This window comes from Sphingomonas sp. Root710, from assembly GCF_001429065.1.
Lineage (GTDB): Bacteria > Pseudomonadota > Alphaproteobacteria > Sphingomonadales > Sphingomonadaceae > Rhizorhabdus.
In genome coordinates, this window is record NZ_LMIB01000012.1 from 114,828 (window position 1) to 230,170 (window position 115,343).

General features: G+C 64.6%; 92 protein-coding genes, 1 tRNA gene and 6 pseudogenes (1 of these 99 only partly in view). 51 read left to right on the forward strand and 48 right to left on the reverse strand.

What is annotated here, in order from left to right; genetic code table 11:
- The 3 genes in view from ASE00_RS10430 to ASE00_RS10440 are tightly spaced (each overlapping or abutting the next) and all read left to right on the forward strand, a layout consistent with a single transcriptional unit that may run on beyond the window.
- Nucleotides 1–1,083, forward strand: the 3' portion of a protein-coding gene (locus tag ASE00_RS10430) for a HAMP domain-containing protein (protein ID WP_056379976.1). The gene continues 39 nt to the left of window position 1, outside the view; the window shows 1,083 of its 1,122 coding nt (coding positions 40–1,122); the start codon falls outside the window, past its left edge; it ends in the stop codon at nt 1,081–1,083.
- Nucleotides 1,080–1,445: a hypothetical protein gene (locus tag ASE00_RS10435; RefSeq protein WP_056379979.1), complete on the forward strand. Its 366-nt coding sequence runs from the start codon at nt 1,080–1,082 to the stop codon at nt 1,443–1,445. The genes ASE00_RS10430 and ASE00_RS10435 overlap by 4 nt, the downstream gene beginning before the upstream one ends.
- On the forward strand, nt 1,442–2,617 hold the full coding sequence (locus ASE00_RS10440) for a hypothetical protein (protein ID WP_056379981.1): 1,176 nt from the start codon (nt 1,442–1,444) through the stop codon (nt 2,615–2,617). Before ASE00_RS10435 ends, ASE00_RS10440 begins: the two co-directional genes overlap by 4 nt.
- A gap of 107 nt (nt 2,618–2,724) precedes the next feature.
- Here ASE00_RS10440 and ASE00_RS10445 read toward each other — a convergent pair whose 3' ends face one another.
- Entirely contained in the window at nt 2,725–3,057 is a 333-nt protein-coding gene (locus ASE00_RS10445) for an STAS domain-containing protein (RefSeq protein ID WP_056379983.1), read from the reverse strand.
- Nucleotides 3,058–3,167: 110 nt separating this feature from the next.
- Here ASE00_RS10445 and ASE00_RS10450 point away from each other — a divergent pair, with 110 nt between their 5' ends.
- From ASE00_RS10450 to ASE00_RS10460, 3 genes are read left to right on the forward strand one after another with little or no spacing between them, the layout of a single operon-like run.
- A complete protein-coding gene (locus ASE00_RS10450; RefSeq protein ID WP_056379985.1) occupies nt 3,168–3,566 on the forward strand; it encodes an ATP-binding protein in 399 nt (132 codons plus the stop codon).
- Nucleotides 3,567–3,608: 42 nt separating this feature from the next.
- The gene (locus tag ASE00_RS10455; protein ID WP_056379987.1) at nt 3,609–4,076 is read left to right on the forward strand and encodes an SET domain-containing protein-lysine N-methyltransferase; all 468 of its coding nucleotides are present in this window, start codon (nt 3,609–3,611) and stop codon (nt 4,074–4,076) included.
- Nucleotides 4,066–5,268, forward strand: a complete 1,203-nt coding sequence (locus ASE00_RS10460; RefSeq protein ID WP_082594614.1) for a diaminopimelate decarboxylase — start codon at nt 4,066–4,068, stop codon at nt 5,266–5,268. Before ASE00_RS10455 ends, ASE00_RS10460 begins: the two co-directional genes overlap by 11 nt.
- Here the strand turns inward: ASE00_RS10460 and ASE00_RS10465 are convergent.
- Nucleotides 5,265–7,496 carry a putative bifunctional diguanylate cyclase/phosphodiesterase gene (locus ASE00_RS10465; RefSeq protein ID WP_235538625.1) on the reverse strand — a complete coding sequence of 744 codons (2,232 nt, stop codon included), beginning with the start codon at nt 7,494–7,496 and terminating at the stop codon, nt 5,265–5,267. The genes ASE00_RS10460 and ASE00_RS10465 overlap by 4 nt on opposite strands.
- A gap of 131 nt (nt 7,497–7,627) precedes the next feature.
- Nucleotides 7,628–7,801, reverse strand: a complete 174-nt coding sequence (locus tag ASE00_RS23435) for a hypothetical protein (protein WP_162256436.1) — start codon at nt 7,799–7,801, stop codon at nt 7,628–7,630.
- A 269-nt stretch (nt 7,802–8,070) separates the two neighbouring features.
- Here ASE00_RS23435 and ppk2 point away from each other — a divergent pair, with 269 nt between their 5' ends.
- The gene (gene ppk2, locus ASE00_RS10470; RefSeq protein WP_056379990.1) at nt 8,071–8,985 is read left to right on the forward strand and encodes a polyphosphate kinase 2; all 915 of its coding nucleotides are present in this window, start codon (nt 8,071–8,073) and stop codon (nt 8,983–8,985) included.
- Nucleotides 8,986–9,027: 42 nt separating this feature from the next.
- Here the strand turns inward: ppk2 and ASE00_RS10475 are convergent, their stop codons facing one another.
- Together ASE00_RS10475 and ASE00_RS10480 are read right to left on the reverse strand one after the other, a co-directional pair.
- A complete protein-coding gene (locus ASE00_RS10475) occupies nt 9,028–11,487 on the reverse strand; it encodes a PAS domain-containing protein (RefSeq protein ID WP_082594615.1) in 2,460 nt (819 codons plus the stop codon).
- A gap of 104 nt (nt 11,488–11,591) precedes the next feature.
- Nucleotides 11,592–12,575 (reverse strand): CorA family divalent cation transporter, encoded by a 984-nt coding sequence (locus ASE00_RS10480; RefSeq protein WP_056379992.1) that lies wholly within the window; start codon nt 12,573–12,575, stop codon nt 11,592–11,594.
- Between the two features lie 142 nt (nt 12,576–12,717).
- On the opposite strand from ASE00_RS10480, the gene ASE00_RS10485 reads away from it, so the two are divergent.
- From ASE00_RS10485 to ASE00_RS23440, 10 genes are all read left to right on the forward strand, one after another.
- Nucleotides 12,718–14,109, forward strand: coding sequence for a hypothetical protein (locus ASE00_RS10485; RefSeq protein ID WP_056379994.1), 1,392 nt, complete (start codon nt 12,718–12,720; stop codon nt 14,107–14,109).
- Nucleotides 14,106–15,653 carry a hypothetical protein gene (locus ASE00_RS10490; RefSeq protein ID WP_056379995.1) on the forward strand — a complete coding sequence of 516 codons (1,548 nt, stop codon included), beginning with the start codon at nt 14,106–14,108 and terminating at the stop codon, nt 15,651–15,653. Before ASE00_RS10485 ends, ASE00_RS10490 begins: the two co-directional genes overlap by 4 nt.
- Before the next feature lie 50 nt (nt 15,654–15,703).
- Nucleotides 15,704–16,216 carry an RNA polymerase sigma factor gene (locus ASE00_RS10495; RefSeq protein WP_056379997.1) on the forward strand — a complete coding sequence of 171 codons (513 nt, stop codon included), beginning with the start codon at nt 15,704–15,706 and terminating at the stop codon, nt 16,214–16,216.
- A gap of 38 nt (nt 16,217–16,254) precedes the next feature.
- A complete protein-coding gene (locus ASE00_RS10500; RefSeq protein WP_056379999.1) occupies nt 16,255–17,202 on the forward strand; it encodes a FecR family protein in 948 nt (315 codons plus the stop codon).
- Nucleotides 17,199–19,607 carry a TonB-dependent receptor gene (locus ASE00_RS10505; RefSeq protein WP_056380001.1) on the forward strand — a complete coding sequence of 803 codons (2,409 nt, stop codon included), beginning with the start codon at nt 17,199–17,201 and terminating at the stop codon, nt 19,605–19,607. The genes ASE00_RS10500 and ASE00_RS10505 overlap by 4 nt, the downstream gene beginning before the upstream one ends.
- Nucleotides 19,608–19,839: 232 nt before the next feature.
- Nucleotides 19,840–23,061 (forward strand): autotransporter domain-containing protein, encoded by a 3,222-nt coding sequence (locus tag ASE00_RS10510; protein ID WP_056380003.1) that lies wholly within the window; start codon nt 19,840–19,842, stop codon nt 23,059–23,061.
- A gap of 681 nt (nt 23,062–23,742) precedes the next feature.
- Nucleotides 23,743–25,716 carry a ribonucleoside-diphosphate reductase subunit alpha gene (locus ASE00_RS10515; protein WP_056380005.1) on the forward strand — a complete coding sequence of 658 codons (1,974 nt, stop codon included), beginning with the start codon at nt 23,743–23,745 and terminating at the stop codon, nt 25,714–25,716.
- A 179-nt stretch (nt 25,717–25,895) separates the two neighbouring features.
- The gene (locus tag ASE00_RS10520; RefSeq protein ID WP_056380007.1) at nt 25,896–26,117 is read left to right on the forward strand and encodes a hypothetical protein; all 222 of its coding nucleotides are present in this window, start codon (nt 25,896–25,898) and stop codon (nt 26,115–26,117) included.
- Between the two features lie 20 nt (nt 26,118–26,137).
- Entirely contained in the window at nt 26,138–27,190 is a 1,053-nt protein-coding gene (locus tag ASE00_RS10525; RefSeq protein ID WP_056380009.1) for a ribonucleotide-diphosphate reductase subunit beta, read from the forward strand.
- On the forward strand, nt 27,187–28,002 hold the full coding sequence (locus ASE00_RS23440; protein ID WP_156405381.1) for a hypothetical protein: 816 nt from the start codon (nt 27,187–27,189) through the stop codon (nt 28,000–28,002). The genes ASE00_RS10525 and ASE00_RS23440 overlap by 4 nt, the downstream gene beginning before the upstream one ends.
- Nucleotides 28,003–28,012: 10 nt before the next feature.
- Here the strand turns inward: ASE00_RS23440 and ASE00_RS10535 are convergent, their stop codons facing one another.
- Nucleotides 28,013–28,429: a VOC family protein gene (locus ASE00_RS10535; RefSeq protein ID WP_056380012.1), complete on the reverse strand. Its 417-nt coding sequence runs from the start codon at nt 28,427–28,429 to the stop codon at nt 28,013–28,015.
- A 282-nt stretch (nt 28,430–28,711) separates the two neighbouring features.
- The gene (locus ASE00_RS10540) at nt 28,712–29,722 is read right to left on the reverse strand and encodes a glycine zipper 2TM domain-containing protein (RefSeq protein ID WP_056380014.1); all 1,011 of its coding nucleotides are present in this window, start codon (nt 29,720–29,722) and stop codon (nt 28,712–28,714) included.
- Between the two features lie 174 nt (nt 29,723–29,896).
- On the opposite strand from ASE00_RS10540, the gene ASE00_RS10545 reads away from it, so the two are divergent.
- From ASE00_RS10545 to ASE00_RS10565, 5 genes and pseudogenes are all read left to right on the forward strand, one after another.
- A complete protein-coding gene (locus tag ASE00_RS10545; RefSeq protein ID WP_056381562.1) occupies nt 29,897–30,310 on the forward strand; it encodes a glycine zipper 2TM domain-containing protein in 414 nt (137 codons plus the stop codon).
- Nucleotides 30,311–30,481: 171 nt separating this feature from the next.
- Nucleotides 30,482–31,021, forward strand: a complete 540-nt coding sequence (locus ASE00_RS10550) for a glycine zipper 2TM domain-containing protein (protein WP_056380015.1) — start codon at nt 30,482–30,484, stop codon at nt 31,019–31,021.
- Between the two features lie 184 nt (nt 31,022–31,205).
- Entirely contained in the window at nt 31,206–31,646 is a 441-nt protein-coding gene (locus tag ASE00_RS10555) for a glycine zipper 2TM domain-containing protein (protein WP_056380017.1), read from the forward strand.
- Nucleotides 31,647–32,014: 368 nt separating this feature from the next.
- A pseudogene (locus ASE00_RS10560) lies at nt 32,015–33,343 on the forward strand (MFS transporter); the annotation flags it as partial.
- Nucleotides 33,343–34,518, forward strand: a complete 1,176-nt coding sequence (locus ASE00_RS10565; RefSeq protein WP_056380022.1) for a vWA domain-containing protein — start codon at nt 33,343–33,345, stop codon at nt 34,516–34,518. The pseudogene ASE00_RS10560 and the gene ASE00_RS10565, both read left to right, overlap by 1 nt.
- 5 nt (nt 34,519–34,523) lie before the next feature.
- Here ASE00_RS10565 and ASE00_RS10570 read toward each other — a convergent pair whose 3' ends face one another.
- Nucleotides 34,524–35,612 (reverse strand): anhydro-N-acetylmuramic acid kinase, encoded by a 1,089-nt coding sequence (locus ASE00_RS10570; RefSeq protein ID WP_056381565.1) that lies wholly within the window; start codon nt 35,610–35,612, stop codon nt 34,524–34,526.
- A 166-nt stretch (nt 35,613–35,778) separates the two neighbouring features.
- Here ASE00_RS10570 and tyrS point away from each other — a divergent pair, with 166 nt between their 5' ends.
- The 3 genes from tyrS to ASE00_RS10585 all read left to right on the forward strand — a co-directional run bounded on the left by tyrS (nt 35,779) and on the right by ASE00_RS10585 (nt 38,767).
- Nucleotides 35,779–36,993: a tyrosine--tRNA ligase gene (gene tyrS / locus ASE00_RS10575; RefSeq protein WP_056380024.1), complete on the forward strand. Its 1,215-nt coding sequence runs from the start codon at nt 35,779–35,781 to the stop codon at nt 36,991–36,993.
- 4 nt (nt 36,994–36,997) lie between these two features.
- A complete protein-coding gene (locus ASE00_RS10580; protein ID WP_056380026.1) occupies nt 36,998–38,278 on the forward strand; it encodes a hypothetical protein in 1,281 nt (426 codons plus the stop codon).
- Between the two features lie 126 nt (nt 38,279–38,404).
- Nucleotides 38,405–38,767, forward strand: a complete 363-nt coding sequence (locus ASE00_RS10585; protein WP_056380029.1) for a PilZ domain-containing protein — start codon at nt 38,405–38,407, stop codon at nt 38,765–38,767.
- A 42-nt stretch (nt 38,768–38,809) separates the two neighbouring features.
- Here ASE00_RS10585 and recG read toward each other — a convergent pair whose 3' ends face one another.
- Nucleotides 38,810–40,870: an ATP-dependent DNA helicase RecG gene (gene recG, locus ASE00_RS10590; RefSeq protein ID WP_056380031.1), complete on the reverse strand. Its 2,061-nt coding sequence runs from the start codon at nt 40,868–40,870 to the stop codon at nt 38,810–38,812.
- A 72-nt stretch (nt 40,871–40,942) separates the two neighbouring features.
- Here recG and ASE00_RS10595 point away from each other — a divergent pair, with 72 nt between their 5' ends.
- Together ASE00_RS10595 and mfd are read left to right on the forward strand one after the other, a co-directional pair.
- Nucleotides 40,943–41,209: a succinate dehydrogenase assembly factor 2 gene (locus tag ASE00_RS10595; protein WP_056380033.1), complete on the forward strand. Its 267-nt coding sequence runs from the start codon at nt 40,943–40,945 to the stop codon at nt 41,207–41,209.
- A gap of 22 nt (nt 41,210–41,231) precedes the next feature.
- Nucleotides 41,232–44,690, forward strand: coding sequence for a transcription-repair coupling factor (mfd, locus tag ASE00_RS10600; RefSeq protein ID WP_056380035.1), 3,459 nt, complete (start codon nt 41,232–41,234; stop codon nt 44,688–44,690).
- Between the two features lie 44 nt (nt 44,691–44,734).
- On the opposite strand, the gene ASE00_RS10605 is transcribed toward mfd, so the two are convergent.
- Complete coding sequence (locus ASE00_RS10605; protein WP_056380037.1) at nt 44,735–45,154, reverse strand: endonuclease domain-containing protein; 420 nt, start codon at nt 45,152–45,154, stop codon at nt 44,735–44,737.
- Nucleotides 45,155–45,229: 75 nt separating this feature from the next.
- A complete protein-coding gene (locus ASE00_RS10610) occupies nt 45,230–47,332 on the reverse strand; it encodes a putative bifunctional diguanylate cyclase/phosphodiesterase (RefSeq protein WP_056380038.1) in 2,103 nt (700 codons plus the stop codon).
- A 110-nt stretch (nt 47,333–47,442) separates the two neighbouring features.
- Between ASE00_RS10610 and moaA the strand changes: the two genes are divergently transcribed.
- The 3 genes from moaA to ASE00_RS10625 all read left to right on the forward strand — a co-directional run bounded on the left by moaA (nt 47,443) and on the right by ASE00_RS10625 (nt 49,435).
- The gene (gene moaA, locus ASE00_RS10615) at nt 47,443–48,468 is read left to right on the forward strand and encodes a GTP 3',8-cyclase MoaA (RefSeq protein WP_056380040.1); all 1,026 of its coding nucleotides are present in this window, start codon (nt 47,443–47,445) and stop codon (nt 48,466–48,468) included.
- On the forward strand, nt 48,465–49,238 hold the full coding sequence (locus ASE00_RS10620; RefSeq protein WP_056380042.1) for an NAD kinase: 774 nt from the start codon (nt 48,465–48,467) through the stop codon (nt 49,236–49,238). The genes moaA and ASE00_RS10620 overlap by 4 nt, the downstream gene beginning before the upstream one ends.
- A gap of 122 nt (nt 49,239–49,360) precedes the next feature.
- A tRNA-Asn gene (locus tag ASE00_RS10625) sits at nt 49,361–49,435 on the forward strand.
- Nucleotides 49,436–49,692: 257 nt separating this feature from the next.
- On the opposite strand, the gene ASE00_RS10630 is transcribed toward ASE00_RS10625, so the two are convergent.
- The 12 genes and pseudogenes from ASE00_RS10630 to ASE00_RS10685 all read right to left on the reverse strand — a co-directional run bounded on the left by ASE00_RS10630 (nt 49,693) and on the right by ASE00_RS10685 (nt 61,376).
- A complete protein-coding gene (locus tag ASE00_RS10630) occupies nt 49,693–51,399 on the reverse strand; it encodes a recombinase family protein (protein WP_056380044.1) in 1,707 nt (568 codons plus the stop codon).
- Nucleotides 51,396–51,839: a DUF2924 domain-containing protein gene (locus ASE00_RS10635; protein ID WP_056380046.1), complete on the reverse strand. Its 444-nt coding sequence runs from the start codon at nt 51,837–51,839 to the stop codon at nt 51,396–51,398. The genes ASE00_RS10630 and ASE00_RS10635 overlap by 4 nt, the downstream gene beginning before the upstream one ends.
- Nucleotide 51,840: 1 nt before the next feature.
- Nucleotides 51,841–52,359, reverse strand: a complete 519-nt coding sequence (locus ASE00_RS10640) for a DUF3489 domain-containing protein (protein WP_056380047.1) — start codon at nt 52,357–52,359, stop codon at nt 51,841–51,843.
- Nucleotides 52,360–52,603: 244 nt separating this feature from the next.
- Nucleotides 52,604–52,810: pseudogene (locus ASE00_RS10645) on the reverse strand (transposase); the annotation flags it as partial.
- Between the two features lie 274 nt (nt 52,811–53,084).
- Nucleotides 53,085–54,245, reverse strand: coding sequence for an acyl-CoA dehydrogenase family protein (locus ASE00_RS10650; protein WP_056380049.1), 1,161 nt, complete (start codon nt 54,243–54,245; stop codon nt 53,085–53,087).
- Entirely contained in the window at nt 54,242–55,042 is an 801-nt protein-coding gene (locus ASE00_RS10655) for a citryl-CoA lyase (protein ID WP_056380053.1), read from the reverse strand. The genes ASE00_RS10650 and ASE00_RS10655 overlap by 4 nt, the downstream gene beginning before the upstream one ends.
- Nucleotides 55,035–56,177, reverse strand: coding sequence for an acyl-CoA dehydrogenase family protein (locus tag ASE00_RS10660; protein WP_056380056.1), 1,143 nt, complete (start codon nt 56,175–56,177; stop codon nt 55,035–55,037). Before ASE00_RS10660 ends, ASE00_RS10655 begins: the two co-directional genes overlap by 8 nt.
- 9 nt (nt 56,178–56,186) lie before the next feature.
- The gene (locus tag ASE00_RS10665) at nt 56,187–56,609 is read right to left on the reverse strand and encodes a PaaI family thioesterase (RefSeq protein WP_056380058.1); all 423 of its coding nucleotides are present in this window, start codon (nt 56,607–56,609) and stop codon (nt 56,187–56,189) included.
- Nucleotides 56,609–57,073 carry a MaoC/PaaZ C-terminal domain-containing protein gene (locus ASE00_RS10670; RefSeq protein WP_056380060.1) on the reverse strand — a complete coding sequence of 155 codons (465 nt, stop codon included), beginning with the start codon at nt 57,071–57,073 and terminating at the stop codon, nt 56,609–56,611. Before ASE00_RS10670 ends, ASE00_RS10665 begins: the two co-directional genes overlap by 1 nt.
- Nucleotides 57,070–58,782: an AMP-binding protein gene (locus tag ASE00_RS10675; RefSeq protein WP_162256437.1), complete on the reverse strand. Its 1,713-nt coding sequence runs from the start codon at nt 58,780–58,782 to the stop codon at nt 57,070–57,072. The genes ASE00_RS10670 and ASE00_RS10675 overlap by 4 nt, the downstream gene beginning before the upstream one ends.
- A 7-nt stretch (nt 58,783–58,789) precedes the next feature.
- Entirely contained in the window at nt 58,790–60,247 is a 1,458-nt protein-coding gene (locus ASE00_RS10680) for an aldehyde dehydrogenase family protein (protein ID WP_056381567.1), read from the reverse strand.
- Between the two features lie 7 nt (nt 60,248–60,254).
- Complete coding sequence (locus ASE00_RS10685) at nt 60,255–61,376, reverse strand: iron-containing alcohol dehydrogenase (protein ID WP_056380064.1); 1,122 nt, start codon at nt 61,374–61,376, stop codon at nt 60,255–60,257.
- Nucleotides 61,377–61,542: 166 nt separating this feature from the next.
- Here ASE00_RS10685 and ASE00_RS10690 point away from each other — a divergent pair, with 166 nt between their 5' ends.
- Nucleotides 61,543–62,238, forward strand: a complete 696-nt coding sequence (locus tag ASE00_RS10690) for a dienelactone hydrolase family protein (protein WP_162256438.1) — start codon at nt 61,543–61,545, stop codon at nt 62,236–62,238.
- Nucleotides 62,239–62,308: 70 nt separating this feature from the next.
- Here the strand turns inward: ASE00_RS10690 and ASE00_RS10695 are convergent, their stop codons facing one another.
- The 7 genes from ASE00_RS10695 to ASE00_RS10725 form a co-directional block, all read right to left on the reverse strand.
- Nucleotides 62,309–63,337: an MBL fold metallo-hydrolase gene (locus tag ASE00_RS10695; RefSeq protein WP_082594619.1), complete on the reverse strand. Its 1,029-nt coding sequence runs from the start codon at nt 63,335–63,337 to the stop codon at nt 62,309–62,311.
- A gap of 132 nt (nt 63,338–63,469) precedes the next feature.
- Entirely contained in the window at nt 63,470–65,647 is a 2,178-nt protein-coding gene (locus tag ASE00_RS10700; protein ID WP_056380070.1) for a TonB-dependent receptor, read from the reverse strand.
- Nucleotides 65,648–65,710: 63 nt separating this feature from the next.
- Nucleotides 65,711–66,853, reverse strand: a complete 1,143-nt coding sequence (locus tag ASE00_RS10705; RefSeq protein ID WP_056380072.1) for a CaiB/BaiF CoA transferase family protein — start codon at nt 66,851–66,853, stop codon at nt 65,711–65,713.
- A 50-nt stretch (nt 66,854–66,903) separates the two neighbouring features.
- The gene (locus tag ASE00_RS10710) at nt 66,904–67,143 is read right to left on the reverse strand and encodes a hypothetical protein (RefSeq protein WP_056380074.1); all 240 of its coding nucleotides are present in this window, start codon (nt 67,141–67,143) and stop codon (nt 66,904–66,906) included.
- A gap of 22 nt (nt 67,144–67,165) precedes the next feature.
- Complete coding sequence (locus ASE00_RS10715; RefSeq protein ID WP_056380076.1) at nt 67,166–68,725, reverse strand: long-chain-fatty-acid--CoA ligase; 1,560 nt, start codon at nt 68,723–68,725, stop codon at nt 67,166–67,168.
- Nucleotides 68,726–68,781: 56 nt separating this feature from the next.
- A complete protein-coding gene (locus tag ASE00_RS10720) occupies nt 68,782–70,029 on the reverse strand; it encodes an MFS transporter (RefSeq protein WP_082594621.1) in 1,248 nt (415 codons plus the stop codon).
- 184 nt (nt 70,030–70,213) lie between these two features.
- On the reverse strand, nt 70,214–70,978 hold the full coding sequence (locus ASE00_RS10725; RefSeq protein ID WP_162256439.1) for an SDR family NAD(P)-dependent oxidoreductase: 765 nt from the start codon (nt 70,976–70,978) through the stop codon (nt 70,214–70,216).
- 299 nt (nt 70,979–71,277) lie between these two features.
- Between ASE00_RS10725 and ASE00_RS10730 the strand changes: the two genes are divergently transcribed.
- Nucleotides 71,278–72,213, forward strand: coding sequence for a LysR family transcriptional regulator (locus ASE00_RS10730; protein WP_056380082.1), 936 nt, complete (start codon nt 71,278–71,280; stop codon nt 72,211–72,213).
- On the opposite strand, the gene ASE00_RS10735 is transcribed toward ASE00_RS10730, so the two are convergent.
- Nucleotides 72,210–73,130 carry a LysR substrate-binding domain-containing protein gene (locus tag ASE00_RS10735; protein WP_056380084.1) on the reverse strand — a complete coding sequence of 307 codons (921 nt, stop codon included), beginning with the start codon at nt 73,128–73,130 and terminating at the stop codon, nt 72,210–72,212. The genes ASE00_RS10730 and ASE00_RS10735 overlap by 4 nt on opposite strands.
- A gap of 235 nt (nt 73,131–73,365) precedes the next feature.
- Here ASE00_RS10735 and ASE00_RS10740 point away from each other — a divergent pair, with 235 nt between their 5' ends.
- The 5 genes from ASE00_RS10740 to hpaI are packed head-to-tail and all read left to right on the forward strand — an operon-like array spanning nt 73,366 to nt 77,526.
- Nucleotides 73,366–73,782: a hypothetical protein gene (locus ASE00_RS10740; RefSeq protein ID WP_235538627.1), complete on the forward strand. Its 417-nt coding sequence runs from the start codon at nt 73,366–73,368 to the stop codon at nt 73,780–73,782.
- Nucleotides 73,779–74,777, forward strand: coding sequence for an ornithine cyclodeaminase family protein (locus ASE00_RS10745; RefSeq protein ID WP_056380088.1), 999 nt, complete (start codon nt 73,779–73,781; stop codon nt 74,775–74,777). The genes ASE00_RS10740 and ASE00_RS10745 overlap by 4 nt, the downstream gene beginning before the upstream one ends.
- Nucleotides 74,778–74,789: 12 nt before the next feature.
- Nucleotides 74,790–75,884, forward strand: coding sequence for a cupin domain-containing protein (locus tag ASE00_RS10750; RefSeq protein WP_056380090.1), 1,095 nt, complete (start codon nt 74,790–74,792; stop codon nt 75,882–75,884).
- A gap of 2 nt (nt 75,885–75,886) precedes the next feature.
- Nucleotides 75,887–76,705 (forward strand): 2-oxo-hept-4-ene-1,7-dioate hydratase, encoded by an 819-nt coding sequence (hpaH, locus tag ASE00_RS10755; RefSeq protein ID WP_200957919.1) that lies wholly within the window; start codon nt 75,887–75,889, stop codon nt 76,703–76,705.
- A gap of 20 nt (nt 76,706–76,725) precedes the next feature.
- Nucleotides 76,726–77,526, forward strand: a complete 801-nt coding sequence (gene hpaI, locus ASE00_RS10760; protein WP_056380091.1) for a 4-hydroxy-2-oxoheptanedioate aldolase — start codon at nt 76,726–76,728, stop codon at nt 77,524–77,526.
- A gap of 70 nt (nt 77,527–77,596) precedes the next feature.
- On the opposite strand, the gene ASE00_RS10765 is transcribed toward hpaI, so the two are convergent.
- The 3 genes from ASE00_RS10765 to ASE00_RS10775 all read right to left on the reverse strand — a co-directional run bounded on the left by ASE00_RS10765 (nt 77,597) and on the right by ASE00_RS10775 (nt 80,234).
- A complete protein-coding gene (locus ASE00_RS10765) occupies nt 77,597–77,968 on the reverse strand; it encodes an STAS/SEC14 domain-containing protein (protein WP_056380093.1) in 372 nt (123 codons plus the stop codon).
- Nucleotides 77,969–78,105: 137 nt separating this feature from the next.
- A complete protein-coding gene (locus ASE00_RS10770) occupies nt 78,106–79,158 on the reverse strand; it encodes an MBL fold metallo-hydrolase (RefSeq protein WP_082594725.1) in 1,053 nt (350 codons plus the stop codon).
- An 11-nt stretch (nt 79,159–79,169) separates the two neighbouring features.
- The gene (locus ASE00_RS10775; protein WP_082594726.1) at nt 79,170–80,234 is read right to left on the reverse strand and encodes an NAD-dependent epimerase/dehydratase family protein; all 1,065 of its coding nucleotides are present in this window, start codon (nt 80,232–80,234) and stop codon (nt 79,170–79,172) included.
- Between the two features lie 119 nt (nt 80,235–80,353).
- On the opposite strand from ASE00_RS10775, the gene ASE00_RS10780 reads away from it, so the two are divergent.
- On the forward strand, nt 80,354–80,971 hold the full coding sequence (locus ASE00_RS10780; RefSeq protein ID WP_056381572.1) for a TetR/AcrR family transcriptional regulator: 618 nt from the start codon (nt 80,354–80,356) through the stop codon (nt 80,969–80,971).
- 387 nt (nt 80,972–81,358) lie between these two features.
- Nucleotides 81,359–83,731 carry a TonB-dependent receptor gene (locus ASE00_RS10785; RefSeq protein ID WP_082594727.1) on the forward strand — a complete coding sequence of 791 codons (2,373 nt, stop codon included), beginning with the start codon at nt 81,359–81,361 and terminating at the stop codon, nt 83,729–83,731.
- Nucleotides 83,732–84,096: 365 nt separating this feature from the next.
- Here ASE00_RS10785 and ASE00_RS10790 read toward each other — a convergent pair whose 3' ends face one another.
- The 6 genes from ASE00_RS10790 to ASE00_RS10815 all read right to left on the reverse strand — a co-directional run bounded on the left by ASE00_RS10790 (nt 84,097) and on the right by ASE00_RS10815 (nt 90,128).
- The gene (locus ASE00_RS10790; RefSeq protein WP_056380095.1) at nt 84,097–84,390 is read right to left on the reverse strand and encodes an antibiotic biosynthesis monooxygenase family protein; all 294 of its coding nucleotides are present in this window, start codon (nt 84,388–84,390) and stop codon (nt 84,097–84,099) included.
- Between the two features lie 93 nt (nt 84,391–84,483).
- The gene (locus ASE00_RS10795; protein WP_200957920.1) at nt 84,484–84,909 is read right to left on the reverse strand and encodes a nuclear transport factor 2 family protein; all 426 of its coding nucleotides are present in this window, start codon (nt 84,907–84,909) and stop codon (nt 84,484–84,486) included.
- Between the two features lie 156 nt (nt 84,910–85,065).
- Nucleotides 85,066–85,917: an SDR family oxidoreductase gene (locus tag ASE00_RS10800; protein WP_056380100.1), complete on the reverse strand. Its 852-nt coding sequence runs from the start codon at nt 85,915–85,917 to the stop codon at nt 85,066–85,068.
- 162 nt (nt 85,918–86,079) lie between these two features.
- On the reverse strand, nt 86,080–87,378 hold the full coding sequence (locus tag ASE00_RS10805) for an MFS transporter (RefSeq protein WP_056380102.1): 1,299 nt from the start codon (nt 87,376–87,378) through the stop codon (nt 86,080–86,082).
- Nucleotides 87,379–87,428: 50 nt separating this feature from the next.
- Nucleotides 87,429–88,835, reverse strand: coding sequence for an aldehyde dehydrogenase family protein (locus tag ASE00_RS10810; RefSeq protein ID WP_056380104.1), 1,407 nt, complete (start codon nt 88,833–88,835; stop codon nt 87,429–87,431).
- A 60-nt stretch (nt 88,836–88,895) separates the two neighbouring features.
- On the reverse strand, nt 88,896–90,128 hold the full coding sequence (locus ASE00_RS10815; RefSeq protein ID WP_056380106.1) for an LLM class flavin-dependent oxidoreductase: 1,233 nt from the start codon (nt 90,126–90,128) through the stop codon (nt 88,896–88,898).
- Nucleotides 90,129–90,605: 477 nt separating this feature from the next.
- Here ASE00_RS10815 and ASE00_RS10820 point away from each other — a divergent pair, with 477 nt between their 5' ends.
- Together ASE00_RS10820 and ASE00_RS10825 are read left to right on the forward strand one after the other, a co-directional pair.
- Nucleotides 90,606–92,693, forward strand: coding sequence for a PQQ-binding-like beta-propeller repeat protein (locus ASE00_RS10820; RefSeq protein ID WP_162256441.1), 2,088 nt, complete (start codon nt 90,606–90,608; stop codon nt 92,691–92,693).
- A gap of 128 nt (nt 92,694–92,821) precedes the next feature.
- A complete protein-coding gene (locus tag ASE00_RS10825; protein ID WP_235538628.1) occupies nt 92,822–94,837 on the forward strand; it encodes a PQQ-dependent dehydrogenase, methanol/ethanol family in 2,016 nt (671 codons plus the stop codon).
- Nucleotides 94,838–94,902: 65 nt separating this feature from the next.
- On the opposite strand, the pseudogene ASE00_RS10830 reads toward ASE00_RS10825, so the two are convergent.
- Both ASE00_RS10830 and ASE00_RS10835 read right to left on the reverse strand, forming a co-directional pair.
- Nucleotides 94,903–95,374, reverse strand: a pseudogene (locus ASE00_RS10830) (integrase core domain-containing protein); the annotation flags it as partial.
- Between the two features lie 147 nt (nt 95,375–95,521).
- Nucleotides 95,522–96,867 (reverse strand): annotated as a pseudogene (locus tag ASE00_RS10835) (IS701 family transposase).
- Between the two features lie 131 nt (nt 96,868–96,998).
- Between ASE00_RS10835 and ASE00_RS22955 the strand changes: the two are divergent.
- Both ASE00_RS22955 and ASE00_RS24045 read left to right on the forward strand, forming a co-directional pair.
- Nucleotides 96,999–97,754: pseudogene (locus ASE00_RS22955) on the forward strand (IS5 family transposase).
- Nucleotides 97,755–97,767: 13 nt separating this feature from the next.
- Nucleotides 97,768–98,469: pseudogene (locus tag ASE00_RS24045) on the forward strand (IS630 family transposase); the annotation flags it as partial.
- Between the two features lie 357 nt (nt 98,470–98,826).
- Here ASE00_RS24045 and ASE00_RS10850 read toward each other — a convergent pair.
- The 3 genes from ASE00_RS10850 to ASE00_RS10860 are packed head-to-tail and all read right to left on the reverse strand — an operon-like array spanning nt 98,827 to nt 100,775.
- Nucleotides 98,827–99,243 (reverse strand): DUF3830 family protein, encoded by a 417-nt coding sequence (locus ASE00_RS10850; RefSeq protein ID WP_056381579.1) that lies wholly within the window; start codon nt 99,241–99,243, stop codon nt 98,827–98,829.
- A 7-nt stretch (nt 99,244–99,250) separates the two neighbouring features.
- Nucleotides 99,251–99,613 carry a RidA family protein gene (locus ASE00_RS10855; RefSeq protein ID WP_056380116.1) on the reverse strand — a complete coding sequence of 121 codons (363 nt, stop codon included), beginning with the start codon at nt 99,611–99,613 and terminating at the stop codon, nt 99,251–99,253.
- Between the two features lie 22 nt (nt 99,614–99,635).
- Nucleotides 99,636–100,775 carry a hypothetical protein gene (locus ASE00_RS10860; RefSeq protein WP_056380117.1) on the reverse strand — a complete coding sequence of 380 codons (1,140 nt, stop codon included), beginning with the start codon at nt 100,773–100,775 and terminating at the stop codon, nt 99,636–99,638.
- A gap of 137 nt (nt 100,776–100,912) precedes the next feature.
- Here ASE00_RS10860 and ASE00_RS10865 point away from each other — a divergent pair, with 137 nt between their 5' ends.
- The 3 genes from ASE00_RS10865 to ASE00_RS10875 are packed head-to-tail and all read left to right on the forward strand — an operon-like array spanning nt 100,913 to nt 104,349.
- Nucleotides 100,913–102,184 (forward strand): alanine racemase, encoded by a 1,272-nt coding sequence (locus tag ASE00_RS10865; RefSeq protein ID WP_235538686.1) that lies wholly within the window; start codon nt 100,913–100,915, stop codon nt 102,182–102,184.
- A 3-nt stretch (nt 102,185–102,187) separates the two neighbouring features.
- On the forward strand, nt 102,188–103,600 hold the full coding sequence (locus tag ASE00_RS10870) for a peptide MFS transporter (RefSeq protein WP_056380122.1): 1,413 nt from the start codon (nt 102,188–102,190) through the stop codon (nt 103,598–103,600).
- Nucleotides 103,597–104,349, forward strand: a complete 753-nt coding sequence (locus tag ASE00_RS10875; RefSeq protein ID WP_056380124.1) for a creatininase family protein — start codon at nt 103,597–103,599, stop codon at nt 104,347–104,349. Before ASE00_RS10870 ends, ASE00_RS10875 begins: the two co-directional genes overlap by 4 nt.
- 6 nt (nt 104,350–104,355) lie before the next feature.
- Here ASE00_RS10875 and ASE00_RS10880 read toward each other — a convergent pair whose 3' ends face one another.
- The gene (locus tag ASE00_RS10880) at nt 104,356–105,165 is read right to left on the reverse strand and encodes a helix-turn-helix domain-containing protein (RefSeq protein ID WP_082594628.1); all 810 of its coding nucleotides are present in this window, start codon (nt 105,163–105,165) and stop codon (nt 104,356–104,358) included.
- Between the two features lie 111 nt (nt 105,166–105,276).
- On the opposite strand from ASE00_RS10880, the gene ASE00_RS23740 reads away from it, so the two are divergent.
- From ASE00_RS23740 to ASE00_RS10900, 4 genes are all read left to right on the forward strand, one after another.
- A complete protein-coding gene (locus tag ASE00_RS23740; protein WP_056380128.1) occupies nt 105,277–105,603 on the forward strand; it encodes a hypothetical protein in 327 nt (108 codons plus the stop codon).
- A complete protein-coding gene (locus ASE00_RS10890; RefSeq protein ID WP_056380131.1) occupies nt 105,596–106,744 on the forward strand; it encodes an NAD(P)/FAD-dependent oxidoreductase in 1,149 nt (382 codons plus the stop codon). Before ASE00_RS23740 ends, ASE00_RS10890 begins: the two co-directional genes overlap by 8 nt.
- A gap of 94 nt (nt 106,745–106,838) precedes the next feature.
- Nucleotides 106,839–109,019 carry a TonB-dependent receptor gene (locus tag ASE00_RS10895; protein WP_162256442.1) on the forward strand — a complete coding sequence of 727 codons (2,181 nt, stop codon included), beginning with the start codon at nt 106,839–106,841 and terminating at the stop codon, nt 109,017–109,019.
- 64 nt (nt 109,020–109,083) lie between these two features.
- Nucleotides 109,084–111,504, forward strand: coding sequence for an alpha/beta fold hydrolase (locus ASE00_RS10900; RefSeq protein ID WP_082594630.1), 2,421 nt, complete (start codon nt 109,084–109,086; stop codon nt 111,502–111,504).
- A gap of 211 nt (nt 111,505–111,715) precedes the next feature.
- On the opposite strand, the gene ASE00_RS10905 is transcribed toward ASE00_RS10900, so the two are convergent.
- On the reverse strand, nt 111,716–112,690 hold the full coding sequence (locus tag ASE00_RS10905; protein ID WP_056380134.1) for a quinone oxidoreductase family protein: 975 nt from the start codon (nt 112,688–112,690) through the stop codon (nt 111,716–111,718).
- A gap of 104 nt (nt 112,691–112,794) precedes the next feature.
- Entirely contained in the window at nt 112,795–114,201 is a 1,407-nt protein-coding gene (locus tag ASE00_RS10910; RefSeq protein ID WP_056380136.1) for an amidase, read from the reverse strand.
- 110 nt (nt 114,202–114,311) lie between these two features.
- Between ASE00_RS10910 and ASE00_RS10915 the strand changes: the two genes are divergently transcribed.
- Nucleotides 114,312–114,872, forward strand: coding sequence for a TetR/AcrR family transcriptional regulator (locus tag ASE00_RS10915; protein ID WP_082594631.1), 561 nt, complete (start codon nt 114,312–114,314; stop codon nt 114,870–114,872).
- The last annotated feature ends 471 nt before the right edge of the window (nt 114,873–115,343 follow it).

The following is a 115,343-nucleotide window of genomic DNA, read 5'->3' on the forward strand; positions in this document are numbered from 1 at the left end:
GCGATCGGCCTTGTCGCGATCGGCCTGGGCCTGCTGACCTACAACCGGCTCTACGCCACCATTCTCGAGGGCTTCGACCGCAAGCTGATCACCACCAGCACGCTGGCCGGCGCGCTGATCGACGGCCGCGACCATGACCGGCTGATCGCCATTGCCCGCGCCAAGCCCGACGAGGCCGCTGCCGAAGCTGCCGAGCGAGGCCAGGATTATCTGCGCGCGGTGCGCCCGATGCGGCGGATCCGCGAAGGGCTCGACCTGACCTATCTCTACACCCAGATATTGGGCGGCAGTCAGGACATCATCTATGTCCTCGACAGCACCCAGGGCGAAGAACATTCGCCGATCGGCGCGGAAGACGATCTCCCCGCAGAGACGCTGGCGGGCGTGCGCCGTTCGATCGCGCGCGGCACCGTCCATCTCTCGCCGATCGAATATCAGCAACAATGGGGCCTGCTGAAGACCGCTGCTGCTCCGCTGCGCGACGGCCGGGGGCGGATCGTCGCCACCGCCGGGGCCGACGTCAACGTGTCGCTGATCCGGGTCGCGACACAGAACGCGCTGTTCACCAGCGTGGTGATCGGCATGGCGTCGCTGCTCGCCTGCGTGCTCGCGGTGCTCGTCGTCGTGCGCCGCATCGCCCGTCCGCTCGACCGGCTGCGGCAGGAAGCGCTGCGCATCGCCGGCGGTGATCATCGGCCGCTGGCGGAGTTCCCGGCCCCTCGCGACATCGCCTTGCTCCGGACCTCGCTCGCCGGCAGCGCCGCAACGATGACCGGAACGCTGGTCGACCGCCGCAAGGCCCTCGCGGCCGACCAGCAGAAAGCGGCCGCCGAGGAACGCGACGCCCGCCTGCGCACGGCGGCGCAGCACGGCGCACTCATTTTCACCGGCCCCGACACGGACGATGGCGATGCGCTGCTCCGCCGTGCCGCCGCCGCCCGGATCGCCGAGCGCATCGCCGCCGATCCGGCGCTGGCCGAACGCATCGGGACTTTCGGCCCCGTGCTGCGCCTGGCCCGCGATGAGACCGCAGCGGTCATGCTCGGCGATGGCCGCATCGTCGAGATCGGAGCGGCGTCGTGATCGAAGCCTTGCAACGCCTTCCCGGCTTCGACGCACTCGATCCCGCGACGATCGCCATGATCGTTGCGCGATCGACGGTGCGGCGGTTCGAATCCGGTCAGCTCATCCTCGCGGCGGGCGACATCGCCGAAACGCTGCTCGCCTGCATCGAAGGCGCGGTGACGGGCGCAGGCGGCTCGGCGGCCCCGCTCCTGTTCGACGCACCCGGGCTGCTCTTCGGCCTGCCCGCGCGCGAGGATTATCGCGCAGGGCCTGCCGGGCTGACCGCGCTCCAGATCGCCAAGCCGCACGCCTTCACCATCGCGCGCGAATTTCCCGAATTCATCGTGTCGCTGATCGGCGCGCAGGAGGCGGGACGATGAGCGTGCGGATCATCCTCGTCCTGCTCGCGCTGCCGCTGTTCCTGCTGCTCGCCGGGGTCAACAGCCTGCTGCTCTATCGCGAGGAGAGCCGCGATATGGAGGCGGGCCTGCGCGGCCAGGCGCTCGCCGCCGCCGTCACCGTCGCCGAGTTCGCGCGCGAGGCCGCCGATCCCTTCGCCGATCTCGCCCAGCGGCACCGCCTCGCCGCACTCCACGCATCGACCGGCAACATCCCCGGGCTCCGCGCGCTCTATCTGGCCCAGCCCGGCAGGGCGCCGCTCAACCTGCTCGACCGGCCGCTCATCACTGCGCGCAAGATTACGGCGCCCGCCCGGCCCGAGATCATCGGCACCTGGGAGGACGCGGCGGGCGATCCGCGGATCAGCGCGATCGCGCCCGCCGGGCGCGGCGCGATGGTCGTCGTCGATATAGATGCCCGGCCGCTGGCGCGGATGACCTTCCACCTCAAGCGCCTCGCGGTCGCGCTGGTCGGCGGATCGGCGGTGCTGGCGATCCTGCTGGGGCTGGTCGTCGGCCGGCGCGTCAGCCGCGAGTTCCGGCGCACCCGCGCGATCATCGCCGCGCATGGTGCCGACGACGATGACGACAGCCTGTCGATCGTCGAGGTCCGCGACCTCGCCGATGCGATCCAGCTGATCGACAAGAGCGTGACCGACGAGCTTGCCCGGCTCGAGGACAAGCAGCTGATCGCTCCCGGCAGCGCCATAGCCGAGCTGCGCGCACGGCACTTTCCGGACATTTCCGAACATCATGGCGACGCCGCCCTGTCGATCCGCACCTTGCCGGGCGCGGCGGCGGGCTGCTTCCATGTCCACCAACGCTGCGAAACCGGCTTCCTGCTTGCAGCTGGCGAGATCGGTGGCGAGCCGGAGCAAGCCTTCGCCGCAGCCGTCGCGCTGCGCGACTTCGTGGGCGGGGGCCCAGTGGGGCAGTTCGGGGAGCGCCTCGCGCTCGCGAAAAAGGCCTTCGGCGTAACGCGCGGCGGCGAACCAATCACGCTTGGCGACGGTGTCTTTGCGCTACACGGCGCGCAAGCCGCCATGGCGGGCTATGCCGCGCGCAACCCTGGCCTCAATGCCGATGCTCTGACCGCCGATCTCGCGCTGCTCTTCCCCGAAACCGGAATCATAGCGGCGGTGACGGCGGTTTAACGCACAATGATTTCGTCACCCCGGGCTTGACCCGGGGTCCCGCTTCCTTCGCACGTTGGATGGAAAAGCGGGACCCCGGGTCAAGCCCGGGGTGACGCTAATTCTTGCTACCCGATCGCCGCGATCCCCGCCTCGACATCGCTCTCGATCGTGAAGATCTTCGAAAAGCCGCTGATGTCGAACACCTCGCGCACCGCGGGCGACAATCCGGTGAGCGCGAGCTTGTTGCCCGCCGCCTTCGCCGCCTTTGCGCCGATCAGCAGTACGCGCAGCCCGGCGGAGCTGACATAGGGGACGTCGGCAAGGCTGAGCACCACCGCCTCATGCTCGCGCACGCGCACCGGCAGCACCGCTTCCAGCTCGCCCGCGCTGCTGCTGTCGAGCCGCCCGGAGGCGGAAATGACCAGCGCGCCGTCTCGGCTATTTTCGATGATGTCCATCTATATTATTAACCCTATGTGCCCCGGTCCGTCCGGCGTCGCTGCATATCAGGAGTGGGTGGTCATTTTCCACACGAATATGGGCCCGTTACCGGCAATGTACGTCTGCCATGGCGGCTGACTTCGCCCGTTCGATGGCCGCCGACGCGGCGCGGCTGCCCGCGCTGCTCGACGCGATCGAGGCGTGGCTGGGCGACAATGGCGTACCTATGGCGAAGCTCGCTCCAGTCATGATCGCCTTCGACGAGATATTGAGCAACATCGTCAACTATGGCGGCGGCACACTCGATGTCGCGATAACCCTCGACGATGGCGCGATGCAGGCGACCGTGGCGGACGACGGTCCGCGCTTCGATCCGCTCGCCCGCCCCGCCCCGGACACCGACGCCACCATCGACGACCGCGCGATCGGCGGCCTGGGCATCCATCTCGTCCGCGAGATGATGGACGAGGTCGCCTATGCCTACGAAAATGGCCGGAACCGGCTGACATTCCGCAAGACTTTCTAGGGATTTGCGCGTAGGAAACGGGCCTTGCGAAAGGGCTGAGCAATGACGTCTGCGCCGGACAGGGCAACGGCACGACAGGATGATGACGACGAAGCACTCGAGGTCGTTCGCCTCGATGAGCTGCGCGGGCTGGGTGTGCGTGCGCGCCGTGCTTTCCCGGCCGGCGACGTCATCCATCGCTTCGCGGGCGTCGTCAGCGAAACCCTCTGCCAGCACAGCCTTCAGGTCGACGCCAGCCGCCATATCAGCGGCACCCGCTATATCGGCTATCTCAGCCATGGCTGCGATCCCAATGCCAGGCTCGACATGACCGGCTTCACCCTCGCCGCGCTGCGCGACATCAAGGCGGGCGATATCGTCACGGTCGACTATGCGGCGACCGAGGACCGGCTGCACCGCCAGTTCGCCTGCCGCTGCGCCGCCCCTGCCTGCCGCGGCTGGATCACCGGGCGCGACGAACGGCCCAATGCCGAAGGCGAGCAATGGCTCGCTACCCGCGATGTCCGCTGACTGGTGGGTGCGCGACGATCTACGGCGTGAGGATGGCCGGCTGATCTTCGCGGGGCAGGACGCCGCCGCCCTCGCTGACCAATATGATCGCCCGCTCTTCGTCTATAGCGGCGCGCGCATCCGCGCCAATCTCGATCGGCTGCGCGGTGCGCTCGCCGCCTCGGGCTGCGATCACCGCCTCTATTATGCGATGAAGTGCAACCGCTTCCCGCCGCTGCTCCGCATGCTCGCGGAGACCGGCGCGATCGGCATCGACATCTGCTCACCCGACGAGCTCGACCTCGCGATCGCCTCCGGGATCCCGGCGGTGAATATCAGCTTCACCGGCACCAGCGTCGCGAACCGCGATCTCGACCGTCTCCTCGCCGAACCCGATCTCCACATAAACTGCGACTCGCTCAGCCAAATCCGCCGCATCGGCGAGCGGACGCCGGGCCGCGCGATCGGCATCCGGGTCAATCCCGGCTACGGCACCGGCTATGGCGACAATGAACGGCTGAGCTATGCAGGCGAGCGGACCAGCAAGTTCGGCATCTATCGCGAACAATGGGCCGAGGCGCTGGCGCTCGCGGCGGCGCACCGGCTGACCATCACGACGATCCATTTCCATGTCGGCTGCGGCTATCTGTCGCAGCAGCTCGACGCCTGGGGGCGCGCGGTCGGCGCGGCGGCGGATTTCCTCGCCGACCTGCCCGATGCCCGCACGGTCAACATCGGCGGCGGCCTCGGCCTCCCGCACAAGGCGGGCGATACGCCGCTCGATCTCGACCGCTGGGCGGCGATCATCGGCCGCCATTTCGGCGGACGCGGACTGACGGTCGCGGTCGAGCCTGGCGACTATCTGGTCAAGGACGCCGGGCTGCTGCTGCTCAGCGTCGTCGGTGTCGAGCGCAAGCGCGACACCCTGTTCGTCGCGGTCGACGGCGGCTTCAATCTCCACCCCGAACCCGCCCATTACGGCCTGCCTTGCGAGCCGGTGGCCTGCGTCGTCGCCGATCCCGATCGCACCGCCTGGCAACCGGTCACCCTGGCCGGCAACGTCAACGAGGCGCTCGACCTGTGGGCCGAGGACCACCCCATGCCGCCGCTTGCCGAGGGTGACCGCATCGCCCTCATCAACGCCGGCGGCTACGGCTCAGCGATGAGCTCTAACCACTGCATGCGCGGCGACTTTTTCGAGCTGCTGATTTAAGCGGGGTCCGCTCCCTGCCGACCGGAGAAACGGGCTTCGACATCGCTCGCGCTCATCGGCGCGGCAAGCAGAAAGCCTTGCAGGACGTCGCAGCCGATGCTGGTCAGATAGAGCCGCTGCTGCTCGGTTTCGATGCCCTCGGCGGTGGTTGTGAGGCCGCTGATCCGAGCAAGATCGACGATCGCCTGAACCACCGGGCTGCCGCCTACGCCGGGCTGGATCGTCGCGACGAAGCTCCGGTCGATCTTGATCCGGTCGATGTCGAGCCCGCCGAGATGCTTGAACGACGAATAGCCGGTGCCGAAATCGTCGAGCGCGATCCTGATTCCGATGTCGCGGAGCCAGCCGAGATTGCTGCGGCACTTCTCGCTGCTCTCCAGAAAGCTGGACTCGGTGATCTCGAGCTCCAGCCGGCCGGGCGACAGGCGCGTGCGCTTGAGGATCGCATAGACCCGCTCGGCGAGCGTCACATTGCGCAGCTGCACCGCCGACAGGTTGACCGCGACGCTTCCCGCGGGCCACCGCGCCGCCGCGAAACAGGCCTGTTCGAGCACCCATTCGTTAAGCGTCTCGATCAGTCCGCACTCCTCGGCGATGGGCACGAAGGTGTCGGGCGGAATCGGCCCGCGTGTCTCGTGGTTCCAGCGGATCAGCGCTTCGGCGCCAAGCGCCGCACCGCCCTGCGCGGCGAAGAAGGGCTGGTAGACCACGCTCAAACCGTCGCCGGTGCGCATCGCCTCGCGCAGTTCGCGCTCGATCTCGTTGCGCTCGCGGATGCGGTCGCCCATCGCTTCGGTGAAGAAACTGTGGCGGCGGCGTCCGCCATGCTTCGCGTCGTACAGGGCGATGTCCGCCCGGCGGACCAGCTCGACCGGATCGGTGCCGTCGGCCGGCGCCACCGACAGGCCGATGCTCGCGCCGATCAGCACCTCGCCATGGCCGAGGTCGACCGGCCGGGCCAGCGCCTTGTGGATCTTGCGGGCAAGCCGTTCGCCGCTCCTGGCGGCATTGTCGCCGACATGGACGATAGCGAACTCGTCACCGCCCAGCCGGGCGACCAGATCCCCCGGTGCGACACTGTTGAGCACCCGCGCCAGCGCGCAGATCAGCAGGTCGCCGGTCGGATGGCCGAGATGGTCGTTCACATTCTTGAAGTGATCGAGATCGACATAGAGCAGTGCCAGCGACCGGCCCCCGCCGAGCCGTGACAGTTCCTGGTTCAGCCGCCGGTCGAACAGCGCGCGATTGGCGAGACCGGTCAGCGGATCATGATCGGCGAGATGCTGGGCCTGCGAACGGGCAGCGCTCAGCTGGAGGGTGCTCCGGCTGATCCGGTACAGCAGCCAGCCGATCGTTCCGAACACCAGCAGCAGCGAGATCACCAGCGCGGGCGTCACCTGCCCCAGCATCGCCGTGCCAGGACGGAAGGGTATCCAGACGAAATAGCCGATCACATTGCCCGCGCGCGTGCGCAGCGGCACCCGGCTGATGTCTTCGTCATCGGGCGGCGCCGGCGCGAAATGCCCGCCCTCGAGCTGATAGCGCCGTGCCAGATCGGCGATGAAACTGCCGTCGAGATAGCGGATGCTGATGTGGAAATATTCGGTGCCGGGCGTCTGCGGAATCTCGCCGGTGTCGGTCACGACCGGCTTGACGCTGATGATCGCCGGGTGGCCGTGGACCGTGCCGAGGTCGATCGCGCCGGGGGTCAGCACGGAACTAGCCCGGGCCGTCTTCACACCGCCGCGCATCTTGGCGCGCAACTCGGCGATCAGCGGCGCGGCGACGGTGCCGGCCGAGCGGCCATATTCGTCGGCATCCCGGCGGCGGCCCTCGCGCATCGCATAGACGGGCCGGTCGTCCTGATCGACGATGAATATCTCGTCATGGCCGTAATAGGTGTGGAACCAGATGCCGAGATTATCATCGAGCCATTTCAGGTCGCGCGGCTTCGTGCGCAGCGCGACGACGCTGTCGTCCCAGACGGTGGCGGCTTCCTGGTCGTGCGCGATCGTCCGGAAACTCTGCTCCAGCACCGTCGCGATCACGTGCTGCTGGCGATCGATCGACAGGTCGTCCGACTTGCGCGCGGCGACCCAGACGAAGACAGCGACCAGCGCCGCCATGAGGAAGACGATCAGCAGGGCGCGGATGATGATCTGCGAGACGATCGCCTCGCGCCCGCCCGGCGCAGCGGCCATGAGCCGGCGCTGGATGCGCTCGATCACCAACGGACGCTTCTCACCCGCAGCGACATGACAAACTCAACGCTCCCCAACTACCCCGTGGTCTTCCTAGCCGAGATTGCCGGGCTTGGCCATGGCAAGCTTCGCGGCTGGCGGGGCGTGTCAGGGCGGCCTCAGTCGCGGCCGCGCAGCGCCGCGTCGATCGCCTGGGCTTCGCGCTCGAACATCGCGGCCATCGCCATCAGCCGCTCGCGCTCGTCCTCGCTTGCCGCATTATGCGCGAGCAGGCGGGACCGGGCTGCTTCCTTCCGCAGCCGCGCCGCGCTTCCCTTCGATGTTCCTGCCATCCCGGTCATATCAGCACGGCGAGTCGGACGCTGCCGCAGCCCGCGACATGGGCGCGTAGGCCCATGAGACGACCGCCGGTCCGGTAGCTTAGAATCGCACCGCGCATGAATCTCCCCCGAGTCAGCCCTGCTGACGCCAGTAAGCCTGTCGCGAAGCGGACACAATCGCTGGTTTTGATCCGTTATGGACCGTCCGGAGCCCGCAAACGTCATAAGCTTGTAATCGATGGCGTCCAAACTGGGCTGTTCCCGCAATATTCGGATAACCCATGTCTCTTTTCGAAACCGCCCAGGTCGAACGAATCAAACGCGAAATCGCCGACAGCTTCGACGAGGAGCTGGAAATGGAGATCGACGAGAGCCGCCTCGAAACGATGCTCGCCGACATGGAGGAGCACCCCGAGCGCGAGCAGCTCGAACGCCGCATCTATTTCCGCGAGCTCTTCCGGCTCCAGCACGAACTGGTGCGGCTGCAGGACTGGGTCCAGCACAAGGGCCTTAAGGTCGTGGTGATCTTCGAGGGCCGCGATTCGGCCGGCAAGGGCGGCGCGATCAAGCGCATCACCCAGCGGCTCAACCCCCGCGTGTGCCGCGTCGCGGCGCTGCCCGCGCCCAACGAGCGCGAACGCACCCAATGGTATTTCCAGCGCTACACCCAGCATCTCCCCGCCGCGGGCGAGATCGTGCTGTTCGACCGTAGCTGGTACAACCGCGCCGGCGTCGAGCGGGTGATGGGCTTCTGCACCGAGGACGAGGTCGAGGAATTCTTCCGCTCGGTGCCCGAGTTCGAACGGATGCTCGTCCGCTCAGGGATCATCCTGCTCAAATATTGGTTCTCGATCACCGACGAGGAACAGCAGTTCCGCTTCCACATGCGCATCCACGATCCGCTCAAGCAGTGGAAGCTCTCGCCGATGGACGTCGAATCGCGCCGCCGCTGGGAAGATTATACCCGCGCCAAGGAAGCGATGCTCGAACGCACCCACATCGCCGAGGCACCCTGGTGGGTGGTGGAGGCGGTCGACAAGAAGAAGGCGCGGCTCAACTGCATCGCCCACCTGCTCGATCAGATCCCCTATCAGGACGTACCCAAGTCGCAGGTCGTCCTGCCCGACCGCGTCCGCCACGCCGATTATGAGCGACACCCGGTGCCCGAGAGCATGTACGTGCCGGAACGTTATTGATCCGCTTGCGCGGATGCGGCGCCGCATTCAGCTTGGCCGAAACTATTCTCGCAACAACCGCTCCACCCGTGCGGCGAGGTCGTCGACCGAGAAGGGCTTGGTCACCACCTCCATGCCATGCTCGATATGGCCGTGGTTGAGGACGGCGTTCTCGGCATAGCCCGTAATGAAAAGCACCTTGAGACCGGGATTGATCGCGCGCGCCGCATCGGCGACCTGGCGGCCATTGAGCCCGCCGGGCAGGCCGACATCGGTGATCAGCAGGTCGAAATCGCCGTTCCCCTCCATATATTTCAGGCCCGCCGGCCCGTCGGCCGCCTCGACGCAGCGATAGCCCCGCTCCTCCAGCGTATCGACCACCAGCATCCGCACCGTCGGCTCGTCGTCGACGATCAGGATCCGCTCGCCCGATCCGGCGGTCAGCTCGGGTACGATAGGGTCGGTATAGGGCGCTGCCTCCTCGCCATGCTGGCGCGGCAAGTAGATGCACACCATCGTCCCCTGGCCGAGCTCCGAATAGATGCGGACATGGCCGTGCGACTGACGCGCGAAGCCATAGACCATGGACAGGCCGAGGCCTGTGCCCTCACCGATCGGCTTGGTGGTGAAGAACGGATCGAACACCCGCTGCAGGTCTTCCTTGGCGATGCCGGTGCCGGTGTCGCTGACGCACAGCGTCACATATTGCCCCGGATCGAGCCCGCGCTCGGCGGCCGCGCGATGATCGAGCCATTTGTTCGAGGTCTCGATCGTGATCCTGCCGCCGTTCGGCATCGCGTCGCGCGCATTGATGCACAGGTTGAGGATCGCATTCTCGAGCTGGTTGGCGTCGACCAGCGTCAGCCACAACCCGCCCGCGGCCACCGTCTCCACCTCGATCGCGGGGCCGACCGTACGGCGCACCAGATCGACCAGCTCGGCCATCAGCCGGTTGATGTCGACCGGCTTGGGCGACAGCGTCTGCCGCCGCGAGAAGGCGAGCAGGCGGTGGGTCAGCGCCGCCGCGCGGCGGGCCGCGCCTTGCCCCGCCGCCAGATATTTCTCGACCTCGCTGGTCCGCCCCTGCGACAGGCGGACCCCGATCATCTCGAACGCGCCCGATATCCCCGCGAGCAGATTGTTGAAATCATGCGCCAGGCCACCGGTGAGCTGGCCGACCGCCTCCATCTTCTGCGCCTGGCGCAACGCTTCCTCGGCCTCGGCCAGCCGCTGCTGCTCGCGCAGCCGGTCGGTCACGTCATAGACGAACTGATAGGCCCCGATCGGCGCGCCATCGGTATCGCGCAGCGTGCTGAAGCGCATCTCGAAATGCTTGCCCTGCTGCTTCGCGTCGACGAACTCTGCGACCTCGATATATTCCTCGCCCTTCAGCGCGCGATCCCAGCGCGCCAGCACCTCGGGCTCGTCCTTCAGCAACTCGAGCATCGAGTCCCCGGCCGCCGGGCGCACCCCGAACAGCCGCTCGAACTCGGCCACCGCCGCGCCGTTGATCGATATCCAGCGCCAGTCATGGCCGACGATCTGCACCAGCGCATCGGTACCCTCGACGATGTCGGCCAGCACCTTGCGCTCGGCGAGCGCCGCGCTCACCCGCTGCTCGAGCGTCTGGTTGAGTTCGCGCAGCGCCAGTTCGGCCCGGCGGCGCGGGGTGATATCCTGGAACAGCACCGCGACCTGGCGGCGGCCGGGCGGCTCGATCCGGAAGGCCGACAGCGACAGGAAGCGGCCGGTAGCGACCAGCTCCTGTTCGAAGCGGATCGGCTTCCCCGTCTCCAGCACGGGGCGATAGCGGGCGATCCAAGCATCCGCCTCGTCGGGCACCATCTCGCGCAGCTTCTGGCCGACGACATCGGGAATCCCCGCGTTCACCGTATAGGCGTCGTTCGCCTCGATATGGACATAGTCGCTGTTCGTTCCGTGCGGACCGTCGAAAAACTCGATGATGCAGAAGCCTTCGTCGATCGAATTGAACAGCGTGCGGTATCGCGCATCGTCCTCGTCGCGCTGCCTGAGCGCCAGCCGCAGTTCGAGCTGGTCCATCACCTGCCGCGCCAGCACCCGGAGCGTGCGCTGCTGCAGCTCGGTCAGCGCGCGGCTCTGGTAATCGAGCACGCAGACCGTGCCGATCGGATAACCTTCGGAGGTCTTGAGCAGCGCGCCCGCATAGAAGCGCAGATGCGGTTCGCCGGTCACCAGCGGATTGCAGTCGAAGCGCGGATCGGCTGTCGCGTCGGGCACCAGCAGGAAATCCTCCTCGAGGATCGCCTTGGCGCAGAAGGACGTCTCGAGCGGGGTCGATCGGACGCCCAGGCCGACCTCGGCCTTGAAGAACTGGCGGCCGCTGTCGATCAGGTTGACCACGCCGATCGGCGCGCCGCATATGTCGGCGGCGAGCCGGGCGATCTCGTCGAAGCTTTCCTCGGGCGGCGTATCGAGAACGTCATAGCGCCGCAGCGCTTCGACGCGCCGCGTCTCCCAGTCCGAAAAGCCGGTCTCGTTCATTGATGTGGGATGCCCCGTTCCAACCCCTGATGCCGCCCCAACGCTATGCATCCGATTCGGATGCATCGCCATGACGAATTAACAATTGGGCGGGCGGCCCCAGGTTAGCGGCGCATGAAGCCCATGAAGCGGAGGAACATATAGGTCGCCCCCGCCGTCCCTAGCGCCAGCATCGTCGCCAGCAGCGTGCCATGCGCATTCTGCGCCCAGGGCAGCCCGCCGGTGTTCATCCCGAACAGGCCAGTGATGAAGGTCGCGGGCAGCAGCAGCGCGGTCATGATCGACAGGATATAGAGATTCTGGTTGGTCCGCTGATCGACCTGAATGTCGATCTCCTCGCGCAGCTGCAATATCTGCCGCTGCACCCCCTGCGAGTCCGCGCCCAGCGCCTGTATGCGCTGCGACAGTTTCTCGACCGTCGCGAGCATATCCTCGGGCAGGTCCTCGTCATCCTCGAGGCGGCGGAACACCGCGCGCAAGCCGTCGAGCATACGATGCACGTGGGCATGGCGGCGGCGGATGCCTATCAGACCGCGCGCGGTCGGCGGATCGCGCCCGTCGAGCAGCGCGTCCTCGATCCGCTGCACGTCGAGACCCAGCTCGCGCACCACTGCGGCGATCCCGTCGGCAATCGTCCCGATCAGCAGTTCCAGCGCCTCGGCGGGCTCCTCGATTCCCCGGCTGCGCGCCAGCCGGTGCCGGACGATATCGGCCGAACGGATCGGATGGAGCCGCGCGGTGATCATCAGCCGCGGCAACAGCGCGAAGCGCAGCGCGCCGATCTGCAGCGCGTCGGTCTGCTCGAAATCGCGCTCGAAATCATGGACGACGCAGCCGACCACGCCGCCGTCGACCAGCGCGAGCTGATGGCTGTCGGACGACAGCAGCATGTCGCGGATATCCTCGGGCAGGCCGTCGAGCCGGTCGAGCCAGCCGGTCGTGCCCTGATGCGCCAGGCTGAGATGCAGCCAGCGGAAGCCGTCCGCGCCGGTATCGCACCGATCGGTCGGCCGCGCGGCGCCGCCGCCGAGATCGAAACCCCAGATCAGGCCCGGTTCGGCGGGATAGAGTTGCGGCGTCTGCGCCATCGGCTCCCCCAAGGCCGTTGAAGGTAAAAGCGCAGCGCTAGGCGGGTTTGATGACAATTTTGTTGCGGCACCCTCTACCTTTTTCCTCTTCATCGCACGAACTGCCGCTGGTGCCCGCCCACGATCGCGATACAAGACGGCCATGGCGGGCGAGGCATCGAACGGAACGGCGGACAGGCGGCTATGGCCGTGGCTGGCCGCCATCGCCCTGATCGGCTTCGCCCTGCGCATTGCTGCGGCATCGGGCGACTATTGGCTCGACGAGGCCTGGTCGGCGCTGTTCGCGCGCGAGGCGGGGACGCCGGGGCGCGTCTTCTTCGCGATCAACCACGACAATAATCATTATCTCAACACGCTGTGGCTTCAGCTTGCCGGCTGGGGATCGCCGCCGATGCTGGGCCGGACGCTGTCGATCCTGTGCGGGACGGCCGGTATCGTCGTCGCCGGACTGATCGGCGCGCGGCGCAACATCCGCGTGGCTTGCGTCACCGCGCTCCTGTTCGCAGTCTCGCCGATCCTCGTCACCTACGGGTCGGAAGCGCGCGGCTATGCGCCGATGCTGCTCGCGCTGCTGAGCGCGATCTGGATCGTCGACCGCGAACTCCACGGCGCGCCGCTGCGCCATGCGCCGCTGTGGCTCGGCATCGTCACGCTGACCGGCATGCTCGCGCACGCCTCGCTGCTGTTTGGCATCGCCGCGCTGACCGGCTGGGTGGCGGTCGACGCGAAGCGGCACAGGGACTGGCGACCCGCGCTCGCGAAGGCGTTGCGGCTGATGGGCCGCGCGATCCTCGCGGTCGTCGCGGTGATCGCGCTCGCGCTGGTCAGCGCCATGGCGAGCAGCGACGGCTTCCGGATCGGCAGCCTCGCCAGCTTCTCCTTCACCGCCTTCGTCGACGCGCTCGCCTATATGGTCGCCTTCACGCTGGGCTGGCCGCTGCCCGTCCCGCTCTGGCTCGCAGCGCTGCTGCCGCTGTCGCTCGCCGCGATCCGCCACCCCGCGCTGCACGATCGCCTGCCTTTCCTGCTTCTCGCCATCATCGGCCTGCCGCTCGTCGTGCTGCTGTTCCGGCCCGGCAACAGCGCCTTCCCCCGCTATTATCTGCTCAGCGCCATAGCCCTGCTGCTGCTCGCCGCCGAGCCGCTGGCGGTGCGGCGCTGGTTCGCGATGATCCCGCTCTATCTGGTCCTCACCGGCTGCCTGATCCTCGATCTCCAGATCATCGACAACCGGCGCGCAGATCCGGGCGTCGCGATCGACGCGATGGCGGAGCGCGCGCCGGGCGGCGCGGCCGTGCTGATCGACAATGCCCGCGACAGTGCCGTGCTCGAAAGCGCCGCCGCGACCCATGGCTATCCGTTGCGCTTCGCCGCCGGCTGCGCCGACGCCGACTTCCTGTTCGCCGAGGGTGATCCGGGCAAGCGCACGTCCGCCATCCCGCGGCTGTGCGGCGCGAACTTCCGTTCGATCAGCGGCGGACAGGTCTATGGATTGTCGGGTATGGACTGGCGGCTTTATGAACGCGCCCGATGACCGCTGACGACAGCCCGCCTTGGTGGCAGCGCCCCGCCCTGCTGGCGGCGGTCGTCCTGCTCGGCATCGTTCCCCTGCTCTGGCCGCCGCTGCCACCGCTGACCGACCTGCCCGGCCATGTCGCGCGCTGGCACATCGCCACCGCCGACGCCGCATCGCCGCTCCACCGCTTCTACGCAATACGCTGGGCGCTGATCGGCAATCTCGGCACCGATCTGCTTGCCATGGCGCTCGTCCCGCTGTTCGGCCCGATCGGCGCAGGCAAGGCGATCATGCTGCTGATCCTGCTGCTCGGCGGCGCGGCGATGCTGTGGCTGGCGCGCGAGGCACATGGCCGGGTGCCGCCCACCGCGCTGTTCGCCCTGCCCTTCCTCTATGGCTGGCCCTTCCAGATGGGCTTCGCCAATTTCGTCCTCGCGCAAGCCCTCGCCTTCGCCGCGCTTGCCTTGTGGCTCCGCCTGGGACGCGGCGAGCGGCTGGCGCTGCGCGCCGCGCTGTTCGCGCCGATCGGGCTGATCCTGTGGACCGCGCACAGCGCCGGATGGGGCCTGTTCGGTCTGGTGGCCTTCGGCGCGGAGCTCGCCCGGCTGCGCCAGACCGGACGCCGCTGGCCCGCGGCGATCGGCGGCGCGGTCCTCGCCTGCCTGCCGCTTGCCCTGCCCGTCCTCATCATGATCGCCAACGCGCCGCCCCCCGGCGCCCGCGCGGGCGAGACCGGCGACTGGTTCAACATCCTGGCCAAATTTCTCTGGGTGATCTCGTCGCTGCGTGACCGCTGGGCCTGGTTCGACACCGGGTCGCTGATGGCGCTGCTGCTCGTCCTCTACATCGGCGCGCGCGACAGGCGGCTCGGATACGCCCCCCTGATCGGCTTGCCCGCTTTGTTCGCGCTCGGCGGCTTCCTGCTCCTGCCCCGGCTGCTGCTCGGCGGCTCCTATGTCGACATGCGGATGATGCCCGCGGTGTGGATGCTTGCGCTGCTAGCCATCCGCCCGCCCGCCGACCACCGCTTCGGACAGGCGCTGGCGATCGCCGGCCTTCTCTTCTTCGCGGTGCGGACCGCTTCGACCACGCTCAGCTTTGTGTTGCGCACCGCCGAGCAACGTGCCGAACTGGGCGCGGTGGAGGCGATGCCTCATGGCGCTACGGTGCTGGCGCTGGTCTACAAGCCCTGCCTCACCCCCTGGTCGGACATCCGCCCCGAACATCTCCCGGCCTATGCGACCATCGGACGCGACGCCTTCACCAACGAACAATGGGCGATCGACGGCCAGCAATATCTCCACATCCGCCATTTCGCCGCCCGCCCTTTCGAGGCCGATCCGAGCCAGCTCGTCTATCCCATTGGATGCAAGGAACAGGGGCGCAGCCTCGCCGATGCGATTGCGACCTTCCCCCGCGCCGCCTTCAGCCATGTCTGGATCATCGGCAATCGCCTGCCCCCGGCCGGACCCGGGTCAAGGCGTTCGGGGCTGGTCCCCGTCTGGACCAATGGGCGCTCTGAACTATACGAAGTGATTGGCAGGGTGTCGCCCCAGGGTTAGACAAGCGCGGCAAGCAGATCACCGTAGCGGCAATGAGGTCGAGAGGGGACATGAGCAGCACCGGCCTTGAGGCCGTCTTCCTGTCGAACCGCGACCGGCTGCTGGCTTTCCTGCGCGCGCATGGCGCGGGCGACGCGGCAGAGGATCTGTTGCAGGAATTGTGGATCAAGCTGTCCGCCGCGCCCTCGGGCCCGATCGCGCAGCCCCTCTCCTATCTCTACCGCGCCGCCAACAATCTGATGCTCGACCGCTACCGGTCGCAGGTGCAGGCGACGAAGCGCGACCATGACTGGACCGAAGCGGCGACCACCCTGCCCGGCCAGTCCGACGAACCGTCGAGCGACCGCCGCCTGATCGCGCGCGAACAGCTCCGCCTCGCCCTGGCCGCACTGGACATGCTCGGCGAGCGGCCTGCCGCGATCTTCCGCCGCCATCGCATCGACGGGGTGGGCCAGCGCGACATCGCCGCCGAATTCGGGGTCAGCCTCAGCACGGTCGAAAGCGATCTGCGCCGCGCCTATCGCGCGCTGATCGAACTCAGGAACAGTTTCGATGAGGGATAGCGCAATCGACTCCGTCAGCATGTCCGGGAGCCTCTTTCATGGCTGAGGATAGGGACGATATGGAAACCGCGGCGCTCGACTGGGTGATCCGCCTGCGCGATCCCGGCTTCGACGGCTGGGAGGAGTTCGAGGCCTGGCTCTCGGCCGACGCCGCGCATGCCGACGCCTATCACCGTCTCGCCATCGCCGACGAGGATATGGCCGATCTGCTGAAGACCGCGCCGCCCCAGAAGCAGCAAACAAATCCGCTGATCGCGATGCCCGAGCGCCGCCCGCTCACCCGCCGCGCCTGGATGGGCGGCGCGATTGCGGCCTCGCTCGCCGCGATCGTCGGCATCGGCCTGATCGACCGCCAGCCCGCGCTTTACCCGATCGAGACCGCGCCGGGCATGCGCCGCACCATCACCCTCGACGACGGCAGCAAAATCGCGCTCAACGGCGGAACGAAGATCAAGCTCAGCCGCCGCGATCCGCGCTATGCGGTGCTCGAAAGCGGCGAGGCGCTGTTTGACGTCGTCCATGATGCAAGCGCGCCGTTCAAGGTCGCGGTCGGCGATGCCCGGCTGATCGACGTCGGCACCCGCTTCAACGTGCTGCGCGAGGGCAAGGCGACCGCGGTCCAGGTCGCCGAGGGCGCGGTGATCTACAATCCCGACGGCGAGGCGGTCCGCCTCAACCCCGGCCAGACGTTGAGCGCCCGCGACGGCGATGCGAAGCTGGTGCTGGGTTCGGTCGCCCCGGCGGCGGTGGCGGGCTGGAAAGATGGGCGGCTGATCTATGACGGTCAGACCATGGCCGAGGTCGCCGCCGATCTCGCCCGCTGGTCGGGCCAGCCGGTCCGCGCCGATCCGCGCGTCGCCGGACAGCGCTTCCGCGGCGTGCTCAGCCTGGCCGATGGCGACGACATCGTCCATCTCGCGCCGCTGCTCGACGTCGATGTCCGCAGGAACGGGCAGATTTGGGTATTGTCTCCCAAGAGCCAGTGACGCGCCTATCCGCCTTGGCCAGCATCTCGCTGCTCGTCGCAGCCGCGCCCCTGTACGCGGCGGAGACGGCGGCGCTCGACCTGCCGGCGGGAAGGCTGAGCGATGCGGTCGCCACGCTCGCGGCGCAGACCGGGGCCAGCGTCAGCGCCGCCGACGGCATGATCTGGTCGATGCGCGTCGCACCGCTCAGGGGGCGGATGAGCGCCGAGGAGGCGCTGCGCCGCCTGCTGCGCGGCAGCCGGGGGCGGCTCGTCAGCCTCGGCGGCAACAGCTTCCGCATCGTCCCTGCCGCGCCTGTGCTTGCCCGAAGGGCCGCACCACAGGTTCAACCCCAGCCGATCGAGTCCGAAGACGAAGGCCAGGCGATCATCGTCACCGCGTCGAAGCGCGACACGCGGCTGCGCGACTTCGCGGGCTCGGTCAGTCTGCTCGACGGCACGGACCTGAGCTTCGGCGGCGAGCAGGGGATGGAATCGATCCTCGCCCGCGTCGCCAGCCTGTCGTCGACCCATCTCGGCGCGGGGCGCAACAAGCTGTTCATCCGCGGCATCGCCGATTCGAGCTTCACCGGCCCGACCCAGGCGACCGTCGGCCAATATCTCGGCGACATGCGGCTGACCTACAACGCGCCCGATCCCGATCTGCGCCTCTACGACATCCAGTCGGTCGAGATCCTCGAAGGGCCGCAGGGCACCCTCTATGGCGCGGGTTCGCTCGGCGGGGTTATCCGCATCGTCCGCAATGCGCCTGCGCTCGGCGAAACCGGCGGCGCGCTGTCGGCGGGCCTGTCCGCGACCCAGCATGGCGATCCCTCGGGCGACATCGGCGGGATGATCAACCTGCCGGTGCTCGGCGATCGGGTCGCGGTCCGCGCGGTCGGCTATGGCATCACCGAGGGCGGCTATATCGACGATGTCTGGCGGCGGAAGCAGGACGTCAACCGCACCCGCATCGCGGGCGGGCGCGCCACGCTGCGCGTCGATGCGGGCGATGGCTGGACGGTCGATCTCGGCGGCGTCTACCAGGACAATCATGGCCGCGACAGCCAATATGCCGACGCCGCGATCGGCGGGCTCAACCGCGCCAGCCGCCTGCCCGGCGGCTTCGACGCCGATTATGCGCTGGGCGAGGTCGTCGTCACGAAACGCTGGGACGATATCAGTTTCCTGTCGTCGACCGGGCTGATCCGACAGCATCTCGACGAACGCTATGACGCGACGATGGCCGCCATCGGCGAGCGCCAGTTCCGCCAGCGCAACACCACCCATATGTTCGCGACCGAGAACCGGCTGTGGCGGCCGACCCGCGACGGCTATGGCTGGGTGCTGGGCGGCAGCTACACCCGCAACCGCACCGACCTCGAACGCTCGCTGGGCCCGGTCGGCATGCCCGTCGCGGTCACCGGGGTCTCCAACCGCATCCGCGAACTGACCCTCTATGGCGAGGCCAGCGTCGAGCCGGTGCGCGGCCTGACGCTGACCGGCGGTGCACGCTACACCCGCTCGAAGCTCGGCGGCGGCGCGGACGATCCGCTGCCCGCCTTCTCCGCCGCGATCGAGGCCGCCCGCGCCGCGATCATCGCCAGCCGGACCGAGAAGCGCCTGCTGCCCTCGGCGTCGGTCTCGGCGGCGCTCGTACCGGGCCTGCTCGTCTTCGCCCGCTATCAGCAGGGCTTCCGCCCCGGCGGTCTCGCGATCGAGAGCGGCTTCGTCCGCCGCTTCCGCAACGACAAGGTGTCGACCCTTGAAACCGGGTTGCGCTACGGCGCACGCGGCCGCGATCCGGTCGATCTGTCGCTGAGCCTGTCCTATACGAGCTGGGACAATATCCAGGCCGACTTCATCGACGGCGGCGGCCTGCCCAGCACCGACAATATCGGCGACGGCCGCATCTATTCGCTGAGCGGAGCAGTCGGCTGGCGGCCCTTGCGCGGCCTCACTCTCGATCTCGCCGCGACCTACAACGACAGCCGCGTGACCGATCCCTCCTCGGCGCTGCTGCTCGCGCTCGCCGCCGCGCCGGTCAACAGCTTCACCGGGGCGCGGACCGGCGGCCAGAGCCGCATTCCCAATGTCGCGCGCTTCACCACCCGGCTCGGCCTGGATTATCGCGTGCCGCTCAGCGAGGCGCTCGAGTTCCGCATCAACGGCTGGGCGCGCTATATCGGCAAATCGCGGCTCGGCATCGGCCCGATCCTCGGCGACCTGCAGGGCGACTATCTCGACACCGCCGTCACCGCGCGCATCGGCCGCCCCGATCTCGGCGTCAGCCTCAGCGTCACCAACCTGACCGACGCGATCGGCAACCGCTTCGCGCTTGGCACCCCCTTCGCCACCACCGGCGGCGGCCAGATCACCCCCCTACGCCCCCGCACGATCCGCATCGGTGTCGATACGAGCTTCTAAGAGCGGGCACCCCGCCCTCCTCCTTGATCGTCATTCCGGCGAAGGCCGGAATCCACTCGCTGGCTTGATCCGAACCCCTGATGGTTCGCGCCGGCCTCCCGGTGGATTCCGGCCTTCGCCGGAGTGACGAAGAGCGCGCGCGAGATTTTTCCAAGGCTCCCTCACAACGTCCCCGTCTTCCCCAACATGCGGGAGGGTCGCCCCTCCCCGCCACAAAGGGACAGACAATTTCATGCGCCATCTGCTTGCCACCACCTGCCTCGCCGCTCTCGCCGTCGCGCCGGCCCATGCCGAGACGACCGTCGCCGACAAGCGCACCGCGGCGATCCGCACCTCGACGATCAAGGCGGGCGCCGCCGACGACATCCGCATCACCTCGGCCGGCTCGGTCGTCCCCACCGCCGCGGGCAGCGCGGTTATCCTCGACAGCGCCAACAAGGTGGTCAACGAGGGGACGATCCAGATCACCAACCTCGAATATTCGACCGGCGTCCTCGGCTCGGCCAACGCCACCGGCTCGATCACCAACACCGCCAACGCCAAGATCATCGTCGACGAGACCTATGCCCCTGCCGACGCCGACAAGGACGGCGATCTCGACGGGCCGCTGGCGGCCGGCACCGGGCGCTTCGGCATCCGCACCGCAGGCGCCTTCACCGGCGACATCGTCAACAGCGGCCAGATCACCATCGAGGGCAAGGATTCGGCAGGCATCCAGCTCGGCGGCGCGCTCGCTGGCAAGCTGACCCAGGACGGCAACATCACCGTCGTCGGCGATCGCTCAGTCGGCGTCCGCACCGGCGATATCAGCGGGCCGGTCCGCATCGCCGGCTCGGTCGCCGCGACCGGGCTTAACGCCAGCGCGGTCTCGGTCGAGGGCAATATCGGCGGCGCGCTGGTGCTGCAGGGCACCCTCGCCTCCACCGGCTATCGCTATACCACCCCGCCCGCCGACACCTCGAAGCTCGACGCCGACGATCTGCTCCAGGGCGGCCCTGCCGTCCGCATCGCGGGCAATGTCGCGGGGGGCCTGATCCTCGCGGTCCCGCCCAAGGACAACAGCACCACCGACAATGACGAGGATAAGGACGGCATCGAGGACGCCAAGGAAGGCTCCGCCGCGATCACCTCGCTCGGCTCGGCCGCCGCGCTCGAGGTCGGCTCGGCCGCCCGCACCGTCGCGATCGGCGCGGTCGCGGGCAATGGCGACGGCCATGGCCTCGTCATCGACGGCACCATCACCGGCAACGGCGTCTATGCCGGGGTCGCGGGCAACGGCCTCGTCATCGGCGGCCTCGGCCAGGCGGTGACGATCGCGGGCGGGATGACCGTCAACGGCGCGGTCACCGCCACGTCGAACGGCGGCAACGCCACCGCGGTTCGCATCGGCAGCGGCGCCAGCGTGCCGAAGATCAAGAATGCGGGTACGATCCAGGCCACCGGCACCAACGCCGCCAACGCCAGGACCACCGCGCTTCAGATCGACGCGGGCGCGGCGGTGTTCGCACTCACCAACAGCGGCGCGATCAAGGCGGTCGCGGGCGGCACCGCCTCGGCCAATGGCGCGACGGTCACCGCGATCCTCGACCGCTCGGGCGAGCTCGACCTGATCGACAATGCGGGCACCATCTCCGCCACCGGCGCGGCGGCGGGCAGCAATGTCGCGATCGACCTGACCGCGAACAACAGCGGCGCGCGCGTCGGCCAGACGGTCGTCGCCAGCGGCGTCGCCGCACCCGCGATCACCGGCGACGTCCGCTTCGGCGGCGGCAATGACGTCTTCGACATCGCCGACGGCAGCATGACCGGCGACACCAGCTTCGGGAACGGCGCGAACCAGCTGCTCCTCTCGGGCGACGCCACCTATGCGGGCGAGGCGGGCTTCGGCGCGGGCAACGACATCATGGCGCTCGGCGGCACCTCGTCCTTCACCGGCGACGTCAGCTTCGGCGGCGGCAGCGACACGCTCAGCCTCACCGGCGCGGCGAAGTTCAAGGGCGCGCTCACGAACGCGCAGGGGCTCGCCGTCGCGCTCACCGGCGGCACGCTCGATATCGGCAAGACCACCGCGTCGATCGGCTCGCTCGCGGTCGGCGGCGGGAGCACGCTGGTCGTCACCGTCGACACCGCGACCCGCACCAACACGCTCTATCAGGTCGCGGGCAACGCCAGCATCGCGAGCGGCGCGAAGATCGTCGTCAACCTGAGCAGCGTCGCCGGGGCGGAGGGCAGCTACACCTTCGTCAAGGCGGGCTCGGTCACCCTGCCGCAGACGATCGCGCCCGAAACCGCGGTGCTGCCTTTCATGTACAAGGGCACGATCACGGCGGTGTCGCCCACCGACATCGCGGTGACAGTGACCCGCAAGACCACCACCGAGCTCGGGCTGAACCGCTCGCAGGCCTCCGCCTACAACGCGGTCTACGCCGCGCTCGCCAAGGATGCGAAGGTCGGCGCGGTCTATCTCGGCGCGGCCGATGGCGACAGCTTCCGCCGCCAGCTGCGGCAGATGCTGCCCGATCATGCCGGCGGCGCGTTCGAGGCGGTGACGATGGGCTCGCGCGCCACCGCGGGCTTCCTCGCCGATCCCGACGCCCCCTTCGCCGACCAGGGCAATTGGGGCTACTGGATCCAGCAGGCCGGCTGGGGCACCTCGAAGAGCCTCGGCGATACCGCCTCCTACGACATCAGCGGCTGGGGCATCGCCACCGGCGCCGAGTATAAGACCGGCCTCGGCAATATCGGCGTCTCGCTCGCCTATCATGCCGGCCGCGACGCCGACGGCGGCACCGACAACAGCGTCGACGCCAACCAATATGAGGTCGGCGCCTACTGGCGCGGCAACTGGGGTCCGGTGCAGGGCTGGACGCGCGGTTCCTGGGCGCATGTCAGCTTCGACAGCAAGCGCGTCTTCAACGGCACGCTGGCCGGCAATGAGAAGGTCGAGCGCCGCGCCAGGGGCAAGTGGAACGGCACCGTCGTATCCGCGGCGGCGGGCGCGTCCTACACCATCCAGATGGGCTCGTTCAGCCTGCGTCCCGCCGGCGCGGTCGATTACTACCGGCTCAAGGAACAGAGCTATGCCGAAAAGGGTGGCGGCGACGCCTTCAACCTGATCGTCAACGGCCGCAAGAGCGACGAGCTGGCGCTGACAGGCACCGTCGCGGCGGGCTTCGACTTCGGCGGCTATAACGAGGATTCGGGCTGGTTCCGCCTCGAACTCGAAGGCGGCCGCCGCCAGCTGGTCGGCGGATCGCTCGGCTCGACCACCGCGCATTTCGCGGGCGGGGCGGACTTCACCCTCGATCCCGAACAGCGCACCAGCGGCTGGGTCGGCAAGCTGCGCGCCACCGGCGGCGGCAACGGCTTCCGCATCGGCGGCGAGGCGGGCGCCGAGGAACAGCAGGGCCGCGCCGCCCTCTCGCTCCGCGCCAGCCTGGTGGTCGGGCTCTAATCTAGGCGCGGCACCGGCCCACGCCCCCACCCGGCCTCCCAAATATTGTACCCTATGGGAGGCCGGGTGGGGCGCGGGCCGGTACCGCACGCCTCGGCACAGCCGAGGCAAACCACAACGCCATCCCCCTTTCAGGGGGACGGGGGTGGGCCCCAGCTCCCCAAGCACCCGGCGGCCTCGAGGCCCCCCTGCCGCCAGCCCACCCCCACTTCTAAATCCCTCTCCCGTGCACGTGCGGGAGAGGGATTTTGCGCATCCCCAGAAATTTATTTTTCTTCGCAAATTTCACTTGCGGATTCGAATATTTCACACCGCCTCTAACGCTACGTCCAAACCCCTGAACCGACTCGAATTTTTTTCCGCCCGGGAAACCGGACTCGTTTCACGGTTGCGACGAGTCGAGTCCCCGAACCGTCATTTTGACTCTTGCGCTCGGACTCAGATGAGGCACTATAGGTTGTGTAAGGCAACAGGGGCAGCGCTAGTGGTGGTGGCAGACGTCGAGGGGCATGGCTCCCGGCGAATGATCCACAACGTCGCTGAAAACTGGGGATAAGGGGTAATCGGCGCTGGTATCGGCCGGCCGAAACACTACATTCCCTACACGTCCTCTGAGTCGAACGGATCGGGAACATGGCCGTGCGGCCGGTTCTGTGGTATTTGTGCGAGGGAGACGGACGGATGGATCTTTCTGGCAGCAGCGAAGTGAGCGCGAACGACGTGGCGACGATCATTGATTCCTCGAAGGACGCCAAGGCGCCCGAGGCGAAGGCCGAGGCTCCGGCAAGCGTGGAGGCGGCACCCGCCGCTGCCGCGCCCGAGGAAGCGAAGAAGAAAAAGATCGACAGCATGGAGATCGTGCCTCAGCTCTATCCGATCGAGGTCGATCACAGCCGCGACGCGCTCCTCACCGATTTCGGCAAGGACACGCTGACCGACCGCTATCTCCTCCCCGGCGAAAGCTATCAGGACCTGTTCGTGCGCGTCGCCTCGGCCTATGCCGACGATCAGGCGCACGCCCAGCGCATCTACGACTATATCTCGAAGCTGTGGTTCATGCCCTCGACGCCGGTTCTCTCGAACGGCGGCACCGGCCGGGGTCTTCCGATCAGCTGCTATCTCAACTCGGTCGACGACAGCCTGGAGGGCATCGTCAACACCTGGAACGAGAATGTCTGGCTGGCGGCGCGCGGCGGCGGCATCGGAACCTATTGGGGTTCGGTGCGCGGCATCGGCGAACCGGTCGGCCTCAACGGCAAGACCTCGGGCATCATCCCCTTCGTCCGCGTGATGGATTCGCTGACGCTGGCGATCAGCCAGGGTTCGCTGCGCCGCGGCTCGGCGGCGGTTTATCTGGATGTCTCGCATCCTGAGATCGAGGAATTCCTCGAAATCCGCAAACCCTCGGGCGACTTCAACCGCAAGGCGCTCAACCTGCACCATGGCGTGCTGCTCACCGACGCCTTCATGGAAGCCGTCCGCGACGGCGCCGAATGGGATCTGGTCAGCCCGAAGGACGGCTCGAAGCGCGCTTCGGTCGACGCCCGCTCGCTGTTCCAGAAGCTGGTCGAGACCCGTCTCGCCACCGGCGAGCCCTATATCGTGTTCAGCGACACGGTGAACCGGACGATGCCCAAGCATCACCGCGACGTCGGCCTCAAGGTGTCGACCTCGAACCTGTGCTCGGAAATCACCCTGCCCACCGGCCGCGACCAGCATGGCATGGATCGCACCGCGGTCTGCTGCCTGTCGTCGCTCAACCTGGAAACCTGGGACGAGTGGAACGGCGACAAGCGCTTCATTGAGGACGTGATGCGTTTCCTCGACAATGTGCTGCAGGACTATATCGACCGCGCGCCGGACGAGATGGCCCGCGCCAAATACAGCGCCAGCCGCGAGCGTTCGGTCGGCCTCGGCGTGATGGGCTTCCACACCTTCCTCCAGGCGCGCAACATCCCGTTCGAAGGCGCCATGGCGAAGAGCTGGAACCTGCGCATCTTCAAGCATATCGCCGCCGGCGCGCAGGAAGCCTCGATGCTGCTGGCCAGCGAGCGGGGCCCCTGCCCCGACGCCGCCGACCAGGGCGTCATGGAGCGGTTCAGCTGCAAGATGGCGATCGCGCCGACCGCGTCGATCTCGATCATCTGCGGCGGCACCAGCGCCTGCATCGAGCCGATCCCGGCCAACATCTACACCCACAAGACGCTGTCGGGCAGCTTCTCGATCCGCAATCCCTATCTGGAAAAGCTGCTCACCGAGAAATCGAAGAACAGCGACGCGGTGTGGAATTCGATCCTCGAAAAGGGCGGCTCGGTCCAGCATCTCGACTTCCTGACTCAGGAAGAGAAGGACGTGTACAAGACCAGCTTCGAGATCGACCAGCGCTGGCTGATCGAACTCGCCGCCGATCGCACCCCCTATATCGATCAGGCGCAGTCGCTGAACCTGTTCATCCCGGCCGATGTCGAGAAGTGGGATCTGCTGATGCTCCACTTCCGCGCCTGGGAACTGGGCATCAAGTCGCTCTATTATCTGCGGTCCAAATCGGTCCAGCGCGCGGGCTTCGCGGGCGGGGTCGAAAGCGACAACACCCCCGACCTCAAGCAGATCGAGCTGGTGTCGAAGGACTATGACGAGTGCTTGGCCTGCCAGTGAGATGACGGCGCGCGGTGGCGCTCCCCTCCTCGTCATTCCCGCGGAAGCGGGAATCCATGGACGGCGGAGCATCCGGTCAAGCAGCGTTCCGTGTCCGTGAATTCCCGCTTCCGCGGGAATGACGGTATAAGAGTTGGGGCTACAGTGAAGCGGCGGGGGCGCCGCTTCGGGGGTAGGAAATGGACGTTTCGGTTTCGCTGATCATTGCCGGTCTGTCGGTGCTGGTCGGCCTGCTCTGCCTCTGGCTCGCGGTCGTCGCGCTGGTCCGGCTGGGCAAGGCGAAGAAGGGCCGGGACGTCGGTGGCGACACCCCCGCCACGCTCAAGGGTTTCGCGCTGCGGCAATCGCTCAGCGCCGTTGTCATGTTCGCGCTCGCCGCGATCATTGTTGTTTTTAGCTGATTAGCTGAAAGGTCCGTTCGATGCCGCTTCTCCAGGCCAGCCGCACCTACAAGCCCTTCGAATATCCGTGGGCCTTCGAATATTGGAAGCGCCAGCAGCAGCTCCACTGGCTGCCGGAGGAAGTGCCGCTGGGCGAGGATTGCCGCGACTGGGCGCAGAAGCTCTCGGATCATGAGCGCAACCTGCTCACCCAGATCTTCCGCTTCTTCACCCAGGCCGATGTCGAGGTGCAGGATTGCTACCACGACAAATATGGCCGCGTGTTCAAGCCGACCGAGATCAAGATGATGCTGACCGCGTTCAGCAACATGGAGACGGTGCACATCGCCGCCTACAGCCATCTGCTCGACACGATCGGCATGCCCGAGACCGAATATAGCGCGTTCCTCCAGTATAAGGAGATGAAGGACAAGCACGACTATCTGGCGACCTTCGGCGTCGACAGCGACGAGGACATCGCCCGCACGCTGGCGATGTTCGGCGGCTTCACCGAGGGGCTTCAGCTCTTCGCCAGCTTCGCGATGCTGATGAACTTCCCGCGCTTCAACAAGATGAAGGGCATGGGCCAGATCGTCACCTGGTCGATCCGCGACGAGACGCTCCACTGCGAAGGCATCGTGCGCCTGTTCCACGCCTTCTGCAAGGAACGCAACTGCCTGACCAATGCGGTCAAGGAAGACATTCTCGACATGTGCCAGAAGACGGTGCGGATCGAGGACGCCTTCATCGACCTGGTGTTCGAAATGGGCCCGGTCACCGGCATGACGCCGAAGGACATCAAGAAATATGTCCGCTACATCGCCGACTGGCGGCTGGGCCAGCTCGGCCTCAAGCCGATCTACATGATCGACGATCACCCCCTCCCCTGGCTCGCGCCGATGCTCAACGGCGTCGAGCACGCCAACTTCTTCGAAACCCGCGCGACCGAATATTCGAAGGCGGCGACCCGCGGCCAATGGTCCGACGTCTGGGACGCCTTTGACAACCGCAAGGCCGCGAAGCAGGCGGCGGCGGCGAACGAGGACAGCGCCGAGGGCAGCCTGTTCGGGCATGCGGGGGTCGCGGCGGAGTGAGCAAGTCTACTCAAAAAACTTGTTTTGTCATTTCTGCCATAGGACCGGAAGGTTCCGAGATCCGCGAACGTGCTGATCTAGTATATGATTTTGTCATAGCAAAGGTTCTCGAAGCAGAGCCTTTTTCCTTTAAGGTAGAACGGGCGGACAGGATAGGCACGCCAGGGATAATTACAAACCAAATAATAGATAGAGTAATAAATAGCGATTTAGTTGTAGCTGATTTAACGGGACAAAATCCTAATGTCTTCTACGAACTTGCCATTAGGCATATTTCGCAAAAGCCATTTATACACCTGATCAGCGATACTAGCGATATCCCTTTTGACAATGCTGCCGTTCGCGCGATTCCTATCGATGTAACCAATTTGAGAAGTGTAGAAGCCGCAAAGCGCGATCTGGCTGCCCAAGCGCAAGCAGCAATGGCGGATAAAGTGATTATCGATAGCCCGATCAGTATCGCCTTAAATCTCCAGGACATGAAGAAAAGCGGTGATCGAGAACAGATAGCTATCAGTACTCTTGCAGCCGATGTTGCGGATATCAAACGCTCATTGGCGACGTTATCGTTGGATAATCATGCTTCTTCATTATCCAAGGGACTTGCTAGCAGATATCTTGAGAACAACCATCTTCTAGAACCGGAAAATAAGGCTGGTTTTTTTGGGAAAATTACCAATAAAGAACTGTTTGTAGACGCATTACTCCAAGAGGCGTTAAAGGTAAAATCTGACGACGCGCTTGGCATTGGGTCAGCAGCCGCTAAGATTAAGGTGGGAGCTGCTGTAAAATCTGGGCAAAGCTCTAAGTGAGGAAAAAGGTTCACTTTTTCTCGCCATCGACATTATTGATATCCATCCAGAACAATTCCCACACATTGCCGTCCGGATCTTCAGCGCTGCGGCTGAACATGAAGCCATGGTCCTGCGCCGGATTGGGATCGGCCCGCCCACCAGCCTCGGCTAACCGGGCGACAAGCTCATCCACCTCCTCGCGGCTGTCGACATTGAGCGCGTAGAGCGCCTGGGTCTGGGCGCGCGCGTCGCCGATCGGGCGGGTGGTGAAGCTCTGATATTTCGCGTGGTTGAGCAGCATCACATAGATGGTCTCGGACAGGACGATGCACTTGCCGTTGTCGTCCGAAAATTGCGGGTTCACCGTTCCGCCCAGCGCCTCATAGAAGACGACCGACGCCGCGAGGTCGCGGACGGGCAGGTTCACGAAGATCATCTTGGCCATGGGCGGTTCCTCTCCTTCGGCGGCGATGCTAGCCGCGTGGGGCGACGGCTGGAACCCCTCTCCCATTTGGGGAGAGGGAGGGACCCAAGCTGAAAGCTTGGGAGGGTGAGGGCACGCGCTAACCTCAGCCGGGCCGCTTGCCTGTATCGCGTGCCCTCACCTTCCCACCGCTTTGCGGCGGGCCCCTTCCTCTCCCCAAGTAGGAGAGGGGTAAGAAAAAAACGGGGCGGAGCCTTGCGGCCCCGCCCCATCCTCTCCTCCAGAGAAGGTCAACCGGCGAACTTAACCCGCCCAGTTATCCCGATCGTTGGCATCCGCGCGCAGCATCGCGCCCAGCTGGTCGAGCCGCTGGTGGATGACATTCTCCTCGGTCGCGGTGAAGCGGTTGCCCGAGCGGCGCATCCGGTCCTCGTCGCGGCGGATCGAGGCGAGTTCGGCGCGGGCGCGGCTTGCCTCGCTCTTGCTGATCAGGCCGCGTTCGCGCTGCCGGTCGATGCGGGCGGCGATACGCGTCTCGCGGACGCGGACGTCGCGGCTGTTGGCGACCCCGCCGGGGCGGCCCGCCATGCCGGTCGAGACCCAGCGGCCCCGCGCGTCATAATAGCCGGTCGTCTCGCCGCGCACCCAGCGGCCATTGGCGTCATAATAGCCCGGCTGGGTCTGCGCCTGCCAATAGCCGACGGGCGCCCCATTATAGTTGCGGTCGGCGATCCAGCGGCCATTGGCGTCGTAGCGGCCATAGGTCGGCCCGGCGACCCAGCGGCCATTGTCATAATAGCCCGGCGAGTTCGCCTGCACCCACTGGCCATCGGCGGCGTAATAGCCGGTCACGCCCACCGGGACATAGCGGCCGTCGCGGTCGCGATAGCCCGCATAGTTCGGATCGCCGTTGAACGAGACCCAGCGGTTGTTGCTGTCATAATAGCCGTTCGGCGCGCCTTCGACCCAGCGGTTGTCGCGGTCATAATAGCCGCGCGCCTCGCTGGCCGAGATGCGGTTGGCATGCCAGCGGCCGCTCTCGTCATAATAGCCGTAGGAAACCTCGCAGCGGTCATTGCCGCCCTTGGCGAGCTGATTCCCCGCGATGCCGCCGGCGATCGCGCCGCCGATCGTGCCGACCTCCTTGTGACGGCCGCCGTCGATCACGCGGCCGAGGATCGCGCCGATGCCGGCGCCGGCGACGGTGGCGACGGTGCGCCCGGTGTTGTCCTGCTTGCAGACCGTCGCGGCCTGGGCCGAAGTGGTGCCAGCCGCGAGCGCGGCGATACTGGCCGCGATAAGATATGTACGCATGTGTCTCTCCTGGAACCCAGCTTAATGCCGTTTCCCCCGCCACACAGACGTTCGGCGCGGTGCAATGTTCCGTTCGCCGCTTGCGGAACGATTGTTTGACGCGTCTGCCCGAAGGAGGCCCGGCTTGACGAACGCCCTGCGCATTCCGCACAACCGCGGTGTCAGGAGATGCCGATGCGCTTGATCGTCCTCATGGCCGCCACGGCCGCCCTATCCGCCGCCCTGTCGGCTGCCACGCCCGCCATGGCGGTGAGCCTTCCGGGTTCGCAGCCGGACAAGCTGACCGCGCTGCCCGACGACTGGCTCGACAAGGATCTGGAGCCCGGCGGCGACAGCGCCGATCGTCGTGCGGACACGGACGCGGATCGCCCCGAAAGCGGCGGCGCGAGCGACGAGAAGCTGGCGGGCGGCGCGGCCGACTGCGCCCCCTCCAGCGGCACCACCGGCGCGATCCTCGGCGCGGTCGCGGGCGGCCTGCTCGGCAACATCATCGACGGCGGCCGCCACCGCGCGGCGGGCACGATCGTCGGCGCGGGCGGCGGCGCGCTGCTCGGCCGCTCGATCGAACAACGGCGCGGCTGCAAATAGGCGTAGCGCCGCCCAGTCAGGCACAGCAAGCCTCTTCAAAAAGACAGCGCTCCCCGGCTGAATTTCGGCTCAGCCCTGTCCCCCATATGAACGCGCCGTAGTTTCCGGTTCACGCAACCTTTGCGCAGCCGTTCCGTTCTCCTCTCGTCCATATCGGACCGGAGAGATTCAATGCGTAAGTTCATATTGGCGATCGCCCTGGCCGCCACCGTCACGCCCGCGATGGTCGTGACCCAGCCCGCGGCCGCCCAGAGCCGCGAGGACCGGCGCGACTGGCGGGAAGAGCGCCGCGACGACCGCCGCGACGATCGCCGGGAAAGGCGCGACGACCGCCGCGAAGCGAAGCGCGACTGGAAGGATGCGCGCCACGATCAGCGCCGCGCCTATCGCGATTGGAACCGCTACGATTACAACCGCCCCGATCCGCGCTATGGCAACCGGTACGATGCTGCCCGCTATTATCGCAACGACCGCTCCTATGGCGAACGCCGCCTGACCCGCAACGACCGCATCTATCGCGGCAATGACGGCCGCTATTATTGCCGCCGCGACGATGGCACGACCGGCCTGATCATCGGCGCACTCGCCGGCGGCCTGCTCGGCAACACGATCGCCAACGGCAATTCGTCCACCCTCGGTACCCTGCTGGGTGCAGGCGGCGGTGCGCTGATTGGCCGCTCGATCGACCGCGGCGACGCTCGCTGCCGCTAAACTGCGCGGACAGCTGATTTTCAGACATCGGCGAAGCCCCGTCCGTGCGCAGGCACGGGCGGGGTTTTCGCTATCCGCGCCGGGGCTGGCTGTCGGATCGGTGAACGTGATGTAGTTTACGGTTCACGCAACCTTTGCGCAGCCGTTCCGTTCTTCGTCGGTCAAAACGATCGGGAGAGATTCGATGCGTAAATTCCTGCTGGCGGCAGCACTGGCCGCGACCGTCCTGCCCGCCACCACCGCCTTTGCGGACCCGCCGCCCTGGGCCCCCGCCCATGGCAAGCGCCACAAGGACGATTGGCGCGACGCCCGCCGCTACGACTATAACCGCCCTGACGTCCGCTATGGCCGTTCCTATGATCCGGGCCGCTATTATCGCGACGGGCGCTATTATCAGGAGCGCCGCCTGACCCGCGCCGACCGCATCTATCGCGGCAATGACGGCCGCTATTATTGCCGCCGCTCGGACGGCACCACCGGCCTGATCATCGGCGCGCTCGCGGGCGGCCTGCTCGGCAACGCGCTCGACAATGGCCGCTCCTCGACGCTCGGCACGATCCTCGGCGCCGGCGGCGGCGCCCTCCTCGGCCGCTCGATCGACCGCGGCGAGGCGCGTTGCCGCTGAGCTGACCTTACTCCCCTCCCGCACGCGGGAGGGGTTTTCTTTTGCGTAACCGGATCGCCAGCTCTCCCCACCCCGTCATCCCGGGCCTGACCCGGGATCCCGCTTCTTAAGAATGTTCCTATTTTGTTCTATCAATTTTGGGCGATGTCTGCTAAGCGACCCGGTTTCCTCCTCTTCGGACCCCGTCGAAACCACGCCATGCAGACCGCACCCGGCAGCCCGAACCACCCCACACCGCAAGCCGCCACAAAACCGCGCGCCACCGCTCAAAAAATAAAAACACGAAAAACGCGCAAACAAGCCCATGCAACGGGGCCAGCTAAGAATCGCTCGCATCTTCTGACCATGACGGCCTACCGCTTGACCCCGCCCCCGCACCGCGCCAATCCCGGCGCGACGAGAGGGGAACGCCGTTCATGACCGACACTGCAGCCACACCGCCATCGACCCGGCGCATCCTGCTGGCCAGCCTCACCGGCACCTCGGTCGAGTTCTACGATTTCTACATCTTCGCGACTGCCGCTTCGCTGGTGTTCGGCCCGCTCTTCTTCGGCGGTTTCGAACAATCGACCCAGCTGATCTGGGCCTATACGCTGCTCGGCCTCGCCTTTCTCTCGCGCCCGCTGGGTGCCTGGGCCTTCGGGCATTTCGGCGACCGGATCGGCCGCAAGTCCACTCTCGTCGCCTCGCTGATGGTGATGGGCATGTCGACGCTGCTGATCGCGTTCCTGCCCTCCTATGAGACTGCGGGCTGGGTCGGCGCCTTCCTGCTCGCGCTGCTGCGCTTCGGCCAGGGCTTCGGGCTCGGCGGCGAATGGGGCGGCGCGGCGCTGCTCGCCGTCGAAAATGCCCCGCCGAACATGCGCGGCCGCTACGGCATGTTCCCGCAGCTCGGCGCGCCGGTCGGCTTCATCGCCGCCAATGGGCTGTTCCTGATCCTCGGCATGGGCATGACCCAGCAGCAGTTCATGGACTGGGGCTGGCGGCTGCCCTTCCTCGGATCGGCGGTGCTGGTCGGCGTCGGCCTGTGGGTCCGTCTCAAGCTCACCGAGACCGCCGCCTTCCGCGAGGCGATGGCGCATGCCGAGCCCGCCAAGGTGCCGATCGCCGAGCTGTTCCGCGCCCACCTCGTCCCCACCGTCGCGGGCACCTTCGCCGCGGTCGCCTGCTTTGCGACCTATTATCTCGCGACCGCCTTCGCGCTCGGTTACGGCACCAAGACGCTCGGCATCCCCAAGGAGACCTTCCTCGGGCTCCAGCTGATCACCATCCTTTTCATGGCGGCGGGCATCCTGCTCGCGGGCTGGTGGTCCGACCTGCGCAGCCCGCGCTATGTGCTGATCGCCGGATGCATCGGCACGATCGCCACCGGCGTTCTGATGGGGCCGATGTTCCTGAGCGGGGACCTCATGGTGATCGGGCTGTGGCTGGCGCTGGCGCTGTTCATGATGGGCTTCGTCTATGGCCCGCTCGGCGCCTTCCTGCCGTCGCTGTTCCCGCCGAGGGTCCGCTATACGGGCGCGTCGATGACCTTCAACATCGCCGGCATCCTCGGCGCGGCCCCGGTCCCCGCGGTCGCGCAATATCTCTCCGACCATGGCGGCCTCGGCTATGTCGGCTATTATCTCAGCGGCTCGGCGCTGCTCAGCCTCGCGGCGCTCTGGTGGACGCGTCATCACGACGCTAAGGTCGCCTGATGTTCTTCGGCTTCCTCGACGAGTTGCGCGCGGCGGGCATCAACGCCAGCCTCAAGGAGCATCTGACGATGCTCGAGGCGCTGCAGCGCGACGTGATCGGCTGGTCGCCAGAGGATTTCTATTATCTCGCCCGCGCCACCTATGTGAAGGACGAGGGGCAGCTCGACAAATTCGACCGGGTCTTCGCGAAGGTCTTCAAGGGCGTCCTCGCTCCCACGCCCGAAGGCGAGGAGATTCCCGAGGACTGGCTCCGCGCGGTCGCCAAGAAATATCTCAGCCCCGAGGAGATAGCGAAGATCGAGGCGCTGGGCGACTGGGACAAGATCATGGAGACGCTCAGGAAGCGGCTCGAGGAGCAGCAGGGGCGGCATCAGGGCGGCAGCAAGTGGATCGGCACCGGCGGCACATCGCCCTTCGGCAATGCCGGCTATAATCCCGAAGGCGTCCGGATCGGCGGCGAGAGCACCCACAAGCGCGCGGTGAAGGTCTGGGAGAAGCGCGAGTTCCGCAACCTCGACAACGACGTCGAGCTGGGCACCCGCAACATCAAGGTCGCGCTGCGCCGCCTGCGCCGCTTCGCGCGCGAGGGCGCGGCCGACGAGCTCGATCTGGAGGGGACGATCGCGGGCACCGCGCGGCGCGGCTTTCTCGACATCCAGATGCGCGCCGAGCGGCGCAACGCGGTCAAACTGCTGCTCTTCCTCGACATCGGCGGTTCGATGGACCCGCACATCAGGCTGTGCGAGGAGCTGTTCTCGGCGGCGACCGCCGAGTTCAAGCATCTGGAGTTTTTCTACTTCCACAACTGCGTCTACGAAGGCGTGTGGAAGGACAATAAGCGCCGCTTCCAGGAGCGGACCCCGACCTGGGACGTGCTCCACAAATTCGGCCATGACTATAAGCTGGTCTTCGTCGGCGACGCGGCGATGAGCCCCTATGAGATCAGCCAGCCGGGCGGCTCGGTCGAGCATTTCAACGAGGAGGCGGGCGATGTCTGGCTGAAGCGGATGACCAATGTCTACAGCTCGGCGGTGTGGCTGAACCCGACCGCCGAAGCCTATTGGATGCACAGCCAGTCGACCCGCATGATCCGCGAGATCATGGACAACCGCATGTTCCCGCTGACCCTGTCCGGGCTGGATGACGCGATGCGGAGCCTGTCGCGGAAGAAGTGATGCGCCTAAGGGTGGTGGACCACCCCGCCGGTCATCGGCGCGGCAACCCCGGTGGTCCCGGGAAAGCTGATCGGCTCACCGTTCAGCGCGCGGACCGCCATATAGGCGAAGCCCTCTGCCTCGGTCGCGTCGCCGTTCCAGCCGAGCGCCTCGATCGGCTCGGCGGCGATCCCGGTGGCGGCGGAGATCATCGCCATCAGCGTCGGATTATGCCGCCCGCCCCCCGCGACGATCAGCCGCCTTGGGCGTTCGGGCAGGTGGCGGAGCGCCAGCCCTACCGTCTCGGCGGTGAAAGCGGTCAGGGTCGCAGCGCCATCGGCGGCGGACAGGCCGCGCGCAGGCTGGATGGTGAAGTCGGCGCGGTCGAGCGACTTGGGCGGCGGCGCGTCGAACCAGGGGTTGTCGAGCATCGCGCCGAGCACGGTCGCGTCTACCGTCCCACGCGCCGCGAAGGCCCCGTTCGCGTCATAGGGCGATCCGGTCTCGGCCAGCATCCAGTCGTCGATCAGGCCGTTGGCCGGGCCGGTGTCGAAGGCGATCACATCGGCCTCGCCCGCGCCCAGCCAGCTGATGTTGCCGACCCCGCCCAGGTTGAGCACCGCGACCGGCGCGTCCATCCCCGCGGTCAGCGCGCGGTGATAGACCGGGAGCAGCGGCGCGCCCTGCCCGCCCGCCGCGACATCGGCCGAGCGCAGGTCGTTGACCACGCGGATGCCCAGCGCCTTCGCCATCGCCGCGCCGTCGCCGATCTGCCAGGTCCAGCCGCGGTCGGGGCGGTGCGCGATCGTCTGGCCGTGGAAGCCGATGACGTCGACCGCGCCCGCATCGACCCCCGCGCCCGACAGGAGCTGGCGCACCGCGAGGATGTGGCGGTTGGTCAGCATCGCTTCGGCCTCGACGATCTTCGGGCTGGGGCGCGGCTTGTCGAAGCTCAGCGCCAGCGCCGCCGCCTCGCGCAGCTGCTCGCGCGCCTGCCCGCTATAGGGATCGGAGCGAAAGGCGATCGGGCGGATATGGCCCGCGCCATCGGTCTCGATCAGCGCGGCGTCGATCCCGTCGAGCGAGGTTCCGGACATCAGTCCGGCGGCAAGCATCTTGGTCATCCGGTCCTCACCCTCTCGTCATTCCCGCGAAAGCGGGAATCCACGGTCACGGCACATATCGGCTCCAGCGGGCCGTCGTCCATGGATTCCCGCTTTCGCGGGAATGACGATGAAGGGCATGACGCCCGGCCCGCCACATGCTAATCGCCCGCGCGCTATGACCGAATACACATCCGACCTGCTGCGCCTGCTCGATAGCCGAGGCTATATCCATCAGATCACCGATGCGGAGGCGCTCGACAAGCTCGCCGCGACATCGGTCGTCCCCGGCTATATCGGCTTCGACCCGACCGCGCCCTCGTTGCACGTCGGCAGCCTCGTCCAGATCATGCTGCTGCGCCGGATGCAGCAGAGCGGGCACAAGCCGATCGTGCTGATGGGCGGCGGCACCGGCAAGATCGGCGATCCCAGCTTCAAGGACGAAGCGCGCAAGCTGATGACCGAAGATGTCATCGCCAGCAACGTCGCGTCGATCAAGCGGGTGTTCGAACGCTTCCTGACCTTCGGCGACGGCCCGACCGACGCGGTGATGGTCGACAATGCCGACTGGCTAGACAAGCTCGAATATATCCCCTTCCTGCGCGAGGTGGGGCAGCATTTCTCGATCAACCGGATGCTGAGCTTCGACTCGGTCAAGCTGCGGCTCGACCGCGAACAGTCTCTGAGCTTCCTCGAGTTCAACTATATGATCCTGCAGGCCTATGACTTCATGGAACTGGCCCGCCGCCGCGCGTGCCGGTTGCAGATGGGCGGGTCGGACCAGTGGGGCAATATCGTCAACGGCATCGAGCTGAGCCGCCGGATGCTGGGCACCGAGGTGTTCGGCGTGACGACGCCGCTGATCACCACCGCCGACGGCGGCAAGATGGGCAAGACGATGTCGGGCGCGGTGTGGCTCAACGAAGAATCGCTGCCCGCTTATGATTACTGGCAGTTCTGGCGGAACACCCACGACAAGGATGTCGGCCGCTTCCTGAAGCTGTTCACCGACCTGCCGCTCGACGAGATCGCGCGGCTGGAGGCGCTGGAGGGTCAGGAGATCAACCAGGCCAAGATCGTGCTGGCCAACGAGGCGACGACGATGTGCCGCGGCGTCTCAGCCGCCGCCGCCGCCGCCGAGACCGCGCGGCGGACTTTCGAGGAAGGCCAGGCGGGCGGCGACCTGCCGACGCTGGCGGTGGGTGCGGCGGGGATCAACATCCTCGACGCGGTCGTCCAGATCGGTTTCGCCGCATCGCGCGGCGAGGCGAAGCGCAAGCTGGAGGAGGGCGCGGTGCGCATCGATGGCGCGGCCATCTCCGACCCGGCCCATGTCGCGACGGCCCCCGCCAAGCTTAGTCTGGGCAAGAAGAAGCATGGGCTGCTAGCCTGACGCCATGATCCGCACCATCCTCCTCGCGGCCGTGCTGGCCTTCGGTGTCGCCGCCAAGCGCCCGCCTTCGCCGCTCGACGGGATCGCGCAGGACTATGTCCGCCTGACCCTCGAAGCCGGGCAGCGCGAGGATGGTTATGTCGACGCCTATTACGGCCCGGCGGAATGGGCCGCCGAAGCCAAGGCGAAGCCCCGCGATGTTGCGACGCTGCGCAAGGACGCCCATGCGCTCGCGACGAAGCTCGCCGCGATCAAGCCCGCGAAGCTGACGCCCGCCGACCGTAGCCGCCGCGCCTTCCTCGCCGCGCAGCTCAAGGCCGCCGAGACCAGGCTGGCTATGATCGCCGGCGAGAAGTTCAGCTTCGCCGACGAGGCGCAGGGTCTGTTCGGGGTCCGCCCCGCGCTGAAGCCGCTCAACAGCTATGATCCGGTCCTCGCCGAGATCGAGCAGCTCGTTCCCGGCGACGGCCCGCTCTGGCAGCGTGTCGATGCCTATCAGAACCGCTATGTGATCCCCACTTCGAAGCTCGAACCGGTGATGCGCGCCGCGATCGCCGAGTGCCGCGCGCGCACGGCGGCGCATATCGCAATGCCGCAGCAGGAGCGGTTCGAACTCGAGTTCGTCACCGGCAAGAGCTGGTCGGGTTACAACTGGTACAAGGGTGACGCCCACAGCCTGATCCAGGTCAATACCGACCTGCCGGTACGGATCGACCGCGCGGTCGATCTCGGCTGCCATGAGGGCTATCCCGGCCATCACGCACTGAACATGCTGCTCGAACGCAACCTCGCCCGCGCGAAGGGCTGGGTCGAGTTCACCGTCTATCCGCTGTTCAGCCCGCAAAGCTTCATCGCCGAGGGATCGGCCAATGCCGGGATCGAGCTGGCCTTTCCAGGGCCGCAGCGCGCCGCGTTCGAAGCCGCGACGCTCTACCCGATCGCCGACCTCGATCCGGCCAGCGCCGCATCCTATGACCGGCTGCTCGATCTGCTCCACAGGCTCGCGGGCGCACGGATGACGATCGCCGCCGACTATCTCGACGGCAAGATCGGCCGCGACGTCGCGCTCGACCTGATCCAGACCTATCAGCTCATCAGCCGCAAGCGCGCCGAACAGTCGCTGCGCTTCACCGAACAATATCGCAGCTATGTGATCAACTACGGCCTTGGTCAGGACATGGTGACCGCCGACCTGCACCGCGCGGGCGAATCGCCGGCGGCGCGCTGGAAGCGGATGGAAGCGATCATTTCGCAGCCGACTCTCCCCGCCGATCTGCGCAAGTGAGCGCGGCCTAAACCGATGGTCGCAATAAGGCGGAGAAAATCCCGCTTAACCTGCTGGTAACCCTGAGGCTTAACACACTGGCAAGTCCCGTAGGCAATTCTCATGTTGAAACAAGGACATGAGACCATGACCCAGCCAGCGCCCACCCTGCCCTCGTCAACCGACGAGGACGCCAAATATGCCGAGCAGCGCCGCGCGCCGCGCGACGACGTGGCCCTGCCGACGCGCATGTTCACCCAGGACAGCGGCAGCGACGTGCTGCTGGTCAACATCTCGCCGCTGGGCTTCATGGCCCGCGAATATGGTGAAACGCCGAAGGGCACCATCGTCCGTCTCGCGCTGCCCCGCCTCGGCCAGGTTTCCGCGAAGGTCGTCTGGTCGCTGGGCGGCCGGGTCGGCGCGGAGTTCATCAAGCCGATCGACAGTTACGCCTATGCCGCGATGCTCAACGCCGCGCGCGCCAAGCGCCAGCGCTGGCCGATGGGCTGACCGTCTCGGGAGCAGCGTTCCCTTCCGCGCGCTGCTCCCACCCTATCCGGCGCGCAGCAGCCCCACCGCCGCGTCGCGTTCGAACAGGTAGAGCGCGGTCCGCGCCGCCTGCCCCCGCTCCGCTTCGAGCCCTCCGTCGCGATCGACGAGCAAGCGCGCATCCTGGGTCGCCGCCTCGATCAGCGCGGCGGTCCGCTCAGGCCCCGCCAGCCGGAACTCGGCCTCGCCCGACTGGCGCGTCCCCAATATCTCGCCCGCGCCGCGCAGACGCAGGTCCTCCTCGGCGATGCGGAAGCCGTCATTGGTCTCACGCATCAGCGCCAGCCGGGCACGCGATGTTTCCGACAGGGCATTGCCGCGCAGCAATAGGCACGTCGATTGCTGGTCGCCGCGCCCTACCCGACCGCGCAACTGGTGAAGCTGCGCAAGGCCGAAGCGGTCGGCGGCCTCGATGATCATCAGCGTGGCGTTGGGCACGTCGACGCCAACCTCGATCACCGTCGTCGCGACGAGCACCCCGAGCCGGTTCGCCTGAAACTCGGCCATCACCGCGTCCTTCTCCGGCCCTTTCATCCGGCCATGGACGACGCCGACCCGATCCCCGAACAAATGGCGCAGGCTCTCCGCGCGGCTCTCCGCGGCGGCGAGGTCGGACTGTTCGCTCTCTTCGACCAGCGGGCAGACCCAATAGGCCTGACCGCCCTTCGCCATATGCCGCCCGAGCGCGCCCGCAATCTCATCCAGCCGATCACCGGAAATGACGCGCGTCTCGATCGGCTGGCGGCCCGGCGGCATCTCGTCCAGGCGGCTGACATCCATCTCGCCATAATGGCTGAGGGTCAGCGTGCGGGGGATCGGGGTCGCGGTCATCACCAGCAGGTGCGGCGGCCGCTCAGCCTTGTTCTGGAGCAGCATCCGCTGCGCGACGCCGAAGCGATGCTGCTCGTCGACCACGGCGAGCGCGAGGTTGCGATAGGCGACCTTGTCCTGGAAGATCGCATGGGTGCCGACGAGGATGTCGATCGAGCCGTCGGCGAGACCCATCAGCGTCGCCTCGCGCGTCTTGCCCTTCTCCCGCCCGGTCAGGATCGCGACATTGACGGGCAGGCCAGCGAGGGTGCGGCGGAGCGTCTCATAATGCTGACGGGCGAGGATTTCGGTGGGAGCGAGCAACGCGCCCTGCGACCCCGCCTCGACCGCAACGAGCAGCGCCATCGTCGCGACCAGCGTCTTGCCCGATCCGACGTCGCCCTGGAGCAGCCGGGTCATCGGCACCGGCTGGGCGAGGTCGCCCTCGATCTCCGCCACCGCGCGGCTCTGCGCGCCGGTTGGCGCGTAAGGCAGCCTGAGCGCGTCGCGCAGCCGCCCGTCGCCCTGGAGCGGTGTGCCCTTGCGCCGCCGCGACGAGGCGCGGACCAGCATCAGCGCGAGCTGGTTGGCGAACAGCTCGTCATAGGCGAGCCGCTGACGGGCGAGCTCGTCAGCCGGATCGGCATGGACGCGGACCAGGGCCTCGCGCCAGCCGGGCCAGCCGCGCGCGGCAAGCAGACTCGGCTCGATCCATTCGGAAAGCTCCGGCGCGCGCGCGACCGCCTGTTCGGCAAGCTGGCCCATGCGCCGCGTCGTCAGCCCTTCGGACAGTGGATAGACGCTCTCGCGGACCGGCAGGTCGACCGCCTCGTCGGGGGGCAGCACATGATCGGGATGGATCATCTGCAGTTCCTGCCCATAAAGTTCGAGCTTGCCCGAGACGATACGCGGCTCACCGATCGGCAGCAGCTTCTTCGCCCAGCCGGGATTGCCGCCGAAATAGACGAGGCTGAGCACATTGCCCGCCTGATCGGTGACGCCGACCCGGAACGGCCCGCGCCCGCCCGAGGCACGGTAGCTGACCGGCACCACGCGCACGGTGACGATTCGCCCGCTATCCTCCGCCTCGACCGTGTCGACCGGCTTGCGCTCGATCGACCCGGTGGGAAGACGGAACAGCACATCAACGACCCGTTCGAGCCGCAATTTCTTGAGCGGCTTAGCCAAGGTCGGGCCAACACCTTTCAGCGCCTCCACTTCGGCGAACAACGGGTTGAGGATATCGGGCCGCATCACTAGATGGCTTCTAACGTTCCGCCCGCAGGCTTGCCAATCGCCCGCGGGCCAATTTTGCATTGGAAGACCATGGATCGCGAAGATCGCCTTAAACGCCTGCGCTTTCGCGCATGGCACCGGGGAACCCGGGAAGCCGACTATATGATGGGCGGCTTTTTCGACCGGCTCCACCAGGGCTGGGACGACGTGTCGCTCGACTGGTTCGAGGGGCTGCTCGGTCAGGAGGACCCGGACATATTGGGCTGGGTGCTGGGGACGATCCCGGTTCCGCCCGAATGGCGGGGGCCGATGATGGAGCGGATGCAGCGGATCGATTACGTCGACATCCCGCGCTGAACCCCAAGCACTCAGAAGACAGATGACCGACCTGCAACGCATCCTCAAAGCCGGCGAGGCCCTGACCCTCGCGCGGGCACCTGCCGGGTTTCAGCCCTGGCTGCTCGCCGATCTCGCACGCGCCACCGCGGCGCGAGGCGGGCGGCTGATATTCGTCGCCGCCGACGATCAGGCGATGCAGGCCATCGCCGACGCGGCGCGCTACTTCGCCCCCGAATTGTCGGTGCTGCAGTTTCCGGCCTGGGACTGCCTGCCCTATGACCGCGCCAGCCCGGCGCTGCGTGCCACGTCGGATCGGCTCGCCACGCTGCAGGCCTTGCAGGCGAAACCGCAGGAACCGGTGCTGGTCGCGACGACGATCAACGCGATCACCCAGCGGGTACTCACCCCCTTCCGCATCCGCCAGCTCGTCGCCCGGCTCGCACCCGGCGAGCGTATCGACCGCGACAAGCTCGCCGCGCTGCTCCAGGCGAACGGCTATGTCCGCACCGACACCGTCACCGACCCGGGGGAATATGCGGTGCGCGGCGGGCTGGTCGACCTCTTCCCGGCCGGCGAACCCCATGCGCTGCGCCTCGACTTCTTCGGCGACGAGATCGAGAGCGTCCGCCAGTTCGACGCCGCCGACCAGCGTACGATCGGCACGATAAAGGGCTTCACCCTGCTCCCCGCCTCCGAAGCGCTGCTCGACGAGGAATCGATCAAGCGTTTCCGCAGCCGCTATCGCGAACGCTTCGGCGCGACCGCGACCGGCGATCCGATCTATCAGGCGGTGTCCGACGGAAGGCGGCTGGCGGGCATGGACCATTGGCTGCCGCTGTTCGAGGAGCGGTTGACCACGTTCTTCGACCATCTGTCCGACGATGACCTGATCCTGCGCGAGGCGGGATCGATCAAGGCGGGCGAAGCACGGTTCGAGGCGATCACCGATTATCACGCCAACCGCGTCCGCGCGCGCAGCGCCGATCCCGGCAGCTACCGCCCGCTGGAACCGAACGAGCTCTACCTGACCGCCGAGGAGTGGGAGCGCACGGCGGCCGACCGGCCGATCCATCTGATTACCCCCTTCGCCGAGCCCGAGACCGCACGCGTGATCGACATGGGCGTCGATGCCGCCCGCGATTTCGCGCCCGAGCGCAACCAGGGCGTCAACGTCTATGACGCGGTCGTCGAACATGTCGAAGCGCTGGGCAAGGCGGGCAAGAAGGTCATCCTCGCCAGCTATTCGATCGGCTCGCGCGAGCGTTTCTCCGGCCTGCTCAAGGATCACGGCCTCGATCGGGTGGCGTTGTCGGCAAGCTGGCAGGAAGCACAGGGTCAGGCACCGCGCGGCGGGGCCGCCCTTGCCGTCGTCCCGCTCGGCCATGGCTTCACCAGCGGCGACATCGCGCTGCTCACCGAGCAGGACATGCTCGGCGACCGGCTCGTCCGGCGGCAGAAGCGCAAGAAATCGGCAGACGCCTTCCTCGCCGAGCTGGCAACGCTCAGCCCCGGCGATCTGGTCGTCCATATGGACCATGGCATCGGCCGCTATGAGGGGCTGACCTCGATTCCCGTGGGCACTTCGCCGCATGACTGCGTCGCGCTCAGCTATGCCGGCGGCGACAAACTCTACGTGCCGGTCGAGAATATCGATGTGCTCAGCCGCTATGGCGCGGAGAGCGAGGGCGCGCAGCTCGACAAGCTGGGCGGCGTCGGCTGGCAGACGCGCAAGGCGCGGATGAAGGAGCGCATCCGCGAGATCGCGGGCGAACTGATCAAGACCGCAGCCGAACGCGCGCTGCGCCCCGCCGATGTCGTTCAGCCCGAGAGTGGCTATAATGAGTTCGTCGACCGCTTCCCCTATCAGGAGACCGAGGACCAGGATCGTGCGATCGCCGACGTGATCGAAGATCTGGGCGCGGGCAAGCCGATGGACCGGCTGGTGTGCGGCGATGTCGGATTCGGCAAGACCGAGGTCGCGTTGCGCGCGGCCTTCGTCGCGGCGATGGCGGGGATGCAGGTGGCGCTGATCTGCCCGACCACCCTGCTCGCGCGCCAGCATTACAGGAATTTCGTCGACCGTTTCCACGGCTTCCCGATCAATGTCGGCCATCTGTCGCGGCTGGTGAGCGCAGGCGACGCGAAGAAGGCGAAGGATGGGCTTGCCGACGGGTCGCTCGACATCATCGTTGGTACCCATGCGCTGCTGGCCAAGGGGATCGAGTTCAAGCGGCTGGGCCTCGTCATCGTCGATGAGGAACAGCGCTTCGGGGTTACCCATAAGGAGCGGCTGAAGGCGCTCAAGACCGACGTCCACATGTTGACGCTGACCGCGACACCGATCCCGCGCACGCTGCAGATGGCGATGTCGGGGCTGCGCGAGCTTTCGGTGATCCAGACCCCGCCGGTCGACCGGCTGGCGGTGCGCACCTATGTTGCGCCCTGGGACGGGGTGGTGATCCGCGAGGCGCTGCTGCGCGAACATTATCGCGGCGGGCAGAGCTTCCTCGTGACGCCACGGATCAAGGACCTGCCGGACATCGAGGACTATCTGCGCAAGGAAGTGCCCGAGGTCAGCTATGTCGTCGCGCACGGACAGATGTCTGCCGGCGAAGTCGAGGAGCGGATGTCGGCCTTCTATGACAAGAAGTTCGATATCCTCGTCTCGACGACGATCATCGAGAGCGGGCTGGACATCCCGTCGGCCAACACGCTGATCGTCAACCGCGCCGACAAATTCGGCCTCGCCCAGCTTTATCAGCTGCGCGGCCGGGTCGGCCGGTCAAAGACGCGCGCCTATGCCTATCTGACCACCGGCAACCGCACGCTGACCGAGACCGCCGAGAAGCGGCTGCACATCCTCCAGAATATCGACACGCTGGGGGCGGGCTTCCAGATCGCCAGCCACGACCTCGACATCCGCGGCGCGGGCAATCTGCTCGGCGACGAACAGTCGGGGCATATCAAGGAGGTCGGTTTCGAACTCTATCAGTCGATGCTGGAGGAGGCGATCCTGGAGGCCAAGGCGGGCGGCCTGGCCGACGCCAAGCGCGAGGCGTTCAGCCCGCAGATCAACGTCGATGCGCCGATCCTGATCCCCGACGACTATGTCCCAGATCTCGACCTGCGCATGGGTCTCTACCGCCGCATGAATGAGGCCGAGAGCAAGCAGGAGATCGAGGCCTTTGCCGCCGAGATGATCGACCGCTTCGGACCGCTGCCCGACGCGACGCAGAATCTGCTCACTGTGATCGAAACCAAGCTCAACTGCCGCAAGGCCTGCGTCGCCAAGCTCGATGCCGGTCCGCGCGGGGCGCTCGTCACCTTCCACAACGACCATTTCCCGGACCTGCCCGGGCTGCTGGCCTATGTCGACCGGATCGGCGCGAAGCTGCGTCCCGACAGTAAGCTGGTGATCACCCGGCCATGGCCGGATGCCAAGGCGCGGTTGAATGGCGCGCTGCAATTGTCGCGGGGATTGGCGAAGATATTGAGTTGAGGGCAGCGCGCTAAACGCGCCAACCCACCCCCTGCCCCTCCCTTTCAGGGAGGGGAGTTTCTAGTGCGCGGTGTCCTTATTCTCCCCTCCCTGGAAGGGAGGGGTTGGGGGTGGGTACCGCCGAGGCACTCGGCGGTCTTCGCCAAGATCATCTCAACAGCACCATCTGGATTTTCGAGCACTTCGCCATTCCAAAAACGGATCACGCACCAGCCGGTCTGTTCAAGGTAGTCGGTCCGCGCCCGATCATAGGCGACAGCGTCGATATGCTGACTGCCGTCGAACTCGATAGCGAGCTTCGCGGTTCGGCATGCCAAATCAAGGATATATGGCCCGACGACCAATTGCCGCGTGAAGCGTGGTCGATAGATCGAGATGCGCCGCCAGATCAAACGCTCAGCCTCGGTTACGCCGTTACGGAGCGCACGGGCGTTGGCGGTCATGTGCTCTGGCACTCTTGTCATGGGCGAGAAGTTATCGAGGCGTGCTGCACACGCCAACCCACCCCCTACCCCTCCCTTTCAGGAAGGGGAGATAGGTCAGACCAGCGGCTCTTCTGTCGCAGGCATCAGCGCCCGGTTCTCGATCAACATCGCTTCGAGGGTAGCGCTGTCGACGGGGGGCGAGCAAAGATAGCCCTGATAGAAATTACAGCCTTCGCGGGCGAGCAGCGAAAGTTGGGCCTTGGTCTCGACCCCCTCGGTGATCACGGCGAGGCCGAGCGAGCGGGCCATGTCGATCACCGCGCGCACCACGATCCGGTCGCGGGTCGACCCGGTGATATCCTCGGCCAGGGTCTTGTCGATCTTGAGATAGTCGAGTGGCAACGCCTTCAGATAGGCGAGGCTCGAATAACCGGTACCGAAATCGTCGATCGCCACCCGCAACCCGGCGCGGCGCAGCTGGTCCAGTAGTTCGGCGGCGCCGGCCAGATCGGCGATCAGGCCGCTTTCGGTGACCTCGACGGTCAACCGGTCGCGCGGGAAGCCGGCCTCGTCGATCCTGCCGAGAAAGTCCTCGACGAAATTGGGCCGGGCGATGTCCGCCGACGTGACGTTGACCGACACGCGCAACTTCCCCATCCGCTCGGGCCAGGCCGCGGCAAGGCGTAGCGCGCGCGACTGGATATGGCTCGACAACTGGACGACGAAATCGGAACGCGCGGCGGTCGCGAACAGCGGCACCGCGCCCAGTTCGCCCAGTAAAGGGTGCCGCCAGCGCGCCAGCGCCTCCACCCCCATGATCACGCCGCTGGCGATATCGACCTGCGGCTGGAACAGGATGTCGATCTGGTCATCGTCGAGCGCGCGGCGCAGGTCGATCTCCAGCTGGTTGCGGCGGTGCGCCTCGGCTTCGCTGTCGGCGTCGAGCGCACGCACCATGCCGGCATCGCCATGCTTGGCGGCGGCGAGCGCCGCGGCTGCGCGCTGGAACAGCGTGCCCGCATCGCGGCGGCCATCGGGATCGACCGCAGCGATGCCGACGCGGCAGGACAAGGGGATGAGCGATTCGCCCGACACGAAAGGCCAGGCCACGCTTTCGACGAGACGGTTGGCGATCAGTTCGGCGCTGTCGGCGCTGACCGGGGGGCCGAGCGCGATCGCGAATTCGGAGCCCGCGGTGCGCGCGATCATCGCATTGCCGACGCCGATCCGTGCGATCACCCGCTCGATCCGCCGCGCGACGCCCTGCAGCACCGCGTCGCCGGTCGCGCGGCCGAAGGCGGCGTTGACGAGACCGAAGCGCATCACGCCGAGCATCAGCAAGGCGCAGCGCGGCTCGTCGGCGGTCTCATCGGCCAGCCGCTCCTCCACCCAGGCGCGGATACGGTCTGCCGACGGCAGGCCGGTGAGCATGTCGTCACTCTCGCGCTCCGCGCCGTCCGGGCGGGTCGCCTCGATCCAGGCGACCACCGCGCCCCGGGTGTCGTCGAAGGAGATGTGATGCGCCAGTTTGTCGCCATAGAGCGGAGCGCCATGCGCGAAGGCGGTGCCCCGGCCGCTGACCAGCAATCGATCGATCGCCTCGCGCGCCAGCCGCCGGCTCGGCTGGTCCATCAGCCGGATCAGCCGGGTCGCGGGCACCATATCGCCATGGATGCCGATACGTTCGGCAAAGGCCGGGCTGATCCGCACCATCCGGTCGCCCGGCTTCCAGATCCACGCCTCGGACTCGGCTAGCCGCAGCGCCGCGCGGTCAGAGGCCGCCCGGCCGCTGCCGACGACGCGCTCGACGAGCCGGTTCGCCAGGCGCAGCGCGATTGCCAGTTCTGCCTCCATAAGAGGCGCCATGAGATAATGGGTGATGCCGGCGTCGTAGAACCGCTCCAGCGCCGCGTGGTCCTCGACGATCGCCACCAGCGCCGAGCCCACCGAACTGGCGGCGGAGGCGAGCCCTTTGCACGCCGCAATAGCCTCCTCGGTCGCATCGCGGCCATCGACCAGCGCGACCGCCGCCCCCGAGGCGATGAAGCGCCGGGTGACGGCATCGGCGCGCCGCGCGGCGATGACCTGGCAACCGGCCCGTTCGACCATCTCGGCCAGCGTATCGCGGTGATGGAAGGACAGCAGGAAAAGCGGGAGCCTGGACGGGGCCGCGCCGCGTCTGACAGCTGCTTCGCTCACGCTCTTGCCCCGGGTCATCGCAGGTGTGTTATCCTATCGGCACGGTCAGGCCAATCGCAAAGCACCCGCGGAGGCGATCTTTAGCGGCTGCGCTATGCTTGGCCCAAGCGGCCTGCTAAGACAGGACGATGGCGCAGATGAAACCGATGCCGACGACCGGAGCAGGGCCGCTTGCCGACAGTTTCGGCCGGCGCATCTCCTATCTGCGCCTGTCGGTCACCGACCGGTGCGATTTCCGCTGCCGCTATTGCATGTCCGAGCGGATGCAGTTTCTGCCCAAGCGCGAGATATTGACGCTGGAAGAGCTAGCGGCGCTCGCCGACGCGTTCATCGCGCGCGGGATCAGGCGAATCCGGCTGACCGGCGGCGAACCCCTGGTGCGGCGCGGAATCGAGGATCTGGTCCGCACGATCGGCCGGCGGATCGGCGACGGTCTCGACGAACTCACCATCACCACCAATGGCAGCCAGTTGCGCCGCCAGGCCGGAGCACTGGCCGATGCGGGGGTGCGGCGGATCAATGTCAGCCTCGACAGCCTCGATCCCGAGCGCTTCGGCTTCATCACCCGCGGCGGCGACCTGCCGGTCGTGCTCGACGGCATCGCCGCAGCGCGCGAGGCGGGGATCGCGGTCAAGATCAACATGGTCGCGCTCAAGGACCTCAACGAGGCCGAGATCGTGCCGATGTTGCGCTGGTGCGCGGCCGAAGGCCATGACCTGACCCTGATCGAGACGATGCCGCTGGGCGAGATCGAGGACGACCGCACCGACCGCTACCTGCCGCTTGACGGCGTGCGCCGTGACCTCGAACAACAATTCACGCTGAGCCCGCTCAATTATCGCACCGGCGGCCCGGCGCGCTATTTCCTGGTGGAGGAACTCGATGCGCGGCTCGGCCTGATCACACCGCTGACGAACAATTTCTGCGACGGCTGCAACCGCGTCCGGGTCACAGCGACCGGGCAGATCTACATGTGCCTGGGCCATGAGGACCGGCTCGACCTGCGCCGCGCACTGCGCGAGGGCGCTCCAGGGGAGATCGACGCGCTGCTCGACCGGGCGATGCGGATGAAGCCCGAGCGCCACGCCTTTCGCATCGACGCGCCGGGTGCGGCGCCGGCGGTGTCGCGGCACATGAGCGTTACTGGCGGATGACCGAAAAGCGGATGGCGCTCGTCGCCTCGCCGACCGACGCCGCCCAGGCCGCGGTCGCCGAGCTGCGCAGGCTCTATGAATGGCATCCGGTCGAACAGGCCGACCTGATCGTCGCGCTGGGCGGCGACGGCTTCATGCTGCGCACCCTGCACGCGATGCTCGACCGGCATCGGATATTGCCGGTGTTCGGGATGAACCTCGGCACGGTCGGCTTTCTGATGAACGACTGGCGGCCCGACCTGCTCGAGCTGCGGCTCCAGCACGCCAAGGCGATCACCGTGCTGCCGCTGCGGATGGACGCGACGACGGTGGACGGCGAGCGGCTGACCATGCCCGCGATCAACGAGATATCGCTGCTGCGCGAAACCCGCGAGACCGCCAAGATCGAGGTGCTGGTCGACGGCCGCGTGGTCCTGCCCGAACTGGTGTGCGACGGGGTGCTGGTGGCGAGCCCGGCGGGGTCCACGGCCTACAACCTGTCGGCGCAAGGGCCGATCCTGCCGCTCGAATCGTCGCTGCTCGCGCTCACGCCGATCAGCCCGTTCCGGCCCCGGCGCTGGCGCGGGGCCATATTGCCCAACAAGAATGCGATCTCGTTCCGTGTGCTCGACGCGGTGAAGCGCCCGGTCTCCGCCGTCGCCGACCAGCGCGAAGTCCGCGACGTGGCGCATATCAGCGTCGGCATCGACCGCACCAGCCCGCTGACGCTGATGTTCGACCCCGAACATGCGCTGGACGACCGCATCACCATGGAACAATTCGCGTCCTGAAGCCCGGAAAACCGGCGATCGGACAGCGGCTTTAACCATATCCTCATCTTCTGTTCCTAAGGGCTTGCAACGCGCAAGAAGGCGCTGCTATAGGCGCGCCTCGCCTTAGGGCGTTGAAATGATCCCCGGTAGCTCAGCGGTAGAGCATCCGACTGTTAATCGGACGGCCGCCTGTTCGAATCAGGCCCGGGGAGCCATTTCTTTCACCGCCAAAGGCGGCATATGAGACTTCCCCGATATCGGCAGAAAATGCCCCACTTTCCGTGGGTTTGCGCGTCGCGATCTCACGCCCTCAGCTCCAGAGACCGATTTGACCGATAGCCATGGTCGCAAATGGCTCAAAGTCTCCGAGGGCCAGTTTGGTGACACTGGGAATAGATGGTGGCGTCAGCAGGACGACCAACAAAAAAGGGCGGCGCCGGAGCGCCGCCCATTGGCTTATGGCGACTGGAGGTCAGCCGAAGCCAAGCATAAGCTTTTGCTGCTTCCAGTCCATCGGCAGATCGGAGCTCCGCATCAGCTTGCGGACGGACAGACCGGTAGGCTGCGATCCTTCCAGGATCGCCGTTATGATCTCCGGCGCCAGGAAAGCGAAGCGCGCGATGCGCGCGAGATGGTTGCGGGCATGATAGTCCAGCTTCGGATCGACCGTCGGCGGCTTGCCATCGAGACCGAGCTGTCGCTTCGCCTGGTGCGCCTTCGCGATCAACTCGACCAGTTTGGCATCGCGCCGGCTTGGCGATGCAGCAGCATCGAATTGAATAGTTAGCTTCACATCAGTGCCACGCCGAACCAGCAGGGTCGGGATGCTGAGTGCGATGGGAGTATGATCAGCATCGAACCTGTCGATGCCGAGGCGCTTGCCCAGTTGGCTATGAGCAATCTGCGCCTCGATGCGATCTGCGTCGACGATCACCGTCAGATCCAGGTCGAGCAGCAGGGCTCGCTGGTCAGATGGTGACATGGTCGGGATGGTTCGATGCAGCAACGCAGCCGAGCGGAGCAGATCTGCGGTCTCATAACCTTCGCGATCATGCTGGGGGTAGAGCAGTATAAGCTGTGAGGACGCACCGAGTAGCCGTTCGATGCTCTCGATGACCGCCTTCTCGACGTCGCGTGCGGCGATGCGGATTGGGCGCGCATGCGGCCCCTCGCCTTCATCGACCGAATTATAATAGCGGTAGCGGACATCCCCTCGGCTGGCATGGCTTGGGGTCATCCTCCGCCCCTCCCCATCGCGAATCATGCCAGCGAGCAGGCTGACCCCGGCGACATTGGTCTGATGCTGGCGTTCGATCCGGTTCGATGCCATTTTGGCCTGGACGGCATCCCAGAGGTCGTCATCGACGATCGCGTCATGCTCGCCGGGATGGGCTTCGCCTTTGTGAGCCACCACCCCGCGATAGAGGGGGTTGCTGAGGATATGATAAAGCGCGCCCGCCGTGATGGGCTTGCCGCCCCAGATCTTCCCTTCTTCGTTGCGATGAACCTTCGAGGTGATGCCCTTGGCTCTTAACTCGGCGACCAAGTCATAAACGCTACCCAGCTCGACATAGCGGCGCATGATCAAGCGCACCGTGTCGGCTTCGGCCTCGTTTACGACCAGCTTACGGTCGCGGATGTCGTAGCCGAGCGGGCAGTTGCCACCCATCCACATGCCTTTGCGCTTTGAGGCCGCAACCTTGTCCCGGACGCGCTCAGAAATGACCTCACGCTCGAACTGGGCGAAGCTCAGCAGCACGTTTAGGGTCAACCGCCCCATGCTGGTCGTCGTATTGAAGGCCTGGGTGATGCTGACGAAGCTGGCGCCTGCTTCATCGAGCACGTCGATGATCTTGGCGAAATCGGAGAGGGCACGGGTCAGGCGGTCGACCTTGTAGACGACAATGACGTCGACTTTGCCCGCTTCGATATCGGCGAGGAGTTGCTTGAGGCCGGGGCGGTCCATGTTGCCACCGGTGAAGCCACCATCGTCATAATAGTCGGGCACCAGCGTCCAGCCCTCGTGACGTTGGCTCATGATATAGGCGGCACAGGCTTCGCGCTGGGCATCCAGGCTATTGAATTCCTGATCAAGCCCTTCCTCGGTCGACTTGCGCGTATAAATCGCGCAGCGGATCTTCTCCCGGCGCTGCGGCTCGGACGCCCTGCCCCGGCTCATGATGCCGCTCCAGCGCCGGTCTTTTTCAGGCCGAAGAAGCGCGGGCCCGACCAGTGAGCGCCGGTGATCTTGCGAGCGATCTCACTCAGCGACCCATAGCGCTGGTCCCGATAGAGATAGGAATCGTCGAGGATCATCACCCGGTGGGTGCTGCCACGCCATTCTCGCACCAGTTGGGTCCCGGGACGCAGCGTGGCCGAGGCCGACGCTTTGATCTCCTCGCCTTTCTCTATGTGCTTGATCATCGTGTCGATCTCGCGGGTGATCTTAGCAGGAAGTCCGCCCTTCCCTTTTTCCTGCAGCCGATGCGCAATAGCCAGGCCAAGCAGCTTATGCCCCGCGTGCGGTGCGGCGCTGCCGAACAGCTGCAGCCATTCGCCGCGCAGCTGCGCCGGCGACATCGTCGCCAGCGCAGCCAGTTTGTCGTCGAGGCGGCTCATGTCAGGCTGCAGCGCTGATCTGGTAGCGGGTCACGCCCTCGACCTTCTCGCTGGTCACCGCGTATCCCTTCTTGCGCAGCCCGGTGAGCGCCGCACGCGAGGTGTGCGCCAGCCAGCCGGTCAGCTCGACGATGTCGGTAAGCGTTGCTCCGCCGTTGCGCTTGAGGAGGTCGATCACCTGCGCCTGTTTGCTAGCCGGGCGCGAGGCCGCAGGGGTAACCGCTGACGCGCTGTCGACCGAGGCATCCTTATTGTTCTTCGTGCTCGGCGGATCGATGATAGCGCGTCCCGCATCGGTAACGGTGACGCCAATGACGAGATCGCCATCGCTTCGCCACGCTTGTGCGGCCGCCATGCCTTCCCGCTCGGCAGCGAATCCCTTCTTGATCAGAGCCTCGACGGCCTTGCGGATACGGGCAGCCTGCGCTCCCAGGCTCTCGGGAGGTGGGAGCAGGCTACCGTCCTCACGCTGGCAGGCGGTGGTCAGCAGTACGAGCTGCATGTCGGTGAGCTTGGTCATCTGAGTGGTCTCCTATGGACCGGCCCCAGTGCCGGTCCCACCACCCAGAGCCCCGCCAGTCGCCTGGTCGGAGCGTGCACCGGCTCAGATCAGCCAGGGCGATTCACATGCATACCAATGCTCGGCTTCGACTCGAAGTCGAGCGGATAGTGCGCATGCGGCGAACTATTCCGAATCCTTTAGAGCTGCAGCGATGATGGCAGCGAGCGTTTCCTCGGCTCGGGCGCGTAGTGCGGGGTCTTTCATAGCCGATGATCAGCATCCGCAGCATCAGCTCGGGATCGATCGAGGGCCGTCCTGTCTCGCTGTAGAACGGGCGCAACTGCTCGCGCACATCTGACAGGTCGACGAAGCGGTCGATCGAGCGCAGCAGGTGGTGGGCCGGAACGTGGCGCTCCAGGTTGAAGCTGTAGAACAGCGCCTCCTGCGGCACGGTGCGCTCGCCCATCATCGTCACATCTCCTGCCGACCGGCACGAGTGAATCAGACCGGCCCCGAGACTTCAAGGCCGCCTTTTTCAACACAATCGGGTGGAAAGCGGACTGACAGCTTTTGGGTTGCGAATCCGGCAAAGCCGCCCCTCAAAAGTCGAAGGGCCGCCCGCGCTAGATTTCCGTTCGCTCAGCCAAGGTCAGTGTGCTTCGCCACCAATCTTCCTTGGCCACCTGCCTTTTCAGACGCACCCGGTGCCCGGTGCCGATCGAGGAGGGTGACACCCCGGTCGCTCAGGCGCGATAGGCGCCCTCGGCTATCGCCTTGCCGATATTGTTGCGGTGGATCTCGGTGGTGCCATAGCCCACCGCCATCCCCCGGACGTCGCGATAATGCCGTTCGAACGAATATTCGGCAGACAGGCCATAGGCACCGGCGAGTTGCATCGCGACATCGGTTATCCGCATCGCCGCCTCGTTCGCGAAGGTCTTGGCGATCGAAACGTCGATATGATCGATGTTGCCCTCGTCGATCATCTGCGCGGCGCGATAGACGAGCGCCCGGGTGGCCTCCAGATCGATCGCCATATCCGCCAGCTTCCAGCGCAGACCCTGAAAGTCGCTGAGCAACTGCCCGAACTGGCGGCGGGACGCGACATAGTCGGCCGCCTCGTTCAGCGCCGCGGCCGCGACGCCGAGACAGATGGTGGGATTACCGGCGATGCGGTCGGCGTTGAACACGTTCAGGAGGTCACGCATGCCACCAGCCGGAAACAATATGTTTTCGGCTGGGATATGGCAGTCGTCGAAGAACAATGGGGCCATGCCGGTCGCGCGAAGCCCGATGAGGTCGAGATGCTGCCCGATGGTGAAACCGGGCGTGCCCCGCTCGATGAGAACGCCGCCGATGCCGGCCAGCCCCTTGGCATCGCTCAGCCGGACGAGAACGAGGAAGAGATCCGCCACCTGGGCGCACGAACACCACATTTTCGAACCGCTCAGTCTATAGCCGTCGCCGTCCGGCACGGCGCGCGATTTCATCGCGCCGAGGTCCGAGCCCGCCTCCGCCTCCGACATGCTCCAGGCCGAGAACAGTTCACCCGAAACGAAACGCGGCAGATAGCGGCGCTTCTGCTCCTCTGTCCCCAGATGAAGGATCGCGCGCGGCGTCGCGCCGTCGGTCACGCTCATCAATATCGCGGTGTTGGCGCAGGAGCGCGCAATCTGCTCATACATCAGCGCATTTTCGAGAACGCCAAGGCCTAGCCCGCCATATTCCTCCGGCACGAAGGTCCCGGTGAAGCCGAGGTCGGCGAGCGTCCTGATATTCTCGATCGGGGGTTGCAGCTTGCGATCCGCCTCCCCTGCCAGCTCGAGAAAATTATTCTCCGCGATCTGTCGCACGGTGTCGCGCAACATCAGCTGGTCGTCGGTCAACCGCGGGGAGGCGCTCATGCACCGCGCTCCATCTGCTGATCGGCCAACGCCACCGAGCGGGCGATTTCTTCTTCGGTCCGCATCCAGATCTGCTTCGCGATCGGCGTGCGCAATTCCTCGGCGATATGGCCTACCAGGCCGACCGCGCGGCCGATCACCGCCAGCCCCCGACACAGTCGCCAGTCCAAGCCGAGCTCGCAACATAGCGCGCCGATCGCCCCGGTCGCGTTGACCGGCATCGATTTGCCGGTACGCGCCTCGGCCGCTGTCGCGATGGCCTCGATCAACGCGACATAGCGGCCATTATATCCCTGTTTCTCGGCGATCGAGAAAAGCACCGGGGTACGCGGGTCGATCGGTTTGTGAAGATTATGGCCGATGCCGAAAATGGGGCGCTTGGCGCCGAGCTCGCGATCGACGACGCGCCTGGCGATGATCTCGAGATCCTCGTCCGCCGGCGCATCCTTCAGCGCTGCATAGAGCATCTTCGCGGCGCCCTCGGCCGTCCCGGCGAACGCGGTGCCCATGCCGAGCAGGCCCGCGGCAACCGCGCCCTGCAAAGCTTCGGGCGCGCCAAGATAGGTCAGGCGGGTTGCGATCGCCATCGGGGTCGCGCCATGCTCGACGAGCGTGAGCAGCATCGCTTCCAGCAGCGCGGTCTGCTCGGGCGTCGGCAACGCACCCGTCAGCTCCAGCCAGGTCATCTCCGCAAAGCCGATCTTGCCGAGAAGATCAGTGCACAAATCCCTGCCCTGCACCCAGATCTTGTCTGGCACGCTTGCGCCCATGCGCGAAATCATCGGCTTGCTACTCATAGAGATCATAAACCTTCCGTGCGATTGAGACGCGCATCACTTCCGCAGCGCCCTCGGTAATCATGAACGAGCGCTGCTCGCGCCACATGCGCTCGATCGGCATCTCGGTGGTCAGGCCCATACCGCCATGGATCTGCATGCATCGATCGACCGCTCGAAAGCCCATTTCGGTCGCCTGGCTCTTCGCGATCCAGGACTTCAGCCGCACATCGCGGCCGAGTTCGAGATCGTTCGCGGCATCCCTGACCAGCAAGCGCGCCTGCTGAAGCTCGGCATAGGTGTCCGCGAGCATGAACTGCACCGCTTGCCGGCTTGCCAGCAGCGCGCCGAACGTCTTTCGCTGCCGGCTATAAGAAGTGCCGAGTTCGAGGCACCGCTCCGCCACGCCCAGCGACCGGGCGCCGTGGCGCAAGATGCGCCCTTCGGTGATCCAGCGCTGCGCGAGCGCCATCCCGTCACCTTCCGCGCCCACCAGATTTTCGACGGGTATCCGCACATCCTGCAGCGTGACCTCGCACGGTCGGTCGCCCATCATCGTGTCGTAGTCGGCGGTGACCGACACGCCCGGCGTGCGCATGTCGAGCAGGAAACAACTCAGGCCGCGCAGGCCCTTCGATGGATCGGTATAGGCGATCAGCTGGGCGATATCGGCTTTGCGCGCGCCAGTGATGAACCGCTTCACGCCATTGACCACATAATGATCGCCCTTGCGGACCGCGCGGGTTCTCATCGCTCCCGGATCGGATCCCGCATCGGCCTCGGTAATCGCGAAGCACGGGGTCATCTTGCCCCGGATCACCGGCATCAGATATTGTTCGCGCTGCTGGCCTTCGAGACCAAGCAGGATCGGGCCGACGAGCGACCGAAAGATATAGGTGTCGCGCGAAGGCACGGCCACGGTGCGCGAAAGCTCCTCCCAGAAGAGGCTCATGCCCAACGGGCCCAGCCCCTGGCCACCCAGCTCCACCGGTACATCGAGCATCCACAGCCCGGCGGCCTGTGCCTTTTCACGCAGGGCGTCCCGCGTCACGTCATCGAGTTCGCCGCGCGGCTCGAGCGGAATCAGCTCGTTGTCCACGAAGCGGCGCATCATGTTCTGGAAGAGCTGGAGCTCCTCGGGAAGATCGAAATCCATGCGGCGCGCTCAGGACGGACGTTCGACGGGCGGATTGCGGAACACCGCGGTGCCGGTCATCAGGGTGCGGCCGTCGGCGATCAGGCGGCCGCTGGCCCATGTCATGGTCTTGCTCGATCCGTCGACCTGCGCCTGACCGATGACGAGCGCCCCCTCGGGCGCGGCAGCCATCATGTTGCAGTTGAGCTGGATGGTGATGGGATGACGACCGCTCTCGCTCTTCAGGAAGGCTTCGACGCCCATGCCGAGCGTGATGTCGAGCAGCGTCATCAGCACGCCGCCATGGGTTGTCCCGTTCGGGTTGAGATGATGCGGTGCCACGCGCAGCGACGTCTCGACTCCGTCCGCCGTCCGCCGCCGTCCGATCCCGCCTACATGGCCGATAAAGCTCGCATGCTGGCCAACATCCTCGAAATCATTTTCGTCGCTCATCACCCCTCCCCCTCATAGGCGATACAAATCCATTCGCAGACCGCGGCGGGCCGCTCGCTGCCTTCCAGTTCGAGCGTGCAGCCGAACCGGAGGCGTGTGCCGGCCTTCGCGGGTTCGAGTTCGAGCAGCTTCAAACGCAGGCGCAGGCGCGACCCCGCAGCCACCACCGCGGTGAAGCGCACGCGGTCCACCCCATAGTTCATCCACCGGCTGGCATTGCGCACCGCATAGCATTGGCCGGACAGCCCGGTGACGAGCGACAGGATGAAAAAGCCATGCGCGATCGAACTGCCGAACGGCGTCTCGCGCCGTGCGCGATCGGCATCCATATGAACCCAATGGGTGTCGCCGGTGACTTTACCGAAGGAAGCGATCGCTTCTTCGTCGAGCAACACCCAATCGCTGACGCCCAGTTCCTCACCCACATGCGGCGCCAGTTCGGCCACGTGATCGACGGCAATCATAGCTGTACCTCTTCCTCGTAAAGCGCGGCCACTTCACCGGTGCGACGGGCCAGCAATGTCTTTCGGTTGATCTCGCCCTTGGGCGTCAGTTCGCCAGCGTCGACGCTGGGCGCTGTGGCCAGCGCGGCGAATTGCACGACCCGCATCGTCTGACCGGAATTCTCGCTGTTATGGGCGGCGAACAGCGCTTCCAGGTTGAGGTCTCCATCCACCCAGCAGAGCGCCGCGACCCCAGGCTTGTCCGCGCCGACGATCACCACGTCGCGCAGGGCCCCGCCGGCGCGGCGCAACAGCGCCATGCGGAGAGCGCTGGCATTGACCCAGCTGCCATTGGCGAGCTTGAAATCATCGAGCAGCCGGCCGTCGAACAGGAGGCCTTGCTCGGGACGATCGGGATTGACCATCTTCCCCGCGTCGCCGGAGCGGTAGAAACCCTCCGCATCGAAAGCGTTGCCGGACAGATCGGGGCGGCCCCAGTAACCCGTCATCACACTACGGCTGCGCACGCGCAGCTCCAGCTTCTCGCCATAGGGCACCAACCTGATCTCGGTGCCCGGGAGCGGCGTTCCTATCCAGCCCGGCCGGACGTCGGCCTGATGCACCATGGTTGCGCCGGGCCCCGTCTCGGTCGCGCCCCAGCCGGTGACGATCGGCACCGGATACCCCCGCACCGACGCGGACGCACGCGACAGCCGGCCGAACAGGTCGGACGACATCGCCGCTCCTGCGGAGAACATCACATCCATCCGGCCGAAAAAGGCCTGGCGGAAATCGGCATCGGTTTCGATCGCGGGCAACAGCGCCGCCCATCCGGCCGGGACGGCGCCGTGGATAGTCGGCCTGAACGTCCGCAAAGCCTTCAGCGAGACCGCGAGCTTATCGGGCTTTCCGCCCGACGGATCGATATGCAGCGCGCCGCCCTGCGACAATGTGAGGTTGACGTTGTGGCTGCCCCCGAAGGCATGGTTCCACGGCAGCCAGTCGACCAGCACCGGCTTGCTGCGCTCGACGAAGGGCCAGACGTCGATCGTCGCCTGCATATTTTCGGTCATCAGCGCATGGCTATAGGGAACCGCCTTCGGCGTGCCCGTAGAGCCCGATGTCAGGAGCAGCTTGGCCGGGGCATCCGGATCGAGGTCCGCGATATCGGGCTCATGCGCCGACGCCCCCCGGTCGGCGAGCAGCGCGAGCGCCGCCCGGCCCTCCAGCAGCAGGCCAAAACCCGCGACAAGCGGGGCTGCCTGAACGCTGTCGCAATAGACCGCGGCGGGTTGGACCGTCTCGAAAACGCCTGCCAGCTTTGCCGCATTCGCCCGGGGTGCGGCATATTGCGTCGCGATGGGCACATAGATGATCCCGGCCCGCATCGCCGCGAGCGCCATTCGCATATGATCGACGCCGTTCGCGGCGATCACCGCCAGCCGATCGCCGGGACGAAGGCCCGAGGCGAGCAGACCTGCGCCGATCCGTCCCGCGTCACGCCACGCGTCGCCATAGCTCAGCGCCCGGCGCCCGCCCGCCACATCGTCGGCTTCGGTGACGAAGGGCGCCTCGGGCGTTTCCGCCGCCCAGCGCGCAAGCCAGTGCAACGTGGTCGGGACACGTGGCGATCGCGCAATGCGGGACGACAGGAGAACCTCGCCACCCGGCAATATCCGCGCCTCGACATCGGGCTGGGCGAACATGCCCGCGCGCCAGTCCGAGGTCATGATCGCATCAGTGGTGGGATGCGGCATTGTGTTCGGCCAGCGAATCCATGTCGATCACGCGGCCGGACTGGCGGATAAGCGCCTTCTTGCGGAAAAACCGCAAGAGGCTGTTCGGCCCCATGCGCGATCCGCCCATTCCCGAGATCCCGAAGGACGTCTTTTCGACGTCGCGCATGATGAAGATGGTAAGCGACGTATCCTGGATGCTGATCGCGCCGGCGTTCATCCGCTCGGCAATCCGCTCCGCTTCTTCCGCGCTGCCGGCGATCACCGCGCCGGACAGGCCGAAATCGCTGTCATTGGCGAGCGCGATCGCTTCGGCTTCGCTGTCATAGGGCATGACCGGAAGCACCGGCCCAAAGGTCTCCTCCCGCATCAGGCGCATGCTGTGATCGACGCCGGTCACCACGGTCGCGGGCATGTAGCGGCCACCGCCCAGCGTCTGGCTCGGGCCGCCCACTTCCACCGTCGCGCCGGCCTGAACGGCCTCTTCGAGCTGCGCATCGACGATGTCCGCCTGGCGGGCGAGGATATAGGGGCCGATATGTCCGTGCTCGATATCGGGATAGGACAGCGCGACCCTGCTCGCCTGGCTTTTCAACTCTTCCACGAAAGGCTCGTATATCTCGCGTGCGACATAGGCGCGCTCGGTCGCGAAACACATCTGGCCGCTATTATGGACCGCGCCCTTCAGCACGGCGGCGGCGGCCTGCTGAATATCGGCGGTGCCGGTGACGATCACGGCGTCCTTGCCCCCCAGTTCGAGGAAAGACGGGATGAAGCGGCGGGCGCAGGCTTCGGCCACCTTGCGGCCGGTGGGGACGCTCCCGGTGAAGCACAGCGCGTCGACTTCCTCGATCATCGCCTGGCCGGTGGCGCCATCGCCGACGATATAGCGCAGCACGGCCGCGAGTTCGGGCACGGTGGCGATGGTTTCGCTGACCGGCCCGGCGAAACGCGGCGCGACCTCGCTGGGCTTCACGAGCAGCGCGCAGCCGGCGAGCAGGGCCGGAACGCCGTCGAGCATCGAAAGCAGGAATGGATGATTCCAGGGGCTGATGACCCCAACCAGGGGATAAGGCACCAGCTGCGTGCGATAGCTGATCGACGGCATGACCGTGGACGTGCCCTCGTAGAGCGTCCGGGCAACGATCTCGGGGGCCTGGTTGCACCAGCCCCGGATCGAGCCGGCGACGATGAACGGCACCTCACGCGCGACGCGACGGCGGCCGGTATCCCGGATCTCCGCCGCCGTGATCTTGGCGGCATTCGCTTCGATGGCATCCGCCCAGCGGCGCATCACGGCGATCCGCCCGTCGAGCCCCAGCGCCGCCCAGCTCGCCTGACCTTCGCGGAGCTCCCGCGCGGCCTGGGCGACCTCCGCAGACGTAGCGGGCACGATCTCGCCGTCCTTCTCGCCGGTGCGCGGATCGAACAGGGGAATTGCATTTGAAATCGACGACATGATCACCTCAATTGAACGCTGCGCGGGCCATCGCGGTGTAGTCTTCGGCCGACCCGGCACGCGCCGCGCTATGATTGAAGGGTGTCGCCGCCGCGACGACCCCGGCGCGCTCCAGGCTGTCTTCCGGCACGCCCATCGCGGCCAGACCGGCGGGAAGCCCTATGCGCCGGTTGAGATCCGCCAGCGTCGCCGGGATCGCATCCCCGTCGCACCGTAGCGCCGCCGCCAGCCGCGTGCGGCGCTCGTCCGACACCGCGGGCAGCACGAAGCGAAGCGCCTCGGGCATCAGCACGCCGACGAGCGTGCCGTGATGGAGGCCAAGATCATCGAATGGCATGGACAGCGCATGGGCCGCGCCGAGCCCCTTCCACATGCTCATCGCAGCCTCGAGAGTGCCCATCATCAGCTCGAAGCGCGCCTCGCCATCCTCCGCGTCGAGCACGGCACGCGGCAGGCAATCGACCAGCCGCGCGATCGCATCGAGCGCGATTGCATCGGCCGGCGGATTGAAGGCCGGGGAAAGATACGCCTCGATGGCGTGGCCCAGCGCGTCGATGCCCGATCCTGCCTTCAGCCGCGCGGGAGCGCTCTTCGTCAGATCAGGATCGCAGATCGCCACGCGCGGGATCAGGTGATGGCTGAGGAACACGCCCTTCTCGCCATCCGCCAGCGTCAGGCCAGCGCCGCGTCCGATCTCGGTCCCCGTACCCGAAATGGTGGGAACGGCGATAATCGGCGCGATCGGGCCGATGCGATCCAGCCCTCCCCGCCGGGCGAGAAGCTCGGTGATCGGCACATCATGCGTCAGCATCAGGGCGGCACCCTTCGCGCAATCGATGACCGATCCGCCGCCGACCGCGAGAAAGCCATCGCAATTCTGTTCACGGTACAGCGCGAGCAGCGCTTCGGACGCGGCCACCGTCGGGTTGGGCGGCACGTCGCGAAATTGCGGCCAGTCCGCCCCTTGCGCGGTCGCGGACAGAACGAGGTCGAGCACGCCTGCTCCGGCGACGCCATGATCCGTGACGACCATCGGCCGCTTCAAGCCCAGGCGTCCCGCCTCCGCATCGATGAGCTTTCGAGAACCTGACTCGATCTGAATACGCGCGAAATACTGAATCAGGGCCATTAGATCTGGTCATCCTCTTATGTCAGGCCACGTCGAGACATCGCCCTTTCCGTTGATGTTAGAGGGCACACCATTATGAATCCAATCGATTGGGGGCATGACAAGAATAGAAGTCATGAATGCCCGATCGATTGGCAGCACCCTCGCCCGATGGCATATCAGACCGATGACTGATGTTGACATACCCCTCGCCGTCGAGCCGCTCCGATTGTGCGACGGTTTCGTCATGGACGTGCTGGTGGATCGCCCGGCCGATGCCCCGAAAGCCGCCATTTTGCTGCTTTCACCGATCTTTGGGGTGGATGAGATATTCGCCCGCACGATGCGGAACTGGTCGCGGGCCGGCTATCTGGCCGTTGCGCCCGATTATTTCGCGCGCGTGTTTCCCGGTCCGATCCAACATTCGGACGAGGGCTTTCAGGCAGCGATCGGCCGTGTGAAGGCGGTGGATCGCCGCCAGATGCTTCTCGACCTCCGCGAGGTCGGCGCCCATTTCCAGAATGCCGGTCCCCTGTTCATCGGGGGATATTGCGCGGGCGGAGAACCTGCGCTGCAACTCGCGCTGCAAGGCTTCGGCGATGCTTATGTGATCTTCCACGCGGCGCGGCTCGGTCTCTATGCGGACCGGCTGGCCGGCATCGACAAGCCACTCGATATTCATTTCGGGGGAGCCGATCCGCTCGTTCCGATGGAGGAGGTCGAACGGATTCGAGCAGGTGCCGCGGGAAAATCCGACATCCGGATCACCGTCCATCCCGACGCCGCGCATGGCTTTACCCAGCAGGGAAGCCGGAACTTTCAGGCGGCGGCCGCGGCCGCGTCGTTCGAAGCCGCTCGCGACTTTTTCGCTTCGCGGCCATGACGGCCGGGCGGCCCGCAACCGCGCCAGAGCCGCCCGGCAATCCAGCTTACGGGAAAGACACTGCGGCCGATCAGAATTTGTCGAGGTCACGCCCGAGAATGACGGGCCCCTTATAGTATTTTTTGACGCCCATGACGTAGGGCGTCAGGTCGGCTTCCTCGTCGGCCCCGGGCACGACATGGGTCAGGATGACTTTCTTGACGCCAGCCGCGGTCGCCATCGCGCCGATCTGTTCGGGCGTGATATGCTCGATCTTCATATGATCGATCAGCGGTCCCAGTTGTTCATCGGGTACGCCGAATGCCCGCAAGAGGCTTAGTTGCTTGTCGAGGTCGATCACCTCGGTGACCAATATGTCAGCCCCCTTGGCCAATCTGGTCACGGCCTCGCTTGCTCCAGTATCGCCCGTGAACACGATGGAAAGGTCCGGCGTATCGAAGCGATAGCTGTAGCTTCGGTCCTCGCCATAGGCGCGCTGGGGTAGATGAATCGTTGAATAATGGGAGTTTTCGACGGCCGATACGCGTATCTTGTCGTCCTGGTAGATCGTCGCGGGCGGCCCGTCTGCGCCGATCGCCCCGAGCTCGTTCGCCTTGACCAGATCGGGCATTTTCGGCGCAGGGGGAAATTGCAGTTCGAATATGGCTTCCGGAACGGCAGAATAGGCGATCCCGGCATCGACGATCGCTTTCGTGCCCGGCGGGCCGAAGATCGCGATGTGGTTATTGCGGCGGCTTACCCAATTGAACGCGAGTAGCGGCGCCAGTCCATTGACATGGTCCATATGCAAATGGGTCAGGAATACCGACTTGATGTCGAAGGGCTGATAGCCCGCCTTCACCAGTTGCCGGGAAACGCCGTCCCCCGCATCGATCAGATAGGCCTTGCCATCCACCGTCAGGAGATGCGCGGGCTGAGACCTGTTCTTCCGGATTATCGGTCCGCCTGCGGTACCCAGCAGGATCAGGCGCGTACCCTGTCCCTTGCCATCCTGAGCGGCTGGGGCGGCCGATCGGGTTTCGATCGGTTGCTGCGCCTGGATGGACGATGCGGCGGCAAGCAATGTCGATCCAATCAGTAGGGCTTTTCCCGGCAGCATGGCTTCTTCCAACAAAGAGCGGGCTCAGCACGGCCCGCTCATCGAGCGGGCGTTTCGCAGACATCCGAAGAAACGAGGATCGCGCAGGCCGCTCGAAGACATTGCCTCGAGCAACCCGCGCGCGCCTGTCCGTCAGAATTTGTAGTTGAGCGTGGCGCCCCAGATCCGTCCCTTGTCGATCACATAATAATAGGCGACGCCGGGAACCACGGGGGTCGAGGCCGAGTTCTGCTCACGGTTGGTAAGGTTGGTGACATAGGCGGAAACGCTGAGATTCCCACCCGGCAAGGTGTAGGTGATGTCGGCATTCATCTTGCGATAGGGAACCATCGGAACGAGATTGGCCTCGTCGAGGAACGCCTTGCTGCGATAGCCATAGTCGGTGTGGAAGGCGACCTTGCCGGCATCGCCGAGCGGCAAGGTGAACGTGCCGCCCACATTATAGGACCATTTGGAGACGCGCGGGATGGCGCGGTTCTTGTCGCGGCTGTTGATCACGCCGTCCTTGTTGAGATCCGCGAGCACCTTGGTGTAGTCGCCGATCGTCCGGCCTACATTGGCGTTGAGTTCGAGCCCCTGGAACGGCGCGACCACGAACTCCCCTTCCACACCGTAGATGTTCGCGTCGGCGGCGTTGAACAAGGTGCTGACGACGCCGGTGGGGCAGGTCGTCGGATTGATCGTGCAGTTGAAGTTGCCGTTGAGGATCAATCCCTTGATCTTTGTATAGAAGGCCGAGACGTTCACTCGCGCCCGACGGTCGAAGAACTTGCTCTTGATGCCGCCCTCGAGCGAGTCCAGCTTCTCTTGGTTGAAGACCCCGGGATCGGCCGCGCTGGCGCGCCGCACATTATAGCCGCCGCTTCGCACACCCTTGCTGTAGGATGCATAGGCCATGACGTCCGGGGTTGCCTGCCACTGCAGGCCGACGCGCGGAGTCAGGGCTTTCCAGCCCTTCTTGGCGTTCAGCGCGTCCGCGCCGGCGAAGGTGCATATGCGCGTCTGCAGATTGCAGGGGCGCGCGCCCGACGACCGGGCGACATGGGCCTCCTTTTCTTCCCAGGAATAGCGCAGGCCGGCCGTCGCCGTCAGCGCGGAGGTGACATGAATGTCGACTTGGCCGAAGACGCCCCAGCCCTTCTGGTCGATCGAGCCGCCGCCTTCGGTGATCGCGCCGCCAGCCAGATCGCGGCGGTCCACCGCGATCAGATATTGCTTGAACAGGAAAAGCCCCGTCGTGAGATCGATGAAATCCCCGAAGCTGCCCGCATAGCGCAACTCGTTGCTATATTGGTGCTGCTTCCAGCTGTCCTGCGCATGATTGATGAGCGTCGGCCCGGAGTCGAAGTCGCGGCCCGATTTCTGGCTCAGCTTCCTGTAGCCGAAGATGTTGGTGATCTTTCCGTCGCCCAGGGCGACGTCGATGTTCGTTTCCGATGTGAAATCGGTGGCCTTGATGTCGGTGTAACCGGCATAATCCTGCGTGATCTGGAACTTCTTCGGGTTCAGGAAGATGTTGCGCGACACGATGCCGTCGCCATGGGTTTCGAGATGCTGGACGATGAAGGTCTGCTCGATGCCCTCGGCGGGATTGACCTGGATGGTCGGGCGGACGAACCAGGTGTTGTCGCCGCCGGTGTGGCGGCGCAGCGTCTGGTTGTAGAACCAGCCGCCGTCATGCCGGTTGTAGACCGTCAGCTTGCCGAGCACCGCATCGCCGATGATGGGGCCACTGACCGTCGCGGCCGCCTTCACATTATCGTGGCTGCTGTAATCGAGCTGGAAACGCGCCGACAATTCCTTGGTCGGGCGCGCAGTGCGGACGACCACCGCGCCGCCGGTGACGTTGCGGCCAAACAGCGTACCCTGCGGCCCGCGCAAGATCTCGACGCTCTCGACGTCAAAATTGTCGAGCACCTGACCGCCGTTGACGCCCTGGTAGACGCCGTTGACGAACAGGCCGACGCTCGGCTCGACCGAGGCGGTCGCGGTGTTCGCGCCAAGGCCGCGGATCGTGAAGTTGGCGAGGCCCTTGATCGTGCCATTGGGTTCAAGCGCGACGTTCGGGGCATAGGTGCCCATGTCGCGCAGACTGGTGATGTGAAGGGAGTCGATCTGCGCGCCGGACAGCGCCGTGATCGCGATCGGAACCTTCTGCGCTTCCTCGGCCTTGGTCTTCTTCTGCGCCGTCACGACGATGTCGCTCAAAAGGCTTTCTTCACCCGCAGCGCCCTGCGCGAGCACCGGAGTGCCGGCGCCGGCAAGCGCCGTCGCCGCAAGTAGCATCGCTATCGATTTGTCGATCTTCATATCTGCCTCCCCAAGTTGCGCGGCCCACATTTGGATCCGCAGTTTCCACTATGCCGGCTGCGCTCAGGTCGTCGGGAGCGGAGCCGCTATTCCAAATTCGGCGAATATCTCGCGCGTATGCTCGCCCAGGGTGGGCGGCGGACGGAAATCGATCTCACGGCTGCCGTCTACGCGGTACGGCCGGTGAAGGCTCGCGATCGACCCCATTTCGGGATGTTCGATCGTGTAAAACGGGTCGAGATGCGCGACCTGCGGATCGCTCGATAGTTCGTCCACGCCATGTTCGGGTGCGAATGGCACATCGGAACCATCGAGCCGCTCCAGCCAATGATCTCGCGGATGCTCGCCGAACACCTTGTTAAGCGACTCCGCCAGGAACTCGTAGTTCCGGATGCGATCGACGCGCCGGGGATAGGTTTCGACGAAGTCCGGACGGCCGATCGCATTGCACAGCGCTTCCCAGAATTTGTCCGGCGACGAGATATGCAGACCGATCCGCAGACCATCGGCGCAGGTTACCGAATAGGCCTGCGACATGGCTCCGCGCTGCAGGACGGCCGGGGCGACACCGGTCGCAAGGAATTGACCGATCGGCTCGAGGCCGAACGCCATCGTCGATTCCAGCATCGATATGTCGATCGAGCGCGCGACGCCGCTGCGCTCGCGCTCGAACAGCGCGCCGAGGATGGCTGACGCCGCATAGAGGCCTGTCGCCGCATCGGATACCGCCGGCCCCAGCACCCTCGGGTCGTCATTCACCTTGAAGCGGGACATCCAGCCAGACAGGGCCTGGCCGACATTGTCGAAAGCTGGCCGCTGCGAATAGGGACCGGTCTGGCCGAAGCCGCTGATCGCGCAGATGATGAGGCGCGGGAAATCGGCGCGCAGGCGCTGCTCGGACAGTCCGATCTTGTCCATGACGCCGGGCCGCATGTTGAAGAGCAGGACGTCGGCGCGCCCGATCAGGGTCAGCAGCGCCGCGCGCCCCGGATCACGGCCATAATCGATCACCGCAGACCGCTTGTTCCGATTGTGGGCCTGAAAGTGCGGGCTGTATTTTCCGCCGTCGAACTGGCGGAACGGATCACCTTCGGGGCGCTCGACCTTGATCACGTTGGCGCCCATTTCTGCGAGCACCAGACCAGCGAGCGGACCCGTAATAAAACTACCGAGCTCAATCACAGTGATGCCGTCGAGCATCCGCATCCTAAATCCCCTATTCGCCCCGCCAATTACGAGTCTCTGGCGAAGACTTTTTACAATGCGGAATGCGTGGCAGGCATCCGACCCATTTCGAATTGATGGTATTCATCGCATCTATTCAGCTGACCCGAGATCATGATCCCGGCAATAGCCAGAACCCAGCCGCCCGCGCCCGCCGACGTGGTGCGAATTTCAGGTTTCAGGGGTGCCGCCCCTTCCAATTTCATGGATGTGCGGGCGCCCGAGGAGGACTTGATCGCGAACAGCGGAGCGAAGGCGCCCTGCTCGTCCACATGATGCCACGCCCTCGCGGAGTCAGGAGACGAGGCGGTCGCGATTGGCCCAATGCGGCGCCCTGAGCGCTACCTTGTTCACCTTGCCCTGCGGAAGCCGCGGGAGATCGTCGACGACATATATCCGCTGCGGCCTCTTATATCCCGCTATCTTGGTCCGACAGTGCGCGATCAGCGCCGCTTCATCGGCCGGCGCATCGAGAACGACATAGGCCACCACCGCCTCGCCCCAGCGCTCGTCGGGCACGCCGACGACGGCGGCCTCGGTCACGGCCGGATGGCTGAGCAGGGCATCCTCGACTTCGCGGCTGTAGATATTTTCACCGCCGGAAACGATCATATCCTTCTTTCGGTCGACGATGAACAGGAAGCCGTCCTCATCAAGCCGCCCGACGTCGCCGGTGCGCAGCCAGCCATCGTGGAACGCCGCCTCGGTCAACTCGGGCTTGTTCCAGTAACCGCTCATCAGGCCGACTGACTTGACCTCGATTTCGCCGACGCCCCCGACGGGCTGCGCCTTACCGGTCTCGTCGACGATCCGCAGTTGGGTTCCCGGGAAGGGCTGCCCCGCCGAACTCAGCCGTTCCCGCTCCTGCTCGGTTCCGGAAAGCTTCGCCTGGAACGGCAGGAGGATGCTATTGGTGATATTCTCGGTCATCCCGTAAATCTGCGCGAAGATGGCGCCGAACCGGCCGGTGGCCTGGACCAGATCCTCAGCCGGAACGGGCGCCGATCCATAGTTGATCTGCCTGATCGACGACAGGTCGCGTTGTGCCGAGCCGGGGTGCTCGACCAGGCGCTTGACCATGACCGGCGCGAGGTGGGCCACGGTCGGCCGCTCCCTTTCCATCACGTCGAGGATGAGCGTCTCGTCGAACTGACGCAGAAGAATGCAGGAGCCTCCGAGATATTGCGTGGCGCTCCATTCGATCTTCGCGCCCGAATGGAAAAGGGGCATTACCACGATCATGCAGTCATCCGGCCGGAGGCCCGCCGTGCCGTTGATCACACCGGCGGCGCGCGCAAGCGCGCCCTGGCTCACCATGACGCCCTTGGCGCGACCGGTCGACCCGGATGTGTAGATGATGTGGGCGATGTCCTCCGGGCGTATCGCGACATCCGGCGGCGACGGCTCGCCCGATGCGAGAAGCCGCTCATAATCGCTGCTGAAGTCATCGGGGCCGCCGATCATGATCAGGCGGCCCACGGGATGCTTTGTCAGCGACCGGGTCTGTTCCCACAGGCCGACCATCGCCTGTTCCACGAACAGCACATCAGGCCGGCTGTCGTCGACGATCGCGGCGAGTTCGGCAGGGGCGAGCCTCCAGTTGAGGGTGACCGCTACGAAGCCGCCACTCTCCGCTGCTCCGAATATCTCGAGATATTCGCTGCGGTTCTGCGACAGGATCGCGAGACGGCTTCCACGAGCCACGCCCAGCGTCCCGCCGATGGCATTTGCGAGCGACCATATCCGGTGCGCGTGGTGCCGGTGCGTATAGACGCGGCCCTCATTCCTGACGGCGATCCGATCTCCGTTGAGCGCGGCGTTGCGTTGGATGATCCCCGACATCGTATCAAGCATGGTGAGCCCTCGATAATGGAAATGTTCGGCTGCCGGCGGCGTGCCTCGATCGGCGCTTACGGATGCACCGGGCTGAGCGTCCTGTTGCCGCCGATGCGGGTCTGCCGGGGCGCCAGGAGCGAGATCAGTACGATCGCGGCGACCGCCGAGCCGGCGAAGGCGAGCAATATCGAGGCGTAATCGTCCGTGAGATCGACGCTCAACCCGACCAGGGCAGGCCCTATCGCGGACCCCATCGCCAGCGCCGAGAAACTGAACGAATTGACCCGGCCGAACGCCCGCATGCCGTATTTCCGGCGCAGCACATAGGGCATGATGTCCGATTCAGCACCCAGTCCCGCGCCGATCAGCATCACCCCCAGCACCGCGCCGAGACTGCCGACGTCCATCTGGAGCAACAGGCATCCCGCAGCCTGTCCGCCCAGGAAAAGCGCGGCCGGGAAGCGGACGCCGAACCAGTCTATCATTATGCCCGTCGACAGCCGCGCCACGATGGAACCGATGCCGAGCGCGGAGATAGCGAAAAGCGCTTGCTGATGGGGAAGCCCCCGGCTCAGCAGCAGCCCTATCAGGTGAACGGCGGTGCCATTGGCGACCATCGCGATCAGGAAAAAGGCGAGCGCGAGCAGCCAGTAGTCCGGCCTCCGCAAAACCTGGCCGAACTGCAGCCCGTCCAGAGGTTCGGCCGCCGCCTTGCCAGGCAGCGCGGCCGCATCCCTGCGCGGAACCAGGAAAAGCGCATTGGCCAGTCCGGCAACCAGGATGATCGCGCTCATGACCACCCAGGCCATGCGCCAGCCGAAATTCGCCACCACGGCGCCGCTTATCAGGGGGAGCACGATCTGTCCGACGCCGAGCCCGATGACACCCAGCGAAATCGCCAGCCCCAGCTGACGATCGAAGAAACGCGGGATGCTGTACAGGTAGACCGACGGCAGCGTCGCCGCGCCGCAGATGCCGATCAGGACGGCGACCATCAGGAAGATGGTGAAATCGGCAGGGATGAAACCAAGGAGCATGATCGACAGCGGCATCGCGACGCTGCCGGCGATCGCGACGACGCGCGCGCCTCGACGATCGATCCACCAGCCGACGAACGGCGCCAATATCGCCAGGGTAAGAGACGCGACCGAAGGCCCCATCGCAAGCTGGCTGCGATTCCAGCCGAAGCCGTCGGCCATCGGTGCGAGAATGACCCCCGACGCATATTGGAAAAATGGGGAGATACATAGGAGCAGGCCGAGGAAGCAGCTCAACACGACGAGCCAGCGGCTCCGCCCCGGCAACGCTTGAGGAGTGTTCATGGGGCAAAGAACCTTCTGATGGATGGGACGCGCTGCTGGAAGATGGAGTAAGAGAGGCCGCCCATCCTTGTCGACTGCCCGGGCCGTCCATGCCCTCTCGATGGACCTGTGGACCGTGCCCGCGTCGACATATGCCGACCGCAATGCCGCATGGTTCCGCCAGGTTGAAAAGCCGGATGCCGCATTATCGCATCAGCGCTCCGCCATTCACGTCGAGCGTGGCGCCGGTGATATAGGAGCAGGCGTCCGAGAGCAGGAAGCATGCCGCATCGGCTATCTCTTCGGGCGAGGCAATGCGGTGCAGCGGCGCGCGCGCCTCGAGCGCCTTCATCATCGACGCATCGACGAAGCGCTTGAGCTCGTCAGTGGCGACGCTCCCGGGCGCGATCGCATTGACGATGATGTTATGGGGCGCGAGATCCAGCGCCGCCTGGCGGGTCAGGCCCATCACCGCGGCCTTCGACGCGGGATATGCGGGGCCCGTCATCGATCCCCCCAATTGTCCGGTGATCGAGGCGAACAGTAGGATGCGCGTTGCCGGAACGGGCTTTGCGACGCGCAGCTGCGCGAACTTGCGCAAGCATAGAAATGTGCCCGTCGCGTTCAGCTCGAGGGTGCGGTTCCATTCGTCGAGAGAGACGGTGAAGATATTGGCGGGTGCCGCGGGCGTGCCGAGCGGTCCTCCCGAAACGATGACCAGCTTGGACGCAGCGGCGTGGGCCTCCACCGATGCGAATGCGGCGTCAACCGACGCTTCGCTGGTGACGTCGACCCGCACGAATATATGATCGTGCCCCGTCAGCGATCCGACTATTGTGGAGCCGGCCGCCTCGTTCAGATCCAGCAGAGCGACGCGGAGCCCCGCCTCGGCGAGCTTCCGGCATATCGCGCGGCCGATGCCGCCCGCGCCGCCCACCACGACCGCCGTCTGCCTGTCGGATCCCGTCATGGTCGGCCCGTCCCCTCTTCCTCCACAGCCGGCGCTTACCCGCCGATGCGCAGGAACCGCAGCCATCGACGCCTGTCGCGGGACAGGCCGCGGTAGCGCGGCATGGCATGGCGGACGCACCCTGCGCCGCTCATTGGGAAAACGGTGACGTTTTCCGATGCTTGCTTTTGCGGTGATCTTAGCCACGCTCGCAGAGCCTCGCATCATTTGGTGCGCAATAAGCTGTATTCATTTTATCGATGGCAATCGCGCCGTGCCGACGCTATCCTAACCCAACATGTTGATTAACGATTGACGCCATGAATATTCGTGACATCGACCTCAACCTGCTCGTCGTGTTCGACGCCATCATGCAGACGCGCAGCGTCACTGCCGCGGCCGGACAACTCGGCCGCGCCCAACCCACGATCAGCCATTCGCTGAACAGGCTCCGGCTGCTCTGCGGCGATACACTGTTCGTGCGGACCCGCACCGGGCTGGAGCCGACGCCATTGGCGAAATCGATCGCCTTGCCGATCAGCGAAGCGCTGACCCTGGTGCAGAAAAGCCTGTCGATGTCCGCGCAGTTCGATCCGAAGACCGCGCATGCGACCTTCACATTGCTGATGTCGGACATCGGTCAGGTCGGCCTGTTACCGGCGCTCGTCCGCCGCGTGCGCGCGGAGGCGCCCAACGTGTCGCTGGTCGCCACCCAGCTTCCGCGAGAGGCTTATGGCGAGGCGCTGGAAACGGGTCGTGCGGATCTCGCGATCGGGGCGCTCCGCCATCTGACGAACGGCTTCTATCAACAGCGGCTTTTTGACGATGAATATGTCTGCGTCGTTTCCAAGGATCATCCCACGATCGGCGACCACGTCACCCTCAAGCAATATATCAACGCCGATCATGTCGGCATCATATCCCCGGGCCTGTCGGAAATAGAGATCGAACGGCTCTTGCTGCCGCCGGGGCGATCTCGCAGGATCGTCGTCCGCGTTCCGCACTATCTGGCGGCGCCCGCGCTTCTCAAGGGCACCGACCTCATCGTCACCATTCCCAGCAAGGTCCTGCAATCCTTCCGCAGCCGGGACCAGCTCAAATTCGTTCACCTGCCCATTGAGGCGCCCAAGCTAAGGGTGCATCAATATTGGCATGAGCGCTCTTTGAATGAAGCCGCGGCCAAATGGCTGCGGGGTATCGTCATGGATCTCTTCGCCGACTGGTCGGGAGACGAGCTGATCGCCGATATGATCTAGCGCGCCTCGGAATGCGGCGATTCCGTCCATTGGCGGGCATAGCCGACGAACTCCAGCGCGACCGACGACACCTTCTGCTTGTTCCAGGCGAGCCCGAAGGTCACCGATTCAAACGGCTGGGGCGGCGTCGATACGCTGAGCGGCCGGAAACAGACGCCATGCATGTGCAACCTCTCGGCGGAAGCCGGCACCAGCGCGACCCCTTCCCCACATGCGACGATTCCGACGACCGCCTCGGTCGATAGCGCTTCATGCGCGATCATCGGTTCGAACCCCGCAATCCGGCACTGCGCATGGAGATCGGCATAGTAGCTGAAACCTCGCCGGGCTTCGTAGGTGACGAAGGGGTATGGCGCCAGTTGATGGATGGCGATGGGACCCGTGGTCGCCTGGAGCGGGTGACCGGACGGCAGCGCCACGGCGAGCGTTTCCTGATAGACCGTCTGGGTCGCGAGAATCTCGTCGAGGATCGGTTCGCGGATCATGCCAATGTCGATGCGCCCTTCGCGCAGCGCCTCGACCTGCTCGGTCACCGGCATCGAAACGAACCGAATGGTTACATCGGGCACGACCACGCGGAAACCCTGCACCAGCTTCGGCCACAGCGAGTAAACCGTGGATCCGCCGAAGCCCAGCTTGAGCGTGCCGCGCTTGCCGCGCGCAATGCCGCGCACCTTTTCACCGGCTTCGCTGACGCCCGCCAACAGGCGCATCGCGTCATCGGCAAGGCTACGCCCGGCGGCCGTCAGCGCCACGCTGTGCGTATCACGCACGAACAGGGCCGCCCCGAGCTCCTCCTCCAGTTGGGCGATCGCCCTGCTCAGCGGAGGCTGGGATACGCTGCATCGCGCCGCGGCGCGGGTGAAGTTCAGCTCTTCGCTGAGCACCAGGAAATACCGAAGCTGCCGAAGATCCATGGCTATATCCGTAAGGTATAGCAGCTGGTCCTACAATATATTTCCGGCCAGCCCCGCATCGGCGCATCGTAACCGAAGCGAGGAGAGAACCATGTCCGACCGTATCGAACGCCTGTCCTTCGACCAGCTCGCGCCAGCGGTCCAGCAGGTCCTGGACGCACGGGTCAAACGATTGGGATATCTCGGAGAATTTTTCAAATGCGCGGGACATCAGCCCGATATCCTGGTCCCATTCATGGAGATGACCGAAGCGCTCAAGCACGCGCTGCCGGATCGGCTGACGGAGGTCGGCGCGCTCACCGTCGCATCGGTGATGGGCAATGATTACGAGCGGAACCAGCACGAACGGCTGTCTCGCAAGCTCGGCTTCGGCGAGACCTGGGTGGCTGCCGTCGAAAAGCTGGATCCAGATGGCGCCGAGGCTCTCTCCGATGCCGAACGCGCGGTGCAGCGGCTCGTCATGGCGGCGATCGAACGCCGCGGACACGATATTTCGGCGCAGCTGGAAGCGGCGATTGACTGCATCGGCGCCGACCAGGCCATCGCCGTACTGTTTCTGATCGGTCGCTATCTCACCCATGCCATCATCGTGAACGGCCTGGGGCTCGCCCCGCCGGTGCCATCCATATTCGAAGAGGAAACTGCGGCATGAGCGACCCCATCTGGCTTACCGAGCAGCACGTCGTCGACCTCATGTCGCTGCCTCAGGCCATCGACGCGCTGCGGAGCGGCCTGCGGCAGGAGGCGGCCGGCAAGGCCACCAACATGGTCAAGACCCATGCTGTCTGGGACGGACATTCCACGCTGCACGCCATCGGCGCCGTGCTTGAGGGCCAGGGCGTCGTCGGAACCAAGACATGGGCGCACACGCCCGGCGGCGCCATGCCACTGCTGATCCTCATCGATGCCAATGACGGGGCGGTGCTCGCCATAATCGAGGCTTTCGCGCTGGGGCAGATGCGCACCGGCGGCATCAGCGGGCTGGCCACGGACGTCATGGCCAAGGCCGATGCGAAGCGCATGGCGATGATCGGCGCAGGCAAGCAGAGTTTGACGCAGATCGCAGCCGTCAACGCCGTGCGCCCGCTCGAACGTCTCACCGTGTGGAGCCCCACGGCAGCCAATCGCGAGGCGCTGGCCCGCGCGGCCCATGAAGCGCTCGGCATCGATGCCGTCGCAACCGCCACCCTGGAAGAAGCGATCGGCGGGGCCGAGATCGCCACCGTCGCGACACGGGCGACAGCGCCTTTCCTCACGCGCGACATGCTCGCCCGCCATACGCATCTGAACGCCGTTGGCGCCATTCTGCCCGGCCGCGTCGAGTTCACGACCGATTTGTTCGAGCGCGCCACCGTCATCGCCGCCGACAGCGTGCCGCAAGTTCGCAAGCATTCGCACGAGTTCATGGACGCATTCGGCACCGACGAGACGGCATGGCAGCGGGTGCACCCGCTGAGCGAACTCGTGGCGGCCGACGCCCGCCGCCCCGCTGACGCCGATCTTACCGTCTTCAAGGCCATGGGGATGGGCATCGGCGACCTCGCGCTGGGCGCGCGGCTGCTCGACAGCGCTCGGGAGGCCGGCGTCGGTCGCCCCATACCAAGACCGACCCGCGCCAAGCCGCGGCTGACCGACATCCGGCTTTAGGAGGTTACCTTCATGACCCAATCGCTGTTCATCGACGCAAGCGGTCCGCTTCCCGAAAAGGATGCCCCCTGGGAGCCGATCGTCATCACCAAAGAACAGATCGACGCCGAGATCGAGCGCCTCGCCGCCATCCCACGCCCGCAGAACGGCCGGCGGCGATCCTATTTCCAGCATCCGCGCAATCAGCGTTCGATCGGGCTTGCGCCGGGCATCCAGGTATCGCTGGACGTCCTATTGCCGGGCGAGGAAACCGCCACCTTCCGCCAAAATTCCACGCAGGTGAATTTCGTGATCCGCGGCCGCGGCGAGACCGAGATCAGCGGTCGCCGCCGGCAGACCGCGCTGCACGACGTCTGGAACACGCCGTCGATGCGCATCTACCGCGACAGGAACAGCGGTGACGATATCTATGCGCGGCTGACCTACAGCAATGGCGGGCTGCTCGAGATGATGAACATTCACGTCGTGGAGGAGAACCCGCAACCGCTGCTGAAGAGCATCGACCGCGACGAGGAACAGGCGCAGCCCGATGCGCGCCGGACCAGCCCCTACGGCACCTTCCAGCTGAACGACGAGGGTGCCTGGATGATGCCTTACGAGATCGTGATCAATCCGCCGTCGGTCACCAGCCCGGCACTATATTGGCCTTGGCAGGAGGTGAAGCATCATCTCGACAAGCTGGAAGCGCTCGGGAAGGATTATATCGGCCGCCGCCTCTATCTGCTGTACAATCCGATGACGGGCCGCACGAACGGGACGACCCCCAATTTCTTCGCGACGATAACGATGCGTCCACCGAAGATCGTCGATCGTCCGCACCGCCATTCGTCGGCGGCGGTGAACTATTATTTCTCCGGGTCGGGCCGTTCGACGGTCGAAGGCAAGACCTATGAATGGAAGGCGGGCGATCTGATGCTGTCGGCGCCGGGCTGGTCGGTCCATAACCATGCCAGCTACGACGAGCCCGTCTACGAACTGACCATCCAGGATCAGCCGCTCAACATCGCGATGGAATCGCTGCTCTGGCAGGAGAGCCTCAAGGAACCGCCGGCTCTGCTCGGCGCCGAGGAAGGCTTCGCGACGAACCGCGCCGCCGCGAAGGCCTGAGCTTGGCTGGGCAGATCACCCTCGACGAAGCGGTCATCCGCGCCGCCGCGCTTGCGTTGGACGGCGCGGAGCGCAGCCATGTCCAGATCCCGCTTCTGAGCGAGGATCATCCGGCGATGACGATGGACGACGCCTACGCCATCCAGGCTGAATGGGTACGGCAGAAGCGCGAAGCGGGGGATGATGTCATCGGCTGGAAAATCGGCCTGACGTCAAAGGCGATGCAGTCCGCGCTGTCGATCGACATCCCGGATTCGGGGGTGCTCCTGCGCAGCATGTTGTTCGAAAATGGCGCTCGGATCGCGCCGCGGAGTTTTATCCAGCCGCGGATCGAGGCCGAAATCGCCTTCATCATGAAAAAGCCGCTGGCGGGTCGCCAGCTCAACGCGGACGCCATCCTGGCGGCGACCGATTACATCGCGCCTGCCCTCGAGATTCTCGATACCCGGATAACGCGCAAGGATCCGCGGTCCGGCCGATTACGCACGGTGCTCGATACGATCTCGGACAATGCCGCCAATGCCGGCATCGTTCTGGGCAACCCGGTCCACGACATCCGGGCGCTCGACCTGCGCTGGGTCGGCGCGATCGTTTCGCGGGATGGGGAGGTCGAGGAGACCGGCCTGGGCGCGGGGGTGCTGAACGATCCCCTGCTCTCCGTGTCCTGGCTTGCGGATCGCCTGGCGCTCTATGGCGAGCGGATCGAGGCGGGACAGATCATCCTGTCCGGATCGTTCATCAGGCCCGTCGAAGCGCCATCGGGAAGTATGATTTCAGCCGATTTCGGTCCATTGGGAGACGTCGCGTGCTGTTTCGGCTGATAAAGGCATAGTGCCGCACCATGAGAGCCAACACATTCAAGGCGGCGATCGCCGAGCATAGTCCGCAGATCGGATTGTGGCAGGCGCTCGCATCGCCGTACACGGCCGAGATATGCGCCGGCGCCGGCTTCGACTGGCTCATGATCGACGGCGAGCACGCGCCGAACGACATACCGCTGATCCTCGCCCAGCTACAGGCGATAGCAGCCTCCGGGGTAGAAGCCGTCGTTCGCCCGCCGGTCGGCGATCCGGTCATCATCAAACAGCTCCTCGATATCGGCGCGCGCAGCTTGCTGGTGCCGATGGTGGAGAGCGGCGAGCAGGCGGAATTGCTGGTACGTGCCGTCCGCTATCCGCCGTTCGGCATCCGCGGGGTTGGCTCGGCGATCGGACGCGCCAGCCGCTGGAACAGGACGCCCGGCTATCTCCAGTCGGCCTATGAGGAGATCTGCCTGCTCGCCCAGGTGGAGTCCGTCACGGGGCTGTCCGCGATCGAGGATATCGCGCGGGTGCCCGGCATTGACGGCGTGTTCATCGGTCCTTCGGATCTGGCGGCGGCGCTCGGCCATCTTGGCGACCCCGGCCATCAGGACGTCCAGGATGTCATCGAGCGAGGCATCGGCCGGATCCGGCGCGCCGGGAAGGCCGCCGGCATTCTGATCGCCGACGAAAGGCTCGCCCAGCGCTATCTCGAACTGGGCGCCAGCTTTGTCGCGGTCGGCACCGACATCACGATTCTCGCCCGAGGCGCCGAAGCGCTGGCCAGACGCTTCAAGGCCGCGCCAGCCCCGGCGAAATCCTCGGCGATCCAGATATATTGAGCGGGAAAGATCGGATCGCGTTGCAGGCGAGCAAGACGCAGGCGGCCAAATGCGGCGGTCCCAAACTGGTCTAGGGAGCTTCGAAAAGCCAGTTCATGGCATCGTCGACAGTGGTGAAAAAGCGGACATTCAGATGTCGCATTCCTCGCTCGGCCTGCATTTTCTTAAGGACGCCATCCGTCACGATTGCGATCGGCCCCTCGTCCGCCGCCAGCAGACCGTCGTTCATCAATCGATCGAACGCGCTGCTGACATCCTTTGACTGTATCTCGAGCGCCAGGCTGTCGGACAGGACGCGATAGCGATCGTGATCGGCGCGCACGCGCGACAGGAGAGGCCGGAGTTCCGCCTCGAAGGAGCGGAATATGTCCATCGTCCAGAAACCTTTGGTTTCTATCATAAGGAAAGCGCGGTCGGGGTCGTAGGCCAGACGATATGCCATGAAGGATCACTCGCTTGTTGGGCCGTCCCACCATAGAGCGTGGAACCAATTTTACAGCGTCCCCTTTTCGACAACTCCTGGCGGATCAAAGATGTTCCCTGGGCAGGAAAAAGCGCGGTTCCGTAACCAGGGACCGTTCAGTCGACGTCGAAGACGTCTCCGGGCTGGGCGGCGGCGAAGCGGTCGGGACCGATGCCCAGGCGTGCAAGAGCTTCGCCGAGTTCCTCGCGCGGGGCTTCCCGACCTTCGTCCGTGAGCTGGAACGTTCCCCAGTGGATACCGATCGCCCGGCGCGCGTCGAGGTCGCGCATGACCTGAACCGCCTCGGCCGGATCGACGTGCTGCGACGACATGAACCAGCGCGGAGCATAGCCGCCGATCGGGATCAAGGCCACGTCGGGCGATCCGTAAAGGGCGCGGATTTCCCGGAAAACCGCACCGTCACCATAACCGGTGTCGCCGCCGAACCAGATGCTGCCAACCTTGGTCTTGACCAGGAAGCTGGCCCACAAGGCGCTTCGCCTATCGCGCAGGCCGCGGTTCGACCAGTGGTTGGCGCGGGTCACGGTCACCGTCGCCGACGCATCGATAGGGATGCGACTACCCCAGTCGCCGGTGACGATCCGCGCCCCGGGAATAGCCTTCCGCACGATGGTGTCGTTGCCGAGCGGCATGATCATCAGCGGCCGGTGCTTCGCATGGAGCCGCCGCAAGGTGGCGATATCCAGATGATCATAATGATTATGGCTGATCAGCACGACGTGGATGGGCGGCAGATCATCAAACGCGATACCGGGCGCCGTCACCCGCCGCGGCCCAATGAAGGAAACAGGGCTGACGCGCTTCGACCAGACCGGATCGGCAAGGATATTGAGAGTGCCCGCTTGAATCAGCGTCGTGGCGTGGCCGACCATCGTGATACGCAGCTTGTCCTGGAGCGGCGCGGGGGCGACCGGCGTGATCTCGACCGACTTCGGCCATTTCGCCGCGGCGCGCGACGACTGCCATCGCCATATTTCCCCAAAGCTGCGATCGGTGGACGGCTGCCCCGGATTCAGGAACCGTTGCCCATCGAAATGATCGCTGACAGGCCCCTTATAATAGGGGTTGGCCTGCGCCAGGGCGCGTGAAAGCAAAATGATGATGGCAAGGCCGACGATGCCCGCGATTATCGCGCGATATGAGAACATGACGTCGGCGATCAAGGCAGGACATCGACTGGCTTGCCGGAGCTCGGCGCTGCATCGTGGCGGCTCCTGGTCTGCCGCATCGCGGCGAGGCCCTCCGCCAGCGTGATCTGCGGCGCATAGCCCAGATCGGCCCTGGCCTTGTCGGTCCGGATCGTGAACGGCTTGCCGATCAGCCGCAGCATCTGGCGGGTGATCGGCGGTTGGCCTTCGCGGCGGAAGATGCGCCACACCGCTCCCATCAGGCCGGCCATGAACCACGCCATCCCGAAGGGAACGGCCTTGTCGTCCGCGGTCACGCTCCGCGTCGCGAGCAGCGCCGAGATGAACCCTTTCAGAGTGCTCTGTTCGGCATCGGCGATATGATAGGCTTCGCCCCCTCGTCCGTGCTCCGCCGCGAGGAGCAACGCATGACACAGATTGTCGACGTGACAGGTTGAAAGGGCCTGGCCGCCCCCGGCGACCCACCGCCAGCGGCCGGCGTGAACCGTTTCGACCATTTCATTGAGAGCGGGCATGCCGAGCCCCCAAAGGAATGGAGGCCGGAGCACGATCGTCTCCAAGCCGGGGCGGCTGTTGTTGGCGGCAAGCAGGACGCGCTCGGCCCCCGCCTTCGAAGAGCTGTACGGCGCATATTTGCGAGCTTTCAGCGGCAGGCTCTCGTCGACATCGAGCATCGGCTCCGGATCGCCCATGACGACCGCCGCGGCGCTCACACCGATTACCCGCCGCACCGTGGCGGTCGCCACGGCGGCATCGACAATGGCACGCGTGCCGCCGATATTGACCCGGTCGAACAGCGCCTGATCGCCCCAGAGCTTGAAGTGAGCGGCCACGTGGAAAACAACGTCGCAACCCTTCATCGCCTTCAACAGCGCTTTCCCATCGGTCAGGTCGCCGCGCACGGGCTCGGCCCCCAGCGATTGCACCTCCGCCGCACTGTGTGCGCTGCGCGCCAGCGCGCGGACGCGCCAGCCATGGGCGAGAAGATGCCCGATCAGACGGGTTCCGACAAAGCCGGACCCGCCGGTAACGAATGCTGTGCCGCCGGAGCGGGTTGGGTTGGAAAGGTCAGTCATGCTGCAGCCCTCGAAGTGACGTGCGGCTGATAGCGCATCGCCGATCATTATACAACGAACATATTTCATATTTTGTTTGGCATTGATTGATCGGCGGCGACACGCTAGTTCCGGAAGGGATGTCCGACACGCAAACCTCGCTCGAACCGAACTTCCGCGCCCAGATTCTGGATGCCGCCAGCGCTCAGGTCAGGCGCTTCGGCGAAGCCAAGACGAATGTGGTGGATATCGCGCGCGCGCTGGGCACATCGCACACCACCATTTATCGCCATTTCCGGTCCAAGGCCGAGATCTTCGACGCCCTGGTCCTGGAACTGATGCGCGACGAAGAGGAACTGGCGGCAACCTATCTGAACTCGAGCGCACCTGTTGCCGAGCGGCTTCTGGCGATGTTTCTGGACCTGCACCGGCGCAAGCGCGAACGCTTCGTCGGCGATCGGGAGATCCATGACCTGCATCGCCGTATTCTCGTCGAACGACTCGATATGGTGTCCAGCTATGTGCAGCGCATGACGGCACTGCTGACGAAGATCATCGCCCAGGCGGTGGAGCGCGATGAATGGAAGGTCGACGACATCGCCACGGCCGCGTCGGTGATCAGGGATGCGATGACCGTCTATGTGCATCCCGCCTTCATTGCCGACCTCGTCAAACAGGAGGCGCCGGTCGAGGATATGATCCGCGCCGCCATATTGACGCTATCCCGGGCGTTTGAAGCAGGCGTGATCTACGCTTGACGTGGCCAGGGCCGCGCCCTGGGCGGGCGACCGGCACAAGCGAGCGTCGCCCCGATGATCCGACGGCTGCGGCCCCGCCGGCTTTTCCGGCAACTCCTCTTTTCGAATGGCCCGGCGGTTTTTCTTCGCCGGCGAGGCAATCCCCGGACGAAAACCCGCCCTCTCCGCACGTCCGTTATGGGGTGGGGCCCATACCAACATCGATCCCATCAATGCCCTGTATTCACCGTCAGGTGGAGGAAATCGCCCACGGAAGCGAATAGGATCAAAGCACCGGCACGTCCCTACACAACGAGGACGGCCGTAAGATTACGAAGCCCTGCCAATAGGCGGAGGCACAGGTAACAGGGAGGGGAATTAATGCTTATACCTACAAACTCTATGCGCATGTCGTCATCGCTGAAAAGCTTGATGATGCTGTCCTGCGCCGCGAGTGCACTGTTTTTGACTTCCGCCGCCAACGCACAGGCGACGCCCGACACGAGCGCGGCGGCGCCCGACAACGGATATGGCGATATCATCGTGACGGCGCAGAAGCGTTCGGAGCGCCTGCGGGACGTTCCGATGTCCATAACCGCGGCGACCGGCGACGAGCTGCGCTCGCGCGGCATCGCAAGCACGGATGATCTCGGCAAGCTCGTCACGGGCTTCACCGCCGCCCGGACCGGCACCGGCATGCCGGTATATTTCATTCGCGGCGTGGGATTTTTCGATACGACGCTGGGCGTGAGCCCGGCGGTCACGGTCTATATGGACCAGGTTCCGCTGCCTTACTCGCCGATGTCGCGCGGCGCCACGCTCGACCTCGCTCGCGTGGAAGTGCTCAAAGGGCCGCAGGGAACCCTGTTCGGCCAGAACTCGACCGGCGGCGCGATCAACTACATCGCCGCCAAGCCGACCGACCAGTTCGACGCCGGCTTCGAACTCACCGCCGGGCGTTTTAGGCAGGTTGATGCGGAAGGCTATATCAGCGGTCCGATCGGCGAGGGTCTGACGGCGCGCGTCGCGGTCCGCAACGAATATCGCGACGAATGGCAGTATAACTACGTCAATGGCGAGAAGAACGGCAAACGGCGCTTCCTGAATGGCCGGGCCCTGCTCGACTGGCAGATCAGCGACGGCGCCAAGCTCTCGCTTTCGGCCTCGGGCTGGAAGGACAGGTCGGAAGCCCAGCAGGAACAGTTTGTCGCCTTCACGCCGCTGGTTCCGGTCTCCGCTGGCGGCCGTCCGGCGGCCTTCCCCTTCCCCACTTTCCCGCCCGCACCGAACAACAACCGGGCGGCTGCGTTCGATCCGGGCGGGGATCTGCGCCAGGACACGCATTTCTATCAGTTCTCCGCGCGGGGGGACTTCGATCTGACCGACGCGGTAACGCTCACGTCGCTGACCTCATATGCCAAGTTCAAGTCGTTCATTCCGATCGACCAGGATGGCACTATCTATCCAATGGCATCCACGCTGATCTCGGGGAACATCAGGAGCTTTTCGCAGGAGCTGCGGCTGGCCGGTACGTCCGGACCGGTGCAATGGATGATCGGTGGAAACTATCAGAACGATACCGTTAAGGAGCTCTTCGACTCGGACGTGATCACATCGGGTGCAGGCTTCCCGGGGGGGACCTTTCTCTGGAACGGCTTCAAGATGAACAACGACCAGAAGGTCAGGACTTACAGCGGGTTCGGGAGTCTCGACTATGCGCTGAGCGACACGCTGAAACTGCAAGGTTCGGTGCGTTATTCGAAGCAGGACCGCGACTTCTCGGGTTGCGCACGCGATGACGGAACCGGGCAGATCGCTGCAGCCTTCAGCTTCCTGGCCTCCTTCGCCTCTGGGATTCCGCAGGTCATCCCGCCGGGCGGATGCGCGACCTTGAATGACGCGTTCATCGTTGCCCCGAACAATACGGGCACCCTGAACGAGGACAATCTGTCCTGGCGCGGCAGCATCAACTACAAGCCAAACGACACGACACTGCTCTACGCCAGCATCACCAAGGGCTATAAATCGGGCAGCTTCCCGACATTGCCGGCGTCGAACACCGCCCAGATCAGGCCGGTCAAGCAGGAATCGATCCAGGCTTATGAAGCGGGCGTGAAGACCAGCCTTCTGGATCGGGCCGTCGATCTCGATGGCGCGGTGTTCTACTATGACTATTCCGACAAGCAGCTTCAGGGCTATGTCGCGCTTCCCATCTTCGGAAACCTGCCCAGCCTCGTCTCGATTCCCAAGTCGCGGGTCTGGGGCACCGAAGCGAATGCCCTGATCAGGCCCGTCAAGGGGCTGAGCATCAACGCCGGCATAACCTATATCAACAGCAAGGTTCAGAGCGATCCTTCAAATCCGAAGGGCCCCTATGCCACGCCGACCCAGAACGACAGCTTCATCGGGCAGAGCTTCCCCTTCTCGCCGAAGTGGCAATCGGTCGTCGATGCGCAATATCAGTTCCCGATCAGCGAAACGGTGGACTTCTTCGTCGGCGCCAGCGTGTCGAGCCGCAGCTCGACCAAGGGCACGTTGCTGAGCGGCCGCCCTGCCGTCGCCCCGCTCGAGGCCAAGCTCTCGATCCCCGGCTACTCGCTGGTCGACGGGCGAATAGGTGTCACGTCCAACGATGGTATCTGGCGCGTCGAGCTTTGGGGCCGGAATATCTTCGACAAATTCTACGTCACCAATGCCAATCGTGGCAACGACACCACCTATCGCTTCACGGGAATGCCGGCCACTTACGGCGTGACGTTCAAATATCGCTTCGGCGGCTGATCGTTAGTCGAGTGGGAGCACTGGAGGGCAACACCACCGGGAGTCATCCCGGTGGTGTTGCCCTCCATTTTTCGTTTTGCTGCAAGCCTATCCCGGCGGTCTCGCGAGGAGACGCCAGGGCGCAACCGCGGCAGGCCAGGTCCGGCGGGCTCATGCGCTTGCATGCCGCGCAATATTCATTTGCCGCCATGGGTGACTAAACCATGTGCCCTGGGGGTTCGCGGGACTGGCCACAGCCATCGCCGCGTTCCACACACCGGCTACCGCCGATACCGTCCTGTTCAGGTAACGGCTGTGGCAGGTCCAATGACGCGCAGATCAATTAGGTTGTGGAGGCGAACCGCCCCGCTTTTATTCACCGGCCTTCAAAAGGCCCGACAGGCGAAGGATCCGCTCTGCGGACGGCCATCGAGCGTGACCATGACCGGGTCGAACGCGGCCTTGTCGATCAGCGCGGAGCCTTGCTCATAAGCCGCGGCGCTTTCCCACTTCTCTATGAGCAGGAAGCGGCGGTCATTTTTCAGATCCCTCAGGAGTTCGACGCCCCGGCAGCCCGGAACCTGGCGGACCACATCGGTCAGCTTGCTCAACGCCCTCTCCAGAGCGGTCTCCTCGCCCGCCCGGGCGAGCATCTCATATTGGCGCGCGAAGGTCGTCATGATATCCTCCAGGTCCTGGGCGGCCGACCACGGCCGCCGTTGAACGAAGGCGGCTCCGCTTCGTCGGCGACCGGGTTCACGGGACTGGCCGGATCAATGCCCGCCGCTGCCGGCCATGAAGGTCTCATGCGCGTGATGCGTATTGTGATATTCTTTCACGGCAGCGATCTTCCCGTCGCGCATCGTAAATTTGAAATGATATTGATTGTTATAGACCTTGGAATTTTTGAGAACGGCATAGCTTTCCGCTTCCACGGCGACATGATCGCCTTCGGCGACCATGTCCGTCACGGTGACCTTGATCGGGCCTTCCAGCATCGACGCCATCACGTCCATCATGCCGACCAGCTGCGGGATGGTCATATCGCCCGCGCCGGCATTCCACCATCGAACGTCCTCGGTTGCGAACCGGGGCAATGCCGCGAAACCTTCCTGCTCGATGGCTGTAAAGAAAGCTGCGACCAGGGATTTGTTGTCGGTCATCTCTACTCCAATCTTCATAAGGAAATGCCGCGCCACCCACGGTGACGAGCGGTATTCTGGGGGCCCGCGGAACGCGATCCGGTCAGGTCGGCCCGTCCCCGCACATGGGGTCGAGCAGTTCCTCCCTCGCCCGCGTTCGATCGTATCTGAGCGCGTGCACCCGATAGAGCGCGCGGTCCCGCCGCCGGACAATCAGGCTTTGGGTACCAGGTTGAAGCGCCGCGAGACGCCGCGATCGAGAATGCGTTTCGGCAGGATCCGCGGGATCACCCAATCCCGCATCTTGTGCTTCACGATCGCGTAGCGCGCTTTTGGCTTCGGGGTCGTCACCGCATCCGCAATCGCCCGGCCGACGACATCGGGCGTCAGTCCCGCCCGGATGTCTTCGATAATCCGCATTTCGGCGGCGCGCATCACCTTGCCATAATCGGTATTGTCATAGGGCCCCATCTCGGCTTCCGCCTTATAGGTGATGGGCGTGTCGACGCCGCCCGGCCCGATGACGACGACATCTATGCCGTGCAGCATGAGCTCGCGGCGCAGGCTGTCGGAATAGCCTTCGAACGCATGCTTCGACGCGCAATAGGCGCCGACGAACGGGAAACCCAGCTTGCCGGTGACCGACGTGATGTTGACGACGCGTCCCTTGGGGCCCTGATATTTCGGCGACGCGCCGAGCATGCCGGCAAAAGCCTGTACGAGCCGCATCGGCGCGAACAGGTTGACGTCGAATTGCTTGCGCACGTCGGCCATGGGCTGGTGGATGAGCGGCCCTGAAATCGAAATTCCGGCATTGTTCACCAATGCGGCGATGCGTTGATCGCCGATCGCCCTGGAAACGGTCTCGACGGCGGCAGCGATGCCGTCTTCGTCGGTGACATCGAATAGCAGAGGCTTGAACTGGTTGGGATATGAGCTGACGAGTTCGGCGGCGTCTTCCTCGCGACGCACCGACCCGAACACGAAGAAGCCCCTGTCGATGAGCGCCCGCGCTGCGGCTTTACCGATGCCGCTTGAAACCCCCGTAATCACGACCGTCCGCATTCCCGACTCTCCCTGTTCGCGTGGCTTTTGATCGTCTTTGGACGGGCATGTTACAGCGCCGCCCGTCCGCGGCGCATCCATCTGAAGGTGAATGTTAGATATCCGCCGGATGAATATGCCGGTGCGGGGATGGCCGGCGAACCGCCGTCCGATGCGATCGGATCACTGACCGCCGAGGCGCGCGAACCTTTGGATACTGCGCTCCGGATGGAGCATCGCAAGGGCGACGAGGCTGCCGATCGCAGCCACACCGCCCTGGAGCAGCAACGCCTGCGACCAGCCGGAAGCGTCATTGCCGGAGATGAGCCAGCCCGCCAGCGCGGGTGAGAGCATTCCGGCGGTCGTGATGCCGGCGAGGATAAGCGATAGCAGTCTGTTGCGGTGCGCGGCGGGCGCGATCTCGCTGATCATCGATGCGAGCAGCGGATAGATGGGACCGGGCAAGCCTGTCGCGAGGGTGACCGCCACCAGCTTGATGCTGATATCGGACACCATCGCCGCCACCGCGAAGGCGACCCCGCTGCCGGCCATGCAAAGCCCCATGATCACGCCTCGCGCAAGACGCGAAGGACGCCCCGACTGCAGCAATCTCTGGGAATAAAAGGATATGCTAAGCAGCAGCAGCGCGTGCGACGCATAGATGACCGACAAGACCCATCCGGCGTCGAGCAGCTTGAAACCGAGCCCCAGGGTGATGAACGGCGCTAGCCAAGATATCGCGAAGCCGGTGAGCCAGTAAGCCGCGAACCCCAGCAGGCATATCCCGATCACGGTGGGATCGCTCCAGATGGCGCGTTGGCTGATCGCCCTATGGGTTGCGGACGGCACGTCGGCGCGGGATGTGGTGGCTCTGAAAGGTCCGTCGGCACCGAGCGTCAGCCACAGCGCGAGGATCGCGACGCCAAGCAGGCTGCAAGCGAGGAAGGCGGCGCGCCAACCGAAAAGCTGGATCGTGTAGGACAGGACCGGCGCCGCGAGCAGGAAACCGGCGCTGGTGCCGAACATGACCAGCGCCGATGGCATGTTTCGGTCCTTGTTGGCGAACCATTCATGGCAACAGGTCAGCGCGGTCGGCGTTCCCGCGCCTTCGCCCATCCCCAGCAGCACCCGGCAGGCGATCACCGTGGTGAACGACGCCGCAAACACGATCGGCAGCTGCGAGACGCTCCAGATGAAGAGCAGCGCCGCCAGGATATGCCGGGGCCGCACATGCGGCGCGACGAAGAAGGCAACGAGCAGACCGCCCACCGCGAAGAGGCTGTAGAAGCTCGACGCGAGCAGGCCATATTGCTCGATGTCGAGGCCAAGCTCCTGCATCATGGGCTTCGCCGCCAGGCCAAGCACCGACTTATCCGCCGAGTTGGCGACTTGCACCAGGAAGAGCAGGAGAACGATCAGCCATCGGCGCCTGCGGGACACGTCCGGATGGCCTGCATCGGCTTCGCCCACATTACTCAGCATTCTCGCTCCCCGATCTGCCCGGCGTCCGGAGGCCGGTCTCTCGACGGTCGTCAGTTTTTCGCCCGGTTGACGACCGACCGCTGCGAGAATTCGAGCAGGCCTTCCCGCCCGAATTCACTGCCGATACCCGATTGCTTGGCGCCGGCGAATGGAATGTGCGGTCCGAAGTGCAGATGATGATTGATCCAGACCGTTCCCGTGTCGAGGCGGTCCGCAAGCGAGGAGGCGACATCGGCGTCGGCGGTCCACACCGAGCCGCCGAGACCATATTGAGAGGCGTTGGCCCGCGCGATCACGTCGTCGACCTCGTCGAAGGCGATGATCGGCAGGACAGGCCCGAATTGCTCCTCATCGACAAGGGGGGAGCCATCCTCGATATCGCGGACCAGCGTAGGCTCGATGAAATAACCCGGGCCCTCCTTCCGCTGTCCGCCGGCGATGATCGTCCCGTCACGCTCGGCGACCTCGAGATAGCGGGTCAGCTTTTCATATTGCTGCGCATTCTGCACCGGCCCCATCGTGGTGCCCTGCTCGAGACCGTCGCCGACGATGATATCCTGAACGCGGATCGCGAGCGCCTCGCACATCTCTTCATAGATCGAACGATGCACATAGAGCCGCTTGATCGCGACGCAGACCTGTCCGGCGTTGAAGAATGCGGCGCTGACTGCGCGGTCGGCGGTCTTGTCGATATCCGCATCGGGTAGCACGATGGCGGCGTCGTTGCCGCCCAGTTCGAGCGTCAGCCGCTTCAGCGACGAAGCCGCCGCCTCCATGACCCGCCGCCCGGTGGCGGTCGAGCCGGTGAAGCTGACCTTGGCTACCTGCGGGTGACCGGACAGCGCGCTTCCAAGATCATTCTGATCGATGATGATGTTGACCAGCCCGGCCGGGAAGAGGTCGCGGAGCGGTTCCGCCAGCATCAGCGTCGTGACCGGCGTCGTCGGCGACGGCTTGAGGATCACGGCGTTGCCCATGAGCAGCGCCGGGGCGAGCTTGTAGATCGCCATCATGAACGGGAAGTTCCACGGCATGATGGCCGCGACGACGCCCAGGGGCTTGAACCGCTGTTCGACATGATACTGCTCGTCATCCTGGATCAGCTGCGGCTCGAGATCCTGATCGACGAAATAGCGGATAAACTGGCAGGCGAAGCCCACCTCCATCTCGGCCTGCGGCAGCGGCTTGCCTTGCTCCATCACCAGCATCCGGGCGATGTTCGCGGCGTTGGCCTCGACGAAGTCGGCAAGCTTGAGGAGCGCCGCGCGACGCACGTCGAACGACGTCGCCGCCCAACCGACCTGCGCCGCGGCCGCGGCCGCGACAGCCGCGTCGAGCATCTTTTCATCGGCTCGTTCCACGGTGGCGAATACCACCCCCGTGGCGGGATTGAGCACCTCGAGCTGCTTTGCGCCTGCAACGAGCTCGCCATTTATGAGCATGGGATAGTCGGGCATGAGCCTCTCCTGTCGAATCTGGTTGTGCGGGGGCCGGGCAGCTTGCCCGGCGGGACGCCCTTATTTTTTGGCGCTGGAAAGATCGGGCGCGGCGGGACGGAAGCCGCCGCCCGTGTCCATCTGCCGCGCGGTGATCTCCAACGCGGCTGCGGCGCGCTTGTCGGCCTTGATCTTGGCCATGACGGCGGCGGTGGCGCCCGCCATGAGTTCGCCGCTCCGTTCGCTCACATATTGCGCGGACTCGCGCAGGGCGCCGTTGTAGCCGTTGATCTCCGGGATCACGTAGCGGGCGAAAAGCTCCCACGACCTGAGGGTCGCTTCCCGATTGGCCCAATCATGCGCGAAGCCGATAACCGCGCCCAACCCTCCCGAGATTTTCTGGAGATTGCGGATCGCGGCAATCACGTCGTCGGGGGTCCCGATGACGTTGGTTCCGGTGCTCATCGTATCGGTCAGGGCATCCTGGGCATGTTCGTAATGTTTACCGCCAGGCTGATTGAGCACGCCGACCTTGTAGTTGTTATTCCAGTGGTGGAGGCCGGTTATCACCTCGTCTTGCGCCTGTTGCCGGGTTTCGGCCAGATGCCAGAACATGACGACGCCCCAATCCTTCCGGTTCACGATATTGCCGTGCTTGAGGGCCGACTCTTCGGCGAAGCTCCATTGCGTCGGCAGCGCTTGCAGCCCTTCCGATGATGTCGAGGCCACCGAAATGACGCCGATCCCGTGCTTACCGGCCAGCTGCATACCGGATGGGCTTATCGACGAAGCGGTGGCCATGGGCAGCTTCTCCTGCAGCGGCAGGAGCTGGAGTGCGGCGTCGCGCATCGTGAACCATTCCGATTCATGGGTGATACGCTCACCGTTCAACAGCCGGATGATGGCGCCGAGCGCTTCATCCTGCCGGTCGCGCTGCACCATCGCGTCGATCCCGAGCATACGGGCGTCCGACGGAAGGGCCCCGGGTCCCGAGCCGAAGATGACGCGGCCCTTCGACAGATAGTCGAGCTGCACCATACGCTGCGCGACCATGAAGGGGTGATGATAGGGCAGCGAGACGACGCCCGTCGCCAGCTTGATATGCGACGTCACCTGGCTCGCGGCCGCCAGAAACATTTCTGGAGAGGCGATGGTTTCCCATCCGGACGAATGATGCTCACCGACCCATATCTCGTCGAAGCCGAGCCGGTCCAGGTGAGAGGCAAATGCAAGATCGCGCTGGAACAGGTGAAGCGGGTGCTCGCCGACGGGATGATGCGGAGCGAGAAAGGTACCGAAGCGTAGGCGATTCATTGACTATGCACTCCAAGATTAAGGTGGCGCATGACCGGCGAAACCTTTGCCGGCCTATCATCAGAAGATTGAGCGCGCGCGATCCGAAGGGTTTTGGGTAGAGGAAACTGGCGAACGCACGCTCGAGCCAGAGAATATTTTTGCCGCTGGCAATCTAGATCCGGTCAATAATCTCACCTCCCCATATCAGGTTATGCACGTTCGCAATGGAACCGCCCCCGATTTCTGGTTCGACCGCAAAACACGGCCGTACTAATTGATCTGGGATCCTACAATTCTGCGTGCCGGACGGCATCCACCTCTTAGCGAATGCAGATCATTCATACGGTCTATGTGTGTCGCGGCTTCTTCCTCGCCTAAGCTGTTTCCGATCATCGCCGCGAACAGCGCAGGTCTTGTATGGGCAAGAGGGGGAGAGGGATGCGAAGCTGGGGTCGCCTGCGCAGAGCATCGTTCCTGGCCGCCGCCATTTCCGTCGTGAGCGGAGTGACGTACGGCGCAGGCAACAATCTCAAATTCAGTGCGGCGCAGGTCGAGCGCGGCAAGCAATCCTATCAGCAGCAGTGCGCCGCGTGCCATGGCGGCGCCCTCAACAACGGCGAATTCGCCCCACCGCTCAAAGGCGCCGACGTGCTGGCGAAATGGAGCAGCGGCTCGGCCGGGGATATCTTCGCCGTGATACACGACCGGATGCCGCCGACCTCGCCGGGATCGTTGTCGGTCGAAGAGTCCGTCGGGTTACTGGCATATATCTTCAGCGAAAATGGCATCGAGCCGGGCAACATCGCCTTGCCGCACGACCCAGCATCGCTGGCCCGGATCTCGGTTCCGCCGCCGACCTCGCCATTCGGAGGGGCGATCGCCGACGATGTCGAACTGCCGCCGCCTCCGGCGCCATCGGCTGATCCGCTCCGGAATATCCGGCCGGTGACCGAAGCGATGATCGCGACGCCACCCGAGGCGGACTGGCTCACCTGGCGCAGGACGCCGGAGGCGGATGGTTTCAGCCCGCTCAACCAGATCGACCGCACCAATGTCTCCAAGCTGCGCCTGGCCTGGGCATGGTCGCTTCCCAGCGGACCGAACGAGTCGACGCCCCTCGTGCATGACGGCGTCATGTTCGTGTTCGGCCAGGGGCGGGACGATGTCGTTCAGGCGATCGACGCCGCGACCGGCAATCTGCTCTGGGAATATGTCCACAGCCTTGCGAAATCCGACACCCCCTATGTGAAGAAGTCGCTCGCGCTTCTCGGAACGCGGTTGTTCTTCGCGACATCAGATAACAAGGTCATCGCGCTGGACGTCCGCAAGGGCGCGCTGCTCTGGGCCAACGCGATCCTGCCGCCCGGCACGCCGGTGGTGGAAGGTCGCGTCGCCGGCGGACCGCTGGTCGCGCGCGGCCGGATCATCGTCGGAACGACGGGGCGCAAGCCGGGCGGCAATTTCGTCATCGCGCTCGATCCCGAGAGCGGGCAGGAACGCTGGAGGTTCGCGACGATCCCCTCCCCCGGCCAACCTGGCGGCGATAGCTGGAACGGCCTGCCGCAGGACAAGCGGTCGGGCGGATCGGTATGGAATCCCGGGAGCTATGATCCGGCATCGGGTCTCGTCTATTTCGGACCCGCGCCGACCTACGACACCGGCCCGCTTCGTGATCGTGTCGCCGATCCAGCGGTCAATAACGACGCGCTCTACACGAACAACACGATCGCGCTGGATCCCGAATCCGGACAGCTGCGATGGCATTTCAGCCACAGGCCCAACGATCAATGGGATTTCGACTGGTCGTTCGAACGCCAGATTTTCGATATCGATGTCGACGGGGTCCGGCGACGCGCGGTGGTAACCGGCGGCAAGGAAGCGATATTCGACATTCTCGACGCCGGAACCGGGGCCTATATCCGGTCCTTCGACCTGGGGCTTCAGAACATCGTCAAATCGATCGATCCCAAAACCGGCGCGAAGGATATCGACGCCAACCTTGTGCCGTCGCGGGCGAAGACCATCACGGTCTGCCCCAGTTCGGAAGGGGGCAAGAACTGGCTTCCGAATTCGTTGGACCCGGTCCGCAAGATATTGTTCGTTCCGCTGGCCGAAAGCTGCGAGGATTTCATCCCGGCAGGCCCGGGCGGCGGCGGACTGCTGACCACCGGCGTGAAAATCCGCCTGCGTCCCCGGGTCCAGTCCGATGGACGGTTCGGGCGGCTCGAAGCAGTGGACCTGCGCAGCGGAAAGCCGCTTTGGAGCGTTCGACAGCGCGCCATTCTGACCAGCGGAGTGCTCGCCACGGCCGGAGGCATCGTGTTCGCGGGCGACATGGATCGCAATCTGATCGCCTTCGATACGGCGAAGGGGCGTGAACTGTGGCGCACCAGGCTGAACGGCATGCCGAGCTCGGCCGTGATCAGCTATGCCGTCGGATCGAAACAATATGTGGCGGTCATAACGTCGAACGGCGGGCACCATGCGACCATATTGGCGCGCCTGACGCCGGAAGTGCGCAACCCGATCAACGCGGCATCCACCCTGTGGGTGTTCGAACTGCCGGCTGCCACCGCGCGGTGACGTTGGCGGCAACGACGAGACGCAATTTTCGAGGACATGAAATGCGGAAATTCGGACTTTATCTTGCTCTCCTCACAGGAAGCGTGGCCGGCGGGGCGCTATATGCCCGCAGCGGGACAGGCAATTCCATGCCCGCCACGCTGAACTGGCTCGCCCCAGCGGACGATGCGTCGGAACAGCGCTTCGTTCCGCTGGACCAGATCAATGCCACCAACGTCTCCCAGTTGGGACTGGCCTGGTCGCTCGACCTGCCGGAAGAACGGACCGCGCTGGCCGGCAGCCCGCTGGCGGTCGACGGCCGGCTCTATTTCAGCGGGGCGATGGGCATCGTCTATGCCGTGGACGCCGTCTCCGGCCGCCTGCTCTGGCAATATGACCCCCAGACCAATGCAGGAGCGCCGCGCGAAGCCCGGCTGGTCTACAGCAACAATCGCGGGGTCGCCTGGTGGAAGGGCAAGATCTATGTCGCCCTGAAGGACGGTCGCATGGTGGCTATCGACGCCAAGAGCGGAAAGCCGGTGTGGATCAGCCGCTTTCTGCGGGAAGGCGATCGCTCCACGAGCAGCGGCGCTCCGCGCATATTCAACGGCAAGGTGATCATCGGCAATAGTGGCGCCGAATATGGCGCTCGCGGCTATGTGACCACATTGGACGCCGAGACTGGAAAGATCCTGTGGCGCTTCTTCACCGTGCCCGGCAATCCGGCGGTCGACAGCGACGAAACAACGCGCATGGCGGCTGCGAGCTGGTCGGGGGAATGGTGGAAATGGGGCGGCGGAGGCACGCCCTGGAACGGCATCACCTATGACGAGGCGCTGGACCAGATCTATGTCGGCGTCGGCAATGGCGGCCCCTGGGATTGGAAGGCGCGGGGCAAGAAAGGACAGGACAATCTGTTCCTCTCCTCGGTCGTCGCGCTCGACGCGACCACCGGCAAATATAAATGGCATTACCAGTATAACCCGCAGGAAGCCTGGGACTGGAAGGCCACCTCCTCCATCATCCTGGCAGACCTGGATATCGGGGGGCAGAAGCACAAGGTCCTGATGCAGGCACCGTCGAACGGCTTCTTCTACGTCATCGACCGGACCAGCGGTAAGCTCCTGTCGGCCGAGAAATACGGCAAGGCGAATTGGGCGGACAAGATCGATCTGGCGACGGGAAGGCCGATCGAGAAGCCCGACATTCGCTATGAGAATGGGCCGGTGGTGATCTATCCCGGCGTGTCGGGCGTGCACAACTGGCAGGCGTCCTCCTATAATCCGCGCACCGGCCTGGTCTATCTTCCGACCATGCAGACCGGCATGCGCTATTCCTCCACCACGCCCGAGCAGAATGCGGCCTCCGGCAGCCCCGCGCGCCTCGGTGGCTGGACCGGCGTCAACGTCGAGCCCTATGTCGATCCCAAGGATCCGCGCGACAATAAGGGCTCCTTGGTCGCCTGGGATCCGGTGCTTCAGAAACAGCGGTGGAAAGCCGACTATTCCTCGCTGTGGAATGGCGGAACGGTCACGACGGCGGGCAACCTAGTATTCCAGGGAACACAGGACGGGCTGCTGCGGGCCTTCGATGCCTCGACGGGCAGACAGCTCTGGTCGTTCAAGGCCGGACTGGGCATCCTCGCCGCGCCGACCAGCTATTCGTTTCGCGGCAAGCAATATGTGTCGGTGCTGGTAGGCTATGGTGGCGCGGGTGGAACCGGCGGACCGCCGATGCAATATGGATGGAAATATGGACTCCAGCCGCGCCGGCTTCTGACGTTCGTGCTTGGCGGCAAGGCCAGATTGCCAGCCACGGCGCCACCGGACTTTAGCACGCACGCGCTCGACGACCCAAAGATCGCGATCGATGCTCAACAAGCCGGCAAGGGCGGGTTCCTGTTCGCCATAACAGGTTGTGGAACCTGTCACGGGCCGGGCGCTCAATCGACGGGCGGCGCTCCGGACCTGCGCGAGTCCCAGATCGCCTTCGATCGGCAATTCCTGGGCACATTTCTCCGCAGCGGCGCGGCGGTAACGTACAATATGCCGAAGTTCGACGATCTTACGGAAGATCAGATCGACGCGCTCTACGCCTATATCCGTTCGGAGGCTCGCAAAGCGCGGCTCGGCCATGCCTCACCTACGAACTTGATGGGCCCCTGATGCGGCCCGGCCGAGCGGACGATATATCGAGTATAGGCACAAGTGCTCAAGCGGTTGGGCAGCAATCATGGCGCTACGCTCGCCGACATCATGGACTGGACTGCCCGCGATGACTGGTCCGGTTGCGTTTTTTTGTTGAGGCGTGTTTCCGATGCCAGCCTGGGCGGGAGGCGAAGAGTAGCCGAGCGGTCAGGCTGGCATCCTGATTGTTTCCGGGCCGGTGGTCGATATCCGAGGTTGCTGTGGGGCCGCGGCCGGTCGTAATGATCGCGCCACCAACCAGTGACGACGCGGGCCTCCAAAGCTGTAGAAGATTTCGCCGTCCAGTAGTCCGTTGCGCCATCGTGCGTTGAAGCGTTCGACATAACCGTTCTCCCACAGGCTTCCGGGTTCGATATAGGGGGTCCTGACGCCGAGCCGGCGCAACCATTCGCGCACGGCGGTAGCGAACTCGGGACCAGTATCGGATCGGATATGCTCAGGCGGCCCATGCTCGATGAACAGATCGGCCAACACATCGATGACGTCGTTCGATCTGAAAGCGATGCTCAAGGACACCTTGCTCGTCCAGCGTCGGACGACCTGACCTATCCAAGCGTTGACGGGTTCGATGCTGGTGACATCGTAAAAGCGGCGCAGCGTCGTGTCGGCATGGACGGGGTCTAGCACTACTTTGGCAGATTTTTACGATAGATGATTTTGCGGCAATGTGGACATTGCGTTGTCGGGGGCTGAGCGAGTGCGTTGAGGATTGCCTGCCGCACGGCTGGCAGGGTCGGTTGAGGCGGAGGTCCGTGGATTCTTTTTTCCCCCTTCGGCCTGTTTGAGCCGCCGGGCCTGGAGGAAGGCGAGCGCGATCATGCACATGAGGCCGTGTCGATGAAGCCCCTGCCATGATCGCCCTTCGAAGTGATCCAGGCCGAGTTCTTCCTTGAGTTGCTGATGCGCCTGCTCGCAGACCCAGCGCGCCTTGATGGCCCCGGCGAGCGCCTTGACCGGTGTATTGGCGGGCAGGTTGGACAGATAATATTTGCGTTCGCCGGTCGAACGATGCTCGCCAACAAGCCACGCCTCTTCGCCCGGCAGATGCTGCGCGCCCATATCGTGGATGCGCTGGGGCGGTCCATCGGCGACCCTGACGCGAACGGCAGCGAACCTTGCCGCGAGCATGCCTTTGGTTCCTTTGCGCCAACTGACCTTCTGCCACCTGGCGCCCTCCAGCATGGTCTTTGCCGTCACGGATTTCGTGTCGGGGATGTAGCGCTGGCGGGGACGACCAGCGACAGGGAATATCATGGCGACATCGACCGGATAGACCTTTTGCTTGTAGGGAATGCCCACCGCCCAAAGGAGGCCGCGCTCCGAGAGGCCCTGCCGGAACGGCGCGGACAGCCCGTACCCGGCATCCGCCAGCACACAGCCGAAGCGTACACCGCCCGCTCGCACGCGGTCGATCTCGGCCAGCGCAATCTCGGGCTTGGTCCGGTAATCCCGCCGATCTTCAGGCACTTTTGCCCGATCAAGCCGGGCGGGATCGCTGGTCCAGCTCTCAGGCAGGAACAGGCGCAAGCCAACCATCAACGGCACCTCGCGCGATGCCAGCGTCAACGATACCAGCGTCTGGCAGTTGGCGTTCTTGCCGAGCGCAGAGGCATATTGCGGTGCCACCCCAACCGAACCGCGCCCCTTCTTCGGCAATGCCGTGTCGTCGATGATGAGCCAGGCATCCTCGCCGCCGACCTGGGTATCCGCTTCCCTCAGCAGCGCCGCCTCCAGCGGTTCCGCGTTCCACACGCCGCTCGCCACAAAGTGGTGGAGTTGGTCGTAGCTGACCGCACCGTCGCGTGCAGCCATCGGCTGAACGCTCTTACGATCCCCCGGACCGATCAGTCCCGCAACATAGCTCGGACACATCCGCCCGCGCGTTTTGTGCCCGAGAGCCGACACAAAGGGGGTCAGCCACTTCTCAAGATCATTCCGCCAGTCGTCGTCCATCGCCAGCCTCCACAAGCTGGCTCCCCATGAATCACCGATCCACAGAAAAGGGAATCCTCAAAATCACAAATCTGCCAAAGTAGTGCTAGGGCGGATCGACATTCAGGATTCCCAAAAGGGCTGATCACTGATTCATAGGGCTCCGTGTTGGATCGCGGAGCGTGCAATGGGGATCAAGCGATACGAGTACGAAGCGCAGTGGGCGAAGATCGCGCCGCTGCTACCGGGTAAGGTGGGTGATCCTGGCCGGACGGGGTCCGATAACCGGTCGTTTGTAAACGGATGTCTGTGGATTTTGCGGTCTGGAGCACACTGGTGCGATCTGCCGGAGCGTTACGGCCGATGGAAGACGGTGCACCGGCGCTTCAGTCGTTAGTGTGACGCAGGGGTCTGGGAGCGGGTGTTTGATGCGCTCACCACGGATCGCGACAACCAGTATCTGATGATCGACAGCACCATCGTTCGCGCCCACCAGCAGGCGGCGACCGGAAAAGGGGGGGCCCAGGACCAGGCGCTGGGGCGTTCCCGAGGAGGACTGACGAGCAAGATTCATATGCTCGCCGATGCATTGGGTCGGCCGTTGCGGTTTCGGATCACGCCTGGACAAACTCATGACATCACCGCCGCACCAGCCCTTCTGGAAGGTCAGGAAGCGGATGCCATACTCGCTGATAAAGCATATGACAGCAATGACTTACGCGAGACTATCGATCAAATGAAGGCGCAAGCGGTGATCCCATCCAAGCGCAATCGCAAGATCTTCATCCCGCATGATACCGAACTCTACAAGCAGCGAAACCGGATCAAACGATGCTTTGGTCGCCTCAAACATTTCCGCCGCTTCGCGACCCGCTACGACCGCCGAACCATCCACTTTGCCGGCTTCATCCACCTCGCAGCCGCCGTGATCTGGTTACGCTGAATGTCGATCCGGCCTAGCGGCCCGGCTCCGGGCCGAACGCGCGGTGGTGACGGCTGAGGCTTCGATCTCGCGGCTGCTGTGCCGAGCGGGCTTCACATATAAAAAACAACTGATGGCATCGGAATGCGCACGCGCTGACGTTGTCGAACGGCGCAGGGTCTGGATTGACGAGCGCCAGCCTGCCATGCGCCGCGAGCCCAGCCGACTGGTGTTCATCGACGAGACGTCGGTCAACACCAAGATGACCCGAACACGGGGGCGAGCTCAAAGGGACAGACGCCTGAAGGCCCGCGCTCCGTTCGGTAAATAGGGCACTCAGACCTTCATCGCGGGCCTGCGTCATGACGCCCTGACTGCGCCTTGGGTGATCCCCGGCGCGATGGATCGCAAGGCATTCGATACTTACATCGAAACCCAGCTGGCTCCGACCTTAAAGCCACGCGACATCGTCATTCTCGACAATCTCTCGGTGCATAAGAGCGCCAAGGCCCAGGCCGCCGTGCGGGCACGCGGAGCATGGCTACTCTTCCTGCCCCAATATTCGCCCGATCTGAACCCGATCGAGATGGCCTTTGCCAAACTCAAGGCTCACCTGCGAAGGCTCGCAGCACGCACCTTCGATAGCCTCATCGAAGCCATCGGCGACATCTGCCAACTCTATCAGCCAATCGAATGCCAGAACTATTTCAGCGCCGCCGGCTATGGGTCACATTAACCGCATGCTGCTCTAGGCGTCACTCATTTCGCCCGAAGCCATCACGAACTCATGGTGACAGACTTTGCCCCACCTCGAGACATGTTCGCCTCGCTTCGCTAACCGGAGGTACAAGCGGCACATTCACCCACGCTACCTACGGCGCTATACCCTGTTAGTCGCCAACATCTAGTAACGCTGCTGGGCCGGTTAAAGGGTTTCCGATGAAAGAGCGGAAGGGCATTGACACCGAGAACTGCCCCCCCGGGGGGACTGTCGTGCATCACTGGTCCGCTTGGCCGGCAGTCACCTTCAGACTCTCAATGCCGCTTCCGCTGGCCGCGGGTCTCAGAAGCGCAGCGCTTCGTCGTAGAATATTCAGGTGAGACGCTCCATCAGAACGTCCTGCGCGCCGTGCCATAAGGTGCGTTTGCCTAGCGCCGGAAGTTGTTCGAGGCCCTCGACGATCGTCAGGAAGTGATTGCCGGCCAGCTGGCCCAGCTTGCTGGCAAAGGATACTCCGCCATAGGCCAGCAGGATCTCGGTTTCGCTGTAGCCGCCCGGATAGAAGATCATTTGGCCGGGCGCGGGGTGGCTCGTGGCATTCTCGAAACCGAAGGGCATCGCTTCGTCGCCCATCGGAACCCAGCAGCCTTCGCCGCTCCAGCGGACATGGATGAACTTCGTTGTGTAGGGCAGCTGCGCCTCGAAATAACGGCATGTCTGCGGCGCGAGTTCGCGCTCGAGACGGCCGACGAAGCGCAGATCCCCGGTCGTGATCACTATGTCGCTCATGTCGTCCTCAATGCTGTGCGGTGCCATCGGCGCGACGGCGGGCGATGACTTCGATCTCGATCAGGGCAGCGGGCAGCACCAGCTGGCTCACGACCGTCGACCGGGCTGGCTTGTGCGCGCCGAAACAGGCGGCATAGGCGGCGTCGAAGGCGACGAAGTCACCGGCATTTTTAAGCCACACCGTGGCCTTCACGACATCGTCGAGCGCAAGGCCCTCGGTCCGCAGGACGTCGGTGATATTGGCGATGACCTGCCGGGTTTGCCCGTCGATGTCGGCGGCCGAAATCTGCCGGCTGGCATCGAGCGGCAGCTGGCCGGATAAAAACAGAAAGGGATTGCTTGCCGAGAATGGCGCGAGATGGGGCGTCATGAGAACTCCTGATGTTGGGGGATTAGGGTGCGACAACCGCCTGGTGCGGCGCATGTCGATCGCGCCGGAGCCGCCAGATGCCGATTGTCAGCAGGGGGATCATGTAGACGGTGATGAAAACCGCGGCGAGCCAGCGGTAGCCATCGGCGATCAGCGCGACCAGGCCGATCCGATCGGCGACGAAGATCGCGCCGATGAGGATGCCGACGGTGAGGAGGGCACGATGCGCGTTCGACAGGTCCGCGCCGCGCCGCTTCGCATAGGCATTGGCGATCCGCTCGTTGATGGCGTGCACCTGGCCCGTGCCGCTTTCAAGGAGCGCGGCGAAGATCATGATCTGGAAGACATAGCGGAACGCGGGGAAATCGAGACGGGCGAGCAGGAAATCCGATGGCAGCGTCTCGTTCGAGATCTGCGGATAGAAGGCGCACATCGCGATGAAGAAGAGGATCGCCGGCAGCATGGCGAGCGGGCCGGCGAGCAGGCCCGCCGCCACCGCGTCGCGTGAGCTGGTCAAATGCCGCATGACCGGAAGGATCAGCACCGCGCCGACGGCATTATAGCCCGCATAGGTGAGCCCGCCCATGAACCATCCCGGTTGCGCGGGCGCCGTGAACGCCTGCGCGATGGGCATGCTGAACCGCGTCAGGGCCAGCGCGAGAAAGACCGCATAGGTGCCGTAGAGAAAGAAGGAGACATATTTGAAAAGCTGCTCGACGGACTCATTGCCGAAGGTAGCGAAGATCGTGATCGAGCCGGCCAGCAGTAGGGCGCCGATGATCGGCGGCCAGCCGAACAACGCCTGGCCGATCGCGCCCGCCGCCGCGGCGAAGACCGCCAGGATCAACGTCATCCCCAAGACGAAGGCGATTTCGAAGGCCGGCCAGAACGGCCCCAGAAGATAGGCGAAGAAGGACCGATAATCCCGTGCCCCGATACGCACGGCGATCAGGAAGGTGAGCGCACACACCAGGCTCCACACGCCGGTCGACACCAGCATGCCGAGCAGCCCGCCCCATGGCCCGCTGGGCATGAAGAAGGTGACGAGTTCGCGGCCGGTCGCATAGCCGCCGCCAATGACCACGGCCTTGAAGGCGAAACCCGGCAGCAGAAACCTGCGGAACCAATTTGACCCTGACTGCACCGCACCCGTCCCCTGCATGATCTTGAGATTGGCCTAAAATAAATCCCTAGAACTGACAATATTTTTCTGAAATAGATTATTTCTCTCTTTTTGAGAATATGCGGTGTGACGGTTATGGCGGCGCACCCCAATCTGAAAGTGATGTCGCCGTGATCATGCCCGCAGGACGCCCAGCAGCCATCGACCCGAACTGGAAAGCTTTTCCGCCCGCGCTGGCGGGTCTCCCGATCGATGCGGCGGTGGCACAGGGTAAAAGCCTGTTGGACGGCGATTTCCTCATGCCGGTCGCCATCCTGAAGGAAGCGGCGATCGACCAGAATATCCGCTCCATGCAGGCCTTCGCGGAAGCTGCGGGCGCGGAATTATGCCCGCATGGCAAGACGACCATGAGCCCCGAACTGTTCGCGCGACAGCTCGATGCCGGGGCCTGGGGAATGACGGCGGCGACCGCGCACCATGTGCGTCTCTACCGGCAATGGGGCGTGTCGCGAATCCTGCTGGCGAATCAGCTGGTCGCGCCCGCCGACATTGCGCTGGTGCTGGATGCATTGGCGGAGACCGATTTCGAGTTTTTCTGCCTCGTCGATTCGCCCGAGGGCGTCGCACGGCTGGCCGAGGCCGTGCGCTGCAAAGACCTGAAGCGGCCGTTGAATCTGCTGCTGGAAATCGGCGCGACGGGTGGCCGCACCGGCGTGCGGTCGGCCCAAGCCGGCCTTGAACTGGCACGGGGAATAGCGCGGGAAAAGCAGTCGCTGGCATTGCGCGGGATCGAGATTTTCGAAGGCATTCACGCCTTCACTGGGAGTGGTGTCGCCGCGACGGAGGCGATGCTGGACGAAGTGGCCGGGACGGCGCGGCTGCTCCTCGACAAGGGGCTGTTCGCTGCGGGCGACATCATCCTGACCGGCGGTGGTTCGGCATTGTTCGACCTATGCGCGAGCCGCCTTGCCGCGATCGATCTCGACGGCCGCGCGAAGGTGGTGCTGCGGTCCGGCTGCTATGTGACCCATGATCACGGAACCTACGCGGCGGCCATCGAGGCCATTCGCCAGCGGCAGCCAGAGACGTTCGTCGCCAAGCTGCACCCGGTGGCGGCGCTCGAAGTCTGGGCGGTGGTGCAGTCGCTTCCCGAGCCGGGTTTCGCGATTGTCAGCCTCGGCAAGCGCGATGCGGGTTTCGACGTCGATCTGCCCCGGCCGATCTGGCATTTCCGGCCCGATGGCGTCGTGTCTCGCCCCGCGGACGATCTCCGCATCACCAGGATGTACGACCAGCACGCCTGCCTCGAAGGCGCTGACGGCTTGGCGGTCGGCGACCTGATCGGGTTCGGGATTTCCCACCCGTGCAGCACCTTTGATCGATGGCGCGCGATCCCGGTGGTCGACGAAGATTATCGGATGATCGACATCGTAACGACGGGATTCTGACCCATGACGAACAGCACATCCTCTGCGCAGGTGGGCAATCTCTTCGGTCATCCGCGCGGTCTGGTCGTCCTCGCGGGCACCGAATTGTGGGACCGCATATCCTTCAGCGGGATGCAGGCGATCCTTGTTCTCTATATGGTCGAACAATTGTTCGCGCCGGGACACGCCACCGCTATCGCGGGCTTTCCGTGGCTCAAGGCCGCCATCGAGGGCATGTTCGGCGAACTCAGCGCGCAGGGCCTCGCGACGCAGATATTCGGCTTCTATGTCGGTTTCAGCTATCTGACCCCCTTGTTCGGCGGGATGATCGGCGATCGCTGGATCGGGCGACGGCTTGGAGTCACGCTTGGTGCCTTGTTGATGACGGCGGGCCATTTCTGTATGGCTTTCGAGGCAAGTTTCCTGCTGGCGCTGTTGCTGATCATCCTCGGCGCGGGCTTCCTGCGCGGCAATCTCACCCCGCAGGTTGCGGAGCTTTATGCGCCGGAAGACAGCCGTCGCGCCACGGCGTTCCAGATCTATGCGAGCATGGTCGCAATCGGCGCCTTCATCTCGCCGCTCATCACCGGCTGGCTCAGCCAGGCGTTCGACTGGCATGTGGCGTTCACCTTTGCCGGCTTCGGCATGCTCGTCGGGCTGCTCTGGTATATGGCGGGGCAGCGCTTTCTGCCGGAGGAAAAGGTTGCCGTCGCGCAGGTGGCGTCTGAACCATTGAGCAGGCAGGACTGGCGCGCGGTCATCGCGCTTACCGCCATCGTCCCCCTCTGCACCCTTTTCTGGGTCGCGCAGGCGCAGATCTGGAACAGCTATAATCTATGGGTTCGCGATCATGTCGACCTCAAGATCGGCGGCCTGACCGTGCCGGTTCCCTGGCTGCAGGCGGTGGACGGCCTGTCACCGTTACTGGCGGTGCCGCTGCTGTTGCTGTGGTGGAAAAGGCGCGAGCGCGCAGGGGTGAAGGCCGACGAACTCGTGCGGATGGCGATCGGCTGCTTCATTTTCGGGGCGGCGGTCCTGCTGCTCGCCTCAGGCGGCATGGTCCTCAACGATCAGGGGAAGGTTCTCCTGATGATGCCCATCGCCTTCCACCTGATGTCCAATGTCGGCTGGATCTATTTCTCTCCCAGCGCTAACTCGCTGTTCACCGGCGCGGCGCCCGGCGGAATCCGGGGGACGATGGTCGGGATCTACACCCTGTCCTATTTCTTCGGGAGCGTGATCAGCGGGCGGCTGGGCTCACTCTATGAATATTGGTCGCCCGCGCATTTCTGGCTGTTGCACGCCGGCCTGGTCAGCTTCGCCGGTATCGCGCTTCTCGCTATCGCGCCCTGGCTTCGCCGCATGACCCGCAGGGCGGAGCCTGAAGGCGCGCTTCCCGCCGATGCCATTGCCATTCTTCCGGAGACCGCGACGTGATTCTGCACCTGTCCACCTGGCCCGAGATCGAAGCCCAGCTCACGCGCTCGCGGACGATCGTCATACCGATCGGCTCAACCGAGCAGCATGGCCCGACAGGCCTGCTCGGTACCGACTGGCTCTGTTCGGAGATCATCGCACATCGCGCCCATGCCGAAGATTCCGGGATTCTCGTCGGGCCCACCTTCAACGTCGGGATGGCGCAGCATCATCTGGGCTTTCCGGGGAGCATTTCGCTGCGCCCCTCGACGATGATGCTCGTGCTTCGCGACTGGGTCTCTTCGCTGTCGATGCACGGCTTTGAAACCATCTATTTCCTGAACGGCCATGGCGGCAACATCCCGACGATCGAAGCCGCCTTTTCCGAAATCTATGCCGAGGCGAGCTATGCGAAGCGCCGGGCCGGCGTCACGCTGATGTTGCGCAACTGGTGGCAGTTTCCGGGGGTCGACGAACTGGCCCATCGCCAGTTTCCGACCGGCCATGGCAGCCATGCCCAGCCGTCCGAAATCGCAATCACCCAGGCGGCTTATCCCGAGTCGATCAAGGTCGCGCCATGCGATCCGCCGATCGCGCCCAGCGGCCCGATCCGCGAAGCGATCGACTTCAGGGCGCGCCATCCCGACGGACGCATGGGATCGGACCCGCTTCAGGCGACGCCCGCGCATGGCGAGGCGCTGATCGCATTGGCCGCTAAGGGGCTGGTGGCGGAGATCGAGGCGTTGGCGGCGGGGGCGGATCAGGCCTAGCCGCTTCTAGGTTTTCGGCACCTTGCCCTTGCCCGTGGCGGCTTTCTTCCGGCCACCCGCGGGCGTGGCGCGCAGCTTCCGCTTGGGGGGCTGGTCCTTGTCGTTTGCCGAGCTGTCGACGATCTCCGGGCCATTGATCAATTTGGACTCGTCGCCCGAGCAAATGCACAGGACCTTGCACGGCGTGTCGCCCACCGAAATATAAGCATGGCCCATGCTGCTGTCGAAGTAGATGGCATCACCGGCTTCCAGGAGAACCGGGGCATAAAGCTCGCTGTGCAGTTCCAGCGCGCCTTCGAGGACGTAGCAGAACTCCTCGCCCTGGTGGCGGATCAGTTCGCCGAAGTCGTCGATCGATTTCACATAACCCTGTCCCAATATGGGCACGAAACGCTTGTTGAGCAGATCGGTCGCCAGAAACTGATTCTGATAGCTATGGGTTTCGATCGTGCGGCCTTCGCCCTTGCGAATGATGCTCCGCCGCCCGCCCAAGGTTGAGGGCTGCGACCTCGATGCCTCGTTCGAGAAGAAGACGCCGATGTCGATATCCAGGCCTTTGCTGATGCGGGCCAGCTTGTCATAGCTGAGCGAGACCTGGCCTTTCTCGATTTTGGAAAGTGTCGAGATCGGAAAACCCGTACGTTCGGAAACGTCCGCCAGCGTCCAGCCCCTCTGGGCTCGGAGTTGTTTGAGAATCGCTCCGGGTTTTGCTTCTTCGCTCACTTTTCCACCCTCTGTCAGGTGCCAATTTACGACCGTAATCGCGATTTTTCTCTCAATTGGCAAACCTTCATCGCGCTTGTTGCCCGGCTTCACAGCCTATGTCCGGGGACAATGTCACAATTTTCTCTAAAGTAGAGAATTTTTCACACTAAACGAAAAACATCGTTATATTGGGGAAGAGATAACGAATCGGACGGGGTGGGAATGGGCGGTATTCGACGGAGCGGCGAAAACTGCGTGCCGATATTCTTCGATGAAACCTGTCCTGCGCCGGTCGTCACCGGCGCGATCGAAGCCAATGCGATCCCTTCAGCATGGCTCGTCCGCACCGAACGTCGTCACCGGCGGCGCGCCGCCAGACGTGGCGCCGCCGCCGGTGACGCCAATCTTGTCGGCAAGCAAGGATCGACGATCGGCGGGAGGCGCAACCCGGCGTCGCTCCTTGTGGCGGTGTTCAATGCGGCCGTTCTTCGCCGCAAGCCGAGGCGCGGGCAGATGCAATCAATTTTCCAAGAGTTTGTTCATGCGTGAAAATGATTTTGACGTTTTGGTGATTGGCGGCGGGATCGCCGGCACGGGCATTGCGGCCCATCTCGCGCCCAGCTGTCGTGTGGCTGTTCTGGAAATGGAGGAGCAGCCGGGCTTTCATGCGACGGGCCGGTCGGCGGCACTGTTCGTCACCGGCTATGGCAATGCCGTCATCCGGGCTTTGACGGTTGCGAGCCGTCCATTTTTCTATTCGCCCGATCCACAATTCTGCGATGGGGTGCTCGTCAACAAGCGGAAGATAATGATCATCGGCCGTGCCGAAAAGCGCGAAGCCTTTGAGCAATTCGCCGCCCATGAACTTCCGGCCAGCAATCTTAGGGCGATCAGCGCCGAAGCCGCCCTGGAATTGTGTCCGGTCTTGCGTTCAGAAGGGCTGCTTGGCGCGATTTTGGACGAGAATGCCGCCGACATCGACGTTCACGCCCTTCAGCACGGCTATATTCGACAGCTCAAAGCGCATGGCGGGCGGCTTTTCCTGCAGAGCAAGGTCGAGGAGCTCGCGTTCGACGAGGTTACACAGCGTTGGGTCGTGAAGACCGCGCAGGGCATATTCTGGGCTACGACCATAGTGAATGCTGCTGGCGCCTGGGCGGATGAGATCGCCGCCAAGGCGGGGGCGAAGCCGATCAGGCTGGAGCCCCGCCGCAGGACGGCAGCGCTCATAGACGCGCCGGAGGGCGTTGAATCCAAAGACTGGCCGATGGTGCTCGACCCCGATGAGCAGTTCTATATGAAACCCGATGCTGGGCTGTTGCTGATCTCGCCGGCTGACGAAACGCTATCTGAGCCGGAAGACGCCCAGCCTGACGAGATCGATGTGGCGATCGCGGCCGACCGCCTGGAGCAGGTCAGTTCGATCCAGGTGCGACGGATCAAGAGCAAGTGGGCCGGCCTCCGGTCCTTTGTCCGAGACCGTTCGCCGGTCGCGGGCTTCGATCCCGATATTCCCGATTTCTTCTGGCTGGCGGCGCAGGGCGGATACGGCATCCAGACCGCCCCGGCCTTGAGCAGCCTCGCCGCCAAAATGGTCCTCCGGCTACCTGTCCGGGAAGAGCTGGAGGCGATGCATATCCGCGAGGAAGATCTCTCACCTGCGCGGATTTTCCAGCCGATTAATAAGTAAATTCAACAACTTACGGAAATTACAAAAAGAAAATCTATTGTCATCAAGCACAAGGGGAAAGTTAATGAAGGCCTCAAACAGATTTCGCATCACTTTGCTGACGGCCACGAGCGCCGTCGCCGCCATGCTGGCCCCTGCTCCGGCAAGCGCCCAGGCCGCCGCGGCGGACGCCGAAAGCGGGGAGATCATCGTCACCGCACAGAAGCGGAGCGAGAGCATTCTCAACGTCCCGGCGGGCGTCAGCGTCGTATCCACGGCGACATTGGAAGCCGTCCATGCCACCCAGCTCACCGATGTCAGCGCCTATGTGCCCGCGTTCCAAGTGGATTCGGGCGGGTCGGCCGGACAGACGACGATCAGCATCCGCGGCATCGCGCCGATCGGACGCGCCAGCACGGTGGCGACCTATATCGACGAAGCGCCGGTCGGCAGCAGCACCAGCTATAATGGCGGTAACGCCTTCCAGCTCGACCTGCTCCCCTATGATGTCGAACGGTACGAGATTCTACGTGGCCCGCAGGGGACGCTTTACGGCGCGAGCTCGATGGGCGGATTGCTGAAATATGTGATGACCTCTCCCTCGCTTGATGAATTTTCGGTGCGGGCCGGCGGGACTTTGATGGGCGTCAAGAGTGGCAGTAAGGTCGGCGGCGGCGTTCGCGCCAACGTCAGTGGCCCGATCGTGCAAGGCAAGCTTGGCTTCGTCGCTAGCTACGCGCTAGAACATACACCGGGCTTCATCGATAACGCCGCGACGGGCGAGAAGGACCAGAACAGCGTCGAACAGCAGAGCGCACGGCTCGGGCTCTATTTCAAGCCGGTCGATGGCCTGACGATCAAAGTCAACGGCTTGTGGCAGCGGACGAAGACGCGCGGCAATTCGACCGTTCCGCTAGCAGACGGCACTCTGGCCCCGATCTATGGCGATCTTCAGGACAATAACCTTACCGATCAGCCATTTCGCAAGACGATCAAGATGGTCTCGGGTGGCATCGAATATGAAGGTGACCAGGTCGATCTGATCGCCGCCACCAGCTACACCGAGACGTCGGTCAGCCAGACGCAGGATGCCTCCTACACCTATGGCGTAGCATTCCCTTTCCTGGGTCTGCCTTCGGCTGGAAAGTCGGTCTATTCCTACGAGCTGGGCCTGAAGAAGTTCACGCAGGAACTGCGTGCGCAATCCTCGGGCAAAGGGCCGCTCGATTGGACGATCGGCGCGTTCTATACATATGAGGATTCGACGAACTTCCAGTCGCCCAGCGCGCTCACTATGGCGGGCGTGCCGATCCCGGGCGTCGATCCGATCTTCTCCGCGCAGCTTCCTTCCACTTATAAGGAATATGCTGTGTTCGGAAATCTGAACTACAGCATTACCGACCGCTTCGAGGTCTTCGGCGGCATCCGCTATGCCCATAACAAGCAGGTGTTCAGCGAGTTTGCGACCGGTGTCATCCTGCCGGCGCCGATCAGCCTGCCTAATCAGAAGTCTAAGGAAAACGTCACCACATACAGCGGTGGCGCGCGGTTCAAGCCGACCAGCACGACGATGGTTTACGCCCGGGTGGCGACCGGCTATCGCCCCGGCGGCCCCAACCTCGCAATCCCAGGCGTGTCGCCGACCTTCAAATCGGACAGTCTGACCAACTACGAAATCGGCGTCAAAGCCCGCACCCCGGACAATATGTTCGCGATCGACACAGCCGCCTTCTTGATCGACTGGAAAGACATTCAGCTGCTAACGAGCGCCGGTGGCGGCTTCAACTATGCCGTCAATGGCAGCAAGGCGCGCAGCAAGGGCATCGAGGCCAATGTCACGGTGCGCCCGACAGCCGGTCTAGATCTGAATGGAACCCTCGCTTATATCCATTCGGTCCTGGCTGAGGACGCTCCGTTGGCGAGCGGATTGAAGGGCGACCGGCTGCCTAGCATCCCTAAGTGGAGCGGCTCGGTCAGCGTTTCCTACACCCATGACCTGACGGCAGACTGGAGCGGCACGCTGGGCGCTGGTCTACGGCTGGTCGACAGCCGTCTGTCGGATCTGTCGAGCGCACCCTTCGCGCGCCGCCTGCCCGGCTATGCCGCGCTGGATCTCAACGCCAGCGTGACCGACGGGCGCTACACGGTCCGTCTATTTGCCAAAAACGTCACCGACAAGCGCGCCTATTCTTCATACAGCGTGCTCAACAATCAGGCGACCGGAGCCGTGACGCAGATCAACGCCGCGATCATCCAGCCTCGCACGATCGGGGTTTCGTTCGACGCAAAGTTCTAATTATTCGGGGGTGAAGGCACGTGTGCCTTCGCCCTAATGTTGTGACTGAGTGGAGTATCGAACGATGCGTTCGAAAATTGTCTTCGCCCTGTTGATCGGCGCGGTTCTCTCTGTCCCTGCGGTTGCCGACGCCGCTGCTCCGCACACAACAGGCGCCGCCAACGGCGCGAACACGTGCATCGTTGAACGCGGTGGCCGCAAGATTGCCTTTCACGTCATTCCGGGAAAACTACCAGCTATCGTTCTCGATGCGGGCGGTGGTGCGGACTCGACCTATTGGGCGACGTTCGCGCCCGAGCTCGCTAAGCGGACAGGTGCCCAGATCATCACTTATGATCGTCCCGGGTTCGGCCAGAGCGAGGAAGTGCCGGGCCCGTGGAGCCTTACTGGCGCCATTGACGATCTCGAGGCTGGCCTGCGCGCATTAGGTGCGACGCAGGATGTCATCCTGGTTTCGCATTCGCTGGCCGGCCAAATCGCCACCGGAATAACCTCTCGGCATCCCGAATGGTTTGCGGGTGGTGTCATGGTCGACGCCAATGTGCCCGAATTCTTCACCAACGAGATGATCGCCCGGACGCAGAAAATGTATGCGCCGATGCTCGAACAGCTTCGAAAGGCCCCGTCGACGCCCGCCAATCGCCAGCTACTGGCGTTGGGCGCTTCCTATCAAGCGACGCAGAGCGCCTTCCACAAGATGGAGTGGCCGGCTAACGTTCCGGTCGCCGTGATCGTCGCCGAGACACCGCCTCCTCCCGATCCCGCCGATGCCCAGGCTTGGCGCGACGCTCATGCGGCATTTGCCGGCAAGGCGCCCAACCGCACGCTGATCACTGCCTACAAAAGTTCCCATGATGTCGCGCATGATCGGCCTGACGTCGTCCTTGATGCGATCGCCGCGCTGCGCCGTGGCGCGACCGCTGCCGCGACGGCAGCGACATACGATGTCGTGATCCGCAACGGGAAGGTTCTCGATGGCAGTGGCAATCCGTGGGTCCGTGCGGACGTTGCGATAAAGGGCGGGCGCTTCGTCCGGGTTGGTCACGTCCCGGGGCACGGCGCGCGCGAGATCGATGCAAAAGGCCAATATGTCACGCCGGGTTGGATAGACGACATGGACCAATCCGGCGACAACCTGCTCGAGGATGGCCGGGCGGAGAGCAAGGTGATGCAGGGCGTCACGACGCTTATCGCGGGTGAAGGCGGTGCACCGGTCGAATCCTCAAAGCTGTCCGGCTATTTCGACCGCCTTCAGCAGCAGGGAATCTCGGTAAACTTCGGGACGCTCTATGGCGCGAGCCAAGCGCGCGTCGAGGTCATGGGCGATGTCGACGGTCTTCCAACGGCAGAGCAACTGGATAAGGAGCGCGCGCATGTCGCGGAAGCGATGCGCGCGGGTGCAATGGGGCTGGGTACTGCACTAATTTATGCCCCGGCAAGCTATCAGCAGACCCCGGAGTTGATCGAGTTGGCCAAGGTCGCCCATCAATATGGCGGCATCTATGCCCATCATATGCGGGACGAAGGCGAAAAGCTTCTCCCAGCAGTGGCGGAGTCAATTGCGATTTCCGAGCAGAGCGGGATTCCTGTAGAAATCTATCATCTGAAGGCGGCTTTCGCACCCGGCTGGGGCAAGCTGATGCCCGCGGCTGGAAAGCTAATCGAGGACGCTCGCGCACGCGGGATCGACGTCGCGGCGGACATGTATCCCTACACGGCCGGCGGAACCGGCCTAGACATTACCGTACCGAACTGGGTCTGGGCCGAGGGCAAGGAGAAGGGCCTAGCAAGGCTGGCCGACCCTGCAACCCGCAAGAAGCTCAAGCAACAGGTTAAGGCGGGGTCGTTGCCGGGCTGGACCAACCTCATCACCGCATCGGGCGGTTGGAACCATGTCGTTCTGGTCGCTGCCTATAACGAAAAATATGATCAGTATAAGTTCAAGGACATGGCGACGATCGGCCGCGCTTTGAAGCGCGATCCCGCCGATGTGGCCTGGGATATCGTTCTTGCAGGCGCGCCGCATCGGCCGATCGCACTCTATTTCGGTATGAACGAAAAGGACATCGAGACAGCCCTGCGCTTTCCATGGACTAGCATCGGCTCAGACGCCACTGCGACATCAGGTGAGCAGGGGTCCGACGGACATCCACGGGCCTATGGCACTTTCCCGCGCATCATCGCGGAATATGTCAAAAGCCGGCATGTGCTGACGCTGGAGGATGCCGTCCGCAAGATGACATCCTGGCCCGCCGCAAGGTTCAAGCTGTTCGATCGCGGTGCGATCCGGGTTGGACTGCGTGCGGACGTCACAGTGTTCGACTATGATCGGATCAAGGACCTCGCCACTTATCAGGCGCCGACTACGCCGCCGGAGGGGATCAGCTATGTGCTCGTCAACGGCGCGGTGGTGGTCGACGATGGCCGCCATACAGGTGCGAAGCCGGGGACGGTCCTGCGGGGGCAGGGTTGGGCGGCGCCATGACCGACAGCCCGCAGCCGGGCTCCAGTTTCCGTCGGATTCGATCCCTTGTCGCTGATTTCATCATGCATCGTGGTCTGACGCAACCTGCTCGGGCAGATGATCGCGCTGCTCTGTCGGATGCGGGTTGGATGCCCTCAAAACGCGCGGCCGGTGCCAGAGTGATCACGGGTGCAGCTCATTGAGTCGTAGTTGGAAACCCTTCGTCATCTTATTAAGGCTTTAGTACGATCGCTCCGCGGGAATTGCCACCGTCGACTTCCGCGTGCGCCTTTGTGGCGTCCGCGAGGGCGTAGGTACGCCATGTGTCGGGCACAATGGTTCCTTTCGCGACTGCGTCAAGCACGGAACTGGCCCGCGCGCGGTATTCGTCGACATTGCTGATGTGCGCGGCCAAACTGGGCCGCGTCAAATAGAGCGACCCCTTGCCGTTCAGGGTTTCGACTGCGACAGGATCAGGGGAACCGGATGATGCGCCGAATGAGACCATCAGTCCACGCGGTCGGAGGCAATCGAGCGAAGCGGCGAATGTCGCGCGTCCGATACCGTCGTAAACCACATCTGCCCTCCGTCCACCGGTAGCGGCACGGACGCCGTCTGGCAGATCATCTCGGCCCCAAACTAGTACGGCCATGCAGCCGGCTGCCTTGGCCGCCTTGATGCTCTCCGCGCGAGATACGACACCGATAACGATAGCGCCCAGATGTGTTGCCCAGCGTGCCATTATTTGACCTACCGCACCGGCGGCACCGTAGAGCAAGACGACCGTTCCCCTGGTGACGGGATAGGTTGAGGATATCAGATACTGCGCAGTCAGCCCTTTGAAGAGGACCGACGCGGCATCCTGCATCGACAGGGTGTCGGGCAGTCGGATAAGGCGTTGCGCAGGGTATAGCCTGGCGCTGGCATAGCTGCCGATCGGGCCGAGTGCGTAAGCGACACGGTCACCTATAGCAAACTCGGTGACACCCGCACCCACCGCCGTGACACAGCCCGCACCTTCCAGACCGATGCCACTCGGCAGCGGTATCGGCACTGTTCCGTTGCGCTGCATTACGTCGAGATAATTGACACCGATCGCCTCCTGTTCGAGCCGAACTTGCCCCGGTCCAGGAGCTTCGCAGTTATAGGTGCGGCGCTGCAACACACCCGGGCCGCCCGCTTGATCGAACCATATCTGTGTGGTCATGCGGGATCCTCGCTTCAGCCGGCGCGGCAACGCCGCAACGGTTTGGAAAAGTCAGTAGGTTGCCCTCAGGCGCGTTTTCTGAGGGCTCTGACGGCGCTCCACAGTCATAAGCTCGGGTGCATGTTTCGTACGGAGCTAATGCTTTCAAGAAGTGATGCCACATGGAGGATGGTCGATTCCGCCAGCCAGCTACCTACGATCTGCACGTTGATCGGCAGACCTTCCCTGCTCGTCCCAAAGCGCATCGAGACCCCAGGCAGGCCCGTGACATTTAGCGGCACGGTCGCGGCCTGGAGATAGGTGGCATCTACAGTCTGTCCGTCGATGACGAATTCTTCGACGCCATGCTTATGCGCCGGGATGGGAAGGACATGCGTGATGAGTGCATCGAAAGTGCGGAAATAATCTGCATAGCCGTCACGAATGCGCTCGACTGCCTGCTCAGCGTCGATGAAGTCAGCCATCGACGTTTCGGGCAGCGACAACATCGCCCGGGCCATCTTGTACATCTGGTCCTCGTGACCGACGGTCGCCAGGCGGAAGGCGGGCTTCATCTCCATGACGTGAAGCCGGTTGAAAACGTCTAACGCAAAATCATGCTCCAGCGCCGGGATACCGACCTGCTCGACATGGATTCCCACACCCTTCAGGGCCTCGGCCGCCGCCTTCACCGTAGCGGCCACTTCAGGATCAACTGGACCCAAGCCCGGACCAACCATCCAACCGACACGGAGCGGCCGATAGGGCTGGCGACCGATGCCGGCATCGAATTGCACGGTGCTGGTCGCAAACGCGTCATGGCCATCGGGGCCGGAGAGCTGGGAAAAGGCGAGCGCGATATCCCGCACGGAACGCGCCATCGGGCCGACATGCCAGAAGCGCCGCGGCGCGCGAGGCCAGATGCCGGTCATTGGCACCCGGCCATGTGTCGCCTTCATGGACGTAATGCCAGTCTGGGCAGCCGGTCCGCGTACCGAGATTGCAAGGTCGGTACCTAGCCCGATCGGGGACATCCCGGCTGCAATGGCTGCGGATTCGCCGCCGCTAGAACCGCCTGGCGTACGTGTCGTGTCCCAAGGGTTGTTCGAGCGACCGGAAAGGAGGTTGTCACTTTCGATCCAGTAGGAAAACTCGGGCAGGTTGGTCTTGCCAAGCAGAATGCCGCCGGCCTTTTTCATGCGCGCAACGCTAGTCGCATCAGCATCGGGAAGTCGGTCTTTGAAGATCGGTGAGCCGCGCTGCGTCAGCACACCCGCAGTATCGATCGAGTCCTTCACGGTGAATGGTACGCCGTGCAGCGGTCCGACTTCGTCGCCCGCCAGAAGTGCGGCTTCAGCAGCCTTGGCCGCCGCAATCGCGCCACTGGCGATGGTGACGATCGCGTTGATTGACGGGTTGAGGACTTCGATCCGCTCGAGGTGCTGTTGCATCACCTCGACAGGTGAAACCTCCTTTGTGCGGATAAGTAAAGCGAGCTTGGTAGCGTCGTAAAAGGCAATATCGTTGTTCATCACTGCATCCTACCTGTCGTTCGTTAGTATCTCAGCGATTAGGGCTTCCATTTTGCTACGTCAAGCACTAACTAACGACCGTAAGCAAGAAGGGACTGGTTATGGCGGCTATGAGCACAAAAGAGGCAATCTTGACGGAGGCGCGGCGAATCGCGCAGGCGCACGGCTATAGCGGCATGAATTTCCGCGAACTGGCAACCAGTGTGGGGATCAAGCCTGCCAGCATCTACAATCATTTCCCTAGCAAGGCAGAATTGGGGGCTGCGGTCGCCCGGCGCTATTGGGAAGACGCGGCGGCCAATCTAGAGCTTATCTCGACAGTGGAGAGAGATCCGGTGGCGTCGCTACGGCGTTACCCGGAGATGTTCCGTCGATCGTTAGAGAGCGACAACCGCCTCTGCCTCGGCAGTTTTATGTCGGCTGAGCATGACGATTTGCCGGCGTCAGTCATGCAAGAGGTTCAGACGTTTACCGACATCAACGTCGCGTGGCTTGCTCGAATGCTCGTAGCGGCGGGAATTGCGGACACGGATGGCGCAGCGCACGGAAGAGCTCAAGCGATCTTCGCCTCGATCGCGGGGGCGCAACTGATGGCCAGAAGCCGATCCGACATAGGGGTGTTCGATAGCCTAGTCAGTGCTTATCGAAAGGCAGGGCTTCTGCCGTCATAGCACAATCGCCAAGGGTCCTTTTATCAGTCAACCCCTCACTCCTAAAAGGAGATTGAACGGTATGACTAGGGCAGCATGTGGCTTACCGAGGGCCCGGCGAGACGCGGAGCAACCCGCGCACCATACCGCTCCTTCCCGCGGGCCGGGTCTGCTTCGGCATTCGCCCGGTACGCGAGCATCTCAGGGTCTGTGATCGTCTTGGCCATGGGGTCGCCTTCCTGGACAGCAATGTGCTGCCCTCATCAGAAGGGGGCCTCCGCTAACCCACGACCGGCTTTGCCGTCGGCCAAGACGACATAGGCGCGACGAGATAAGCTGAGACCCCAAGCGTCGCCCTGAACAAACTAATTGGTTCGGGCTGATCATTTTATCAGAAGATCCAATGCGGCTGAAACGTCCCGCCAGACGGTTCCGTCCGCAGCAGATTGATCATCGGGGCTCGATCGAGCCGGCGGGAGAGAAATCTCGAGT

Coding starts and splice junctions, on each gene's coding strand:
- ASE00_RS10440 (WP_056379981.1), top strand. CDS start 1,442: ATGAGCGTGCGGATCATCCTCGTCCTGCTCGCGCTGCCGCTGTTCCTG.
- ASE00_RS10445 (WP_056379983.1), bottom strand. CDS start 3,057: ATGGACATCATCGAAAATAGCCGAGACGGCGCGCTGGTCATTTCCGCC.
- ASE00_RS10450 (WP_056379985.1), top strand. CDS start 3,168: ATGGCGGCTGACTTCGCCCGTTCGATGGCCGCCGACGCGGCGCGGCTG.
- ASE00_RS10455 (WP_056379987.1), top strand. CDS start 3,609: ATGACGTCTGCGCCGGACAGGGCAACGGCACGACAGGATGATGACGAC.
- ASE00_RS10460 (WP_082594614.1), top strand. CDS start 4,066: ATGTCCGCTGACTGGTGGGTGCGCGACGATCTACGGCGTGAGGATGGC.
- ASE00_RS23435 (WP_162256436.1), bottom strand. CDS start 7,801: ATGGCAGGAACATCGAAGGGAAGCGCGGCGCGGCTGCGGAAGGAAGCA.
- ppk2 (WP_056379990.1), top strand. CDS start 8,071: ATGTCTCTTTTCGAAACCGCCCAGGTCGAACGAATCAAACGCGAAATC.
- ASE00_RS10475 (WP_082594615.1), bottom strand. CDS start 11,487: ATGAACGAGACCGGCTTTTCGGACTGGGAGACGCGGCGCGTCGAAGCG.
- ASE00_RS10480 (WP_056379992.1), bottom strand. CDS start 12,575: ATGGCGCAGACGCCGCAACTCTATCCCGCCGAACCGGGCCTGATCTGG.
- ASE00_RS10485 (WP_056379994.1), top strand. CDS start 12,718: ATGGCGGGCGAGGCATCGAACGGAACGGCGGACAGGCGGCTATGGCCG.
- ASE00_RS10490 (WP_056379995.1), top strand. CDS start 14,106: ATGACCGCTGACGACAGCCCGCCTTGGTGGCAGCGCCCCGCCCTGCTG.
- ASE00_RS10495 (WP_056379997.1), top strand. CDS start 15,704: ATGAGCAGCACCGGCCTTGAGGCCGTCTTCCTGTCGAACCGCGACCGG.
- ASE00_RS10500 (WP_056379999.1), top strand. CDS start 16,255: ATGGCTGAGGATAGGGACGATATGGAAACCGCGGCGCTCGACTGGGTG.
- ASE00_RS10510 (WP_056380003.1), top strand. CDS start 19,840: ATGCGCCATCTGCTTGCCACCACCTGCCTCGCCGCTCTCGCCGTCGCG.
- ASE00_RS10515 (WP_056380005.1), top strand. CDS start 23,743: ATGGATCTTTCTGGCAGCAGCGAAGTGAGCGCGAACGACGTGGCGACG.
- ASE00_RS10520 (WP_056380007.1), top strand. CDS start 25,896: ATGGACGTTTCGGTTTCGCTGATCATTGCCGGTCTGTCGGTGCTGGTC.
- ASE00_RS10525 (WP_056380009.1), top strand. CDS start 26,138: ATGCCGCTTCTCCAGGCCAGCCGCACCTACAAGCCCTTCGAATATCCG.
- ASE00_RS10535 (WP_056380012.1), bottom strand. CDS start 28,429: ATGGCCAAGATGATCTTCGTGAACCTGCCCGTCCGCGACCTCGCGGCG.
- ASE00_RS10540 (WP_056380014.1), bottom strand. CDS start 29,722: ATGCGTACATATCTTATCGCGGCCAGTATCGCCGCGCTCGCGGCTGGC.
- ASE00_RS10545 (WP_056381562.1), top strand. CDS start 29,897: ATGCGCTTGATCGTCCTCATGGCCGCCACGGCCGCCCTATCCGCCGCC.
- ASE00_RS10550 (WP_056380015.1), top strand. CDS start 30,482: ATGCGTAAGTTCATATTGGCGATCGCCCTGGCCGCCACCGTCACGCCC.
- ASE00_RS10555 (WP_056380017.1), top strand. CDS start 31,206: ATGCGTAAATTCCTGCTGGCGGCAGCACTGGCCGCGACCGTCCTGCCC.
- ASE00_RS10565 (WP_056380022.1), top strand. CDS start 33,343: ATGTTCTTCGGCTTCCTCGACGAGTTGCGCGCGGCGGGCATCAACGCC.
- ASE00_RS10570 (WP_056381565.1), bottom strand. CDS start 35,612: ATGCTTGCCGCCGGACTGATGTCCGGAACCTCGCTCGACGGGATCGAC.
- tyrS (WP_056380024.1), top strand. CDS start 35,779: ATGACCGAATACACATCCGACCTGCTGCGCCTGCTCGATAGCCGAGGC.
- ASE00_RS10580 (WP_056380026.1), top strand. CDS start 36,998: ATGATCCGCACCATCCTCCTCGCGGCCGTGCTGGCCTTCGGTGTCGCC.
- ASE00_RS10585 (WP_056380029.1), top strand. CDS start 38,405: ATGACCCAGCCAGCGCCCACCCTGCCCTCGTCAACCGACGAGGACGCC.
- recG (WP_056380031.1), bottom strand. CDS start 40,870: ATGCGGCCCGATATCCTCAACCCGTTGTTCGCCGAAGTGGAGGCGCTG.
- ASE00_RS10595 (WP_056380033.1), top strand. CDS start 40,943: ATGGATCGCGAAGATCGCCTTAAACGCCTGCGCTTTCGCGCATGGCAC.
- mfd (WP_056380035.1), top strand. CDS start 41,232: ATGACCGACCTGCAACGCATCCTCAAAGCCGGCGAGGCCCTGACCCTC.
- ASE00_RS10605 (WP_056380037.1), bottom strand. CDS start 45,154: ATGACAAGAGTGCCAGAGCACATGACCGCCAACGCCCGTGCGCTCCGT.
- ASE00_RS10610 (WP_056380038.1), bottom strand. CDS start 47,332: ATGACCCGGGGCAAGAGCGTGAGCGAAGCAGCTGTCAGACGCGGCGCG.
- moaA (WP_056380040.1), top strand. CDS start 47,443: ATGGCGCAGATGAAACCGATGCCGACGACCGGAGCAGGGCCGCTTGCC.
- ASE00_RS10620 (WP_056380042.1), top strand. CDS start 48,465: ATGACCGAAAAGCGGATGGCGCTCGTCGCCTCGCCGACCGACGCCGCC.
- ASE00_RS10630 (WP_056380044.1), bottom strand. CDS start 51,399: ATGAGCCGGGGCAGGGCGTCCGAGCCGCAGCGCCGGGAGAAGATCCGC.
- ASE00_RS10635 (WP_056380046.1), bottom strand. CDS start 51,839: ATGAGCCGCCTCGACGACAAACTGGCTGCGCTGGCGACGATGTCGCCG.
- ASE00_RS10640 (WP_056380047.1), bottom strand. CDS start 52,359: ATGACCAAGCTCACCGACATGCAGCTCGTACTGCTGACCACCGCCTGC.
- ASE00_RS10650 (WP_056380049.1), bottom strand. CDS start 54,245: ATGAGCGCCTCCCCGCGGTTGACCGACGACCAGCTGATGTTGCGCGAC.
- ASE00_RS10655 (WP_056380053.1), bottom strand. CDS start 55,042: ATGAGTAGCAAGCCGATGATTTCGCGCATGGGCGCAAGCGTGCCAGAC.
- ASE00_RS10660 (WP_056380056.1), bottom strand. CDS start 56,177: ATGGATTTCGATCTTCCCGAGGAGCTCCAGCTCTTCCAGAACATGATG.
- ASE00_RS10665 (WP_056380058.1), bottom strand. CDS start 56,609: ATGAGCGACGAAAATGATTTCGAGGATGTTGGCCAGCATGCGAGCTTT.
- ASE00_RS10670 (WP_056380060.1), bottom strand. CDS start 57,073: ATGATTGCCGTCGATCACGTGGCCGAACTGGCGCCGCATGTGGGTGAG.
- ASE00_RS10675 (WP_162256437.1), bottom strand. CDS start 58,782: ATGACCTCGGACTGGCGCGCGGGCATGTTCGCCCAGCCCGATGTCGAG.
- ASE00_RS10680 (WP_056381567.1), bottom strand. CDS start 60,247: ATGTCGTCGATTTCAAATGCAATTCCCCTGTTCGATCCGCGCACCGGC.
- ASE00_RS10685 (WP_056380064.1), bottom strand. CDS start 61,376: ATGGCCCTGATTCAGTATTTCGCGCGTATTCAGATCGAGTCAGGTTCT.
- ASE00_RS10690 (WP_162256438.1), top strand. CDS start 61,543: ATGACTGATGTTGACATACCCCTCGCCGTCGAGCCGCTCCGATTGTGC.
- ASE00_RS10695 (WP_082594619.1), bottom strand. CDS start 63,337: ATGCTGCCGGGAAAAGCCCTACTGATTGGATCGACATTGCTTGCCGCC.
- ASE00_RS10700 (WP_056380070.1), bottom strand. CDS start 65,647: ATGAAGATCGACAAATCGATAGCGATGCTACTTGCGGCGACGGCGCTT.
- ASE00_RS10705 (WP_056380072.1), bottom strand. CDS start 66,853: ATGCGGATGCTCGACGGCATCACTGTGATTGAGCTCGGTAGTTTTATT.
- ASE00_RS10715 (WP_056380076.1), bottom strand. CDS start 68,725: ATGCTTGATACGATGTCGGGGATCATCCAACGCAACGCCGCGCTCAAC.
- ASE00_RS10720 (WP_082594621.1), bottom strand. CDS start 70,029: ATGAACACTCCTCAAGCGTTGCCGGGGCGGAGCCGCTGGCTCGTCGTG.
- ASE00_RS10725 (WP_162256439.1), bottom strand. CDS start 70,978: ATGACGGGATCCGACAGGCAGACGGCGGTCGTGGTGGGCGGCGCGGGC.
- ASE00_RS10730 (WP_056380082.1), top strand. CDS start 71,278: ATGAATATTCGTGACATCGACCTCAACCTGCTCGTCGTGTTCGACGCC.
- ASE00_RS10735 (WP_056380084.1), bottom strand. CDS start 73,130: ATGGATCTTCGGCAGCTTCGGTATTTCCTGGTGCTCAGCGAAGAGCTG.
- ASE00_RS10740 (WP_235538627.1), top strand. CDS start 73,366: ATGGAGATGACCGAAGCGCTCAAGCACGCGCTGCCGGATCGGCTGACG.
- ASE00_RS10745 (WP_056380088.1), top strand. CDS start 73,779: ATGAGCGACCCCATCTGGCTTACCGAGCAGCACGTCGTCGACCTCATG.
- ASE00_RS10750 (WP_056380090.1), top strand. CDS start 74,790: ATGACCCAATCGCTGTTCATCGACGCAAGCGGTCCGCTTCCCGAAAAG.
- hpaI (WP_056380091.1), top strand. CDS start 76,726: ATGAGAGCCAACACATTCAAGGCGGCGATCGCCGAGCATAGTCCGCAG.
- ASE00_RS10765 (WP_056380093.1), bottom strand. CDS start 77,968: ATGGCATATCGTCTGGCCTACGACCCCGACCGCGCTTTCCTTATGATA.
- ASE00_RS10770 (WP_082594725.1), bottom strand. CDS start 79,158: ATGTTCTCATATCGCGCGATAATCGCGGGCATCGTCGGCCTTGCCATC.
- ASE00_RS10775 (WP_082594726.1), bottom strand. CDS start 80,234: ATGACTGACCTTTCCAACCCAACCCGCTCCGGCGGCACAGCATTCGTT.
- ASE00_RS10780 (WP_056381572.1), top strand. CDS start 80,354: ATGTCCGACACGCAAACCTCGCTCGAACCGAACTTCCGCGCCCAGATT.
- ASE00_RS10785 (WP_082594727.1), top strand. CDS start 81,359: ATGTCGTCATCGCTGAAAAGCTTGATGATGCTGTCCTGCGCCGCGAGT.
- ASE00_RS10790 (WP_056380095.1), bottom strand. CDS start 84,390: ATGACGACCTTCGCGCGCCAATATGAGATGCTCGCCCGGGCGGGCGAG.
- ASE00_RS10800 (WP_056380100.1), bottom strand. CDS start 85,917: ATGCGGACGGTCGTGATTACGGGGGTTTCAAGCGGCATCGGTAAAGCC.
- ASE00_RS10805 (WP_056380102.1), bottom strand. CDS start 87,378: ATGCTGAGTAATGTGGGCGAAGCCGATGCAGGCCATCCGGACGTGTCC.
- ASE00_RS10810 (WP_056380104.1), bottom strand. CDS start 88,835: ATGCCCGACTATCCCATGCTCATAAATGGCGAGCTCGTTGCAGGCGCA.
- ASE00_RS10815 (WP_056380106.1), bottom strand. CDS start 90,128: ATGAATCGCCTACGCTTCGGTACCTTTCTCGCTCCGCATCATCCCGTC.
- ASE00_RS10825 (WP_235538628.1), top strand. CDS start 92,822: ATGCCCGCCACGCTGAACTGGCTCGCCCCAGCGGACGATGCGTCGGAA.
- ASE00_RS10850 (WP_056381579.1), bottom strand. CDS start 99,243: ATGAGCGACATAGTGATCACGACCGGGGATCTGCGCTTCGTCGGCCGT.
- ASE00_RS10855 (WP_056380116.1), bottom strand. CDS start 99,613: ATGACGCCCCATCTCGCGCCATTCTCGGCAAGCAATCCCTTTCTGTTT.
- ASE00_RS10860 (WP_056380117.1), bottom strand. CDS start 100,775: ATGCAGGGGACGGGTGCGGTGCAGTCAGGGTCAAATTGGTTCCGCAGG.
- ASE00_RS10865 (WP_235538686.1), top strand. CDS start 100,913: ATGCCCGCAGGACGCCCAGCAGCCATCGACCCGAACTGGAAAGCTTTT.
- ASE00_RS10870 (WP_056380122.1), top strand. CDS start 102,188: ATGACGAACAGCACATCCTCTGCGCAGGTGGGCAATCTCTTCGGTCAT.
- ASE00_RS23740 (WP_056380128.1), top strand. CDS start 105,277: ATGGGCGGTATTCGACGGAGCGGCGAAAACTGCGTGCCGATATTCTTC.
- ASE00_RS10890 (WP_056380131.1), top strand. CDS start 105,596: ATGCGTGAAAATGATTTTGACGTTTTGGTGATTGGCGGCGGGATCGCC.
- ASE00_RS10900 (WP_082594630.1), top strand. CDS start 109,084: ATGCGTTCGAAAATTGTCTTCGCCCTGTTGATCGGCGCGGTTCTCTCT.
- ASE00_RS10905 (WP_056380134.1), bottom strand. CDS start 112,690: ATGACCACACAGATATGGTTCGATCAAGCGGGCGGCCCGGGTGTGTTG.
- ASE00_RS10910 (WP_056380136.1), bottom strand. CDS start 114,201: ATGAACAACGATATTGCCTTTTACGACGCTACCAAGCTCGCTTTACTT.
- ASE00_RS10915 (WP_082594631.1), top strand. CDS start 114,312: ATGAGCACAAAAGAGGCAATCTTGACGGAGGCGCGGCGAATCGCGCAG.